General features: G+C 67.5%; 84 protein-coding genes and 5 pseudogenes. 43 read left to right on the forward strand and 46 right to left on the reverse strand.

Translation table 11 applies throughout. The features are described from left to right. The first annotated feature begins 135 nt into the window (after positions 1 to 135). The 3 genes from ABD209_RS02940 to ABD209_RS02950 all read left to right on the forward strand — a co-directional run bounded on the left by ABD209_RS02940 (position 136) and on the right by ABD209_RS02950 (position 6992). Positions 136 to 1119, forward strand: a complete 984-nt coding sequence (locus tag ABD209_RS02940) for an SGNH hydrolase domain-containing protein (RefSeq protein ID WP_344061873.1) — start codon at positions 136 to 138, stop codon at positions 1117 to 1119. Between the two features lie 52 nt (positions 1120 to 1171). Beyond that, entirely contained in the window at positions 1172 to 5983 is a 4812-nt protein-coding gene (locus tag ABD209_RS02945) for an ATP-dependent helicase (RefSeq protein ID WP_344061876.1), read from the forward strand. A gap of 109 nt (positions 5984 to 6092) precedes the next feature. Beyond that, complete coding sequence (locus ABD209_RS02950) at positions 6093 to 6992, forward strand: DNA-formamidopyrimidine glycosylase family protein (RefSeq protein ID WP_344061879.1); 900 nt, start codon at positions 6093 to 6095, stop codon at positions 6990 to 6992. Here the strand turns inward: ABD209_RS02950 and ABD209_RS02955 are convergent. The 4 genes from ABD209_RS02955 to rimO form a co-directional block, all read right to left on the reverse strand. Further along, entirely contained in the window at positions 6949 to 7257 is a 309-nt protein-coding gene (locus ABD209_RS02955) for a helix-turn-helix domain-containing protein (protein WP_324388566.1), read from the reverse strand. The genes ABD209_RS02950 and ABD209_RS02955 overlap by 44 nt on opposite strands. Beyond that, on the reverse strand, positions 7254 to 7823 hold the full coding sequence (locus ABD209_RS02960) for a CinA family protein (protein WP_425564553.1): 570 nt from the start codon (positions 7821 to 7823) through the stop codon (positions 7254 to 7256). Before ABD209_RS02960 ends, ABD209_RS02955 begins: the two co-directional genes overlap by 4 nt. 71 nt (positions 7824 to 7894) lie before the next feature. Next, the gene (gene pgsA / locus ABD209_RS02965; RefSeq protein ID WP_344061885.1) at positions 7895 to 8689 is read right to left on the reverse strand and encodes a CDP-diacylglycerol--glycerol-3-phosphate 3-phosphatidyltransferase; all 795 of its coding nucleotides are present in this window, start codon (positions 8687 to 8689) and stop codon (positions 7895 to 7897) included. Beyond that, positions 8686 to 10182 (reverse strand): 30S ribosomal protein S12 methylthiotransferase RimO, encoded by a 1497-nt coding sequence (gene rimO, locus ABD209_RS02970; RefSeq protein ID WP_344061888.1) that lies wholly within the window; start codon positions 10180 to 10182, stop codon positions 8686 to 8688. The genes pgsA and rimO overlap by 4 nt, the downstream gene beginning before the upstream one ends. Positions 10183 to 10254: 72 nt before the next feature. Here rimO and ABD209_RS02975 point away from each other — a divergent pair, with 72 nt between their 5' ends. After that, positions 10255 to 11502 carry a dipeptidase gene (locus tag ABD209_RS02975; RefSeq protein WP_324388497.1) on the forward strand — a complete coding sequence of 416 codons (1248 nt, stop codon included), beginning with the start codon at positions 10255 to 10257 and terminating at the stop codon, positions 11500 to 11502. Positions 11503 to 11743: 241 nt separating this feature from the next. On the opposite strand, the gene ABD209_RS02980 is transcribed toward ABD209_RS02975, so the two are convergent. From ABD209_RS02980 to dapE, 7 genes are all read right to left on the reverse strand, one after another. Next, on the reverse strand, positions 11744 to 13279 hold the full coding sequence (locus ABD209_RS02980) for a leucyl aminopeptidase family protein (RefSeq protein ID WP_344061893.1): 1536 nt from the start codon (positions 13277 to 13279) through the stop codon (positions 11744 to 11746). A gap of 110 nt (positions 13280 to 13389) precedes the next feature. Continuing rightward, positions 13390 to 13563 (reverse strand): DUF3117 domain-containing protein, encoded by a 174-nt coding sequence (locus ABD209_RS02985; RefSeq protein ID WP_324386839.1) that lies wholly within the window; start codon positions 13561 to 13563, stop codon positions 13390 to 13392. A 150-nt stretch (positions 13564 to 13713) separates the two neighbouring features. Then, positions 13714 to 15012 (reverse strand): hypothetical protein, encoded by a 1299-nt coding sequence (locus tag ABD209_RS02990; RefSeq protein ID WP_344061898.1) that lies wholly within the window; start codon positions 15010 to 15012, stop codon positions 13714 to 13716. Next, positions 14961 to 15410 (reverse strand): SRPBCC family protein, encoded by a 450-nt coding sequence (locus tag ABD209_RS02995; RefSeq protein WP_344061901.1) that lies wholly within the window; start codon positions 15408 to 15410, stop codon positions 14961 to 14963. Before ABD209_RS02995 ends, ABD209_RS02990 begins: the two co-directional genes overlap by 52 nt. Beyond that, on the reverse strand, positions 15407 to 15736 hold the full coding sequence (locus ABD209_RS03000; protein ID WP_324386842.1) for a DivIVA domain-containing protein: 330 nt from the start codon (positions 15734 to 15736) through the stop codon (positions 15407 to 15409). The genes ABD209_RS02995 and ABD209_RS03000 overlap by 4 nt, the downstream gene beginning before the upstream one ends. A gap of 1 nt (position 15737) precedes the next feature. Beyond that, positions 15738 to 16535: an LOG family protein gene (locus tag ABD209_RS03005; RefSeq protein ID WP_344061904.1), complete on the reverse strand. Its 798-nt coding sequence runs from the start codon at positions 16533 to 16535 to the stop codon at positions 15738 to 15740. After that, a complete protein-coding gene (gene dapE, locus ABD209_RS03010) occupies positions 16523 to 17605 on the reverse strand; it encodes a succinyl-diaminopimelate desuccinylase (RefSeq protein ID WP_344061907.1) in 1083 nt (360 codons plus the stop codon). The genes ABD209_RS03005 and dapE overlap by 13 nt, the downstream gene beginning before the upstream one ends. Positions 17606 to 17669: 64 nt before the next feature. On the opposite strand from dapE, the gene dapD reads away from it, so the two are divergent. Continuing rightward, entirely contained in the window at positions 17670 to 18608 is a 939-nt protein-coding gene (dapD, locus tag ABD209_RS03015) for a 2,3,4,5-tetrahydropyridine-2,6-dicarboxylate N-succinyltransferase (protein ID WP_344061910.1), read from the forward strand. A gap of 83 nt (positions 18609 to 18691) precedes the next feature. Next, complete coding sequence (locus ABD209_RS03020) at positions 18692 to 19579, forward strand: hypothetical protein (protein WP_344061914.1); 888 nt, start codon at positions 18692 to 18694, stop codon at positions 19577 to 19579. Positions 19580 to 19600: 21 nt separating this feature from the next. Here ABD209_RS03020 and ABD209_RS03025 read toward each other — a convergent pair whose 3' ends face one another. Continuing rightward, entirely contained in the window at positions 19601 to 20899 is a 1299-nt protein-coding gene (locus tag ABD209_RS03025) for a citrate synthase (protein WP_344061917.1), read from the reverse strand. 136 nt (positions 20900 to 21035) lie between these two features. Here ABD209_RS03025 and ABD209_RS03030 point away from each other — a divergent pair, with 136 nt between their 5' ends. Together ABD209_RS03030 and ABD209_RS03035 are read left to right on the forward strand one after the other, a co-directional pair. Then, positions 21036 to 21260, forward strand: coding sequence for an antitoxin (locus ABD209_RS03030; protein WP_344061920.1), 225 nt, complete (start codon positions 21036 to 21038; stop codon positions 21258 to 21260). Beyond that, on the forward strand, positions 21257 to 21688 hold the full coding sequence (locus tag ABD209_RS03035; protein WP_344061923.1) for a TA system VapC family ribonuclease toxin: 432 nt from the start codon (positions 21257 to 21259) through the stop codon (positions 21686 to 21688). The genes ABD209_RS03030 and ABD209_RS03035 overlap by 4 nt, the downstream gene beginning before the upstream one ends. Before the next feature lie 6 nt (positions 21689 to 21694). Here ABD209_RS03035 and dapC read toward each other — a convergent pair whose 3' ends face one another. Both dapC and fdxA read right to left on the reverse strand, forming a co-directional pair. After that, complete coding sequence (gene dapC / locus ABD209_RS03040) at positions 21695 to 22822, reverse strand: succinyldiaminopimelate transaminase (RefSeq protein ID WP_344061926.1); 1128 nt, start codon at positions 22820 to 22822, stop codon at positions 21695 to 21697. 3 nt (positions 22823 to 22825) lie between these two features. After that, the gene (fdxA, locus tag ABD209_RS03045; protein WP_324386851.1) at positions 22826 to 23152 is read right to left on the reverse strand and encodes a ferredoxin; all 327 of its coding nucleotides are present in this window, start codon (positions 23150 to 23152) and stop codon (positions 22826 to 22828) included. Positions 23153 to 23194: 42 nt separating this feature from the next. Between fdxA and ABD209_RS03050 the strand changes: the two genes are divergently transcribed. Together ABD209_RS03050 and ABD209_RS03055 are read left to right on the forward strand one after the other, a co-directional pair. Beyond that, positions 23195 to 23890, forward strand: coding sequence for a dienelactone hydrolase family protein (locus tag ABD209_RS03050; protein WP_344061932.1), 696 nt, complete (start codon positions 23195 to 23197; stop codon positions 23888 to 23890). Positions 23891 to 23931: 41 nt separating this feature from the next. After that, positions 23932 to 24930 (forward strand): GNAT family N-acetyltransferase, encoded by a 999-nt coding sequence (locus ABD209_RS03055; protein WP_344061935.1) that lies wholly within the window; start codon positions 23932 to 23934, stop codon positions 24928 to 24930. 221 nt (positions 24931 to 25151) lie between these two features. Here the strand turns inward: ABD209_RS03055 and ABD209_RS03060 are convergent, their stop codons facing one another. Further along, entirely contained in the window at positions 25152 to 26048 is an 897-nt protein-coding gene (locus ABD209_RS03060; protein ID WP_425564550.1) for a transposase, read from the reverse strand. 1020 nt (positions 26049 to 27068) lie between these two features. Here ABD209_RS03060 and ABD209_RS03065 point away from each other — a divergent pair. Continuing rightward, on the forward strand, positions 27069 to 27878 hold the full coding sequence (locus tag ABD209_RS03065; RefSeq protein ID WP_344061941.1) for a hypothetical protein: 810 nt from the start codon (positions 27069 to 27071) through the stop codon (positions 27876 to 27878). A gap of 5 nt (positions 27879 to 27883) precedes the next feature. Here ABD209_RS03065 and ABD209_RS03070 read toward each other — a convergent pair whose 3' ends face one another. From ABD209_RS03070 to ABD209_RS03110, 10 genes are all read right to left on the reverse strand, one after another. Then, positions 27884 to 29575 carry a VanW family protein gene (locus ABD209_RS03070; protein WP_344061944.1) on the reverse strand — a complete coding sequence of 564 codons (1692 nt, stop codon included), beginning with the start codon at positions 29573 to 29575 and terminating at the stop codon, positions 27884 to 27886. Beyond that, entirely contained in the window at positions 29572 to 30090 is a 519-nt protein-coding gene (locus ABD209_RS03075; protein WP_344061947.1) for a flavin reductase family protein, read from the reverse strand. The genes ABD209_RS03070 and ABD209_RS03075 overlap by 4 nt, the downstream gene beginning before the upstream one ends. Beyond that, positions 30087 to 30938, reverse strand: coding sequence for an N-acetyl-1-D-myo-inositol-2-amino-2-deoxy-alpha-D-glucopyranoside deacetylase (gene mshB, locus ABD209_RS03080; RefSeq protein ID WP_344061950.1), 852 nt, complete (start codon positions 30936 to 30938; stop codon positions 30087 to 30089). The genes ABD209_RS03075 and mshB overlap by 4 nt, the downstream gene beginning before the upstream one ends. A gap of 13 nt (positions 30939 to 30951) precedes the next feature. Beyond that, positions 30952 to 32856: a translational GTPase TypA gene (typA, locus tag ABD209_RS03085; RefSeq protein WP_344061953.1), complete on the reverse strand. Its 1905-nt coding sequence runs from the start codon at positions 32854 to 32856 to the stop codon at positions 30952 to 30954. 65 nt (positions 32857 to 32921) lie between these two features. Then, complete coding sequence (locus tag ABD209_RS03090) at positions 32922 to 33611, reverse strand: M23 family metallopeptidase (protein ID WP_344062111.1); 690 nt, start codon at positions 33609 to 33611, stop codon at positions 32922 to 32924. A 231-nt stretch (positions 33612 to 33842) separates the two neighbouring features. Next, the gene (locus tag ABD209_RS03095; RefSeq protein WP_344061956.1) at positions 33843 to 34376 is read right to left on the reverse strand and encodes a DUF1996 domain-containing protein; all 534 of its coding nucleotides are present in this window, start codon (positions 34374 to 34376) and stop codon (positions 33843 to 33845) included. Then, positions 34283 to 34756: a DUF1996 domain-containing protein gene (locus ABD209_RS19730; RefSeq protein ID WP_425564551.1), complete on the reverse strand. Its 474-nt coding sequence runs from the start codon at positions 34754 to 34756 to the stop codon at positions 34283 to 34285. The genes ABD209_RS03095 and ABD209_RS19730 overlap by 94 nt, the downstream gene beginning before the upstream one ends. Positions 34757 to 35254: 498 nt before the next feature. Beyond that, complete coding sequence (gene metA, locus ABD209_RS03100) at positions 35255 to 36202, reverse strand: homoserine O-acetyltransferase MetA (protein ID WP_344061959.1); 948 nt, start codon at positions 36200 to 36202, stop codon at positions 35255 to 35257. A gap of 56 nt (positions 36203 to 36258) precedes the next feature. Beyond that, positions 36259 to 36684 carry a (deoxy)nucleoside triphosphate pyrophosphohydrolase gene (locus ABD209_RS03105; RefSeq protein WP_344061962.1) on the reverse strand — a complete coding sequence of 142 codons (426 nt, stop codon included), beginning with the start codon at positions 36682 to 36684 and terminating at the stop codon, positions 36259 to 36261. A 23-nt stretch (positions 36685 to 36707) separates the two neighbouring features. Beyond that, complete coding sequence (locus ABD209_RS03110; protein WP_344061966.1) at positions 36708 to 38126, reverse strand: NAD(P)H-quinone dehydrogenase; 1419 nt, start codon at positions 38124 to 38126, stop codon at positions 36708 to 36710. 166 nt (positions 38127 to 38292) lie between these two features. On the opposite strand from ABD209_RS03110, the gene ABD209_RS03115 reads away from it, so the two are divergent. Then, positions 38293 to 39135, forward strand: a complete 843-nt coding sequence (locus ABD209_RS03115) for a purine-nucleoside phosphorylase (protein WP_344061968.1) — start codon at positions 38293 to 38295, stop codon at positions 39133 to 39135. Here the strand turns inward: ABD209_RS03115 and ABD209_RS03120 are convergent. Continuing rightward, positions 39122 to 39550: a type II toxin-antitoxin system VapC family toxin gene (locus tag ABD209_RS03120; RefSeq protein ID WP_344061971.1), complete on the reverse strand. Its 429-nt coding sequence runs from the start codon at positions 39548 to 39550 to the stop codon at positions 39122 to 39124. The two genes, ABD209_RS03115 and ABD209_RS03120, sit on opposite strands and share 14 nt — an antisense overlap. Positions 39551 to 39751: 201 nt before the next feature. On the opposite strand from ABD209_RS03120, the gene ABD209_RS03125 reads away from it, so the two are divergent. Beyond that, entirely contained in the window at positions 39752 to 41422 is a 1671-nt protein-coding gene (locus ABD209_RS03125) for a phospho-sugar mutase (RefSeq protein ID WP_344061974.1), read from the forward strand. Between the two features lie 107 nt (positions 41423 to 41529). On the opposite strand, the gene ABD209_RS03130 is transcribed toward ABD209_RS03125, so the two are convergent. Both ABD209_RS03130 and fucP read right to left on the reverse strand, forming a co-directional pair. Continuing rightward, the gene (locus ABD209_RS03130) at positions 41530 to 42816 is read right to left on the reverse strand and encodes an ABC transporter substrate-binding protein (protein WP_344061977.1); all 1287 of its coding nucleotides are present in this window, start codon (positions 42814 to 42816) and stop codon (positions 41530 to 41532) included. Positions 42817 to 42821: 5 nt separating this feature from the next. Then, a complete protein-coding gene (fucP, locus tag ABD209_RS03135) occupies positions 42822 to 44171 on the reverse strand; it encodes an L-fucose:H+ symporter permease (protein ID WP_344061980.1) in 1350 nt (449 codons plus the stop codon). Between the two features lie 192 nt (positions 44172 to 44363). Between fucP and deoC the strand changes: the two genes are divergently transcribed. From deoC to ABD209_RS03160, 5 genes are all read left to right on the forward strand, one after another. Then, positions 44364 to 45365 carry a deoxyribose-phosphate aldolase gene (gene deoC, locus ABD209_RS03140; protein ID WP_344061983.1) on the forward strand — a complete coding sequence of 334 codons (1002 nt, stop codon included), beginning with the start codon at positions 44364 to 44366 and terminating at the stop codon, positions 45363 to 45365. Positions 45366 to 45376: 11 nt separating this feature from the next. After that, positions 45377 to 46822, forward strand: coding sequence for an aldehyde dehydrogenase family protein (locus ABD209_RS03145; protein ID WP_344061987.1), 1446 nt, complete (start codon positions 45377 to 45379; stop codon positions 46820 to 46822). Continuing rightward, positions 46819 to 47703 (forward strand): aldehyde dehydrogenase family protein, encoded by an 885-nt coding sequence (locus ABD209_RS03150; RefSeq protein WP_344061990.1) that lies wholly within the window; start codon positions 46819 to 46821, stop codon positions 47701 to 47703. Before ABD209_RS03145 ends, ABD209_RS03150 begins: the two co-directional genes overlap by 4 nt. Positions 47704 to 47710: 7 nt before the next feature. Further along, positions 47711 to 48322: an ATP-binding protein gene (locus tag ABD209_RS03155; RefSeq protein ID WP_344061993.1), complete on the forward strand. Its 612-nt coding sequence runs from the start codon at positions 47711 to 47713 to the stop codon at positions 48320 to 48322. 72 nt (positions 48323 to 48394) lie between these two features. Further along, positions 48395 to 49684: a DUF7847 domain-containing protein gene (locus tag ABD209_RS03160; protein ID WP_344061996.1), complete on the forward strand. Its 1290-nt coding sequence runs from the start codon at positions 48395 to 48397 to the stop codon at positions 49682 to 49684. Positions 49685 to 49694: 10 nt separating this feature from the next. Here the strand turns inward: ABD209_RS03160 and ABD209_RS03165 are convergent, their stop codons facing one another. The 4 genes from ABD209_RS03165 to ABD209_RS03180 form a co-directional block, all read right to left on the reverse strand. Continuing rightward, a complete protein-coding gene (locus ABD209_RS03165; RefSeq protein ID WP_344061999.1) occupies positions 49695 to 50141 on the reverse strand; it encodes a hypothetical protein in 447 nt (148 codons plus the stop codon). Beyond that, entirely contained in the window at positions 50138 to 50842 is a 705-nt protein-coding gene (locus ABD209_RS03170) for a hypothetical protein (protein ID WP_344062002.1), read from the reverse strand. Before ABD209_RS03170 ends, ABD209_RS03165 begins: the two co-directional genes overlap by 4 nt. 123 nt (positions 50843 to 50965) lie before the next feature. Then, positions 50966 to 52045, reverse strand: a complete 1080-nt coding sequence (locus ABD209_RS03175; RefSeq protein ID WP_344062005.1) for an adenosine deaminase — start codon at positions 52043 to 52045, stop codon at positions 50966 to 50968. Positions 52046 to 52089: 44 nt separating this feature from the next. Then, positions 52090 to 53373, reverse strand: coding sequence for a thymidine phosphorylase (locus ABD209_RS03180; protein ID WP_344062008.1), 1284 nt, complete (start codon positions 53371 to 53373; stop codon positions 52090 to 52092). 94 nt (positions 53374 to 53467) lie between these two features. On the opposite strand from ABD209_RS03180, the gene ABD209_RS03185 reads away from it, so the two are divergent. Both ABD209_RS03185 and ABD209_RS03190 read left to right on the forward strand, forming a co-directional pair. Further along, entirely contained in the window at positions 53468 to 53701 is a 234-nt protein-coding gene (locus ABD209_RS03185) for a ribbon-helix-helix domain-containing protein (RefSeq protein WP_344062011.1), read from the forward strand. Next, a complete protein-coding gene (locus ABD209_RS03190; protein ID WP_324385724.1) occupies positions 53701 to 54000 on the forward strand; it encodes a type II toxin-antitoxin system PemK/MazF family toxin in 300 nt (99 codons plus the stop codon). Before ABD209_RS03185 ends, ABD209_RS03190 begins: the two co-directional genes overlap by 1 nt. A gap of 198 nt (positions 54001 to 54198) precedes the next feature. Here the strand turns inward: ABD209_RS03190 and ABD209_RS03195 are convergent, their stop codons facing one another. The 9 genes from ABD209_RS03195 to trpS all read right to left on the reverse strand — a co-directional run bounded on the left by ABD209_RS03195 (position 54199) and on the right by trpS (position 64024). Next, positions 54199 to 54609 carry a cytidine deaminase gene (locus ABD209_RS03195; protein WP_324385723.1) on the reverse strand — a complete coding sequence of 137 codons (411 nt, stop codon included), beginning with the start codon at positions 54607 to 54609 and terminating at the stop codon, positions 54199 to 54201. 87 nt (positions 54610 to 54696) lie between these two features. Continuing rightward, on the reverse strand, positions 54697 to 55959 hold the full coding sequence (locus ABD209_RS03200; RefSeq protein WP_344062015.1) for an ABC transporter permease: 1263 nt from the start codon (positions 55957 to 55959) through the stop codon (positions 54697 to 54699). Next, positions 55956 to 57068 (reverse strand): ABC transporter permease, encoded by a 1113-nt coding sequence (locus ABD209_RS03205; RefSeq protein ID WP_344062018.1) that lies wholly within the window; start codon positions 57066 to 57068, stop codon positions 55956 to 55958. The genes ABD209_RS03200 and ABD209_RS03205 overlap by 4 nt, the downstream gene beginning before the upstream one ends. Further along, positions 57065 to 58570 carry an ABC transporter ATP-binding protein gene (locus tag ABD209_RS03210; protein WP_344062021.1) on the reverse strand — a complete coding sequence of 502 codons (1506 nt, stop codon included), beginning with the start codon at positions 58568 to 58570 and terminating at the stop codon, positions 57065 to 57067. The genes ABD209_RS03205 and ABD209_RS03210 overlap by 4 nt, the downstream gene beginning before the upstream one ends. A gap of 237 nt (positions 58571 to 58807) precedes the next feature. Beyond that, positions 58808 to 59881 carry a BMP family lipoprotein gene (locus tag ABD209_RS03215; RefSeq protein WP_344062024.1) on the reverse strand — a complete coding sequence of 358 codons (1074 nt, stop codon included), beginning with the start codon at positions 59879 to 59881 and terminating at the stop codon, positions 58808 to 58810. Positions 59882 to 60024: 143 nt separating this feature from the next. Then, the gene (locus ABD209_RS03220) at positions 60025 to 61236 is read right to left on the reverse strand and encodes an amidohydrolase (RefSeq protein ID WP_344062027.1); all 1212 of its coding nucleotides are present in this window, start codon (positions 61234 to 61236) and stop codon (positions 60025 to 60027) included. 54 nt (positions 61237 to 61290) lie between these two features. Next, positions 61291 to 62439 (reverse strand): YihY/virulence factor BrkB family protein, encoded by a 1149-nt coding sequence (locus ABD209_RS03225; protein WP_344062030.1) that lies wholly within the window; start codon positions 62437 to 62439, stop codon positions 61291 to 61293. A gap of 13 nt (positions 62440 to 62452) precedes the next feature. After that, the gene (locus tag ABD209_RS03230) at positions 62453 to 62977 is read right to left on the reverse strand and encodes a 2'-5' RNA ligase family protein (protein ID WP_344062033.1); all 525 of its coding nucleotides are present in this window, start codon (positions 62975 to 62977) and stop codon (positions 62453 to 62455) included. Between the two features lie 21 nt (positions 62978 to 62998). After that, positions 62999 to 64024: a tryptophan--tRNA ligase gene (gene trpS, locus ABD209_RS03235; protein ID WP_344062037.1), complete on the reverse strand. Its 1026-nt coding sequence runs from the start codon at positions 64022 to 64024 to the stop codon at positions 62999 to 63001. Positions 64025 to 64091: 67 nt separating this feature from the next. Between trpS and galK the strand changes: the two genes are divergently transcribed. The 4 genes from galK (at position 64092) to ABD209_RS03255 (ending at position 68331) form a co-directional block, all read left to right on the forward strand. Beyond that, on the forward strand, positions 64092 to 65267 hold the full coding sequence (galK, locus tag ABD209_RS03240; protein ID WP_344062039.1) for a galactokinase: 1176 nt from the start codon (positions 64092 to 64094) through the stop codon (positions 65265 to 65267). Positions 65268 to 65361: 94 nt separating this feature from the next. Next, the gene (gene cysC, locus ABD209_RS03245) at positions 65362 to 66570 is read left to right on the forward strand and encodes an adenylyl-sulfate kinase (RefSeq protein WP_344062042.1); all 1209 of its coding nucleotides are present in this window, start codon (positions 65362 to 65364) and stop codon (positions 66568 to 66570) included. After that, positions 66558 to 67520, forward strand: coding sequence for a sulfite exporter TauE/SafE family protein (locus tag ABD209_RS03250; protein WP_083433474.1), 963 nt, complete (start codon positions 66558 to 66560; stop codon positions 67518 to 67520). The genes cysC and ABD209_RS03250 overlap by 13 nt, the downstream gene beginning before the upstream one ends. 52 nt (positions 67521 to 67572) lie before the next feature. Further along, the gene (locus tag ABD209_RS03255) at positions 67573 to 68331 is read left to right on the forward strand and encodes a 3'(2'),5'-bisphosphate nucleotidase CysQ (RefSeq protein WP_344062050.1); all 759 of its coding nucleotides are present in this window, start codon (positions 67573 to 67575) and stop codon (positions 68329 to 68331) included. Between the two features lie 6 nt (positions 68332 to 68337). Here the strand turns inward: ABD209_RS03255 and ABD209_RS03260 are convergent, their stop codons facing one another. Then, positions 68338 to 68898, reverse strand: coding sequence for an arsenate reductase/protein-tyrosine-phosphatase family protein (locus ABD209_RS03260; protein ID WP_344062052.1), 561 nt, complete (start codon positions 68896 to 68898; stop codon positions 68338 to 68340). Positions 68899 to 68917: 19 nt separating this feature from the next. Then, on the reverse strand, positions 68918 to 70309 hold the full coding sequence (locus tag ABD209_RS03265; protein ID WP_344062055.1) for a tyrosine-protein kinase domain-containing protein: 1392 nt from the start codon (positions 70307 to 70309) through the stop codon (positions 68918 to 68920). A gap of 254 nt (positions 70310 to 70563) precedes the next feature. Between ABD209_RS03265 and ABD209_RS03270 the strand changes: the two genes are divergently transcribed. From ABD209_RS03270 to ABD209_RS03290, 5 genes and pseudogenes are all read left to right on the forward strand, one after another. Beyond that, complete coding sequence (locus ABD209_RS03270; protein ID WP_344062058.1) at positions 70564 to 70872, forward strand: transposase; 309 nt, start codon at positions 70564 to 70566, stop codon at positions 70870 to 70872. Positions 70873 to 71095: 223 nt separating this feature from the next. Then, on the forward strand, positions 71096 to 72160 hold the full coding sequence (locus ABD209_RS03275; protein WP_344062061.1) for an IS110 family RNA-guided transposase: 1065 nt from the start codon (positions 71096 to 71098) through the stop codon (positions 72158 to 72160). A gap of 14 nt (positions 72161 to 72174) precedes the next feature. Then, positions 72175 to 72665: pseudogene (locus ABD209_RS03280) on the forward strand (IS3 family transposase); the annotation flags it as partial. 277 nt (positions 72666 to 72942) lie between these two features. Further along, on the forward strand, positions 72943 to 74154 hold the full coding sequence (locus tag ABD209_RS03285) for an IS110 family RNA-guided transposase (protein ID WP_344062064.1): 1212 nt from the start codon (positions 72943 to 72945) through the stop codon (positions 74152 to 74154). Between the two features lie 38 nt (positions 74155 to 74192). Beyond that, entirely contained in the window at positions 74193 to 74549 is a 357-nt protein-coding gene (locus ABD209_RS03290; protein WP_344062067.1) for a polysaccharide biosynthesis protein, read from the forward strand. Between the two features lie 114 nt (positions 74550 to 74663). Here ABD209_RS03290 and ABD209_RS03295 read toward each other — a convergent pair. Together ABD209_RS03295 and ABD209_RS03300 are read right to left on the reverse strand one after the other, a co-directional pair. Next, a pseudogene (locus ABD209_RS03295) lies at positions 74664 to 75191 on the reverse strand (aquaporin); the annotation flags it as partial. Positions 75192 to 75421: 230 nt separating this feature from the next. Continuing rightward, a pseudogene (locus ABD209_RS03300) lies at positions 75422 to 76861 on the reverse strand (NADP-dependent isocitrate dehydrogenase); the annotation flags it as partial. An 84-nt stretch (positions 76862 to 76945) separates the two neighbouring features. Between ABD209_RS03300 and ABD209_RS03305 the strand changes: the two are divergent. The 14 genes and pseudogenes from ABD209_RS03305 to ABD209_RS03370 all read left to right on the forward strand — a co-directional run. Further along, positions 76946 to 77920: pseudogene (locus ABD209_RS03305) on the forward strand (IS30 family transposase); the annotation flags it as partial. 286 nt (positions 77921 to 78206) lie between these two features. Continuing rightward, positions 78207 to 79167 (forward strand): annotated as a pseudogene (locus ABD209_RS03310) (UDP-N-acetylglucosamine 4,6-dehydratase family protein); the annotation flags it as partial. Beyond that, positions 79164 to 80303 carry a DegT/DnrJ/EryC1/StrS family aminotransferase gene (locus ABD209_RS03315; RefSeq protein WP_344062073.1) on the forward strand — a complete coding sequence of 380 codons (1140 nt, stop codon included), beginning with the start codon at positions 79164 to 79166 and terminating at the stop codon, positions 80301 to 80303. The pseudogene ABD209_RS03310 and the gene ABD209_RS03315, both read left to right, overlap by 4 nt. Then, positions 80300 to 80908, forward strand: a complete 609-nt coding sequence (locus ABD209_RS03320) for a sugar transferase (RefSeq protein ID WP_344062076.1) — start codon at positions 80300 to 80302, stop codon at positions 80906 to 80908. The genes ABD209_RS03315 and ABD209_RS03320 overlap by 4 nt, the downstream gene beginning before the upstream one ends. Beyond that, a complete protein-coding gene (locus ABD209_RS03325) occupies positions 80905 to 81528 on the forward strand; it encodes a NeuD/PglB/VioB family sugar acetyltransferase (RefSeq protein ID WP_344062079.1) in 624 nt (207 codons plus the stop codon). The genes ABD209_RS03320 and ABD209_RS03325 overlap by 4 nt, the downstream gene beginning before the upstream one ends. Continuing rightward, entirely contained in the window at positions 81471 to 82748 is a 1278-nt protein-coding gene (locus tag ABD209_RS03330) for a glycosyltransferase family 4 protein (RefSeq protein WP_344062082.1), read from the forward strand. The genes ABD209_RS03325 and ABD209_RS03330 overlap by 58 nt, the downstream gene beginning before the upstream one ends. Then, complete coding sequence (locus ABD209_RS03335) at positions 82745 to 83767, forward strand: SDR family NAD(P)-dependent oxidoreductase (protein WP_344062085.1); 1023 nt, start codon at positions 82745 to 82747, stop codon at positions 83765 to 83767. Before ABD209_RS03330 ends, ABD209_RS03335 begins: the two co-directional genes overlap by 4 nt. Beyond that, positions 83764 to 84879: a polysaccharide biosynthesis C-terminal domain-containing protein gene (locus ABD209_RS03340; RefSeq protein WP_344062088.1), complete on the forward strand. Its 1116-nt coding sequence runs from the start codon at positions 83764 to 83766 to the stop codon at positions 84877 to 84879. Before ABD209_RS03335 ends, ABD209_RS03340 begins: the two co-directional genes overlap by 4 nt. Before the next feature lie 2 nt (positions 84880 to 84881). Further along, positions 84882 to 86015, forward strand: a complete 1134-nt coding sequence (gene wecB / locus ABD209_RS03345) for a non-hydrolyzing UDP-N-acetylglucosamine 2-epimerase (protein ID WP_344062091.1) — start codon at positions 84882 to 84884, stop codon at positions 86013 to 86015. A 323-nt stretch (positions 86016 to 86338) separates the two neighbouring features. Then, positions 86339 to 88387, forward strand: a complete 2049-nt coding sequence (locus tag ABD209_RS03350; RefSeq protein ID WP_344062114.1) for a glycosyltransferase — start codon at positions 86339 to 86341, stop codon at positions 88385 to 88387. Positions 88388 to 88485: 98 nt separating this feature from the next. Then, complete coding sequence (locus ABD209_RS03355) at positions 88486 to 89664, forward strand: O-antigen ligase family protein (protein ID WP_344062095.1); 1179 nt, start codon at positions 88486 to 88488, stop codon at positions 89662 to 89664. Next, a complete protein-coding gene (locus ABD209_RS03360) occupies positions 89657 to 90754 on the forward strand; it encodes a polysaccharide pyruvyl transferase family protein (protein ID WP_344062098.1) in 1098 nt (365 codons plus the stop codon). The genes ABD209_RS03355 and ABD209_RS03360 overlap by 8 nt, the downstream gene beginning before the upstream one ends. 2 nt (positions 90755 to 90756) lie before the next feature. Continuing rightward, positions 90757 to 91677 (forward strand): WlaTC/HtrL family glycosyltransferase, encoded by a 921-nt coding sequence (locus tag ABD209_RS03365; RefSeq protein ID WP_344062101.1) that lies wholly within the window; start codon positions 90757 to 90759, stop codon positions 91675 to 91677. Between the two features lie 356 nt (positions 91678 to 92033). After that, on the forward strand, positions 92034 to 93200 hold the full coding sequence (locus tag ABD209_RS03370; protein WP_344062104.1) for a lipopolysaccharide biosynthesis protein: 1167 nt from the start codon (positions 92034 to 92036) through the stop codon (positions 93198 to 93200). A gap of 354 nt (positions 93201 to 93554) precedes the next feature. Here ABD209_RS03370 and ABD209_RS03375 read toward each other — a convergent pair. Next, positions 93555 to 94406 (reverse strand): transposase (locus ABD209_RS03375; RefSeq protein WP_344062108.1); only part of this gene is annotated, 852 nt, incomplete at its 5' end.

Genomic DNA, 94406 nt, shown 5'->3' on the forward strand with positions numbered 1-94406 from the left:
AGCGATTGGCTTTGACACCTCCTCTCCTACTCGCGTCCGCGCCTGCACCCCTTCAGCAACACGCACCCCAAACGCAACATCCGCACCTATCCGTGCAACCTCTTATGGGTCGTCGCCCGCACCCGCAATGCCCTCGTGCTGGGCCTGATCTGCTCGTTGGTCGGCGCTGCCTGCGGGGCCGCCCTCGCGTTCGCCGGCCGGTCGAGCGGCTTCACGACCATCGACGAGGCATCCGCACCCGCCGGCACCTTCGGCGCGCAGATCCTCGGCAACGGCGCCGAACCGGCCAAGGTCACCATCGACATGCATCCCAAAGCGATGACCCCGGACCCGCTCAAGGCGACCGCCGACGCGCCCACCCTCTATGCCGACGACTGCCAGACCGAACAGACGACCACCGACGTCTTCACGTGCACCTACGGCGCCAAAGCGTCCTCGAAGGTGATCGCCCTGGTCGGTGATTCCAAGAGCGCGCAATGGTTCCCGGCCCTAGAGAAGTTCGCCACGACGCACGGCTGGACCATCACGACCTATCTGAAGTCGTCGTGCCCGTGGAGCTCCGCGCTCATCTACGGCGGCCAGGACCCCAGCCATCGCTACACGATCTGCAAGCAGTGGGGTGCCAAGGTCCTCGATCGCCTCACCGGGCCCGAGAAGCCCACCGTCATCGTCACCTCCGGCATCCGCGGCACCGCCTTCACCCCCAGCGGCACCGAGGACCGCGCGACCATGGTCGCCGGCTACGCCGACTATTGGTCGGCGATGGGCACGATCGGGGTACCGGTCATTGTCCTCAATGACACCCCCCAGCCCGGCAAGGTCGTCTATGAGTGCGTTCTGGACCACCCCGCTGACTTCATGACCGCGTGCAAGGGCCGGTTCAACGACGGCTCGGGTGGCGCGGCTCTGCGCGCGGCTGTCACCGACGTGCCGACCGCTCGGCTGATCGACATGAACCCGTGGATCTGCCCGCAGAAGCAGTGCTGGCCGGTGATCGGCAATGTCCTCGTCTGGCGGCAGGGGTCCCACATCACCGCGACGTATGCCGCGTCCCTGAGCGCCGTGATCGACCGCAAGCTCGCGGCGGCCCTCCACGAACTCGGCGTCGCCACCAGCTGACCCCCTTCGCCGATCGGGGGTTGTCGGTGGGCCGTGCAAGGCTGTGCCTGCCATGACCGATGACGTCCTGTCCCGATTCTCCGCGGCCACCCAAGCGTGGTTCCGCGGATCCTTCGCCGAGCCGACGAGTGCCCAGGCCGGCGCTTGGTCCGCGATCAGCTCTAGGCGCGACGCGCTCGTGGTCGCCCCCACCGGCTCGGGCAAGACCCTGTCGGCCTTCCTCTGGGCGCTCGACGGTCTCGTGCGGCAACCGGCGCCCGAGGATCCCCTGCGCCGGTGCCGCGTCGTCTACGTCTCGCCGATGAAGGCGCTGGCCGTCGACGTCGAGCGCAACCTGCGGGCGCCCCTGGTCGGCATCGGCCACGCCGCTGCCCGCCTCGGTATGCCGGTTCCCGACGTCAGCGTGGCCGTCCGCTCCGGAGACACTCCCGCGGCCGAACGCCGAGCCTTCGCCCGGGCCCCCAGCGACATCCTGATCACCACCCCCGAATCCCTTTTCCTGCTGCTCACCTCCAACGCGCGGGCGGCGCTGGCCGGGGTCGAGACGGTCATCCTGGACGAGATCCACGCCGTGGCGGCCACCAAACGCGGCGCCCACCTGGCGCTCTCGCTGGAGCGCCTGGACGCTCTGTTGCCGAAACCGGCCCAGCGCATCGGGCTCTCCGCCACCGTCCGGCCGGTCGAGGAGGTCGCGCGCTTTCTCAGCGGCGGTCGCCCCGTCGAGATCGTCCAGCCGCCCGCGACCAAGGCCTGGGATCTCGAGGTCGTCGTGCCCGTGCCGGACATGGGCGAGCTGGGCGCGGTCAGCGGCGACCTCTCCGGAGCCGCCTCCGGACCGGAGCGGCGCACCTCGATCTGGCCGCACGTCGAGGAACGCATTGTCGACCTCGTGGCACAGCAGCGCTCCACGCTGATCTTCGCCAACTCCCGCCGGCTGGCCGAGCGGCTGACAGCGCGACTGAACGAGATCTGGGAGGAGCGCCTAGCCGAGGCTGCCGATGACGCGTCGCTGCTCGATGTCCCGGCGGCCGAGTTCGGCGCCCACCGAGCCGACCGGCCGCGCCCGGCACGGACCCCTGCCCAGGTGATGGCTCAGGCCGGCGCCAGCGGCGGCGCGCCGGCGGTGCTCGCCCGAGCCCACCACGGCTCGGTGAGCAAGGAGCAGCGGCTCGATATCGAGGAAGCACTCAAGGCCGGCCGGCTCCCGGCAGTCGTCGCGACCAGTTCCCTCGAACTCGGCATCGACATGGGCGCGGTCGATCTGGTCATCCAGGTCGAATCCCCGCCGAGCGTGGCCTCAGGCCTGCAGCGCGTCGGGCGGGCCGGGCATCAGGTGGGCGCGGTCTCGGCCGGAGTCTTTTTCCCCAAGTACCGCGGCGATCTGGTCCAGACTGCCGTCGTCGTGGAACGCATGCGCGCGGGCGCGATCGAGGAGTTGAGGATCCCGGCCAATCCGATCGACGTGCTCGCCCAACACATCGTCGCGATGACCGCGATGGACGCCTGGTCGGTCCCCGACCTGCATGCCCTGGTCCGCCGAGCCGCGCCCTATGCCGGTCTCTCACGCACGGTGCTCGATGCCGTTCTGGACATGCTCGCCGGACGCTATCCCAGCGACGAGTTCGCCGAGTTGCGGCCGCGAATCACCTGGGATCGCCTCGCCGACGAGATCACGGCCCGGCGCGGTGGCCAGCATCTGGCCGTCACCAGCGGCGGCACAATTCCCGACCGCGGGCTCTTCGGCGTCTTCCTCGCCGGCGACGGCGCCGGGCGACGGGTCGGCGAACTCGACGAAGAGATGGTCTACGAATCCCGAGTCGGGGATGTTTTCACGCTGGGCACCTCCAGCTGGCGGATCGAGGAGATCACGCACGACCAAGTGCTCGTCACCCCCGCGCCCGGTGAGCCGGGGCGCTTGCCGTTCTGGAAGGGCGAGACGCAGGGGCGCCCCGTCGAGCTCGGCACCGCGCTCGGCGCCTTCGTCCGCGAACTCGCCCACGCGCCGGCCGACGACGGCCTGGCGCGTGCCCAGGCCGCCGGACTCGCCCCGTGGGCAGCCGACAACCTGATCGCCTACCTGGCCGAGCAACGCGCGGCGACCGGGGTGGTCCCCAGCGATACGACAATCGTCATCGAACGCTTCCGTGACGAGATCGGCGACTGGCGGGTCGCTCTGCACTCCCCGTTCGGCATGCCCGTGCACGCGCCCTGGGCGTTGTGCATCGCGGCACGCATGCGCGAGCGCTTCGGGGTGGACGTCCAGGCGATGGCCGCCGACGACGGAATCGTCCTGCGCCTGCCCGATGTCGAGTTCGACGACGGTGCCGACGCCGGGGCTGAGCTCGGCAGCTTGCTCCTCCTCGATCCGGACGACATCGACGCGCTCGTCACCGCCCAACTGCCGGGCTCGGCACTCTTCGCCTCGCGCTTTCGCGAATGCGCGGCCCGCGCATTGCTCCTACCTCGCCGCCGGCCGGGGGTGCGCCAACCGCTGTGGCAGCAACGCCAGCGCGCAGCATCCCTGCTGCAGGTCGCCAGCAACTACCCCGACTTCCCCATCGTGCTCGAGACCGTTCGCGAGTGCCTGCAGGACGTGTACGACGTGCCAGGCCTGGTCGCGCTGATGAAGCGGATCGCCGCCCGCAAGGTCGGCACCGTCGACGTCCTCTCCGACGCACCCTCGCCCTTCGCGCGGTCGCTGATGTTCGGCTATGTCGCCCAATATCTGTATGAAGGCGACTCGCCCCTGGCCGAACGCCGGGCCGCCGCACTGGCCCTCGATCCCACCCTGCTTGCCGAGTTGCTCGGCCGGGGCGAAGGCCTGGCGCTTCGCGAGTTGCTCGACCTCGGTGCGATCACGCGCACGGCCGCCGAACTCCAACGACTGTTGCCCGAACGGCAGGCCCGCGACGCGCCCGAGATCACCGACCTCTTGCGCGTGCTCGGGCCCCTGACCCAAAGCGATATCGAGGTCCGCACGGTCGAGGAGATCCGCGGTCACGTCGGCCTGATCCTCGCCGAGTTGAGCGCGACCCGGCAGGTCATCGAGGTGCGGATGGCCGGTGAATCACGGTATGCCGTGGCTCAGGACGCCGCCCGGCTGCGCGACGCGTTGGGCGTGGCACTGCCGGTAGGCCTGCCGGCCGCCTTCCTCGAACCCGTCGCCGATCCCCTCGGCGAGCTCGTGGCTCGTTATGCACGCACGCACACGCCCTTCCTTCTCGCCGATCTGGCCCGCGATCTCGGCATCGGAACCGCCGTCGCGCATGACGCCCTGCGCCGGCTGCTCTCCACCGGCCGAGTCACCGAAGGCGAGTTCCTCCCCATGGGCGCCGGGACGGAGTTCTGCGATGCGGAGGTGCTGCGGCTGATCCGGCGCCGCTCGCTCGCCGGCCTGCGCGCCGAGGTGGAGCCGGTCCCGACCGCGCAGTACGCCCGCTTTCTGCCCACCTGGCAGGGCATCCGTGGACCCCTGCGCGGCACCGATGGCGTCCTGCGGGCCGTCGAACAACTCAGCGGGGCGATCGTGCCGGCGAGCGCGGTCGAGTCGCTGATCCTGCCGGTCCGAGTCAGCGGTTACCAGCCGGCCGCCCTCGACGAACTGCTCGCGACCGGCGAGATCTGCTGGCAGGGCCACGGCAGCCTGCCGGGCGACGATGGCTGGATCTCGCTCCACCTTTCCGAGAGTGCGCCGCTGACCCTGCAGCCACCGGGCGAGGTCACCGACCCGCGGGCACTGATGCTGCTGGAGGCCTTCGCACCCGGAGGTGCCTACTTCCTTCGCGGCCTATCCGCGGCAGCACCGTTGCCCGACGAGGCCGAAGCCGTGGCGGCGCTGTGGGCGTTGGTGTGGGCCGGCGTGGTCACCGGCGACACTTTCGCGCCGGTGCGCGGGCTGCTGACTTCCAACCGGGGCGCGCACAAGCATCAGCGTCGGGCACCGCGCGCGACGCGCTACGGCCGACGCGGTTCGCTTGCCGGCATGCGGCCCGCGCTGAGTCGCGCGGTGGGCACGCTGGGCACGCCGCCGACCGCGGTCGGTCGCTGGTCTCTCGTGCCCGAACTCGACCTCGACGCAACCGCGCGTGCCGTGACACGCGCGGAGGTGCTGCTCGATCGCTATGGGGTGGTCACCCGATCGGTCATCGCGGCCGAGGAGGTGCCCGGCGGGTTCGCGGCGATCTATCGCGTGTTGGCCGCAGCCGAGGAGTCCGGACGGTTGCGGCGCGGCTACTTCGTCGAATCGCTCGGCGCCGCCCAGTTCGCCACGACCGGAGCCGTCGACGCGCTGCGCCAGGCCACCGGCCGGCCCGGTAGCGAGACCGGGGCCGAGGCGCACGACGCATCAGCGGTCGCACGCGATCGCACGAACCCGGCGCAGGCACGCCCCTGGTCGCCCGTCCTCGACGCCGGGCGGCCCGCCCCGGACCCGGCCCTCGTGCTCGCCGCCACCGACCCGGCCAATCCTTATGGCGCCGCGCTGTCCTGGCCCGAGCGCGATGGCGCGGGCGGCCATCAGCCAGGACGCAAGGCCGGCGCCTTGGTCGTCTTGGTCGACGGCGTGCTGGTGATCTACGTCGAGCGCGGCGGCAAAACCCTGCTCAGTTGGGGTGACGACCCGTCGACCCTGCAGGCGGCGGCGGACGCGCTGGCCCGCAGCGTGCATGACGGTGCCTTGGGCCGCTTGACGGTCGAAAAGGCCGACGGCACGTCGGTTCTCGCGGCCGGCAACCCCGTTGCGTCGGCCCTCGCCACGGCCGGTTTCACGATGACACCGCGCGGCCTGCGCCTGCGTCGCCTGGGCGCAGCCGGGCCGGGGACCGGCGGGGGGAGCGACCCGGCATACGGCCGGCCGAAAATGTGAATGTCCCGACAATCCCCTGTGTTTGGCCCGAGAAGTTGCGGCTCGAGGCTACGGTGGACGCTGGGTCAAGCGCCCGCCGGGGGGCGATCAAGAAGATGTCGGAGGGATCATGCCGGAAGGCGACACGATCTGGCGCACGGCCGCGCGCTTGAATCTCGCCTTATGCGGCATTCCCCTGACGAGGCTAGAACTGCGGTGGGGCGAGTTGGGGGGAGCCGGCCTGCTGCCTGCCAGCACGATCGGTGTCGTCGCGCGCGGCAAACACCTGTTGCATCGGCTCGACTCGGGGGTGACGATCCACACCCACCTGCGCATGGAGGGCAGCTGGCGCATCCACCCCACCGCGAAGGTCACGCCCGCCCAGCTGGCCGACCATCACCTACGCGTGCTGGTCTCGACGTCCACCTGGACAGCGCTCGGGCTGCGGCTGGGGATGGTCGACGTGTGGCCCACGGAGCAGGATGAGGCCAGGCTGGCCCACCTCGGGCCTGACGTGCTCGGCCCCGACTGGGACCTCGACCGCGCCCTGGCCAATCTCGCCGGCGACGAATCGATGAGCATCGGCGCGGCACTGCTCGATCAGACCAAACTCGCCGGCATCGGCACGTTCTGGGCCAGCGAGGGGTTGTTCTTGAACCGCCTCTCGCCCTGGACCCTGGTCGGCGAAATTCCTGAACAGGACCAGATCGGCGTGGTCACCGGCATCCGGCGGCTGATGCGGCAGGCCACCGTCTCGGCGGTGCAGAGTTCGACGGGCCGCACCCGCCGGGGCGAGACGTCCTTCGTCCATGCCCGATCCGGCTCCCCGTGCCGGCGGTGCGGCATCCCGATCCGCGTCGCGATGATCGGATCGGCGGATCGGCAACGCACGATGTTCTACTGCCCCAACTGCCAGGGAGGTCTGGCACCGGGGGACGACGGCGCCCGGCAGTCACCACTCGGTGCCGCTGAACGCAGCCGAGCGATCAAGCGGCCGAGGCCGAAACTCCGGCGCGCGCTGGAGACTTGACGGGCAGCGGCGTGACGCCGGCCGCAACCGACTCCGCCAGTGCCACACGCGTGGTCACACCGTTCAGGACGCTCGACAGCGGCACGCCGAGCGCCTCGCAGACAGCAGCCAGCAACTCCGACGAGGCTTCCTTTTGGCCGCGCTCGATTTCGCTGAGGTAGCCGAGCGACACGGCGGCCGCGGCCGACACCTGACGCAGAGTGCGGCCCTGGGCCAGTCGCTCGTCGCGAAGGGCCTCGCCCAACTCGCGGCGGAGCAGGATCATGGTCGCTCTCCCTTCGGTGCTCTTCTCGACGTGCTCGGGTTCCTATCCTGCACCACCCCACCGACAATCGGCACGGCGACCCCGACGTCGGCGAGTCCCTCGGCCAATAGTTCGAGCGCGGCGTCGACAGTGGCCGCGCGGATCTCGGCACGCGACCCGGTCAACACCAGCCCCGCGGTTCGTATGCCCGACGGGCCGGCAACGGCGACAAAGACCGTGCCGACCGGTTTGCCGTCCGCCGGATCGGGCCCGGCGACACCCGTAGTCGCGATGGCCCAGTCCGACCCCAACACGTGGCGCGCACCGCGCGCCATCGCAGCCGCGACGTCCGGGTCGACCGCTCCCCGCTCGGTGAGCAGGTCCGCGGAAACGCCGAGGATCTGGTGTTTCAGGGCCGTCGCATAGCTGATCACGCCGCCGCGGACAACCGCGGACGCTCCGGGCACCGACGTCAGAGCCGCCGCGACCAGACCGCCTGTCAGCGACTCGGCGGTGCCGATCGTCACGCCCGTATGCCGGGCCGCGCCCACCACGAGCGCCGCCAGTTGCGCCGTGGCATCAGGCAGCGCGCCCGTCGACTCACGATGGTTCGTCGACTCAAACGGTTCCGCGTTTGCCTTTGGTGGCACTGTCGCCGTCACTTGCGGCCCGGCGCAGGCGCGGTCGCCCGCCCATCCTCGTCGGGCCCTTCGCCTGGACCCGTTTCCAGCCCGGAGGCCGCAGCGCCGGCGGGACCGCGCACCGGGCGCGCCTGCCTGGCCCCCCGGCGCCCGTCCCCGGCCTCTCGGCGCGCCGCCCGGGCCGCCTGAGCCGCGCGCGCCGCGGCCGCGGCGCGCTTGAGCATCGCGCGCTCACTGGTCTGCCGCAGCCGAAGCGCGTCGACGACGATGTCGATCCCCGTGACCAGGGTGAGCACGACGGCGGCGACCAGGATGACCCAGGCGATGATCGTCCATACGTGATCGGCGGGGAAGGTCCACAGGGGCATCAAGAAGAGGGTGAGCGCGAGGGATTGCAATGCCGTCTTGGTCTTGCCCCCGCGCCCGGCCGGCATCACCCCGTGCCGGATGACGACGAAACGCATCACCGTGATGCCCCACTCGCGCACGAGCACCGGGATCGTGATCCACCACGGGATGTCCGCGAGGATCGACAGGCCGACGAAGGCCATGCCGGTGATCGCCTTGTCGGCGATCGGGTCGGCGACCTTGCCGAAGTCGGTGACCAGGCCCCGTTTTCGGGCCAGTTCGCCGTCGATCCGGTCGGTCGCGACGGCCAGGGCGAAAAGGGCCGTGGCGGCCCAGCGCAGTCCGACATCCTGCCCGTGATCGGCCAGCAACAGCCAACCGAAGAAGGGCACGAGCACGATACGGCCGACGGTCAAGGCGTTCGGGAGATTCCAATTGGAGACCTCCGCGCGGGCTGCGGTCATCGAGGAAGCGCCTGCAGGTCGACGCCCTCGCTGCCGACGACCCGGGCCGCCACGATGCGCCCGACGGCCAGATCCGGCGTCAGGGGGAGCGTCGTCTGGCCGTCGATGTCTGGGCCTTGGATGCTCGCCCGCCCGATCGCCAGGCCGTCCTCGGCGCTGAGTTCCTCGATGAGCACATCGATCGACGAGCCGATCCGCTCGGCCGCGCGGTGGGCGGTGAGTTCCTCGACCAGATCGGTGAGTTCGGCGACTCGGTCGGCGATCTCGCCGGCGTCGATCTTGTCCCGCAGGGTCGCGCCCTCGGTGCCGTCCTCGTCGGAATAGCCGAAGACCCCGACCACATCGAGTCGGGCCGCCGTGAGGAAGGCGGCGAGTTCTTCGACGTCGGCCGCCGTCTCACCCGGGAAGCCGACGACGACATTGGAGCGGATTGCCGCCTCCGGCGCCAGCGCCCGGATGCGGTCGATCAGGTCAAGGAAGGCGGACGAGGAGCCGAAACGCCGCATCCGCCGCAACACCCCCGGCGCCGAATGCTGGAAGGACACATCCAACCAGGGGACGACCTTCGGCGTCGCCACGATCGCTTCGAGCAGCCCCGGCCGGATCTCGGCCGGCTGCAGATAGGAGACCCGGATCCAGTCCAGACCCTCGACCTCGGCCAGCCGCGGCAGGAGCTTCTCCATGGCCGCGAGGTCACCGAGATCCTTGCCATACGAGGTCGAGTTCTCGCTGACCAGGAAGGCTTCGCGAACCCCGCGGTCGGCCAGCCAATGTGCTTCTGCGACAACGTCGTCCGGGTGCCGCGAGACAAAGGCGCCGCGGAACATGGGGATCGCGCAGAACGCACACCGTCGGTCGCAGCCACTGGCTATCTTCAGCGGCGCCCACGGCCGCTGGTCCAAGCGGGCGCGCACGACCGAGGGCCCGCTGCGGGGAGCACGCGCCCGCAGGAGCGCATCCGCGCCCGCGCCGTATGCCGCGTCCGCACCGCCCGCAGGCGCCTGCCCCGGCGCGGCACCCAACCCGGGCACCGCGACATCCGCCACCGCCACCCGGCGCTCGGTCGGCGTCAGTGGAAGCAGGCGCCGGCGATCGCTCGGGACGTGACTGGCCGGCCGCGCACCGTCGAGGATGGCGCGCAGCGTGCCGGACAGATCGGCATACGAATCGAAACCGAGGACCGCGTCGGCTTCGGGCAGTTCCTCGGCCAAGTCGCGGCCGTAGCGTTCGGCGAGGCAGCCGACGGCGACGACCGCCTGCGTGCGGCCGCTCGCCTTCAACTCGGACGCCTCCAGGAGCACATCGATCGAGTCCTTCTTGGCCTGCTCGATGAACCCGCAGGTGTTGACGACGGCGACATCGGCGTCGGCAGCATCCTCGACCAATTCCCAGCCACCGGCGCTCAACCGCCCGGCGAGTTCCTCGGAGTCGACCTCGTTGCGCGTGCAGCCGAGCGTCACCAGGGCGACGCGGCGCGGCGTGATGGAGGTCATGGGCTCACTGTAGTTGGGCGCGAGTGAGCGCCCTCGAAACTCGCCCGCGGTGACGCCACTAGGTTGGGGCGCATGATCGCTGGCGAACTGGCCGACCTGCTCGGTGCCGACCCCGTCTTCGACGGCCACAACGACCTGCCCTGGGAGTTGCGGGAATTGGTCGGCTACGACTTCGACGCGCTGGATGTCGGGGTCCGGACCACCCGCACGCACACCGACCTGCCCCGGCTGCGCGAGGGTGGGGTCGGCGCCCAGTTCTGGTCGGTCTACGTCCCCGGCACCCTGGCGCCCAATGACGCGGTCACCGGCACGCTGGAGCAGATCGACGCCGTGCACGCCCTCACGCGCCGGTATGCCGATCGGCTCGCCCTGGCCACCACCGCGGACGACGTGCGACGCGCCTGGGCCGACGGCAAGATCGCTTCGCTGCTCGGCGCCGAGGGCGGCCACAGCATCGACAACTCGCTGGGCACCCTGCGCGCCTTCCGCGCCCTGGGTGTGCGTTACCTGACGCTGACCCACAACCAGAACAACGACTGGGCCGACTCGGCGACCGACACCGCGCGCCATGGCGGCCTGACCGACTTCGGACGGCAGGTCGTCGCCGAGATGAACCGCATCGGCATGCTCGTCGACTTGAGCCACGTCGCCCCGACGACGATGCACGCAGCCATGGATGTCACCACGGCGCCGCCGATCTTCTCCCACTCCAGCGCCCGCGCCGTCTGTGATCACCCGCGCAATGTCCCCGACGACGTGCTGGGCCGGCTGGCCGGCCTGCACGGCGTCTGCATGATCACCTTCGTGCCCCGCTTCGTCTCGCCGGTGCTGCGCGAGTGGGACCTGCAGGCCCACGCGGCCGCCGAAGCGGCCGGTGTCGCGACCAACGACCACGCGGCCTACACCGCCTTCTCCCGCACGTATGCCGAGTCCCACCCCGCGCCGCGCGCCACCCTCGCGGACGTGGTCGCGCATTGCGAGCACGTGCGGGAGGTCGCGGGGATCGACCACATCGGGCTGGGCGGCGACTACGACGGTGTCGATCGCCTGCCGGACGGCCTCGAGGACGTCAGTTGCTACCCGAAACTCCTTGCCGCACTGGCCGATCGGGGCTGGTCACGCGACGACCTCGGCAAGCTGACCAGCCGCAACATCCTGCGTGTGCTCCAGGCCGCCGACGACGCCGCTTTAGTGAACGGGCGCGTTCATGCTGCCCGGGCCGGCACCGCGACGAAACTTCGAAGGGCCCTCGGCGATCGCGACAACCTCGAAGTCCTCGATGGCCACCGGAGCCGAGCCGATCAGCCGGGACCCCGGTGAGGTCGCCGCGGACGCGATGAAGTCGTCGCGGAAGCGGTCGCGCTCGCCGGCGGTGTCGAAGACATAAGTGCCCTCGAACCACTCGCCCGGCCGCATCCGCCACGTCTTGAACGCCAGCCCGTCGAGGAACATGAAGCGCGCTACCGACGTGCCGACGACGTAGTCGCGCAGGTCCTGCGCGACGGCAGCACCGGTGCCTTCCAGGGACCAGCGCACAGCCAGTCCATATCCTGCATCCATGTCACTCCTCGTCGAGCCAGCGCAGCAATCCGCGGGCACCGTAACCCGTGGCGCCCTTGGCGAGTATTCCCGTATCAGCCTCTGACCGCCCGGTTCCGGCGATATCGAGGTGCACCCAGGGCAGCCCGGCGGTGAACTCGCGCAGGAACAACGCGGCGATGATCGACCCGGCTCCTGGCCCGCCGCCCAGCGGGCCGATGTGGCTGAGGTCGGCGACCGCCGAGTCGAGCGCCGGCCGGTAGTCCTCGATCAGCGGCATCTCCCACAGGGGCTCACCCGCGTCCGCGAACGCGGCCCGGACGCGCGCATGCAGACCGGCATCGCTGCCATACGACGCGGCAAGCCCGCTGCCGAGGGCGATGCGCGCGGCACCGGTGAGGGTGGCGATATCGATGACAGCGGCCGGGTCGAGCTTCGCGGCGGCATACGCGAGTGCGTCGGCGAGCACGATCCGCCCCTCCGCGTCGGTGTTGCCGATCTCGACGGTGGTCCCGCCGTATGCCGTGATGACGTCGCTGGGCCGATACGCTCCCCCGCCGATGGCGTTCTCCGCCAAGGCCATCAGGCCGATCACCGGCCGCCGGATCCCCAGCGCCCGGCAGCTCGCGAGCACCGAGAGCACGATGGCGGCGCCGGACATATCGGTCTTCATCATCGTCATGGCCGCCGAAGGTTTGACGTTGATCCCGCCGGTGTCGAAGGTGATGCCCTTTCCGACGAGGACTACCGGCGGCCCGGTCGCCCCCGCAGGCGTATAGCTGAGTTGGACCAGGCGCGGTGGTGTCCGCGAGCCCTGGCCGACGGCGATCAGGCCGCCGAAGCCCTCCCTGACGAGCGCCCCCTCGTCCCAGACCTTCACACGCAGTCCGCTCGCCCGTCCGATGGCGCGAGCTTCGTCGGCGAGCCAGCCGGGGTTCTTGATATTGCTCGGCGCATTGGCGTATGCCCGCGCGGTCGCCGTCGCGCGGACCGCCTCGCGACCGCGCACCACCGCCACCGGATCGTGCTCGCCGAGTAGCGCGAGCGCTATCGGGTCGGACTCGACCCGCGGGCCGTCGGCGCTCCAGCGCACCCGCTTGGCCGGCCCGAGCAGCGCGCCTTCCACCAGCGCTGCCGCGTCGACCGCCTCCTGATCGAGAGCCCCGGCGTCCAGCACCAGCAACCGGACCGCGTCGCCGGCGCGCTCCCCGACGGCCAACCGGGCGGCGCTGGCGGCGACGAGCCGCACCCGGCCCGGCGCGGCGGCGTCCGCGACCACGAGGATCAGGCAGGCGAGCGGACCGGTCGGCAGCGCGATGACCGTGGGGGCACCCGCGGTGGGCGCGTCATACGTCTCGATCAGCGATGCGGCGTCGGGCACGACAGCGGCGAGCACATTCGCGATGTGGGCGTGCCACTGGCTCCCGTCACCGGGCGGGATAAGCGCGGCATACGCGGCGGACCCGGGCGGACGATCGGCGAGCAGGCGGCCGACCTGGTCGGCGCTCGGGGGGACGATGTCGACGTCCGGAAGGACGGGCACCAAGGCGGGAGACATCCTGCGACCCTATCCACGTCCTGGCCGGCGCGTGGCGGCAACACCGGCGGGCAAAAGCCAGCGCCCCGAACGGCGAACCGTTCGGGGCGCTGAGAAAGTCCGTCGGCCGGCTAGGCCAGGCCCTCGCAATTGGAGATGGCGTCACCGAGGGCACGCACCTCATCGGGAGTCATTTCGACCACCAAGCGGCCACCCCCCTCGAGGGGCATGCGCAAGACGATGCCGCGTCCCTCCTTGGTGACCTCCAAAGGCCCGTCTCCGGTCCGAGGCTTCATTGCCGCCATGGGTGCTTCCCTTCTAGTGCCCGAAGCGCCGCCCTGAGCGACCTTCGTCGTACGCTGAACCGGGCACCTGCCCAGCCATCCGCCCCATTATCCCTCATACCCGGGCGTGGTCGTGCATCAACGGGCTTATCGGGCCATGTCGCCGAGGCGTCAAGGCGGAGTCGCCGCCCACGGCACATAGGTCAGGAATGCCACGGTCCACCAGGCTATTCCCGCGCAGAGCGCCAGGGCAACCAGCGCCACCCGGCGTCGCCAGTGCGGCACGATCCGCTCCCCCGCGGATGTCCGCATCGCGACGCTCGCGACCAGGGCCGCAGCCGGGAAGTCCAGCAGCAGAAAGCGCCACATGCTGGTGATCGGCCGGACCACTGCCAGCAGGTAGAGCGGGTAGGCCAAGGCCCACGCGCGGACCTCCAGAGGCAGCCACTGCCCGTGCCGGCCCGCGACGAGGGCGAGGTAGGCGGCCACGATCCCGACGATCAGGGCCACCCCGAAGACGCCGCGCGCCTCCCACGCCCAGGCCAGCCACAGGACGAAGGGCCCGTTCTGCGGCTCCTGCCCCCAGGCCTTCTGCACGTCGAAGAAGGCACTCGGCCGGCCCGTCAGCATGCCGACCGTCGCGGGCCAGGCCAGGGCCGAGACCGCGACCGAGACGGTCAGGACGATCAGCGCCCATCGGTCGCCGACGAACAGCCGAGTCCCGGAGCGGCGCTCGTCTCGAGCCCGGGCCACGAGGTGGACGAGGATCGCCAACCCCAGCGCCGGCGCGACGGCTCGGGTATAGCCGAGGCCGAGGAGGGTCAGCGCGGCCAGCCAGTAGGAACGGCGCATGACCAGAAACAGGGTCCCGGCGATCACCACCAGAGCGAGAGCCTCGCTGTAGGGAATGAGCAGCACGCCGGTCGCGGGATAGAAGCACCACAAGCACGCGGCCACCAGGGCGAGCCGGTCACGATGGGCCTGCGGCGCGGCATGGGTGGCGAGGCCGAAGATCCGCCAGACGATGAGCGCGCCGAGCAGGCCGAGCGGCAGATTGACCAGCAGTCCTGCCACCGGAAAGGGCAGGCCGATTGCGGTCCCCGCACGGACGAGCAGCGGAAAGGCCGGATAGAACGCCCATGCGCTGTAGGTGATGATCCCGGTCTGCGGGTCGACCGGGAGTGGCACGGGATAGCCGCCCTCGGCGATCCGGCGATACCACTGGGCATCCCACAGGCCGAAGAGATCGGCGACGGTCGGGTTCAGGTGGCCGACGCCGGCCGGATTCTGCACCCAGGTGGCAGCCGCCCACATCGCCGCCAGCGCGAGCAGCCGGGTCAGGACATAGACCAGCACGATGGTCTTGATCGGCCGGGCCAGTGCCCGGGCGACGAGGGCGTCGCGGCCCGCGGTCCCCCTCAGCCGGCCGGGCTCGCCAGCAGCGCGTCCAGGGTCCGGCCGAAGAGCCATTGCCCCGCCGCCGCCGATGCCGGGCCGATCAGGCGCGGCAGCGGGTCCACCCGGGGGCCGAGTTCCTCCGTCCACGTGACGCGCGCCCCCTCTCCGTCCGGCTCGATCGCGATCTGCGCCCACCCGCGCAGCCATGCCCCAATCTTGACGATGGCAACGACTGCCTCGTCACCATCGGCGGTAGGCGGTTGCCACTTCGTGACGATCATGTGATCCCAGAGCGTCGCCGGACCCAATCCCGTGCCGGCGGCAAACCGCCATCCGACGGTGGGCGTCCCGGGATCGAGACGCATTCGAGTGGCCGGGACAACGTCGCCGTGCGCGGCGAAGTCGGTGACCGCCGCCCACGCATCCGTGACCGACCGGCCCGTATGCCGTTGCACCCGAAAGGTGGTCACCCCACCTCCCCAGCGGGTCGGGTGGGCGGCGCGCCAGGCGAGACCCGCGGTAACGTCATGGTCGGCACCTCGCCGGCTTCGTAGGCGGCCAGGCGGCCGCGCAGGGCGTCGAGGACATCGTCGACCTGGTCCATTCGGTAGCCGCGCAGGGCGGTGTCGAAGTGGATCGCGTCGACATCGGCCGCCCGCTCGATGCGGTCGGCGCCCACGTCGTGCTCGGTGTGCACGGGCGGGGGAAGCGCGTCATACGTCAGCCGGCCGGTGATCAGCAGTGCGAAGCCCGCGGCGATGAGCACCGCGACCACGGTGAAGAAGACCCAGATCAACTCACATCGCCTCCGACGAGGTAGTGGTATCGGCCGGCTCGGCCAGGCCGTGCCGGGCACCTTGGACCACCAGGTCGACGGCTTCTTGCGGGTCGTCGACGAGGTGGATCAGGGACAGATCGCCTTCGCCGATGGTCCCACGCGTCAGGGCCGAATCACGCAGCCAGTCCAGCAGACCGCCCCAGTAGCTGCTGCCGAGCAGGACGATCGGGAAAGAGGTCACCTTGCGAGTCTGGACGAGCGTGAGCGCCTCGAACATCTCATCGAGGGTGCCCATCCCACCGGGCAGGACGACGAAGCCCTCGGCATATTTGACGAACATCGTCTTTCGCACGAAGAAGTAGCGGAAGTTCACGCCGAGGTCGACAAATTCGTTCAGGCCGGTCTCGAAGGGCAACTCGATGCCCAAGCCGACGGACAGACCGCCGGCGCGTAGCGCACCCTTGTTCGCGGCCTCCATCGCCCCGGGGCCACCGCCGGTGATGCAGGCGAAGCCGGCCCGGGCGATGGCCGCGCCGACGGCTTCACCGAGGGCGTAGTCGGGGTGGTCGCGGGGGGTGCGGGCCGACCCGAAGACGGAGATCGCCGGACCGACTTCGGCCAGGCCGCCGAATCCCTCGACGAACTCGCTCTGGATGCGCAGCACGCGCCAGGGATCGGTGTGCACCCAGTCGGTGCGTCCGTCGCCGTCGAGTAGGCGCTGATCGGTGGTGCTCTTGGGCACTTGGGAGCGGCGTAACTGGACCGGGCCGCGCTGGTAGACGTTCTCGGGCGAGGGCCGCCCGCTCACTGCAGCCATCGGACGAGCGCCTCTTCGCAGGTCAGGTACTGCGCGGTGGGGCAGCGCTCGTCGTCCATGTGCGCGAGGTTGGGATCGCCGGGGCCGAAGTTGACCGCGGGCACCCCCATCGCCGAGAAGCGGGCGACATCGGTCCAGCCCTGCTTGGCCTCGACCGGCAGGTCGAGTGCGGCGACGAAGGCCTGCGCGGCCGGCAGGTGCAGCCCGGGGCGCGCCCCCCCGGCGTTGTCGACGACGGTGATCTCGAAGCCGTCGAAGACCTGGCGTACGTGCGCCTCGGCCTGCGCCGGCGAGACCGACGGGGCATAGCGATAGTTGACCGTGACCACGCACCGGTCGGGGATGACATTGGTCGCGGTGCCGCCGCTGATCAGGACCGCATTGAGGGCCTCGCGATAGTCGAGCCCGTCGACGGAGCGCGTGGCGGGCTCGTAGTCCGTCAGCCGCCGCAGGATCTCACCGGCATCGTGAATCGCATTGTGGCCCTTCCATGGCCGTGCCGAATGGGCGGCGATGCCCTTGGTGGTGATCTCGGCGCGCAGCGTCCCTTTGCAGCCGCCCTCGACGGCGGCATCGGTCGGCTCCAGGAGCACGGCGAAATCGGCGTCCGTGATCAACTCCGGCCGCTGCCTTTCGATCAGACCGAGGCCATTGAAGGCGCTGTCGATCTCCTCGGCCTCGTAGAAGACGAGGCTCAGGTCGCGCGTGGGCTCGTGAATGGTCGCGGCCACCCGCAGCATGACGGCCACGCCACCCTTCATATCCACGGTGCCGCGCCCGCGCAAGATCTCCTGACCGGCCTCGGTCACTCGGACGGTCGGCAGATTGGACGGGTCCATCGTCAACGGCACGGTGTCGATATGGCCGGCGAGCACGACTCGTTCGGCGCGGCCGAGGTGGGTGCGGGCGACGAGGCTGTTGCCGATGCGGGTGACCGTGAGGTGGGGCAGGGGGCGCAGGGCAGCCTCGATGAGGTCGGCCAGCGCGGCTTCGCCCAGGCTGACCGACTCGATATCGCAGACGGCGGCAGTCAGGGTGACAACATCCGTCGCCAGGTCCAAAGTGGGCATGACCGAACGATAACGGCGGCTGGTGACAACCGGTTGTCGGCACGCCAACCTAGGATGGCGCCCCATGACGCAGACATCGCCCACGCGCCCCGCCTGGGGTTTCGGACTGGCGACCGAGACCGACGATGGCCAGGTGCTGGACGCCTGGTTCCCCAGCCCCGCCCTGGGCGAGCATGACGACTCCGCGCCGGTCCCACCGCAGTTGCTGGCGCTGGAGCGCCGCGACGAGGCGCGCGGCGTCCGCGTTCACCACGTGGGCGTGAGCATCGATCTCGATACGGCACCCGCCGGCGCCCTCGATGCCTATCTCCGCCTCCACCTGCTCTCTCACCGGCTGGTTGCCCCCAACACCATCAATCTCGACGGGATCTTCGGCGCCCTGCCCAATGTCGTGTGGACCAATCACGGGCCCTGTGCCGTGGACGGCTTCGAGACGACCCGGGCGCGGCTGATGGCACGCGGACCGGTCCAGGTCTTCGGCGTGGACAAGTTCCCGCGAATGGTCGACTACGTCGTGCCGACGGGCGTGCGCATCGCGGACGCGGATCGCGTCCGGCTCGGTGCCCATCTCGCGGCTGGGACGACCGTCATGCACGAGGGCTTCGTCAACTTCAACGCTGGCACGCTCGGCACCTCCATGGTCGAGGGCCGGATCAGCCAGGGGGTCGTCGTCGGCGACGGCTCCGACATCGGCGGCGGAGCCTCGACGATGGGCACCCTCTCCGGCGGTGGCACCGAACGCGTGCGGATCGGGCAGCGTTGCCTGCTGGGGGCCGAGTCGGGCCTCGGCATCGCCCTCGGCGACGACTGCGTCGTCGAGGCCGGGCTCTACCTGACCGCCGGCACCAAGGTCACCCTCCCGGACGGAACGGTCGCGAAGGCTCGGGAGTTGTCCGGACAGAGCAGCCTGTTGTTCTTGCGCAACTCCGTGACGGGTGCGGTCGAGGCCCGGCCGCGTGACGGTCACGGGATCGTGCTGAACTCTGCGCTGCACGCCAACTGACCCCGACGACGTCCTCCCGATCCTGGCCGGCAACGGCACGCGGTCGGCACGTAGTCCCTGCCTTCAGCCCGGAGATTCCACAGATGTCCCGCCCGCCCGACGCCGCGACGCCGGACCCGCGCGTTGCCGCGGCATTCCGTCGGCGCCGCATCGGTGTCGGAGTGGCGCTGGTGGTCTTCCTCGGGGGCTTGGGCGCGGCCGGGGTCACGGGCTGGCGCTGGTACACCGCGCCCACCTGCCAGGCCACGGCGTCCGGGAGCACCTTCGCCTTCAGTCCGGAGCAGACACAGAATGCCGCCACCATCGCCGCGGTGGCCATCAAACGCGGGCTGCCGGCGCGAGCGATCACCATCGCCTTGGCTACCGCTTTGCAGGAGTCCGACCTGCGCAATATCGACCATGGCGACCGCGACTCGGTCGGCCTGTTCCAGCAGCGACCGTCCCAGGGCTGGGGCAGCGCTGAGCAGATCTTGGACCCGGTGTATTCCGCGGGCGCCTTCTACGACGAGTTGATCAAGGTCGACAACTACGCCGAGCGGCCGATCACCGAGGTCGCCCAAGCCGTGCAGCGCAGTGCCTATCCGAGCGCGTATGCCGATCACGAGCAGCAGGGTCGAGCCCTCGCCTCCACATTGGCTGGGCACTCCCCCGCCGGCCTCGCCTGCCGGCTCGCCGATCCGGCGACGCCCGGCGACGCCCGCGCCCTGAGCGCCGATCTTCGGGCTCAGCTCGGTGAGGTCGCCACGACGCAGGAGGCGGACGGCGGGACGCGGGTGATCGTCCATACGAGCTCGTCGACGCGGGCCTGGACGGTCGCCGAGTGGGCCATGGCTCAAGCCGACGGCCGCGGCATCACGACGATCGACGTCGCCGACCGCCGCTGGACGCGTGGCTCCGGCGGGGGCGCGCTGACCTGGGCGAGTACGTCGGCCGAGGCATCTGGGACCACGGTCGTTATCACCATCGATTGACGGCCGCCCCGGCCGCTGGCCTTAGCGGTCGGTCATCGCGATGTAGTCGCGGGCCGCCTCGCCGATGTAGACCTGACGCGGGCGGCCGATCTTGGTCGCCGGGTCGTTGATCATCTCGCGCCACTGGGCGATCCAGCCAGGCAGGCGGCCCAAGGCGAACAGGACCGTGAACATGCGCGTCGGGAAGCCCATGGCCTTGTAGATCAGGCCGGTGTAGAAGTCGACATTGGGATACAGCCGGCGCTCGACGAAGTAGTCGTCGGCTAGGGCGATCTCTTCGAGGCGCTTGGCGATCTCGAGCAGGGGGTCGTCGGCGCCGAGCTTGCCGAGGATCTCATCCGCCGTCGCCTTGATGATCGACGCGCGCGGGTCGTAGTTCTTGTAGACCCGGTGGCCGAAGCCCATCAGCCGCTGGTTGGTCTCCTTGTTCTTGATCTTCGTCATGAAGGCCTGCGGGTCCTCACCAGAAGAGTGCAGCGCGCCCAGCATCTCCAGCACCTGCTGGTTGGCACCGCCGTGCAGCGGACCGAAGAGGGCATTGATGCCCGCCGAGATCGACGCGAACATATTGGCCTGCGAGGACCCAACCAGGCGCACGGTCGACGTCGAGCAGTTCTGCTCGTGATCGGCGTGCAGGAGCAGGAGCAGGTCGAGTCCCTTGACGACGACCGGATCCAGCTCATAGGGCTCCGCGGGGAAACCGAAGGTCATCCGCAGGAAATTCTCGGTCACCGAGAGCGAGTTGTCCGGGTAGAGGAAGGGCTGGCCGACGCTCTTCTTATAGGCATAGGCCGCGATCGTGGGCAGCTTGGCGAGCAACCGGAAGGTGGAGATCTCGACTTGGTCGGGGTCGAAGGGGTCAAGGCTGTCCTGATAGAAGGTCGACAGCGCCGACACCGCGGAGGACAGGACCGGCATCGGGTGGGCGTCGCGGGGGAAGCCGTTGAAGAAGAGCTTGAGGTCTTCGTGCAACAACGTATGCCGGCGCACCTTGGCGTCGAAGGCGGCAAACTCTTGCGCGGTGGGCAGCTTGCCGTAGATCAGCAGATAGGTGGTCTCGAGGAAGTTGGAGTGCTCGGCGAGCTGCTCGATCGGGTAGCCGCGATAGCGCAAGATCCCCTTGTCGCCGTCGATGAAGGTGATGGCGCTCGAACACGAGGCGGTATTGACGAAGCCGGTGTCGAGGGTGACATCGCCGGTCTCCTTGAGCAGGGCCGAGATGTCGAGTCCGTCATTGCCCTCGGTCGCCGGCACGCCGCGCAACGTGAGCTGCTTGTCTCCGACGGTCAGGGTGCCACTGCGTGCTTCGCCATCAGCCATGGCGCGACGCTACCGCACCGTGGACGCGGCAGGTAGGCATGTCCTGCTCACACAGATGCTCAGGATGGCCCCCTGATCATCAATGGGGCAGAGCGCATCTCGATGACCATATGATGCGCTTATGTCATAATGATGCATGCGAACGACCTTGAGCATCGACGATGAGGTCTTCACGGCCGCGCGAGTTATCGCCGCTGACGAAGGCCGGACGATTGGCAGCGTCATCTCTGAGTTGGCGCGCCGATCGCTCAGTCCGACGCGCCTGACCGTCGCCGCGGACGGGTTTCCCGTCTTCGACGCCCCGGCAAATCTGACGCCGCTCACCCACGATGTCGTCGCCAGAGCCCTGGATGAGGAATGACCGCAGGCCTACCGGACGTAAACGTGCTGCTGGCGCTTATGTGGCCGCAGCACATCGGTCACCTCGCGGCGCGTGCCTGGTTGCGCGGTCATGCTGCTACTGGCTGGGCGACCACACCGATCACCGAATCGGGATTCGTCCGGCTGTCATGCAATCGCGCAGTGGTGCAAGCACCGACTGATCCGCCGGGAGCACTTGCCGCTCTCGCCCAGTTGACGGCCGTGGGCAGCCACCGGTTCGTTGCGGACGAGGTCGTGGGTGTCCTGGCCCCGCAGTTCGTGTCGCATGTCCGGGGCTATCGACACGTAACCGACGCGCATTTGCTCAGCATCTGCGCTCAGGCCGGTCTGACTATGGTGACTTTCGACCGGGGTATGACGTCGCTCGCCCCTCGGAACTCCGCCTTGATCCACGTCCTCGATACCTGAGGGATCTCAGGCGGACAGGCGGGCCGCCGCTTCCGCGATGTGCGCGTCGGTCGCCGTCAAGGCGATGCGCACGTGGCGGGCCCCGGCCGCGCCATAGAAGGCGCCCGGGGCGGCCAAGACGCCAAGGTCGGCTAGCCGGCCGATGGTGATCCAGCAGTCCTCGTCGGCGCTCGCCCACAGATAGAGCCCGGCCTCGGAGTCGTCGACCCGCAGCCCGTATGCCGCCACCCCCGCCAGCAGCGTCGCGCGGCGCGCGGCATACCGGGCCTTTTGCTCCACGACGTGGGTCTCGTCGGCCAGGGCGGCGATCATCGCGCGCTGCACCGGCCAGGGCATCATCATCCCGGCGTGCTTGCGCACCTCGAGCAGTTCGCGGATCAGCACCGGATCCCCGGCCGCGAAGGCTGCGCGGTAGCCCGCGAGATTCGACTGCTTGGACAGGGAGTACACGCAGAGCAGCCCCTCATGGGAGCCGCCGGTGACGCGGGGGTCGAGGATCGACGGCGTGGTCGGGGGCTCGCCGTGGGCGGCCGGCTCGCGCGGGCGCCAGTCGAGCTCGGCATAGCACTCGTCGGAGGCGACGATCACCCCGTGCCGCCGCGCCCAGTCCACGACCTTCGCCAGGTGCTCGATGCCGAGCACCTTGCCGGTGGGATTGCTCGGGCTGTTGAGCCACAACAGTTTTGGCGTGGTCGAACGCGTCAAGGGGCCTAGTGCGGTGAGCGAGTCCACCGGCACGGGCGTTGCACCGGCGAGGCGGGCGCCCACGTCATACGTCGGGTAGGCGGCTCGCGGGAAGGCGACGATATCGCCGGCGCCGAGACCGAGCAGGGTGGGCAGCCAGGCGACCAGTTCCTTGGACCCGATGGTGGGCAGAACGCCGTCGGGGTCGAGCCCCTCGACGCCGCGGCGAGCGGCGAACCAGGTCGCGACGGCCTCGCGCAGGTCGGGCGTGCCATAGGTCTGGGGGTAGCCGGGGGCGTCGGCGGCGGCGCGCAGGGCGTCTTGGACGACCTGGGGAGTCGGGTCGACGGGGGTGCCGATGGAGAGGTCGATCAGGCCCCCGGCGTGCGAACTCGCCCGCGCCTTGTAGGGCGCGAGCGAGTCCCAGGGAAAGTCGGGCAGTGAGCGCATGCCCTATTCGGCTTGCTCCTGCGGGGGCAGCGCCATGATCAGCGGGTGATCCTTGTTGATCAGGCCGAGCTTGGCGGCGCCGCCCGGGCTGCCGAGGTCGTCGAAGAACTCGACATTGGCCTTGTAGTAGTCGGCCCACTGCTCGGGCACGTCGTCCTCGTAATAGATCGCCTCGACCGGGCAGACCGGCTCACACGCGCCGCAGTCGACGCACTCGTCGGGGTGGATGTAGAGCATCCGATCGCCCTCGTAGATGCAATCGACCGGACACTCCTCGATGCAGGCCTTGTCCTTGAGGTCCACGCACGGCTGGGCAATCACATACGTCATGCCAGGCATTCTATGGGGGGCCCGCAGGCATACGCTGCCCGGATGACTGTTGTGCCATCCGACACCATCGCCACCGAAGCGGGCGCCATGCCGGCGCACGTGTGGCTGCCGCCAGCCGGGCACGGGCCGGGCATCGTGCTCTTCCAGGAGATCTTCGGGATCAGCCCGTATGTCGAGCGGCGGGCCGCCGATCTGGCCGCGCTCGGCAATGTCGTCGTGGCACCTGAGTTCTACTGGCGCCTCGGGGCGTCCGGCGTGGCCAATGGGCCGGACATGCTCACCGAGGGGTTGGCGCTCGTGCAGCGCTTCGATTGGGAGGCCGGGGTGCGGGACGGGGCGACGGCATACGGCTGGCTGCGCGAGCGGCCGGAGGTGACCGGAGCGGTGGGGCTGGTGGGCTTCTGCTTCGGCGGGGGCTTGGCCTTCAATGTGGCGGCGATCACCGACCCGGCGTTGCTGGTCAGCTATTACGGCTCGGCCCTGCCGGGCCTGCTGGATCTGGCGCCGCAGGTGAGTGCGCCGAGCCTGCATCATTTCGGGCAGGCCGACAGCTATATCGACGGCGACGCGGTGGCGCGGATCCGCGCGGCGGTCGACGGGCCGGAGGTCGAGTTCTACACCTACCCCGAGGCCGACCACGCCTTCGACAATGCCGACTTCGTCAGCTATCACCCGCAGGCGTCGACGATCGCCTGGGGGATGACCGAGAAGTTCTTGCGAAAGCACTTGCCCGCGTGAGGGATTCGGGGCCGGTCGCTGCGAGCGACGAGGTGCGGGCGGTGGTTCGTTTCCGGATCGAGCCGGCGCCGCCGCCCGGCGAGCCGTACCTGACCGATGCGGTCGGCACGGTTATCGTCAACGGCCCGGACGAGATCGTCTTAGCGACGCGTCGTGGGCGGGTCGCGATCCCCCGGCGCCTCGTGGTCGCCACCAGGATCGTCCCGCCGGCGCCGCCGAGACGGGGCGTGGTCGGTGGTGAGTTGGCTCCGCTGGAGCTGCATCGGGAGGTAGCCGACTCGTGGCCGCCGATGGAGCGCACGCAACTGGGCGACTGGATCCTGCGGGCGTCCCGCGGCTTCACCTCGCGCGGGAATTCCGTTGTCCCGGTTGGTGATCCGGGCCTGCCGTTGAATGCAGCGCTGGATGCTGTCGAAAGCTGGTATGCCGATCGCGGACTCCCGGCCAACCTCACCCTGGCCGATCCGCGGCCGTCTACCGATGCGGCCGGTGTGCTCACGGTCGATGTGTCACGCGATCCCGTCGGCGCGCTGCTCATCGACCGCGGGTATGCCGTGTCCGACCCGAGCCTCTTCCTGACCGCCACGCCCGCGGTCGTCCACCGATCCTTGGTCGGCATGGCCCGGGTCGAACGCGGGCCGGCCGGCCGGGTCACCGTGCAGGCCGACAGGGCACTGACAGATGCGTGGCTGGCGTGCTATGAGGGCTATCGGAGCAACGACGCCGAGGCCGCACGGGCAATCATGACCGGCTCCCCCGCACAGGCGTTCGCCACGGCGCTCATGGATGGGCGCGCGGTGGGTGTGGGCCGGCTCGGGATGAGCGGCTCATGGGGCGGGCTGGCCGCGATGTGGGTGGACCCGGCATACCGCCGCAGCGGAGTGGCCCAGGGGATGATGGGCGAACTCGTCGCTGCCGCAACCGATCTCGGCGCGCAACGCCTGCACCTGCAGGTATGGGCGCACAACGAGCCCGCTCTCGCGCTCTACCGCCGCCTCGGCTTCCGCGTCCACCACGCCTATGTCAACGCCACCGGCTAACCTCCGTCTTTCACGGGGCAGCGGTTTGATGACGTGAGGTGCGTGGAGGGGCTGTCGGCGTGTGGGGGCAGGCGTTGGTGCCGCGTGGCGCTGCGGTGCGGGTTTTCGAGGGTCCTTGGGTCGCGGTGGTCAGGGCCGAGTGTGTTGTCAGGTCAGGAGCGGGATGGCCATCACAGCGGTGAATGCGGCGATGGCGGCCTGGGTCCAGGNCAGCCAGGCGGTCAGGTCGCCGCGATCGCGACCGCGAGAAGCCAGGCGGTGTTGATGCCGTACTCGCGGTGGGGGTACCTCCCGCTTGCGGGGGAGGGGAAGCGGCCGAGGCCGGTGTCTTTCGCGTGCCGGATGCCGTCTTCGACGCGGGCGTGGGCGCGGTGGCGGGCTGCGAGGAACGCCAACTGTCCGGTGGTGGTGTTGGTCGCGAATGCTTGGTAGCGCCACCCGTCGGCGTGTTCGAAGAGGGAGAGTTGCGCGCCGGGGTGGGGGTGTTCCCGACGCACGATCACCCGCATCCCGGTCGGCCATTTCTCGGTCATCTCCTTCGGGAGTAGGCCGGTGATCTCGACGATGTCGGCGTGCTCACGGACATCCCCGTCGGTGTCCATCGCGGGGGTCCAGGCCCGTTTCGGCACCCGCGTGATGGCCTCGCGGATGGTCTCGGTGACCGCGAACCCGACGCGGTACTGGACCGAACGGCCCCGCCTCCCACTGGTTTTCGCGGTGTTCATCCTGGTGATCCAGTCCAGCAGCTCGTGGGCGTACCCGGCCCCATCGACCCGAAACAGGAGGCTCTTGCGGTGCGGGGCGGGGATGTGCGCGATCGCCTCGCTCAACACGCCGGTGTGGTCGGCGGCGGTGTTCGAGCCGGCGTTCCCCGGCCGCAACGTCGCGGCGAGCAGTTCGCCGGTGTTATCGCACCAGACCCCGATCGGGTGATACCCGAAGGTCTTCTTAAACGTCCGCGCCGCGTGTTCCTTCTCCGAGTGGGCGATCACGATCGTGGCGTCGACATCCAGCACGACCAGATCCTTCGGCAACGTGCTGTCGGCCACTCGGGGCCGCCGGGAGCCCGCCCGGTCACCAGATATCGCCAACCCGCTCGACCACGAAGTACGCTTCACCTACGGAGTGCCTTCCCGCTCAGGAACTTTGAACTGTCGTAAGTCCAAGTATCCCGTTGCAGGACAGGCACTTCCGTACTTTCACACCCCAGACACGCCGATCACTCATGCACGATCGAGGCTAAGAGCGGTGTAAGACGAGCCAGCCCCAGGGTATAACACTCTTACAACTGTTTCACCCAACACTTGCCCCCCTGGCTGCCGGACATCAAGCTGGTGGTGCATCTCATCTCAGTTGGTGGTGCATCTCATCTCAAGACAATCGCGCCGCCGGAATATTGGCATCTATACTAGGAGTAGTACTAATGGGTTCACACAACGCGAGATCTCGGCACATCTCCCCGCGTGCTAGGGCAACAACAAGAGCGATTTGTGGGATCTTTGTCAGTGCGATACTGATTTTAGCCTCGCCATGGATATCGTATGCGGGTGTTAACCAGGGCGGTCGCTTCACATCGTCGAGCACAGCATTCGACGGGGTTAAAGCCTTGGTACAAGGAGTGAACTTTTTTCCCGGGTCTTCGAATTGCTTGCTGTATTCAATCTTGACTTCGCGTGATACACAACCAACCAGACACGTCGAGGCCGGGCTCGTACGATGCAACGGGATAACGATTGATGGAACCTGCGATGATGTCAGATTCGTTGAATATTACAACTCGAACACTTATACCTGCTACCCTCATGGAACTTTCAATACGGGGTCTTACTACAGCATCCAGATCAGCAGGAAGACTGCGACAACGTCCTCTTTCACTGCATATCTTGGCGGCGGTGAATACGAAACCTTCCCGGGCTTCTCAACTTCCGACAAATTGACGTTTATTGCCTGGGGTGAACAAACCGGACAGTACACGTCCTGCGACGGCTGGACTGGCCAAGGCACCTTTACCGATTTTTCCCGCCTCTATATCGGGGACGGATGGTCTTACCCACAAACGACACAGGTGCGTACGACCTGCTGGACCGTTGGCAGTATGAGTTCGACGGGAGACTTCCTTGTGGTGGAGTAGACGGCGGGTGCTTCTGGCGGCCACGACGTGCGCGGCGCTCGGCTCGCTCGGTGTCGGCTGGGCGATGGGGGTCGGCGGGTCTCGGGATTCTGACCTGAGCGCACCCTCGGACTACGTCACATCTCGCCAACACCTGGAGCACGGACTCTCGGCTGCCGACGCTGTCCGGTCGGGCACCGCATGGATGGACCACGGCGTCCTCGTCGCGGCGCAGGCGTCAGATCCCGAGGCATCAAACGGCCGCCCCGGTATCCGGCTCGATATCGAGGTCAAGGGAGCAAGCGCGGCCGATGGCGGATTCCTCGCCAGCACCTGGCAGGCCGATCTGGCCCAGGGCGTAATCGCCGAGCGGCTGGCCGGGGACTCGGGAAATCTCGCCGACACGATCGCCGAGGCCCACATCGAGTTCATCGATGAGACCGGGGACCGATCCGAGATCCCGAGCGGCGTCGGCGACCTCGAGCCTGGTCAGCGTTTCGGCGATCCTGCGATCACCGACGATCAGGCCAGGGCCGCGCTGACCGCCGCCGCAGAGAAGTTCGGGCTGACGGTGCTCGAAGCGCGCATCCTGCACCCGCTGGACCGGGCGGCATACGTGGTCGTCGAACTGCCTGATGAGCATGCGCTGGACGGCAAATTCGAAGCCCTGCGGCACGCGCTGCTCCACGACCCCAAGGCCTTTGAAGGCCTCTATCTCGAGGTCCGTGGTCCGGACGGCACGCCGCTAGCCCGCGGTTCGGTGGCATTCCGCTCGGGCGCCGGCCGGATCTGGCAGGCGCCCAGCTACGCCGACCGCTCGGGCGTCGCTCACGGCTGACCAGGTCAGCCGCAGATGACGAGGTCCTCGGGGATGTAGTGGGTGGTGAAAGTCGACTCCTTGACCACCTTGCTGCCGGACTTGAACACCCGCCCGACCGTGACATTGAAGCCCTCGGAGGGACTCTGCGGGACGCAGCCCTCTTTGGTGTCATGGATGGTCTTGGGCTCAACGACCGCCGTCCGCGGGCCCTTCCACGCGGTGACATCCCACGTCTTCTTGCCCTGGAAGGTGACCGTGATCGAGTTGGCGTCGACCTTGGTGGTGATCAGGATCCCGCCCTTGGTGGTGTTGGTGAACTTCTGGTCGACATCGGGCCAGGAGATCGTCGCCTCGCGCCCCTCGGGGTAGCGGGAGATATAGAAGCTATGCGGGTGGAACTCGTCGATCTGCGCACCGGAGAAGAAGACCGCGTTGAAGAGGGTCGTCGAGACCTGGGAGATGCCTCCGCCGTAGTCGGTCGTCAGCCGCCCGTTGTAGATCACCGGCGCACCGCGGTAGCCCTTCTCGGGGGTCCGCTTTCCGAGCAACCCGTTGAGCGAGAACTGTTCTCCCGGAGCGACATAGACGCCGTTGAGCTTGCTCGCGGCCAGGGTGATGTTGTGGGTCCGGTCCGGGTTGTACGGGAACTGGGTGGTGAATGTCGAGATGACACCGGTCGGCAGCGTCGCCTTGGCCTCGGCTGTGGTGAACGTGGCCGGCGCAGCGACAACAGGCACGTCCGCCGTGCGGTCTGAACTCGTGATCGCCGCCTCGATCGCCGCCGGCACCTTGGCGGCGTCGACGTCGAGACCGTCGATCGACGGGGCGACCTTGAACGAGCCCTCCGATGACGTCACGACCGCATTGCGCCCCTTCTGCAGCACCTTCGCCGCGAGCCCGGCCTTGCGGACCGCCCCGACGAGGGTCTTCTCGTCGTATGCCGCGGCGAGCGTCCCGCCGGTCGGCGTGAAGGTCACGCTGTCGGCGATGTCCGCACCGGCCACCTCGAAACTCTTCTCGCCCGCCTTGACCGTCACCGGGCCGGCGAGGATCGTGTCGGCCACGTCCGTCTTGACCTTCGTCGCTTCATCGGTGGTCACGTCGGGCTCGACCGTCTTGACGGCTCCGGTGATCTGCGGGACCTGTAGCCACCCCTTCGTCACGGCGTCGGCGGTTGCGGGCACGTCCACGCCCGATCCGTCGACCCCCGGGGTCACCGTAGCCACGCCCTTCTTGAACGCCAAGGTGGCGTCCTTCGGAGCCGTCGAGATCGCCTCGCCCGCGCTGGTCAGGGCAGCCTCGAGCTTGGCCTGGTCGACCGCCAGCTTGGCCGGCTCGGAGACGGACCCGGTCAGTCGGTTGATCAATTCAACGGGGTTGTAGGTCGTTCCCGTCAGCCCGTCGAGGGAGCCGGCACAGTCCACGGCGAGCCCCGCCGCGGCCGGGTCGAGACTGATCCGCTGCTCCCCCAAGTTGACCGGGATCGCGGCAGCCGCCTTGTCCTGCAGACCGGTTCGCAGCTTCTCCAGGGCCTGGGCGTGGCTCAGGCCGCCGATCTGCACCCCGCCGACGGTCGTGTCTTTGGCCGTGGAGTCGCCCATGGACACGGCGAGCGCGACATAGCCGCCGGCCAGGAGTGCCACGGCGCCCCCGGCGGCCCACGGCCAGACACGCCGTGTGCGGCGGGCGGTCGGCGTGGATTGCTGGTCGGTCATGCAAGGCTCCCAAATTGACTGCGGTAGTAGACGAGCGCTGCCTCGGGCTCGTCGGCGAGCGTGAGGGCGGTGACCCGTCCCAGGACGATCGAGTGGTCACCTGCCGGATGCACGGCATACGTCTCGCACTCGAGGGTAGCGAGGCTGCCGGTGATCATCACAACTCCGGACGCCCCGCGCGTGTGCGGGATCTGGTCGAGTTGACCGACCAACGGTCGCCCCGGCGTCGAAAGCCATTGCGCCGCAGGGCGTTGGCTCTTGCCCAAAATGGAGACTCCCCAGACGCCGGCATCGAGCACCGCCTCGTGGAAGCGGCTGGCGGTCTCGACGCACACCAGCACCAAAGGCGGCTCCAATGAGACCGACGTGACGGCATTCGCCGTCATCGCATGGTCGCGGCCGTCGGCGATGGTGCTGACGATGGTCACCCCGCCCGCGAGCCGGCCCAGAGCCGCGCGGAAGGTCCACGCATCCACCGGTATGCCGTTCGCCCCCGGCTGCTGCTCGTCGCTCACGGGATCAGTCCCTCCCCCGCGGGCCCTGGACGCACGAGCCCGGTGCGCGGATCGAGCGGGGCATAACCTTCGCGCCCGCTCAGCCGTGCCGCAACGAGATTCGAGAGGGTGAACCAGCCGTCCTCGACGACGATCTGGGTGGCGTGCGCGCGCATCGCGGCCGCCTGCCGGCGAGCCCCTTCGGCGTCCTGAACGACCCGCGGCACCAGAGTGTCAGGGACCATCGACGCTGTCAGCGGATCATCGGCGCCGGGGATGGTCACGCCGCGGGACGTGGCCGCGTCGACGTGTGCCGCGACCCAGGCCCGGTCCTGGGCGACCCAGCTGCGGCGGGTGAGCGCGGCATACATGGTCGGGGGTGACGCCATCGTGGCCACCGCGGCACACGCCACTCGGTGGGCCTGGATGTGGTCGGGGTGGGCGTAGCCGCCCTGGTTGTCGTAGGTGACGACGATGTCCGGCGCAACCTCGTCGATCACCTTGCGCGCCCAGGTAATTGCTTCGCCGAGGTCGGCCCGGACGAACGCGTCGGGACGTCGGGCACTGGGCGAGCCGGCCATTCCGGAGTCGCGGTATCGCGAGGGGTTGAGCAGACCGGCGCCTAGCACATGCCCGGTGGCGCCCAGCTGCCCGAGCGCGGCCCGCAGCTCACCGAGGCGGTATTCCCCCAACGCATCATCGTGATCCGCGTCCAGGTGCCTCAGCTCCGGCGGGATGACCTCGCCCTGCTCGCCCAGCGTGCACGTCAGGACGTGCACGTCGTGGCCCGCTGCGGCATACGCCCCGATCGCCACCCCAGTGGCGATGGACTCATCGTCAGGGTGGGCGTGGACGAACAGCAGGCGCACGACGGGCGTCCGGTCAGGCGTTCTTGGCGCGAGAAGCGGCCCGGGCGCGGGCGTTCTGGTCGAGTTCGACCTTGCGGATGCGCACGGAGGTCTGAGTCACCTCGACGCACTCGTCCTCGCGGCAGAACTCCAGCGACTGCTCCAGGCTCAGGCGACGGGGCGGGACGACCTTCTCGAAGTTGTCGGCGGAGGAGGCGCGGACGTTGGTCAGCTTCTTTTCTTTGGTGATGTTGACGTCCATGTCGTCGGCGCGCGAGTTCTCCCCGACGATCATGCCTTCGTAGACCTCGGTGCCCGGCTCGACGAAGAGCACCCCGCGCTCTTGCAGGTTCACCATGGCGTATGCCGTCACCGGCCCCGAGCGGTCAGCCACCAGCGAGCCGGAGATCCGGGTAGTGATCGGACCGAACCACGGCTCGTAGTTCTCGAAGACGTGGTGGGCGATGCCGGTGCCGCGGGTCTCGGTGAGGAACTCGGTGCGGAAGCCGATCAGGCCGCGGCTCGGCACGAGGAACTCCATCCGGATCCAGCCGGTCCCGTGGTTGGTCATCTGCTCCATGCGGCCCTTGCGCGCGGCCATGATCTGGGTGATCGTGCCGAGGAACTCCTCCGGCGTGTCGATCGTCAGGCGCTCGGTCGGCTCGTGCAGCTTGCCGCCGATCTCGCGGGTGACGACCTGCGGCTTGCCGACCGTCAGCTCGTAGCCCTCCCGCCGCATCTGCTCCACGAGGATCGCGAGCGCGAGCTCACCGCGGCCCTGGACCTCCCAGGCGTCGGGCCGCTCGGTGGGCAGGATGCGCATCGAGACATTGCCGATGAGTTCGCGATCGAGGCGGTCCTTGACCAGGCGCGCGGTGACCTTCGCGCCGCGGACGCGGCCGGCCATCGGCGAGGTGTTGGTGCCGATGGTCATCGAGATCGCCGGCTCGTCGACGGTGATCAGCGGCAGCGGGACGGGGTTCTCCGCGTCGGCAAGGGTCTCGCCGATGGTGATATCGGGGATGCCGGCGACAGCGATGATGTCGCCCGGGCCCGCGGTCTCGCCGGCCTGCAGCGGGACGCGCTCGAGGGCGTTGGTCATGAGCAACTCGGTGATCTTGACCTTCTGGATGCTCCCGTCGTGGCGGCACCAGGCGACTTGCTGGCCCTTGGCGATGGTGCCGTTGTGCACGCGGAGCAGCGCGAGCCGGCCGAGGAAGTTGCTGGCGTCGAGGTTGGTGACGTGCGCCTGCAGGGGCGCGCCCTCCTCATACGTCGGGGCCGGGATGTGGGTCAGGATGGTCTCGAAGAGCGCGGACAGGTCGGTGCCGTCGGGCAGTCCGCCGTCTTGCGGCCGCGTGTGGGAGGCCCGGCCCGCCTTGGCGCTGGCGTAGACCGTCGGCAGGTCGAGGTAGTGCTCCTTGCCCTCGGTGTCCTCGATGAGGTCCATGAGCAACTCCATGACCTCGTCCTCGACTTCGGCGATGCGCGCGTCGGGGCGGTCCACCTTGTTGATGCACAACACGACCGGCAGGTGGGCGGCCAGGGCCTTGCGCAACACGAAGCGGGTCTGCGGGAGTGGGCCTTCCGAGGCGTCGACGAGCAACACGACGCCGTCGACCATCGACAATCCGCGCTCGACCTCGCCGCCGAAGTCGGCGTGGCCGGGGGTGTCGATGATATTGATCGTCAGGCCGTCCGGCAGGCCGGCGGCGACGGCGACCGGCCCGGCATACCGGACGGCGGTGTTCTTGGCGAGGATGGTGATGCCCTTTTCGCGCTCGAGATCACCGGAGTCCATGGCGCGCTCGTCGACATGGTCGTGCTCGCCGAAGGCGCCGGACTGCCAGAGCATCTTGTCGACGAGGGTGGTCTTGCCATGGTCGACGTGGGCGACGATGGCGACATTGCGGATGTCGTTGCGGGACTGCGTGGGCATTACTCCATTGTCTCAGCCCGCGCCCGATGGTCCGGACGGCCCAGGCGCCACCTCGGGCCCAGGTCTCAGCAGGGGGCGGTGGAGAAGGTGTGCGACCACGTCGTCGTTCCCGTCAGCTGAAAGCCGGGCAAGGTGTTCGCCATAAGCGTGACCGTGCCACGTCCCCAATATGTGCGCGCGGGCTTCACGGACGCACCGCTGAGATACTGGGCGCCGGTGCTGAGCGGGACGACATAGCGGTCGTTGCGCGCACCACAGGGATCGAGAAAGGTCGGTTGCGCCACCGGGAGGACCTGGACGGGAGGCGCCCCGCAGTTCGTGCTGGTGGTCTTGGGCGCCGAGGGCGAGTAGTTGTTCCAGCCGACTGGGATTGTCACGCCGGCAAAGACCACTGGTTGCGAGATGTTGGACAGGCGCGCGGCGTAGTGCAGCGTCGGTGTGCCGCCGGCCGACCCAGAGCCACCGACCGTCCCGATCCGCTCACCGGGCTCGATCGGGTTGTCGATCGTCCATGTATCGAGATGGGCGTAGCCGGTTGTCCACCCACCCCCGTGGTCGACGAAGACCATATTCCCCCCTTCGACCCCGTAGGTGAACTTGGCGATGCCCCCTGCGGCGGCCAGCACGGGTTTGCCCTTCTCCAGGCTCTGTGGCCAGAGATTGAAGTCGACCGCGTTGCCATTGCCGCCGTGGCCCGCGCGTGTCGACGCCGTCCAGGCTTCGCCGCAAGGGTAGGGCGCGCGGAATGCCGGCATCACGGTCACCGACGTCAGGACGGCCCCGCGCGCAGAGAGAGTGCACCCGCATCGCCCATTCCCAGAGCAAGGGGGCCGACGGCAGCGACGGATGCACTGAGACCGAGCACGAGGTGGCGCCTGGACACCGGCAACGGTAAGACGTTCACCACGACATACATCCTTAGGATCAGGGCCGCCATTGGTCGGCGAGTGGGGCGAGAGTAGCGGGGCCGGCGAGGCCGACCCTGTTCACGGCTGGTTGATGACCGGCGGTCCGCAGATCTCCGGGTGGGTGATGTGCAGGCTCTCGTCCATGACGCCCGTATTGATGCACTGGTCGGTCATATATTGCAGGGTTGCCGGCTCCCAGGTGTTCCAGAAGTCGGCGTGAAAGGTATAGCCGGCCCCAGCAGCAGGCCACATCCCCGAGGAGAGGGCCACATCTTTGCCGTTCCCGCGATAGTCCCAGGACTCGGTGAAGACCAGCGTCGGGAGTCGGGCACCAAACCCGGCCGGACAAGCGCCCATAACTGGGTAGGCGACGTGCTGGACGAAGCCAGCGGGATGGCCGCCCATGAAGTCAGCTGTGTTGCCGTCCTGCTGGTGGTCGTTGAACTGTCCGTCCCAACAGCTCGGAAAGCGAACTGTGACCGTCAGCACCACCGCCTTCGTCACCGGGACACCCGGCTTCACCGATACCGCCGTCGCACAGTTCGCTTCGATCGGGGTGCGGTAACGGAAGCCTTGCCGCGCGGACTTGCTCGACAGGTTCCGCACGACCACGCGACAATGGACGGGTCGAGGTCGGCTGGGGACATCGCGGCAGGATTGCCCGCGACCATCCGCAAGTCTGGCGGAAACGCCCGAGTGGCCTGGGCGCCATCGACCTTCTGCACATTCCACCCCCAGTAGTAGCCCTCCGTGCGTGCGGTTTTCACAAGTGCACCGGTGACCGTGGACCGCAGGGTCGGCGCCCAATAGGCCGCCGAGTCACCCGCGATGTCGCAAGTCGAGTCACGGGCCACCACGTCCGCATAGTCGGCTCGCGTGGGGTCGGCCAGTTGCGACCACCCGGCAAAGCCGAAAAACTGATGCTCGTGTGCTGATACTCGTACGCCGCGAGCCACGATCGGATCGATCGTGGCCACTAAGCCTCGATCCACCGACGGACTTGGCGTGGTGAGGTGATCCGGCGCGTCGGAACATGAGAATGCCCCTGTGCTGAAACAGAATTGGAGTTCTTCAAGCTTCAGTTCCGTCTCGCACAAGGGGCATCTCGTAGGTGAAACTCTCTCACACCCTCACCCGGACGTCGGCGGTGTTCGACGACCCGAATCTCGTGTCGTCCGCCGGGCTGGTCCCGCTCCTGACGCTGGCGGACCGGGCAGGCCGACCCGATCAGCAAGAAGCCGCACCGCGACGCTGCCCGCATGGGCGACCACGCCGCTGCCGTCCCCAGATACCGCCAACCCGGTCGACCACGAAGTACGCTTCACCTACGGAGTGCCTTCCCGCTCAGGAACTTTGAACTGTCGTAAGTCCAAGTATCCCGTTGCAGGACAGGCACTTCCGTACTTTCACACCCCGGACACGCCGATCACTCATGCACGATCGAGGTTAGGGACATTTCGCGGCTGAACACGGGGTAAGTCACAGGTGTATCAGTCCTCGTCCGGCGTTACCGAGGCCATCGCACCGATTGCGCCGAGGTCGAAGGGCGTGCGCTGATAGACGCAGTAGTTCAGCCAGTTGGCGTAGAGCAGGAAGGCGTGCGAACGCCAGGTCACCATCGGCGGCTGGGTCGGGTCGTCGGCCGGGTAGTAATGCCGCGGGACCTCGATGTCGAGACCGCGGGCCACATCCCGGTCGTATTCGAGCTTGAGGGTGTCGCGCTCGTATTCGGGGTGGCCGGTGACATAGAGCTCGCGACCGTCCGAGCTGGCCGCGAGATAGACGCCCGCCTCGGGGGAGACCGCCAGGAGGTCAAGGCCCTCGGTCGCCTCGATGTCGGCGGCGCGGGTCTCCGTATGCCGTGAATGCGGCGCCGGGAACACCTCATCGAAGCCGCTCAGGACGCGATTGCGCGGATCGAGGACCCGGTGCGGGAAAACGCCGAAGATCTTCTGCGCCAACGGATACTTGCGGATCCCGTAGCGGTGGTATAGCCCCGCCTGGGCACCCCAACACACGTGCATGGTGGAGAAGACGTGGTCGCGGCTCCAATCCATGATCTGCTGCAGCTCGGGCCAGTAGTCGACCTGCTCGAACTCCAGCGTCTCGATCGGCGCGCCGGTAATGATCAGTCCGTCGAACTTGTGCTCGGCCGCCTCATCGAAGGTCTGGTAGAAGGCGTCCAAGTGGGCCTGCGCGGTGTTGCGCGGGTCGTGGCTGGCCATCCGGACCAGGCTGATCTCCAGTTGAAGCGGGGTATTGCCGAGCAGGCGGAGCAACTGCGTCTCGGTGGCCAGCTTGGTGGGCATCAGGTTGACGATGGCAATGTGCAGCGGCCGGATGTCCTGGTGCTCGGCTCGCCCCGGCGTCATCACGAAGACGTTCTCGCCTTCGAGGATGCGCCGGGCCGGCAGGGCACTCGGGATGGTGACGGGCACGTCTGCTCCTCACTCGGGATCGGGCGCCCATCTTCTCCCGTGGGCCGGTCAGTGGCTCAGTCGTTCCACAGTCTGGCGGCAGCCGCCGCTACGATCGGCCGGTTGCCGGGCAGCCAGTCGACCGACCAGAGGGCGTGGCGCGTCAGCCAGCGCAGTTCCGAATGCCCTGCCAGCGGAGCCGGTATGCCGTCGCTCACCTGCGCGATCGTGACCCGCATCCGATAGCGCTCACCGAGCGGCCACCACCTCGCCAACGGGCCGGGAATCTGTTCGCCGAGGGTGATGGTGACCCCGAGCTCCTCGCGAATCTCCCGATGCAACGCATCGTCGGGGCCCTCCCCCGGGTCGACCTTGCCGCCGGGGATCTCCCAGCCGCCGGCCAGCAGCGGCGGCTCGGTGCGCCGGGCGGTGAGCACCTGGGTGGGGACGGCGAGGTCGTCGACGAGAAGGGCGGCGACGACGTCGATGCGAGGGGACGGCATACGGCAAGTGTGCGCTGTGATCGTCAGTCGGTGGCGTGCAGGCGCCGGGCGGCTTCGGCGATGGAGCCGGTCAGGCTCGGGTAGACGGTGAAGGCGCTCGCGAGTTGGTCGACATTGAGGCGGTGCGCAACCGCCAGGGTGACGGGGAAGACCAACTCGGAGGCGCGCGGGGCGACCACCACGCCGCCCAGGACGGTGCCGCTGCCCTTCTCGGCGAGGAATTTCACGAAGCCGTCGGTGATGCCGAGCATCTTCGCGCGTGGGTTGCGCGACAACGGCAGGATGCCGACGTCAATGCTCAGGCCCTTGGCGTCCGCGTCCTTCTGGGACAGGCCGACGGTGGCGATCTCGGGGTCGGTGAAGATATTGGCCGACACGACGTCGAGGCTCAGCGGCGAGACGGCGTCGCCGAGGGCATGCGCCATGGCGATCCGGCCCTGCATGGCGGCCACCGAGGCGAGGGGCAGGACGCCGGTGCAGTCGCCCGCGGCATACACGCCGCGCACGCTGGTCCGCGACACCCGGTCGATGAGGATGTGGCCGCTCTCCGCGGTCTGGACGCCGACCTCGGCGAGCCCCAGGCCGGCGGTCTGGGGCACGGAGCCAACCGCGAGCAGGGCGTGGGAGCCCTCGACGACCCGGCCGTCGGTCAGGGTGACGGCGACTCCGGTAGCGACGCCAGCCGTATCACGGACGACCTCGGTGGCTTCCATGCGCGAGCGGGAGAGCACGGTCATTCCGCGCTTGGTGAAGACGTCCTCGATCACGGCGGCCGCGTCGGTGTCCTCGCCGGGGAGAACCTGGTCGCGGCTGGAGACGAGCGTGACCCGGGCCCCGAGGCCGAGATAGGCCTGTGCGAGCTCCGCGCCGGTGACGCCGGAGCCGACGACGATCAGGTGCTCGGGCAACTCGGCGAGGCCGTAGATCTGCTGCCAGGTCAGGATGCGCTCGCCGTCCGGCTGCGCTGTCGGCATGACGCGGGGACTGGCGCCGGTCGCGAGCAGAATAACGTCGGCGGGCAGGTCGGACTCGTCGTCGCCCGAGCGCACGCGGACCGTCTGGGCGTCGATGAGGTGGGCCTCGCCGGGAAGGACGCGCACGCCGACCTCATCGAGCCGGCGGGCGATGTCGCTGCTCTGGGCCAAGGCGAGATCGAGGACTCGCTGGTTGACCCGCGGCAGGTCCGCACGGGCGTGGGCGATGGCGTCGCCCTCCTCATCGCGCAGGTCGACGCCGAGTTCGGGGGCCAAGGCGATGCCAGACATATAGTCCGCAGTCGCAATGAGGGTCTTGCTCGGGACACAGTCGGTGAGCACGGCCGCGCCCCCGAGCCCGTCGCGCTCGACAATGGTGACCTCGGCACCGAGGTGCGCGGCGACGAGAGCGGCTTCGTACCCGCCGGGTCCCCCTCCGACGATGACAACTCGACTGCGCGCGTTCATACCTGCCCTTTCCGCGTCCGACCCACGACACCTTCGTTTATGCCGAGCCACTCGACCACGAGGGACGGGGGTCCCCGCGAAGTATCGCAGCGACGCAGGAGCGAAGAACTTCGTGGGGTTGCCTTGCAGAGGTTAGTTGGAGGCGGCCGGGCAGTAGTGTTCGCCCGTGAGCGAACCGACGCCGACCGCCAACCCGCTGGACGCCCCCGGGGCGGCCCCCTTCGCCATCGCCGCCGACGCCGCGGCGGTGATCGCCGAGTGCACGGGCGTCCCGAGTCACGACATCGCGCTGGTGCTCGGCTCGGGCTGGGGCGAGACCGCCGACCGCATCGGCGAGACGCTCGCGACGATCGAAAACACCGAGGTGCCCGGTTTCGCCAAGGCCGCGGTCGCCGGCCACAGCGGCACGATGCGCTCGGTCGCCATCGGTGACACCGGGCGCCGGGCCCTCGTCTACGGCACGCGCACCCATTTCTACGAGGGCCGGGGCGTGCGCGCCGTTGTGCACGGTGTGCGGACCGCCGCGGCTGCGGGCTGCCGCGCGATCGTCTTGACCAATGGCTGCGGCGGCCTGCGTCCGGAGTGGGCGCCCGGGACGCCGGTGCTCATCAGCGATCATCTCAACCTCACCGCGGCCTCGCCGTTGGAGGGTGCGACCTTCGTCGACCTGACCGACCTCTATTCGCCCCGGCTGCGGGCCCTCGCCAAGCAGGTCGACGCGAGCCTGGAGGAGGGCGTCTACGTGCAGTTCCGAGGCCCGCAATACGAGACACCGGCGGAAGTGCGCATGGCCAAGATCCTCGGCGGCGATCTGGTCGGCATGTCCACGACCCTCGAAGCGATCGCCGCGCGCCAGGCCGGGCTGGAGATCCTCGGCATCTCACTGGTGACAAACGCGGCCGCCGGCATCTCCGAAACGCCGCTCTCGCACGCCGAGGTCGTCGAGGCCGGCCAGGCAGCCGCCGCCCGCTGCGGCGACCTGCTCGCGCGCATCGTCACGACCATCTGATCGGTCGAACGAAGGGCGCGCCTGACTCAGAGAACCGCACCGATATCAGTCTGCGTGAAGTCCTGCCCTTGAACAGCAGCGGTGCGCCGCGTTGCGCAGCGCAGGCGTACGCCATCGCATCGCCGACGTTCAAGGCGGCCGTATGCCGGCCCTTGCCAAATCGCCGCCACGCTCGGTGGGCGGTGACGGCCTGATCCTCATCGAACGCCGCCACGTCAACTTCCAGGTCCGCCACAAGCGCATGCAAATCGTCCGCGGCGGCGTTCCCTTGACGGGCGGTCACGACGATCAACGCCTCAGTCAGGCTCGCGGCCGAGACTGCGGCCTCGGGCGCCGCGGCGTTCGCGTCGAGGAAGAGCTCGGCGTCGGACTCGCCGAGGATGATCGCCACCAGGGCGGATGAGTCGATCGCCACTAGCCCGGCAGCCCGTCGGCGTCGTAGCCCAAGTTTCGGATATAGAGCGCCATGCAGCCACCTTCCAAGGAAGAAGGGATCCTCGACAGGAAGAATTCGATGACGCCACCGGCGCAGGGGGCGCGTATGCCTGCGGGCTGCGCCGGCGGTCACCCCGATAAGGTCGGGCCACGCGCCGCACACCGTGACAAGGGAGCCAGTATGCCGTTCGCGCCCGCCTCCGATAGCCTCCTCGCCGCGGCCCGGGCCTGGGCCGCGGATGACCCGGATGCGCAGACGCGCACGGAACTGCTCGCGGTCATCGCCGATGCCGAAGCCGGATCCGAGAACGCCGGGTCGGACCTCGCGGACCGATTCGCGGGGATGCTCCAGTTCGGCACGGCCGGGCTACGCGGAGCCCTCGGCGCGGGCCCAAACCGGATGAACCGCGCCGTCGTGATCCGGGCGGCGGCGGGACTGACGGCCTACCTGCGCGAACGCACGCCCGAACCCTTTGTCGTCGTCGGCTTCGACGCGCGGATCAACTCCGACGTCTTCGCGCGGGACACGGCTGCGGTCGTCGTGGCGGCCGGCGGCCGCGCCGCCATCTTGCCGCGCCCGCTGCCCACGCCGGTCCTGGCGTATGCCATTCGCTTCCTCGGCGCGGACGCCGGCGTCATGGTCACGGCCAGCCACAACCCGCCGCAGGACAACGGCTACAAGGTCTACCTCGGCGACGGTTCTCAGATCGTCCCGCCCGCCGACGCCGAGATCGCCGCGCACATCGCGCAGGTCGAGGCCGTCGCGAGCGTTCCGCGGGCGGAGGACGGATGGGAGGCACTCGCCGACGACGTTCTCGACGCCTATGTGGCCGATGCCGTGCGCGTCGTCGATCCGGCGGCACCGCGGGAGGTGACTGTCGTCCATACGGCAATGCATGGTGTCGGCACCGAGACGATCCTGCGGTCTTTCGAGCACGCAGGCTTCGATGTCCCGATTCCTGTTGCGGCACAGGCGCAACCGGACCCGGCCTTCCCGACGGTGAACTTCCCCAATCCAGAAGAACCGGGGGCAATCGATCTGGCGATCGAACTTGCCGAGCAGACCGGCCCCGACCTGGTGATCGCCAACGACCCGGACGCCGACCGGTGCGCCGCGGCGATCCCGGGGCCGGGCGGGTGGCGAATGCTGCGTGGCGACGAGGTCGGCGCGCTCCTCGGAGCGCACATTTTGCGGCGCGGGGACGTGAGCGGACCGATGGCCAACTCCATCGTCTCCTCCCGGCTGCTAGCGGCGATGTGCTGGGCGGCCGGCGTGGAGCATGTCGAGACGTTGACGGGATTCAAGTGGATCGGCCGCGTGCCCGGCCTCGCCTTCGGCTACGAAGAGGCGCTCGGCTATTGCGTCGACTCCGCCCGGGTGCCCGACAAGGACGGCATCACGGCCGCTCTGATGCTCACCGAGCTCGCGGCGCGCCAAAAGGCAGCCGGCAGCGATCTGCAGGCGGTTCTCGACGCCCTCGCGATCGAGCACGGCGTCTATGCGACGGACGCCTTCTCGGTCCGCGTCGACAACCTCGCCCTCATCGACGCGATCATGGCGCGACTGCGCAGCGCCAGCCCGAGCGATGTCGCGGGCACGGCGGTTGCGCGCACCGACGATCTCGCGCAGGGCTCACCCGATCTGCCCCCGACCGAAGGCTTGCGCTACTACCTGGCCGACGACTCGCGCATCATCGTGCGGCCGTCAGGCACCGAGCCGAAGCTGAAGATCTACCTCGAAGTCATCGAACCCGTCGCCGGTTCGGACGACCTGATTCCCGCGCGCCGGCGCGCCGCCGACCGGCTCGCGGCTATCCGGGCAGACATGGAGAGCGCGACCACGCCGGCGTGATTTTCCGGTCGCGCGAGGGCCCTTTCCGCCGACGAGGAGGAACCGGCCACTCGACGAGGCTGAACCGGCCTCTCGACGGGGCTGAACCGGCCTCTCGACGGGGAAGGTCAGTGCCCCTGGGGGCGGCTGGGGTTGACGGCGTCGCTCACGGCCTTGACGAAGGTCGCGGAGTCACGGCTGCGGACGTAGGCCGCGACGCCGTCGTAGAAGCCCTGGGTGAACTTCGGGCTCATCGCCTCACCGTGCACGAGCGACGGCAACACTTCGCTGCTCCACAGCGCCTTCGACGCCGATTGCTCGTATGCGGGCAGGCTCGCCACATCGGCCGTCTTCAGGACCGGCACCGACCCCTTGATCGCACTGAACTTCACCGAGGTTGCCGGATCGGCGAGCGTGGCAAGGAAGGCCAGGGCGTTCTTGGCGTTCGGCGCGGTCGTGCCCGCGACGAAGACGTCGACGACCGCGAGATAGCTGCCATCGGTGCCGGGGTAGGCGACTTCGCCGACCGTGGTGTCGGTGCCGCCAGCCTTGACGATCTCGCCGTAGCCGGAGTCGTTCATCGTCAGGAAGCCACACTCGCCCCTGGCGAGCTTGCCCGCCGCCTGGTCCCAGGACTGGCTGTCGGCGGCGGTATCGGCATAGGACAAGACTTTGTCCAGGCCCGCAAAGGCGGCCTTGGCCGCCGTGCCGTTCCAATCGAATTTGTCGTCCTGGATCTGCCCCCACGCCTTGGGGCCGGCGGTCCCGAGCAGGATGTTCTCGAAGAGTTCGCCGGTGGTGAAGGCGTCTTTGCCGCCCAGGCACAGCGGTGTCGCGCCTTTGGCCTTGAGCTTCTCCAGATCGGCGAGGAAGGCCTTGGTGGTATAGGCCGCGGCGGGCGCAGAAACTCCGGCGGAGTCCAGGACCGCCTTGTTAAAGAAGAGGACGTTTTGGCGGTGGGCGCCGGTGGGCATCGCATACTGCTTGCCGTCGACCGTCACCCAGTCGAGGATGGTCGGCTGCATGGCCTCCTTGATCCCGCCGGTGGCAAAGACCGAGCTGACGTCGCGGATCGTCTTGGTGGAGGCGAAGGCCTCGGTCGCTGCGCCCGCAAAGGTCTGCCACACGTCGGGGGGATTGCCGGCCGCGAGCCGCTTGGCCAACTCCACTCGAGCATTCGCGCCGGCGCCGCCGGTGACCGAGGCGTTGGTGACCTGGACGCCGGAGTTGGCCGCGGCATACGCGTCGGTGAGGACTTTGAAGGCAGGCGCTTCGGAGGCGGAGGTCCACCAGGACATCACCTCGAGCTTGTCGGTGGCCTGAGTCGCGCTGGTCTCCTTGCCGGAGCATCCGGCGAGCGGAAGCGCGACGGACGCGACGAGGGCGAGAGGCAACAGGCGAGTCGATCGACGCATGGCACTCACGCTTCCGAGGCGAGGACGGCGGAGCCGCCGGGCGCCCTGAGGTCGTAGACGGCATACAGGGCGACCACCGCGAAGCAGGCAGCCGGGACAATGAAGGAGAAGGCGGCGCTTGTCTTGTCGATGAGGATGCCCTGAACCAGCGGCATGATGGCGCCGCCGACGATGGCCATGACCAGCCCAGCGGCACCGAACTTCGTGGCCGGGCCAAGCCCTTGCAAGGCGACGCCATAGATCGTTGGGAACATCAGCGAGAGGCAGAAGGAAATCGCCACCACGGCGACGACGCCCGCCATATTCGGCGAGATCATCGCGAACACGCAGAGCAGGACGGCCAAGAATCCCAGTGCCGCGAGAACCTTGGTCGCCCGGACGCGGCCGATCAGCCAGGTCATGAAGAAGCGCGAGGCGAGGAAGATCAGGAGGCTGATCTGCAGGAGATAACCGCCGAGAGCCAAGCTGCCGTTGATGGCCTGCTGGGCGTACTGGATGATGTACGTCCAGCAACACACCTGCGCGGCGACATTGAAGAATTGCGCAATCACCCCGAAGCGATAGCGCTTGCGCGACCACAGAACCTTCGCGATCGACTGATCCGCGGATAGTTCACCTTCGTCCGCAAACTCCTCCCTAATCGGCGGCGACTTCTGGAAGGCGATCGTCATCCAGATCATTACCAGTACGAGCGCGAGCCCGAGGTAGGGGCCCATCACCGCGCCAAGTTGACCGGCCCGGATCGTGTGCAGTTGCTCCGGGCTCAGCGCGGAGAGGTCGATCGGGTTGTCCTCGAGCTTGGGCAGGATGAGTGTGGCCGCCAGCAGGACGCCGATGTTGGTTCCCAGCGGGTTGAACGCCTGGGCGAAGTTCAGCCGACGGGTCGCGGTCGACTCCGGGCCGAGCGCGATGACATACGGGTTGGCCGACGTCTCCAGGATCGAGCAACCCGCAGCCATGGCGAAGAGCGCGACAAGGAAAGCCTCATAGGTCATGATCTTGCTCGCCGGATAGAAGCCGAAGGCGCCGATCGCCGCGAGCCCCAGCCCGCAGAGCAGGCCCGTCTTATAGCCCCACTTCTGGTTGATGAAGGCGGCCGGAATCGCCAGCAGGAAGTAGGCACCGAAATAGGCCAGTTGCACCAACGAGGCCTGGAAGGTGCTCATCTCGAAGATGCGTTTGAAGCCCGCGACCATGGGCGTCGTCAGGTCGGCGGCGACGCCCCACGCGGTGAAGCAGGCAACCAGCACGACGAACAGGACAAACATGCCCTGACCGACGAGTGGTTCCTTGCCCTTGGGTTCCGTCGCAGGCGGACGGGACTCGGCCTGACGTAGGTCGACGGATTCGCTCATGCATCCCCCTCGATGAAACCGGCACCGGTGTGACCTTGGGACACACCAGATTTGACGGGCTAAGCGCGAAACTAGACCCACCCGCGAAGAACTCGCAACCGCACACCCGATGTTGCCCACTCGCCCGCGCATCTGCCCGCACGCGCGCCGTGGAGCACACGCATTGGCCCTACCCGCCGGTACACTTGATCAGTGAATTCCCTTGCGCCCGACACCGCCGTCGACGCCACCGCCCGAGCCCGCGACCTGCTCGGCGTGAGCCGTCTGACCAACTCTGCCCTGACCACCTGGCTGCACGGGCTGCCGGGCGTCGATCAGGTCGGCTGTGAGGCCCGGGCCGCGAGCCTGGGCAGCCGCTCGATCAAGGCGGCCAGCAAGGCCTGGGCCATCGACACGGCCATCTCGATGATCGACCTGACCACCCTCGAGGGTGCGGACACTCCGGGCAAGGTGCGCGGTCTGGCCACCAAGGCGCTCGTGCCCGATCCGAGCGATCCGAGCACGCCGTCCCCGGCCGCCGTCTGCGTCTACGGCGACATGGTGGCGATCGCCAAGGACACCCTCGTCGGCAGCGGCGTCAAGGTTGCCGCCGCCGCGACCGCCTTCCCTAGTGGCCGAGCCAGTATGGCCGTGAAACTCGCCGACACCGCCGACGCGGTGGCCGCTGGCGCCGACGAGATCGACATGGTCATCGACCGCGGCGCCTTCCTCGCCGGCGACTATCTCCTCGTCTTCGACCAGATCGCCCAGGTCAAGGCCGCATGCGGCGCGGCTCGCCTGAAAGTGATCATGGAGACCGGCGAACTGGTCACCTATGACAATGTCCGGCGCGCCTCCTGGCTCTCGATGCTCGCGGGCGGGGACTTCATCAAGACCAGCACCGGCAAGATCTCCCCCGCTGCCACCTTGCCCGTGACGCTCATCATGCTCGAGGCGGTGCGCGACTGGCGCGCCCTGACCGGGGAGATGGTCGGGGTCAAGCCGGCCGGCGGGATCCGCACCAGCAAGGATGCCCTGAAGTTCCTCGTCGCCGTCAACGAGGTCGCGGGCGAGGACTGGCTCGAAAACCACTGGTTCCGCTTCGGTGCCTCCAGTTTGCTCAACGACCTACTCCTGCAACGCCAACGGCTAAGGACCGGGGCCTACTCGGGCAACGACTACGTCGCCGATGACTCCCCGAGCACGGCCTACTGAGGACGACTGACATGCCCAAATTCGAGTACGCCCCCGCGCCGGAATCCCGCGCGGTTGTCGACATCAAGAGCAGCTACGGGTTGTTCATCAACGGCAAATTCCTCGAGGCCACGGGGACGCCGTTCAAGACCATCAACCCCGCGACCGAAGAAGTCCTGGCCGATATCGCCGAGGCGAGCGAGGCCGATGTGGATGCCGCGGTCAAGGCCGCGCGGGCGGCATACACGCGGGTCTGGTCGACGATGAGCGGCACCGACCGGGGGAAATATCTCTTCCGCATCGCCCGCCTGCTGCAGGAACGCAGCCGCGAGTTCGCGGTGCTGGAGACCCTTGACAATGGCAAACCGATCCGCGAAAGCCGCGATGTCGACGTCCCCATTGCGGCCGCGCACTTCTTCTACCACGCCGGGTGGGCGGACAAATTGGCGTATGCCGGCCTGGCCGCCGGTGCTCGTCCGCATGGCGTTGTGGGGCAAGTGATTCCGTGGAACTTCCCGCTGCTCATGCTCGCGTGGAAGATCGCCCCCGCGCTCGCGACGGGCAACACCGTGGTGCTCAAGCCGGCCGAGACCACGCCCCTGACGGCGCTGCTCTTTGCCGAACTCTGCCAGCAGGCCGATTTGCCGCCCGGTGTCGTCAATATCGTCACCGGAGCGGGTGCGACCGGCCAGGCGATCGTCGACCATCCTGGCATCGACAAGATTGCCTTTACCGGCTCGACCGGCGTGGGCAAGATGATTGCGCGTTCGATCGCCGGCACCCGCAAGAAGGCCACCCTGGAACTCGGTGGCAAGGCGGCCAACATCATCTTCGACGACGCGCCGGTCGACCAGGCCATCGAGGGTATCGTCAACGGGATCTTCTTCAATCAAGGCCAAGTCTGTTGCGCCGGAAGCCGATTGCTCGTCCAGGAGTCGATCGCCGACGAGGTCGAGCGCAAGCTCAAGGCCCGGCTGGCAACCCTGCGGGTCGGCGACCCGATGGACAAGAACACCGACGTGGGCGCGATCAACAGCCGCCGCCAACTCGACCGGATCGCCGAGCTGAGCGCGGCCGGCGAGGCCGAGGGCGCGACCCGCTGGGACAACGGCTGCCCGCTCCCGAAGAATGGATTCTGGTTCCGCCCAACGGTTTTCACCGGTGTGACCCAGACCCACCGAATCGCGCAGGAGGAGATCTTCGGGCCGGTGCTCTCGGTGCTGACCTTCCGTACCCCCGGTGAGGCGGTCGCCAAGGCCAACAACACGCCATACGGGCTCTCGGCGGGGATCTGGACCGAGAAGGGGTCGCGGATTCTGTGGATGGCCGACCAGCTGCGGGCCGGCGTGGTGTGGGCCAATACCTTCAACAAGTTCGATCCGGCGAGTCCCTTCGGCGGATACAAAGAATCCGGATACGGCCGCGAGGGCGGGCGCCACGGGCTGGCCGCCTATGTCACGACAGGAGAGGCTGTATGAGCCGGGTGGAGGTCAAGAAGACCTACAAGCTCTACATCGGCGGTGCCTTCCCGCGCAGTGAGTCCGGGCGGTCGTATGAGGTGAGCGACAGCAAGGGCCGTTTCCTCGCCAACGCGGCGCTCGGGTCCCGTAAGGACGCCCGTGATGCGGTCGTCAAGGCGCGAAGCGCAGTGGCCGGTTGGTCGGGAGCTACCGCATACAACCGCGGTCAGGTGCTCTATCGCGTCGCCGAGGTCATGGAGTCGCGCAAGTCCCAGTTCGTCGAGGAGGTGCGTGCCGCCGAGGGACTGACAGCGGCGCGCGCGAGCGCCATCGTCGACACGGCGATCGACCGGTGGGTCTGGTATGCCGGGTGGGCCGACAAATTCCAGCAGGTGCTCGATGGTCTCAACCCGGTGACCGGACCGTTCTTCAATATTTCCGCCTCCGAGCCCACCGGGGTCGTGGCCGCCCTTGCGCCACAACGTAGTTCGCTACTCGGGCTGGTGAGCGTAATCGCGCCGATCGTGGTGTCGGGCAACACCGCGGTGGTCTTGACCAGCTACGAGCGGCCCATCCCGGCCATCACCCTCGCCGAGGCACTCGCCACGTCCGACGTGCCGGGCGGGGTCATCAATCTGATCACCGGCAATCCGGCAGAGATGGCGCCGTGGCTGGCGTCGCACCGCGATGTCAATGCCATCGACCTGACCGGCGTGGCGGACACCGAGATCGGCTGGGCCGAGCTCGAGCGCGCGTCCGCCGACAACCTCAAGCGCGTGGTCCGTCCGGCGATGGGCGCATCCGGCGCGGTCGAGCCGGACTTCACGATCGTCCCCGGCCTGCAGCGCCTCGAGGCCTTCCTGGAGACCAAGACCGTCTGGCACCCCAAGGGACGATAGGCCCGCAGTGACGAATGGCGATCTTCGGGCCCGCGTGGTGTTGTTGTCGGGGCCGTCCGGAGCCGGGAAGTCGCGGCTGGCGGGAAAGTTGCACACGGCATACGGCTGGCCCATCGTGCGACTGGACGACTTCTATCGCGACCACGACGACCCCCGGCTGCCGCACAGCGCGGCGCTCGGCGGCGCCGTCGACTGGGATCACTCCGACAGTTGGAATCGCGACGCGGCGGCAGCGGCCCTCGCCGAGCTCGTGGACACCGGGGTGACCCAGACACCGATCTACGACCTCGGCCAGAGCCGGACCGTGGGTCAGAGCGAAACCACATGCCGCCCAACCGATCTCATCCTCGCAGAGGGGATCTTTGCGGCGGAACTCGTCAGCCCGCTGCGCGAGTCCGGCCTCCTGCACAGCGCCTGGTGCGTGCGCAATCACCGGGTTCTGACGGCGGTCCGCCGGTTCGCGCGGGATCTGAAGGAGCGGCGCAAACCCCCACTCCTGCTCGCGCGCCGGGGCGTCGAACTGATGCGCCGAGAGCCCCGCGTGGTCGCACGAGCGCAGCGGCTCGGGGCAGCTCCTGCGACAGCCCGCGAAGTTGAGCGGAGCCTGACGCGCGGCTGATCCGACCGGTCAACCTACGATTGAGCCCGCGCCCGGGGGAACCGTCCCCCTGCCCAGGAGGATCCAACACCCATGACGACTACCCCAGTGTCTTCCGACGCGCCCGCGCGCGGCGAGCCGACCGTGCCCGTCCGGCTGCTCGCCGTCGGCGACATTATCGGCGGGGCCTTCCGCACCCTGATGCGCTCCCCAAAGACCTTCATCGGGATGCCGCTCCTCGCCTGCGCCGTGATCGCGGTCCCGGCGCTCGCGCTCTTCCTGCTGGCGGTGGGCGGCACCCGAGCCACCAACGGCAGCGGTGGCGCGGTGGTCGCGATCGCCATGCTCGCCGGGTTCCTGCTCTTCTTGTTCGCGGTCTACGTGCTTCTTCGCACCTACGGCGCGGTCACCATCGGCGCGTATCGCATCGCGCTGGGCGAGCGGCCCACCACCGGCCAGTTGTGGCGGGAGGCGAGCGGGATCGTCTGGCGGCTGATCGTCTTCGGGTTGCTGATCTCGGTGGCCCTCTTAGTCGTCGTTTTCCTGGTGGGCTTCGCCGCCTTCGCCTCGGCCAATGTGGACAGCAATGTCGCCGGGATCGTTGCCCTCCTCGCCTTCATCGCCGCCTTCCCGTTGATGATCTTCCTGAGCGTGAAGTTCATCTACTGCCTGCAAACCATGGCCATCGAAAAGGCCGATCCGGTTGCCGCGATCCGCCGCTCGTGGAGCCTGAGCCGCGGGTTCTGGTGGCCCACCTTCGGGCGACTGCTGATGCTCTACCTGATCGGCATTCCGGTCTCGCTCCTGAGCCAAGGGCTCATGGTGGCGCCGATGGCTGGCCTGACCCGCAGCGACGGCACCGTCAACCTGGCGGGCTTCAGCGTGACGCTGATCATCGCTGGCCTGCTCGCCGTCGCGGTCAACCTCCTCTATCAGGCGTTCAGCCAGGTCTATGTGACGATCATGTATCTCGACGCTCGCCGACGCGAGGGCGTCCCCGCGCAGGCCGCCGCGGGCTACCCGTATGCCGGTGGCCTCGCCTATCAGCAGACACCGTCGTCCGCTGGAGCGCCGCCGGCAACCGGTGCGCACTACGTCGGCCTGGTCGCCGTGGCCGGTGGCGTGACCTCCTATCCCAGCGCACCGATGAGCACCGAGTACCCGCCGGCACCACCGGCCTATCCCACGTCCACCGCACCGGGCGAGCCCTATCCGCCGGCGGGTCCGGTGTGGGCCCACACCCCATCGCCGGACACCACGAGGCCCGATCCGTCACTGCCGAGCGCCCCACCCACCGAGCCGATGCCGACCTTCGACGCGGGCGCATCCTTCGACTCCGGGTCAACGAGCTCGGACGGCGGATCCTCCTCCAGTTCGGACTGACCCCCAGCTATTACGACAGGTTGCGGGTCCGGGCCCGCAGCCGGGACTCGTTGATGGCCTGGCTGTGCAGCGTCAGCCAGATGCAGGCCACCGCGAGCGGCAACTCGATGAATGCCGCGCGGAGCAGCGCCTCCCAGCGTTCGCCGCGGCCGTGGCTGGTGACGACGTCGAACCACGCGTCCACCACCAGCAGGGAGGCGGTCGCCGACGCCAACGGCGGCAGCCACCGGCCGCCACGCCAGGCAGAGATGGCCACGGCCGCGAGCCCGAGGGTGAGGAGGACGTCGAACCCCGCCCAGGCCAGGTCATAGTTGACCGCGAGGCTGCGCTCCGGCAGGGACCAGGCCAGCCAGGCCGACCACGGAATCATCACGAGCACGCCGAGCGCGAACACCCATGTGACCAACAGCAGCGTGCGCCGGGCGTTGGGTGAGACGGGGCGCTCGGGAACGGTCACTGATGCAGCGTATGCGGGCTCGGTCGCCCGCACCGCGAAGACCACCCGCGAGGATTCGGCCCGCGACCGCCGCGGATCGGTGGCGCGTCAGCGCGTGAAGTGCACGCTCGCCGTGTTGCCGGGGCCGGGGATGGCCAGATTGATGATGTCGGTGGTGAGGAAGCCGCAGTTGCTGAACCTCGGGATCGTATAGGTGCCCGTCTCCCAATAGTCGTCGGACGTCCCCGGGCCGGTCCCCGTGGTGGGGAAGCGACCGTCGAGCGTCTGGGTGAAGGCGTGGACTTGCCGTAGTTGCCCACCATATTGATCGGCATGCCGAGCGGCTTGAGGCTGACGATCTGCAGGCCGACCGTCTGGGTGGTGTGCAGCGCCCAGTCCCAGCCGTCGAAGCTGATGTCGGTGCGCGACGTGCCCTGCGGGATGATCTTGATGGTCACATCCGCGAGCGGGAGGCTGCCGATCTTGAGTTGGGAGGTAGCCGGCGGGATCGCCGTTTCGCCGACGATGGTGCGTGCGTCGCTGTCGAGGACCCCGGTGAACTGACCGCGCGGGAAGGTCGTGGTCTGGTTGAGCTTCTTGATCGTCGAGGTCAGGTCGACGTTGGCGATCACATCGGCGGTCCACGCGTTGGCGGGCGCCGCCATCGGCACGGCGATTGCCCCGGCCAGAATCGCCGCAGCGGCCGAAAGACGCGCGGTCATACGCTGCGTGGGACGGGAGATAGCGGCCTCCGCAGGTATCGAGTACTCCGAGTACCCTCAGAACTTACCTCACGGTAGCCTCAGGTGCGAGAGGTTCCGGACACGGATCTCCCAGGCGGCGGATCAGCCCACACCGAGCGCGTGATACCCGGGCTTGATGACCTCGTCGATCAGCGCCAGCCGCTCGTCGAAGGGGATGAAGGCGGACTTCATCGCATTGATGGTCGCCCAGCGCAGATCGGCCAGCGACCAGCCAGCCTCCTCGACCAGATGCTGCATCTCGGCGCCAAGGGTGGTGTGCGACATCAGCCGGTTGTCGGTGTTGATCGTGACCCGGAAGCGCAGGTCTTTCAGCAGCGTGACCGGGTGCTCGGCGTAGGACGCGGCCGCACCGGTCTGCAGGTTAGAGGTCGGGCACATCTCCAGCGGAATCCGCGAGTCCCGCACGTATGCCGCGAGCCGCCCGAGCACCGGACGCTCACCCGTGACGTCGATATCGTCGACGATCCGCACGCCATGCCCGAGGCGGTCGGCTCCGCACCACTGGATCGCCTCCCAGATGCTCGGCAGGCCGAAGCCCTCACCGGCGTGGATGGTGAAGTGGGCATTCTCGCGCTGGAGGTATTCGAAGGCGTCCAAATGGCGCGAGGGCGGGTACCCGGCCTCGGCGCCGGCGATGTCGAAACCCGCCACACCGAGGTCGCGATAGCGCACCGCCAGCTCGGCGATCTCGCGGGATTTGGCGGCGTGCCGCATCGCCGTCAGCAAGGCGGCCATCCGGATGGGCTTGCCCTGCTCGGCAGCGAGCACCTCGCCCGCGCGGAAGCCGGCGTTGACGGTCTCGACGACCTCTTCGAGGCTCAGGCCGCCCTCGAGGTGCAGCTCCGGCGCGAAGCGGGACTCGGCATACACCACGCCGTCGGCGGCGAGGTCGAGCGCGCACTCCATGGCGATCCGGAAAAGCCCGTCGGTCGTCTGCATGACCGCGACGGTGTGGGCGAAAGTCTCCAGGTAGCGCTCGAGCGAACCGGAGTCGGCGCTGGTCCGGAACCACTCGCCCAACTCCGCCTCGGACTTCGCCGGCAGGGCGTCATACCCGGTCGCGTCGGCCAGTTCGATGACCGTCTGCGGGCGTACGCCGCCGTCGAGGTGGTCGTGCAGCAGCACCTTCGGGGCCGCAGCAATGTCGGGGCGCAGTTCCATCCGCACAGACTAGGGCTGCGCGTCGCGGTAGTCGGCAGCCGCGCTCAGGCGATCCGGTCGATGATCAACTCCGGCCGCTCACCCGCGGCCGCGCCGATCTCGATACCGCCCTCAAGAGCGGCCAGCGCCCGCTCGAAACGCTCCGGAGTGTCCGTATGCAGCGTCAACAGCGGCTCGCCTGCGCGCACCTCATCCCCCGGCTTGGCGTGCATCTCGATCCCCGAACCCGCCTGGACCGGGTCTTCCTTGCGGGCCCGCCCGGCACCCAGCCGCCACGCGGCGACGCCAACGGCATACGCATCGAGGGTGGTGAGCATGCCGTCGGCCGAAGCGTTGACGACGTGGGTCTCGCGGGCCACCGGGAGAGTGGCGTCCGGATCGCCGCCCTGCGCGGCGATCATCGCGCGCCAGGCATCCATCGCCCGGCCGTCGGTCAACGCCGCGCGCACGTCCTGGCCGCCGCGGCCCGCCGCGTCGAGCATCTCCTCGGCCAGGCGCACCGTCAGTTCGACGACATCCGCCGGACCGCCGCCGGCGAGCACCTCGACGGACTCACGCACCTCCAGGGCGTTGCCCGCGGTCAGGCCCAGCGGGGTGGACATATCCGTCAGCAGGGCAACGGTTTTGACGCCCGCGTCCGTGCCCAGGTCGACCATCGTGCGCGCCAACTCCCGCGCGTCCTCGACATTCTTCATGAACGCGCCGGAGCCGACCTTGACATCGAGCACCAACGCCCCGGTGCCTTCGGCGATCTTCTTGCTCATGATTGAGGAGGCGATCAGTGGGATGGCCTCGACGGTGCCGGTGACATCGCGCAGCGCGTAGAGTTTCTTGTCGGCGGGGGCGAGCCCGGAGCCGGCGGCGCAGATGACGGCGCCGACCTCCTCGAGCTGCGCGAGCATGGCCTCGTTCGACAGGTCGGCCCGCCAGCCCGCCACGGACTCCAGCTTGTCGAGCGTGCCGCCGGTGTGGCCGAGCCCCCGCCCCGACAGTTGCGGAACGGCGACGCCGAAGACGGCGACGAGCGGAGCGAGCGGGAGGGTGATCTTATCGCCCACCCCGCCGGTCGAGTGTTTGTCAGCGGTCGGGCGCGACAGGCCGGAGAAGTCCATGCGATCCCCGCTGGCGATCATGGCCGCCGTCCAGGTGGCGATCTCGCGCCGGTTCATCCCGTTGAGCAGGACGGCCATGGCCAGGGCCGACATCTGCTCGTCGGCCACCGTCCCCCGGGTGTAGGCATCGATGACCCATCGGATCTGCTCGTCGGACAACTCCTTGCGGTCGCGCTTGGCGACGATGACATCGACGGCATCGAAGGCTTCGCTCATCCCGGCATCATGGCAGAACCTTCGGCAGGCTCGACGCGTCCCAGGTCGTGACTACTACCTTCCATGCCGAATCCCGGATTGGTATACTTTTCGCATGTCGATTCAGATTACGGTTCGGCTGGATGAGCAACTCGTCGCCGGCGTCGATGCGCTCGTGAAATCGGGTCGGGCGAAATCGCGAGCTCAGGTGGTTGAGTCGGCGCTCGAGCGTGAGTTGCGACGCAGTCTCTATGCGGAGGAGGCGACGGTCCTGCGACGGAGCGCTTCGGATGCCGACCTTGACGCCCTCGCCGACTGGATGGTCGGCAAGTACCCCCAGGTCGATTGATGCACGCCATTCACGTCGTCCACCTCGACAAGGCTCGCCCAGCGATCGTCCTGACCCGGGATTCGGCGCGCCCGCTCCTGAGCAAGTGGACGGTCGCACCCATCACCAGCACGATTCGCGGCCTCGTCTCCGAAGTGCCGCTCGGCCGACGCAACGGGCTCGACCACGATTGCGTAGCGAGCGTTGACAATGTCGCGACCATCCCGGCAGTGGCTGTTGGTCGGCTGATCGGCTTCCTCGACGAGGACGACGAGCACGCGCTCACGACAGCACTGGCGCGCGCCTTCGACCTCATCTGACCGCCACGCTGTGCGCTTGTGGGGCATTCTGCCGCCCGCCACACCACGGTCGGCAGCCCTCTCACGCGCGTCGTCAACCAGAAGGCTACGCTCAAGCGCCGAGGCATGGCAGCCTGAGAACGCGTGCCGGGCAGCGGCCAGCACGAGCGCGATCTCGAGCCACGCCCGCGGGCCCCGGACCGGTGCTCGCCCATGGACTCAGCGGCCCGCCAGCCGCTCCAATTCCTCCGGCCCGAAGGCCTGAGGCAGCACGTCACGCATTGTCAGAACGCCTTCGGGGGTCATCAGCAGGCAGTCGGCGCCGCCGTTCTCCCACAGCAGTTGCCGGCAGCGGCCGCAGGGCATCAGGGCCTGGCCGTCCGCGCCGACGCAATAGACAGCCGCGAACGTCCCGCCACCGCCCATGTGCAGCGCGGACACCAGCCCGCACTCCGCGCAGAGCGCGACCCCGTATGCCGCGTTCTCGACATTGCAGCCGGCATACGTCCGGCCGTCGGTGGTAATGCCGGCGACGCCGACCGGGAAGCGCGAATACGGGCAGTACGCACGCTCCATCGCGGCCACCGCCGCAACTCGCAGCGCCTCCCAGTCGATGTCTGCGGGCGACATCCGCGTCTCCTGATCTGTGTGTGGGATGCGCGCTCGGGGTCCCGCGAAGTATGGAGCGAGGCACGAGCGGAAACTTCGTGGGGTGGGTTAGTGTCCGCTGCCCTTGCGATAGATCTGGCCATCCGCGGCCGGCATCCGCAGACGCTGCGAGGCGAAGGCCAGGACCAGCAAGGTGGTGACATAGGGCGCGGTGCCGGCGAGCTCGGCTGCGACGGTGTCGGTGGTGACGTACCACCACGCGGTCAGCGCGGCCACGGCGATAGCGAAGCCACCTTGGACGTATGCCGATCGCTTGACGATCTGATAGACCCCCACCAGCAGTAAGAGCACGGCAAAGGCCAGGAGGAAGGCGTGCACACTCGCCCCACCCGCACGCAACCGGATCGCATCGGTGTAGCCGAAGAGCGCCGAGCCGGCCAGCAGGCCGCCAGGTCGCCAGTTACCGAAGATCATCGCGGCGAGGCCGATGAAGCCGCGCCCCCCGGTCTGCCCGTCGCGGTAGAGGTTGGAGGCGACCAGTGACAAGAAGGCGCCACCGAGGCCCGCCAACGCACCAGAGACGAGCACGCCGATGAACTTGTAGCGATAGACGTTGACACCGAGTGACTCGGCAGCCGCGGGTGACTCACCGACCGACCGCAGGCGCAGACCGAAGGCGGTGCGCCAGAGGACCCAGTAGGTCAGCACGAAGAGCGCACTGGCCAAGATCGTTACCACCGAGACGCCGGTGGTCAGGCCCCGCACGATGCCGGCCAGGTCGGAGACGACAAAGATGTGCTTGCGCTCTAGCGTCAGCAAGGGATCGCCGATAAAGGGCACCGAGAGGTTCGGTGGCTGATCCAGCGGCGGCGACTGGGTCGGGCCGCCGCCGGGCAGGTCGGAGAAGAAGCGCGAGGCGAGATACTTCGCCGCCCCGACGCCCATGACGTTGAGCGCGACACCGGAGACGATGTGGTCGACGCCGAAATAGACAGTGGCGATGGCGTGGATCAGGCCACCCACCAGGCCACCGAGGGCACCCCCGAGGATGCCCATCCACGGGCCCATGTGGTAGGCGAAGAAGGCCGCAGACCAGGTGCCCAGGATCATCATGCCTTCGAGGCCGATGTTGACGACACCGGCCCGCTCCGACCACAGGCCACCAAGACCGGCGAGCGCGATCGGGACGGCCAGACCGAAGGCGGCGGCTACGGCTCCGGAGGAGTCGAGGTCATTGGCGCCGGTGATCACCCGCAGCAGGGAGATCAACAGGATCGAGCCGATGATGATCAACGCCCACTTGCGGACATCGACCCCTCGCTCGCTCTCGTGGTCGACCGCGGTCGACCGATGCGTCGTCGGGGCGCTCATGCCACGGCTCCTTCCACCGGACGGCCGCGCGTCGCGGCCAGTTCGCGGGCGACCTTGGCCTGTTCGAGCCGGATATCGAGCCGGCGCACGCCTTCATACGCGATGACGACGGCGAACAAGATGATGCCCTGGATGATGTTGACCAGTTCGGGGGCGACCCCGGCCCGGATCTGCAGGCCATTGCTCTGGGTGTCGAGGTAGCTCCACAGCAAGGCGGCAAAGGCGATGCCGATCGCGTTGTTGCGGCCGAGCAGGGCGATGCCGATGCCGGCGAAGCCAAGGCCTGCTTGGAAGGTCGTGCCATACGAGTGGTCTTGACCGAAGAGCAAGGGCATCCCGACCAGGCCGGCGAGGGCGCCCGAGGCGATCATCGAGGTCATCACCATTCGCTGGACGTTGACCCCGCTGGCCACGGCCGCGGACTCCGACCGACCGGTCGCCCGCAGGTCGAAACCGAAGCGCGTCTTGCCCAGCACGAACCAATAGAGGAAGCCGACGATGACTGCCAGCAGCAGCATCGAGTAGACCCGGTTGGTCGCGCCCGGGATCAACTTCCAGCCCTCCAGCTGGGAGGACTCGGGGATGGTCTTGGTGCCGATCGCATTCGAGCCCTTGGTCCGCACGGCGACCTTGAGCAACATCCACTGCACGACGCCGGTGGCGATCGCGTTGAGCATGATCGTCGAGATCACTTCGCTGACACCGCGCTTGACCTTGAGGTATGCGGCGATGCTCGCCCACAGCCCGCCCGCCACCATCGCGACGACGATCGTGACCAGGACGTTGAGCATTCCGGGGAACCACGCCTGGCCGGCGAACACGGCACCCGCGAAGGCCGCCACGCGGTATTGGCCGTCGACACCGATATTGAACAGATTCATCCGGAAGCCGACGGCGACGGCGATCGCCGAAAGGTAGAGGACGATGGCGCCGTTGACGATATTGGTGATCTGACGCGGCTTCGGCTTGCTGAGCATGGTGATCCACACGTCGCGCACGGGGTCGCCGAGCGCGAAGAGCACGAGGGACGTCAGGATCACGGCGACCAGGAGCGCGGCGATCGGCGCGCCGATCGACAACAGGATCCGGCGCACATCGAGCCTCTTCATCGGTCCTGCTCCTTGCGCTGCTCGGCGGGCCGGTCGGCGGGGGAATCCTGGGGGGTGTCGGCAGCCGCACCGGTCATGGCCGAGCCGAGGTCCTGGCTGGTAACCGAATCAGGGTCGAATTCGCCCGTCAACTTGCCGCGCAAGATGACCCGGATAGTGTCGGACAGCCCGATCAGTTCATCGAGGTCGGCGCTGATCAACAGCACCCCGAGCCCGTCGCGCCGGGCGGCGCGGATCAGGTCCCAGATCGCGGCCTGGGCACCGACGTCGACGCCGCGGGTCGGGTGGGAGGCGATGAGCACCTTGGGGTTGTGGCTCATCTCGCGGCCGACGATCAGCTTTTGCTGGTTGCCGCCGGAGAGCGAGCCGGCCGTGACGAAGATCGAGGGGGTGCGCACGTCATACTCGCGCACGATGCGTTGGGTGTCCTGCTTGGCTCCTCGGGCGTCGATCAACGCGCCCTTGACATTCGGGCTTTCGGTCTGGTGGCCGAGAATCCGGTTCTCCCACAAGGGCGCCTCGAGCAGTAGCCCGTGCCGGTGCCGGTCCTCGGGGATATAGCCGACCCCGGCCTCGCGGATCTGGCGCACCCCCCAGTCGGAGATGTCGGTGTCACCAAGGAAGACCAGACCGGCCGTGGGCTCGCGCATGCCCATGATGACCTCGACCAACTCGGCCTGTCCGTTGCCCTCGACGCCGGCAATGCCGACGATCTCGCCGGCGTGGATGTCGAGGTCGATATCGCTGAGCAGATCGCGGGATTCCCCGGCGAGGGTCAGGTCGCGCAGCCGTAGCACCACGCGGTCGGTGACCGTTGATTCGCTGGTGGCGGGCGTGGGCAACTCGGAGCCCACCATCAGCTCGGCGAGCTGGCGGGCGTTGACGGTCTTTGGGTCGACCGAGGCGACGGTGGTGCCGCGCCGGATGACGGTGATGTCGTCGGCGACAGACAAGACCTCATCGAGCTTGTGCGAGATGAAGAGCACGGTCAGGCCTTCGGCCTTCAGTTCACGCAGGTTGTCGAACAGCTCGTCGACCTCCTGGGGGACGAGCACGGCGGTCGGCTCGTCCAGGATGAGAATCTTGGCGCCGCGATAGAGGACCTTGAGGATCTCCACCCGCTGCCGGTCCCCGACCCCGAGGTCGGCGACCAGATCGTCGGGGTCGACATAGAGGCCGTATTCCTGCGCGATCCGCGTGATCTCGCGCCGGGCGTTGCCGCCGATGCCGTGGAGGTTTTCGGCGCCGAGGACGACGTTCTCGAGAACGGTGAGATTGTCGGCGAGCATGAAATGCTGGAAAACCATGCCGATTCCGGACTTGATCGCATCGGACGGGCTGTGGAGATTGACCTCCTGCCCGTTGACCTTGATGGTTCCTTCGTCTTGGCGCTGCACGCCATAGAGGATCTTCATCAGGGTGGATTTGCCCGCGCCATTCTCGCCGACGAGGGCGTGCACGGTGCCGCGGCGGACCCGGAAGCTGATGTCCTTGTTGGCCACGACGCCCGGGAAGCGTTTGGTGATCCCGGTGACTTCGACGGCCAGGTCGCCCGCGTGGGACGAGATCGTCGCGTTCGCGGTGATGGCGAACCTCCTTCACAGACGCATGGCCACCGCCGTTGGCGACCCGGGAGAGAAAGGGCCGAGGCCCGGGTGCACGCTACCGCGTGACCCGGGCCTCGGGACTGAGCCTTGGCCGATCGACCGGAAAATTTGCGGTCATCGACCCGGGACGGACTACTTGACGGTGTCCGGGACCGTGATCTCGCCGGAGATGATCTTGGCGGAGTAGTCGTCGAGCTTGCTCTTGATGTCGTCGATGTGCCCACCGGTCGTGGAGTAGCCCACACCGCCTGCCTTGAGGTCGTAGACGATATTGCCGGCTGCTTCCTCGCCGCCGACGGCCTTCTTCAGGTAGTCGTAGACCGCGACATCGACCTTCTTGAGCATCGAGGTCAGGATCACATCGCGCACGCCCTGCTCGGCCGTCAGGGCCTGGTCGGAGTCGACACCGATCGCCCACGCGTTGGCCGCCTTGGCCGCGGTGAAAACGCCACCACCGGAGCCACCGGCCGCGTGGTAGACGACATCCGCGCCACCCTGGAACATGCCGTCGGCCGCGGTCTTGCCCTTGGCCGGGTCACCGAAGCCGCTGAAGTCCGGCGGCTGGGTCAGGTAGGTCGAGTCGATCTTGATCTTGGGATTGACCGCCTTGGCGCCCGCGTCGTAGCCCGCCTCGAACTTGTTGATGAGTGGCACGTTGACGCCACCGACGAAGCCGATGTGGCCGGTCTTGCTCTTCAGGGCGGCAGCCGCGCCGACGAGGAAGGAGCCTTCGTTCTCGGCGAAGGTCAGCTGGGCCACATTGTCGCCCTTGGAGGCGTCGGAAGCGTCGTCGATGATCGCGAAGTGGACGTCGGGGTTCTCCTTGGCCACCTTGCCCAGCGCCGGGGCATACGCGAAGCCGACGGCGATGATGTTGGTGTAGCCGGCGTCGACCAGCTGGTTGAGGCGCTCCTCGCGGGCGGCGTCGTTCTCGCCGTTGACCGCGGTGGCCTCCTTGACGTCGAGGCCGAACTCGGCCTTGGCCTTGTCCAAGCCCGCTGCGGCGGCGTCGTTGAAGGACTGGTCACCGCGACCGCCCACGTCATACGCCATACCGACCTTGACGTCGGACGCGGCGGGCGCGCTCGCGGACGTGGTCTCGCTGGAGCTGGCGGAGGCCGAGGACCCGCCCGACGCACTCGTGGTGCTCGACTCCTTGCTGGTGCTGCTTCCACATGCGGCGAGGGCCAGGGTGCTGGCCGTCATCACCGCGGCAACCTTCATCATCTGACGCAAGATGCTCTCCCTATCTTTCCTTTGATCCGAAGGCGCCACTGCGCCAACCGATAGCGAAGCTTAACCGGGCGTGGTTACCGGCCCGTACACCTATGCGTGAACGCGCGCAACCGTTACGAAGTCGCGACCGGAGACCCGGCCGTATGCCGTGCGATCGCCTCGAGCGCGGTCGCCGCGAGCAGCGTCGCGCCGGCCGGGATGGCTGCCTCGTCGACGATCAGGTCGCCCTGGTGAAGGTCGTAGGTGCGCCCGCCGGGGGCCCGCGTGCCGAGCCGGGCCATGGCGCCGGGCGCCTTGTGCAGGAACCAGGCGAAGTCCTCGCCGCCCATGGACTGTGCCGTCGGAACGGGGGTCAGCCCGACCTGCTGGGCAGCCGCGCGCAGGTCGGCGATGCCGTCTGCGGTGTTGACCACCGGGGGCACGCCGGGCGTGTGCACGAACTCGACACCCACGCCGTAGGGCGCGGTGACATCGTCGACGATCTCTTTCAGGATCGGCCCGAGGCCCGCCCAGACGGCCGCGTCGAGCACGCGAAGGGTGCCCTGTGCCTCACCGGATGAGGGAATGACATTGCCCGCTGCACCGGCGTGCACCTGGCCCCAGACGATCAGCGCCGCGGCACGGGGGTCCACCTTGCGAGAGAGCACCGCGGGCACCTCGGTGATCACCTTCGCCAGGGCGTAGGTCAAGTCCTCGGTCAGGTGCGGCCGCGAGGTATGCCCGCCCCGGCCGGTGAGCTTGATGTGGATGCCGTCGGCCGCCGCGGTGACCGCCCCGTCGCGCAACCCCACCTGGCCCACATCGATGCTGGGGTCGCAGTGCAGGGCGTAGGCCGCGGTCACCCCGTCGAGATAACCCTCGTCGATGACCTGCTCGGCCCCACCGGGGATGGACTCCTCGGCCGGCTGGAAGACCAGGCGGACAGCTGCCCCAGCGGCGGCCAGGCTCCCGGCCTGCTCAGTGAGAGCCAGACCGGCGCCGATCAGCGCGGTGATGTGCACATCGTGGCCGCAGGCGTGGCAGGTGCCGGGGCTGCCGGACGCCCAGTCCAGGCCGGTGCGCTCGCGCACGGGAAGGGCGTCGATGTCGGCGCGCAGGGCGACCCGCACGGTGGGATTGCCCGCACCGATGTCGGCAACCAAGCCGGTGGTCTGCAGGCGCCGGGTGGAAATGCCGGCCTCGGTGAGCACCTGCTCGATCACGGCCGTGGTGCGGTGTTCCTGCCAGCTCAACTCCGGGTGGGAGTGAATGTCCCGGCGGATGGCGAGAAGCTCGGGCAGGCGCGTGGCGACGCTAGCGCGCAGCGCGGCATACGGGGATTCCATGATGTCGTCAGTCTAGGGGCAGTCGTCGAGCCCCCGAACCCCGGCGCAAAGGGATCAGCGGCCGCCTCGACCCGCTCGGACGAGGCGGCCGACAAGACCGACCGATGCCATCGCGCCAGCCCCGAGCACGGCACCGGCGGCCACCGAGACGCGGTCGGCGTCGCGCCGGCCGAATGTCGGCAACCCCAGGGCGGCGCGCGCCGCCGGGTTTTCGGGCAAGACCGAGCCCAAACCCGGACCAGCCGCAGCGGCGCCTGCGCTGCCAGCGGCGACCGCTTGGGACCGCGTCATCGGCCCTTCGGTGAGCTTGCGCCGCTCCCCCTCGCTGACTGTCGCGGCCGCTGCATTGCGCGAGTCCAAGTCATTGGCCGCCCACGAGGCCGACAAGAGCATCACCTGGGAGATGAAGTTCATGAAAACCAGCAGACCGACCGCGACGGCGACCGACGCGAGCAATGGATTGCTCGTCGCATTGGCGATCAGGCGGGAGGCGAAGGTCTGGATGATGGTCATACCCACGCCGCCGAAGATCGCGCCATTGCGCAGTCCGGCCCAGGGCAGGTCCACGCCGGACAGGACGCGCAGCATCAGCGCCACCAGGAGCGTGTTGGCCAGCACCGAGGCCAGGAGCCCGACGACGGTCACCACCCACGCCTGGTCCCCGATGCCGATCCACGAGGCAAAGGTGGAGGCCACGGCATTGGCGATGGTGTTCACGGCGGCCGCTACGACGACGCCGACGCCGAGCAGAAGGAGCACCCCGAACTTGCGCAGCAGCACCAGCGCGAAATTGCCGCCGGGATCCTGGGTGCCGAAGATCTGACGGATGCCCGAGCGCAGGGCGCCGAGCCAGCCCATGCCCGCCCAGATCAGGCCGACGAACCCGACAATCGCCGTCACGCTCAGGGCGGCGCCGCTGGGGGCGGAGATGGGGATGATGCCGTTCTTGCCGTTGGCGTCCTGGACGAAGCCGGGCAGTTGCCCGTTGATGGCGTCGCGGATCTGGTCGAGGATCTCGGGGTTGTTGCGCAGCACCAGGCCGAAGACGGTGAACGCCAAGGCGACCGCGGGGAAGATCGAGAAGAAGGCGAAATAGGCGACGCCGCCCGCGAGCAGGCTGCCGTTGGCCTTGCTGTAGCGCTGGTAGGCCCGCATAGGCGCCCAGGCCTGAACCCGCGCCCACACCTTCTTGATCGCGTCCATCGCCGCTCCTTCTCTACGGCGCCGTCTGCCGCCTCAGTTCGAAGGCGACCACCGGTCGCCAGATCTCGTCGGCACCATGGTGGTAGAGATGGACGGCCCGAGCGACGAAAGCACCCGTGAAAGTTGCCAGCCCGGCCTCGGCGGCGTCGAGTTGGGCCTCGCTGACGTGGTGGGCGATGGTGACGTGCGGGTGGTAGTCGAAGTCGAGCGGCCGCTCGATCGGACCGGAGCGGATCGCCTGCTCCATTCGGGCGCACTCGTCCATACCCCGGGTCACTCGGACGAAGACGACCGGCGAGACCGGGCGGAAGGTCCCCGTCCCGGTCAGTTCGACGGTAAACGCGTCCGCAGCCGCGGCAACCGCGGCGCAGTGGGCCTCGACCACCGCTAGCTCATCCTCGGCGACCTCGGTGGGTGGCAGCAGGGTGATGTGGGGCGGGATGGCATACGCCAAGGGGTCGCCGAAATGCTCGCGGCGCTCCTGCAGATAACTACCGAACGGCTCGGGGATGTCGACAGCAACACCGATCGTGGGCATGGAGAAGGAGGTTACCCGCCGTCAGGCCCGGCGCGGGAGCAGGCCCAGCCGGTCGTGGAAGCGTTCGAGCACGTCAGCGGCCACCAGGCGAGCTTTGGCCGAGCCCTCCGCAAGGAGCCGGTCGATCTCCGCCGGGTCGGCGAGCAGCTCGGCCATCCGGGACTGGAAGGGCTCGATGGCGGCGACGACGACATCGGCAACCTCGGCTTTGAGGTCGCCATAGCCCTTGCCCTCGAAGGCCCGCTCCAAGTCCGCCACGGTCGTGCCGGACAGCGTCGAGTGCATGACGAGCAGGTTCGAGACGCCCGGCTTGTTCTCGGGGTCGAAGCGGATCTCCCTCTCGGTGTCGGTCACGGCGGACTTGATCTTCTTCACGATCCGCTTAGGGTCGTCCATCAGGTCGATCAGGCCGAGATCGGCCGAGATCGACTTCGACATCTTGGCGGTTGGGTCCTGCAAGTCCTGGATCTTGGCGCTGCCCTTGACGATATAGGGCTCGGGGACGACGAAGGTCTCGGGGAAGCGCGCGTTGACCCGCTCGGCGAGGTCGCGGGTCAGCTCCAGGTGCTGGCGCTGGTCCTCGCCCACCGGGACGAGGTTCGCGTCATACAACAGGATGTCGGCGGCCATCAGGATGGGATAGGTGAAGAGGCCGACGTTTGCCGTCTGGCCCTTGGCGACCTTGTCCTTGAACTGCGTCATCCGCGAGGCCTCACCAAAACCGGTGTGGCAGGCCAAGATCCACGCCAGTTCGGTGTGCTCGGGCACCAAGGACTGCGCCATCAGCGTCGAGCGCTGGGGGTCCACCCCGGCCGCGAGATATTGCGCCGCCGTGCGCCGGGTGCGCTCGCGCAGCACGGCGGGGTCGGTCGGGACGGTCAGGGCATGCAGATCGACGACGCCATAGAACGCGTCATACGCATCCTGCAACGACACCCAGTTGACCAGCGCCCCGAGATAGTTGCCGAGGTGCAGCGAATCGGAGGTCGGCTGCATCGCGGAAAAGATGCGCTGGCGGCGCGCAGGAGTCGCAGTGTCGGTGGGCATGACGCGATTGTGTCAGCCCTCCGCGGCGCTGCCCAAACGGATTCCCCGCCCTCCCTAGACTGGCGCGATGGATCGTGAGGCAGCCTTCGAGGAGCACTTCGGCACCCGGCCGGAGGGGGCCTGGGCTGCCCCCGGCCGCGTGAATCTCATCGGCGAGCACACGGACTACAACGGCGGGCTGGCCCTGCCGATCGCCCTCCCCCAGCGGACCTATGCGATGGCGGCGCGGCGCGCCGACGATCGCCTGCGGGTCATGAGTATGCAGACCCGCGAGGTCGTCGAGATCGATGCTGCCGAGATCGCCCCCGGTCGGCCGGCCGGCTGGGCGTCCTATGTCGCCGGCGTGTTGTGGGCCGTGCGTGCCGCCGGCCACCGCGTCGGTGGGCTCGATCTGCTCATCGACGGCCGGGTTCCGCTCGGGGCCGGTCTGTCGAGTTCGGCGGCCATCGAGTGTGCGACCGGCGCCGCGCTAAGCGGTCTGTACGGCCTGGGGCTCCTGGACACCGAGGCCGGCCGGCGCCAACTGGCGACGATCTGCCGCCGCGCGGAGAACGAGATCGCGCTCGCGCCCACCGGCGGGATGGACCAGTCGGCCTCACTGCTGGCCCAGTCGGAGCACGCCCTACTCCTGGACTGCCGCGACGGCAGCACGCGCCAGGTGCCCTTCGAGATCGAGCGCGACGGGCTGGTCCTGCTGGTCATCGACACGCGCGCCCACCACGCGCTCGTCGATGGGCAGTATGGCGCCCGGCGCGCCTCCTGCGAGCGGGCCGCCGCCGCCTTGGGGTTGCCGAGCCTGCGCGAGGTCGATCCCGCCCGGCTGGACGCGGTTCTCGCCGATCTGGTCGGCCTCCTCGCCGGCGACGGACCGGAGCCGCCCGAGGTGGTGGTGCGTCGGGTGCGCCATGTGGTGACGGAGATCGAGCGGGTGCAGGAGTGCGCCGCGGCCATGACGGCCCGGGACTGGGAGGGTGTCGGGCGGCTCTTCGCGGCCAGCCACGCCTCCCTGCGCGACGACTTCGAGGTCTCGTGCCTCGAATTGGACCTGGCGTGTTCGGTCGCCCAGGATCAGGGCGCCCTCGGTGCCCGGATGACCGGTGGCGGCTTCGGCGGCTCGGCGATCGCCCTGGTGCCCGAGGCAGTGGCCGGGCCGGTGCAGGCCGCGGTGACCGAGGCGTTCGCCGCCGCCGGCTTGACCGCCCCCTCGATCTTCGCGGCGCACGCAGCGCCCGGCGCCGGCTGAGCGACCCTGGCGCTCGCCCGCACCGTGAACGGGCTCCCCCCTTGGCCAGTGCGGACGGAAGGGGCACCGCCGAGGCGATGGCACAATTAGGCAAGTGACCTCGGCCTCTCCCAGCCTTCCGCAGTTCTGTCCCGCCCCGGACATCCTTGATGACCTCGAACTGTTGCGTGTCGGCGCCTTCGCTCCGCAGCACGACGTGCGCCCGGACGGCGCGCTTGAGGTGCACGTCCCCGCCGAGATCGCCGCCACCGCCCGCGCCGCCGGTGGGGTGGAGATCGTCGACCCCGAGGGTGTGCCATTGGTGCGCTTCGAGGCCACCGGCCGCGATTGCGAGTGCGGCGGCCTGGTGCTCGCGAGCGCACCGACCTGGATCGGCAAGCCCTCGCCGCGCACCTTCGAGCGCTTCTATCTCGCGCCCGGCTCCGTGAGCGCTCCCGACCTGGTCGCCGTCGTCGTGGACCGGCCCTTGAGCACCGAGGACCTGCTCGAGATCGCCGCCACGGCAGGTCATCGCCCCCTGTGCTTTCTGGTGCTCGCCGGACCGACCCTGGCCGCCCACGCCACCGGTGTCGCCCTGATCCGCTCGGCCCTGGCCGCCACCGCCCGGATGGGGCGCGGCGATGTCATCGCGATCCCGCTGGATCGCCGCACCTCGCGGGCAAAGCGGGAGGCGGTGCTCGCGGCATACACCAGCGGGGAGGTGATCAACCTGCCCCCACGGCATACCGGCGAGCACCGGCACGGACTCGTGTTGTTCTTCACCGGCCTGTCCGGCTCCGGCAAGTCCACCGTCGCCCGCAGCGTGCGCGACGCCATCGTCGAGGACGGCGCCCGCAGCGTCACCCTCCTCGACGGCGACCTGGTCCGGCGCCACCTGTCCGCCGGTCTCGGCTTCTCCGCCGCCGACCGGGAGACGAATATCCGCCGGATCGGGTGGGTGGGCGCCGAGATCTCCCGGCACGGCGGAGTCGCCATCTGCTCTCCCATCGCCCCCTTCGCCAGCACCCGTGACGCGGTGCGCGACATGGTCACCGAGGCGGGCGGCGACTTCCTGCTGATCCACATCTCCACTCCGCTCGCCGAGTGCGAGCGGCGGGACCGCAAGGGCTTGTATGCCAAGGCGCGGCGCGGGGAGATCCCGGAGTTCACGGGCATCAGCAGCCCGTATGAGGACCCGACCGACGCCGACCTGGCGATCGACACGACCGGCATCAGCGTGGAAGCGGCCGTCGAGCAGGTGCTCGATCTGTTGCGCTCGCGGGGCCACCTGACATCGGAAGAGGTGCTGGAATGGGCGATCTGATCACCGCCGACACCCCGGGACTGCTGGCTGTCGCGTTCCTCGTCGGCATCGTCATCGGCCTGACCGGCATGGGCGGCGGCGCGTTGATGACGCCGGCGCTGATCTTCCTCGGCATCCCCCCGACGGCGGCCGTCGCCAACGACCTCGTCGCGGCCGCGGTGAACAAATCCGTGGGCGCCGCAGTGCACTACAAGCACGGCTCCCCCAACCTGCGGCTGGCCATGTGGCTGATCCTCGGATCGGTGCCGACGGCATTCGCTGGGGCGTGGATCATCGCCGCGACGGGCGAACCGGAGGATCAGCAGGCGTTCGTCAAGAAGGCCATCGGCGTGGCGCTGCTGCTCGCCGCCTCCACGTTGACGATGCGCATCTATCTGGAGATGCGCCGCGGCGACTACACCGACGACGGCCGGCCGGACCCGGCCGTGCGGCCGCTGCCGACCTTCCTGGTCGGCGCGCTCGGCGGCCTGCTGGTCGGCCTGACCAGCGTCGGCTCCGGGTCGCTGATCATGATCAGCCTGCTGCTGCTCTATCCCACCCTGTCGGCGCGGCGGCTCGTCGGGACCGACCTGGTCCAGGCCATCCCCCTGGTGCTCTCGGCGGCCATCTCGCACGTCATGGTCTCGGGAATGGACTGGGCGATCCTGCTGCCGCTGATCATTGGCGGCAGCCCAGGAACCTTCCTCGGCGCCCGGCTGGCAGGTTTCGTCTCGCAGTCGATCCTGCGCCGCGGCATCGCGATCGTGCTCGCCCTCACCGGTCTCGGGCTCCTGAAGGTGCCGCCGGTGTGGGTGGGGATCATCGGCGCGGCAATGGCGATCCTGGGGCCCGTCGTGTGGGGGCTGATCAAGCACGCCCACGGCCGTCGGGCCTTCATCCACGTGCCCATCGGGCGGCGCGAACCCAAGCCCTCCCCCGTCACCGTCCCGCCCGATGAGGACCTGCGCTGAGCGCACCTCTTTGCTGCTTCCACCCTCCCGCCATCTCACGAAAGAGAGCGTTGTGACTGACGCACGCACCGACGGCCAACTCGCCGCCGACCTGGCCCGCGAGGCCGGGGACATCCTGCTGACCATCCGCGCGGACTTCCCGCAGGACGGTGACCCCAAGGACCTCAAGAGCGCGGGGGACCTCGGCTCCCACGACTTCCTCATGGCCGCGCTGGCGCAGGCCCGCCCCCAGGACGCCGTGCTCTCCGAGGAGGGCGCCGACGACAAGGCCCGCCTGAGCGCCGAACGCGTCTGGATCGTCGACCCGCTCGACGGCACCCGCGAGTTCTCCGAGCGGCCGCGTGACGACTGGGCCGTGCATGTGGCGTTGTGGGAGAAGGGCAAACTCACCGAAGGCGCCGTCGCGATGCCGGCCCGCGGCGTCGTGCACTCCACCGTGGCTCCCCCGCCCCTGCCCGAGCCCCACGACGGACCGGTCCGCCTGGCCGTCAGCCGGTCCCGTCCCCCGGCGTGGCTGCCCGCCCTCGTCGCGGCGCTCAGCGCCGACCTGGTGCCGATGGGTTCCGCGGGGGTCAAGGCGATGTCGGTCCTCGACGGGACGGCCGATGCCTATGTGCATGCCGGCGGGCAGTATGAATGGGATTCGGCTGCGCCGGTCGTCGTCGCCGCCGCCGCGGGACTGCATACGAGCCGGATCGACGGATCGCCGTTGGTGTACAACCAGGACAACGTCCTGCTGCCCGATCTGGTCGTATGCCGCCCCGAGCTCGCCGAGCGCGTGCTCGCCGCGGTCGAGGCGATCGAGTTCTGACGGGTCTCAGCCGGCGGCCTGCGGCCGGGCGGCCGCGACGATGACATCGAGGGCCGGCACCAGCAGGCGTGCCATTTCTTCGTATGCCGTGAACGCCAGGCCGTAGGGGTCCGGCAGGTCGCGGGCCTGGACGGTCTCGCGGCGGGTCGCGAGGTCGCGGATGAGCTCCCGCCAGGCGGCGGGATCGGGCCCGGGCCGGCGGCCGGAGGCGTCCAGCAGGGCGGTGAATTCGAGGATGGTGAAACACCGCTTCAACGCTGCCGGGGTCTCCTCGAGGAGGGCGCGGCGGTGGTCCTTGGTGGCGGTCAGGATGAGATCGGTCTCGCGGGCCACGGCCGACGCGGCGAACCGTCCCTGGTGGGTGTCTAGCGAGATCCCGTAGCGCGCGCCGATGGCGTGGTTCTCGGGTGGCACGACGAGATCCGAGTGCCACCCCACCCCCGCGCTGGCGACGGCGAAGGCGGCACTGTCGAGGTGCGCCGCCAAATAGTGGTGCGCGAACGCCGACCGGCAGACGTTTCCGGTGCACACCACCAGGATGCGAAGCGGCCCCTGCGGCCCACTCACCACTGCCCCCCACTCGCCGTTAGCTCATTCGACCCGATCGGGTCTCGTCGACGGCCGTCGCCCCGGCTGCGGGACCTGGACTGACGCCGTCGGACTCTTGGACAGGTCGGCGCGTGGGCGCGGCTGCCTTGGCCGCCGACTGCTCCTTGGGCCCGTAGCCGTAGCCGGCGTAGTAGCCGTAGTTGCCGTAGCCATAACCACGGGCATTGGAGTCGGCCTTGTTGATGATCACGCCGAGCACATGGCCGTTCACCTGCTCCAGCTGGGTCAGTGAGGCGTGCAGCTCGGAGTCGAGGGTCTTGCCGCCGGTGATGACGACCAGGGCCCCGTCGGCATTGGCGGTCAGCACCGCTGCGTCCGTGACGGGCAGGAGCGGCGGGGCGTCGATAACGACGACGTAGTCCTCCCGCAGCGAATTGAGCAGTTGCTTCATGCTATTGGACCCGAGGAGTTCGCTGGGGTTCGGCGGGATACTACCCGCGCCGACGAGAAGCAACGACGGGGCCCGGCTGGTTTGCTGCGAAACCTCCTCCAGAGTGGCCTTCCCCGTCAGCAGGTCGGTGAGACCGGCGCCCTCGGCGAGACCGAACGATTCAGCGACGACCGGCCGGCGCAGGTCGCCATCGAGCAAGATAACCGGGCTCCCGGCCTCGGCTAGGGCGACCGCGAGGTTCGAGGCAACAGTGGACTTGCCATCGCCGGGAAGCGGACTGGTCACGACGATCACCCGCGGCGGATCGTCGATGTCCATAAATTGCAGGTTTGTGCGGATCTTGAAGAACGACTCGGCGGCGGAGATGCGCCTGCCATCCCGCGGGCCGCTCACCACGATGGGGATCAACTCGCCGCGCGTTCGCGCGAGGGCGGGACTCTGAGGAATGACGCCCGCAACGGTCACCCCGAAGTCTCGCGTCACCGTTTCGACGTCGCGGATGCGGCGATCAAGTTGACTGCGTAGCACCGCGTAGGCCGACCCAAGGAGCCCTCCTAGGACGACTCCAAGTGCCAGGTTGCGCCTCGGATTGGGCGAGACGGGCGCGGTCGGTATGGCTGCTGGCTCAACCGGCTCGAGTCGAATCGTCTTGCCCGTGTCCTGCGGGTCTTCTATCTCTTTGATTCGGTCGGCAAGCACGCTCACCCAGGTGTCTGCAAGCTGCTGCGCGATGGTCGGACTCCCCGCAGTGGCTCGGATCCGCAAGCTCACTGTGTCAGGGGGCGTAGTAACGGTGATGTTCTGGACGAGCGCGTCGGGCGTCGTAGATAACCCGAGTTTGTCGATTACTCCTTGAGCCGTGACACGTCCCCTGGCAACATCGGCGTAGGACACGGCTCTCGACTTGGACAGCACATCGCCATAGGAGAGATTCCCACCCGACTCACCAGAGAAGACGAGCGGGGGGGTGACCACCATGCCCGTAGCGTCCGCCGCGTAGACACGGGGCGAAAAGATGGTGAAGAACCAAGCCGCGAGGCCACCAAGAACCACTGACGCTACGATGGCCCGCCAATGCATGCGAGCAATCCGCAGATAGTCGCGCAACTCCATTGGGTTCCTCGATTCGATGCATCATTGGTCAGCCGCGGTAGTATACCCACTGCTGAATCGCCCCGGCGTGACCCGTCCCGGCGAGTCCGGAGACCTGATCCGTTGGAAGGATGTAGGTCATGGGACGTCCGTCGAAGTACTCCCAGGAGTTTCGGGAGCGTGCTGTCCGGCTGGTGCTGGAGCAGCGGGATGAGTACCCGAGTGAGTTCGAGACCATCCGGTCGGTGGCAGCCAAGTTGGGGATCGGTTCCCCGGAGACGCTGCGCAAGTGGATGCGTCGTTCGGAGATCGACTCGGGGTCACGGCCGGGGATGACCACGGCCGAACACGAGCAGGTCAAGGCTCTCAAGCGTGAGGTCGCCGAGCTTCGTCGCGCGAACGAGATCCTGAAGGCTGCCTCAACTTTCTTCGCGTCAATGTCAAAGTGATCGTGCCCGATCGGGGTTCGCTCGTTTCTTCGCTGCCCCGGGTTACGAACGGCACTCGGTGGCTTCTCTCCGATGTGCGGCCTCGGTCGGGCGCCCTGTCGGCAGCGGGTGCGTGGCTTGATAGGAGCCTGCCTGCGAGTTTCGCGCTGAATTGAGGCGTGCCCGCCTCGCTGCCGACAGGGCGCCCGAATAGCCCGTCGACGTAGGAGGTCCCTGGATCGTCGTGATCGGCACCGACTCGCACAAGCGCACCCACACGGTCGTGGCGCTCGACGAAGTCGGCAGAAGACTCGGCACCAAGACGGTCCGGACCAACGCCGAGGGCCACCTCGCGCTGGTCGAGTGGGCCACACAGTTCGCCGACCACGACGAGCACGGCGTCAGGTTCGCCTTGGAGGACTGCCGCCACCTCACCCGCCGGCTGGAATCCGACCTCTTGGCTGCGGGTCAACGCGTGCTGCGGGTGCCGACTCGGCTCATGGCCGGTGCTCGCCGCAGCAGCCGCGAACCTGGTAAGTCCGACCCGATCGACGCCGAGGCCGTAGCCCTGGCTGCGCTACGTCACCCCGACCTTCCCGTCGCTGAGCTGGACGGACCTGCGCGTGAGGTCAAGCTTCTGTCTGATCACCGTCATGACCTGGTGGTTCAGCGGTCCCGCATCGCTCAACAGGTTCGCTGGCACCTCCACGAGCTGGACCCGGACCTGATGATCCCCAGCCGCGGCCTGCGACGCCAGAAGGTCGTACGTGAGCTGCTGGCGGAACTGGAACGCTTCGACGGCGTCATGGCCAGGCTTGCCCGGCGACACCTGCTGCGCTGCCAGGAGCTGACTACACAGATCAACGACCTCGAGCGAGAGTTGCGGGACCTGGTTCGTCGGCTCGCTCCCTCGCTACTTGAGATCCCCGGCTCCGGCGTGCTGTCCGCAGCCGTGATCGTCGGCGAGACAGCCGGAGTGCACCGCTTCCGCGACAAGGACGCCTACGCCCGCTTCACAGGCACAGCGCCGGTGCCGGTCTGGTCGGGATCCAGCGCGGGCAAGGTTCGGCTCAACCGAGGCGGCAATCGGTCCGTCAACTGCGCCCTGCACATGATCGCCGTGACCCAGGCCCGCGGCGTCGGGCCGGGCCGGCCCTACCTCGACAAGCAGTTGGCCCGCGGCAAGGACCGCGTAGCCGCCCTGAGGCTGTTGCGCCGGCGCCTTTCCGATGTCGTCTTTGCGGCTCTTCGCGCCGACCTACGTGCAGCCCAGCAGCCCGCCGCGTCGCCTGTTCAACTCGCGGCTTGACATAGGAGCATCGCCGAGCTCGACCGGCCCGGGCGATGGTGATCGCCTTTATCACCTGGGGGTGCCCCCGCTTGCGGGGGAGCACAAGGACCACCGGGTCGGTGACGGCTTGCGGTGGGGTGTCGAGCCCTTGTGCGATGTGTTGACCGACCACGGGGTGGTGATCCGGCCCCCGACGTATTACGAGTGGGTCCGCAAGAGCCCCACGAAACGAGCCCTGCGTGATGGCGAGGTCACCGACCTGATCCGAAACGCGCGAGAGAGCATCCGGTTGCTTGCAGCCTTGGGGAGCCGGAAGATGTGGCTGCACCTGCGCCGTAAAGGTCACGACGTGGCTCGTTGCACGATCGAGCGCTTGTACCGCGAGAACGGGTGGGAGGGCGCCCAGTACGGCACGAAGCCGCGCACCACGATCCCGGACCAGGCCGCAGCGCGGCCGGCGGACCTGGTCGAGCGGGACTTCTCCCCGACGCGACCGAATCGGTTGTGGGTGGCTGACTTCACGTAATGGGAAGGCCGTTCTGTCGATGCGACACGAGCGGTGCTGGTCGGCAGGGGTCCCTGAGATTTCACCGATCCGGTCGCAGTCTCAGGTGGTGAGCTGCTTGCAGGTGATCACTCTTCTTGGCTTCATCGACTCGACCGAGGTCTCAACGTAGACGGTGACCCTGCCGGCCAGCTGGGCAGTCCACGGCTTGTGAGATGCCGCGCCTTGAGCGCTTCCATTAGGTCGCCGCCGCTGCCCAGAGCTCCGCCACGAAGAATCCGACGAAGGAGGAAGCATGAGCATCACCTGCGGGATCGACTGGGCCGAGGACCATCACGACATCGCTCTGGTGGACGAGCAGGGCAAGGTCCTCGCCCGCGCCCGGATCGGTGCAGATGTGGCCGGGTACACGGCGCTGGTCGAGTTGATCACGACGAATGGCGGCAGCCCGGAACAGACGGCCGTAGCGATCGAGACGGACAAGAACCTGCTCGTCGTCGCCTTGGCCGGTGCCGGCTTCACCGTCTATCCGATCAATCCTCGAGCCATGGCTCGATATCGGGAGCGGCACGTCCAAGCGGGGAGCAAGTCCGACGCGGGGGACGCGGCCGTATTGGCGCACATCCTGCGCACCGACCAGCACATGCATCGGCCGCTGCCGCGGAACACAGATCTCGCCTTGGCGATCAAGGCGCTGGCGCGCCAGCATCAGGAGGCCATCTGGGCGCTGCACCAGACGACCAGCCGGCTGCGTTCGGTCCTGCTGGAGTTCTATCCCCAAGCGTTGAAGGCGTTCCCGAAACTGACACATCACGCCGCCACGACCATCCTCGGTGCAGCACCCACTCCCGCAGCGGGCTCCAGGCTCACCCGACATCGCGTCGAGGCGCTACTGCGCAAGTGTGGACGCCGCAACGACCCCGCACTGGTCGACCACGTCCTGACCGCATTGAAGGCTCCCACGTTGCGGCAACCCCCGGCCGTCGAGGAAGCCCTCGGGCTGGCGACACGAGGACTGCTCGAGATCATCTCGTCAATGCGGTCCTCGGTCGATGCCCTCGAGGCAGAACTCGCCCGTGAGTTCGGACGGCACCCACTGGCGCCGGTGCTCCGCTCAGCGCCCGGGCTCGGACCCGTACTCGCCGCCCGAGTTCTCGCCGAACTCGGCGATCACCCGGCCCGGTTCACGTCCGTGAAAGGTGTCCGCGCTTTCGCCGGCACCGCCCCCGTCACCAGGGCATCGGGCAAGTCCCACTACGTCAAAGCCAGAAAGGTACGCAACAAACGACTCAACGACGCCTGTCACTGGTGGGCCTTCAGCGCACTGACCTGGTCCCCCGGCGCCCGCGCCCACTACGACCGCCGCCGCGCCGCCGGCGACCACCACAACGCCGCCCTACGCAACCTCGCCAACAAGCTCATCGGACGCATGTGGTGGTGCCTCAGCCACAACCAGCCCTGGGACGAAGACGCCGCCTGGCCCGACCTCATCCCAGCCGCCGCTTGACAACTGACTCGCGTGGGATGTCTATGTGCCGACGTGGGTTGATTCCCGAAGCGTGCCAACTGGTGTTGCAGGCGGCGGCGATCGGTGCCGATGGTCGGGTCATGGTGCTGGATATGGGCGTTCCAGTGAAGATTCTCGACGTGGCCAATACGCTGATCACGCAATATGGCAAGCGGAATATCGATGTCGTTTTCACCGGCCTACGGCCTGGAGAGAAACTGACCGAAGAACTCTTCGATACTCAGGAGAAGGCGTCTCCCAGCAGCCACCCGTTAGTCACCCACGTTGGTGTCGCGGCCATCTCCCCCGATGACGTCCGCCAGGATTTCGAGGCCCAAGCGGATGCGCTGGCCTGGCTGCGCCGATGCGCCGTGTCGAGCGGGACGTCCGCGTAGCGGACGCCCACAAAAGAGTGCCGGTCGAACACAACTCCGTGTCCGACCGGCGCTCTTGTGTGCGCGGCAGCTGTCAGCCCTTGGTGCGCACCTCGCGGGAGATGTCGGGCTCATCCCGACGATCAACACGTAGGTCGCGCCCGCGATGATGGCACCGACGATCGGCGCGACCCAGAAGAGCCAGAGCTGGCCGCGCCCCGGCGCCATTGAAGAAGGCCACTGCGGTCGAGCGGGCCGAGTTGACGGAGGTGTTGCTGATCGGGATCGAGATCAGGTGGATCAGCGGTCAGGCCGAGACCGATCGCGATCGGGGCGAAGCCCTTGGGCGCCCGCCCATCGGTCGCGCCCATGATGATGTAAAGGAAGAAGGCCGTCAGCACGGCCTCAGCGAATGGCCAGCCCGATGGTGACTGCGGCATTGAAGTGGGCACCCGAGACGTGGCCGACGGCGTAGGCCATCGTGAGCACGGTCAGGCCGAAAGCGAGGGCGACACCGACGAAGCCGATGCCCAACTGGATGTTCTTGCCCGGTCCGCCGAGGCGGAGGGCGGCGAAGATGGCACTGCCACATCCTCCGAAGACGAGCCAGAAGGTGCCGAGGAACTCGGCTCCCAGCCGCATCGGCAGCTTGGGGGTGAGCATGCCGAATCTCCTTGATCAAGAGGGTGGGTGGACCGCGGCGGGCAGACCGCGCGGCGAGGCTGGTCGTCTCGATCCCGCGTCGATGCGATGGTGAGTTACCCAAGCAGTTCAAGTGTAGGGCCGGGCCGCTGAGGAGCCCAGGCGGTTCCCCGCGGGCGTGTCGGGCGAGAGGTCCTCGGGTGGGCGAGATCGTGGCTGCCTCACGCCGTGCGCGTATGGGGGGCCCCCAGGATCTCGTTGGCGTCGTGAGCCCGGCCCTCGTCGAGCCAGAAGGTCGCGGGGTCGCCGGTGGCGCGCGCGGCTGAGGGCGAGCTTGACCCAGTCCTGGATCGGAGCGTCCTTGGTCTGGCAGGCCCGCCAGATGTCGCCGGCTTCGACCGTGTGCTCCATCAGCACCTCGCCGGCCGAGTTGACGACCTGGACAGCGCCAGGCGCGGTCATCTCGAATGTCTTGTCGTGGCTGCCGTATTCCTCGGCCTTCTGCGCCATCAGCCCGACATTGGGGACCGATCCCATCGTCGTGGGGTCGTATGCGCCGTGCGCGCGACAGTCGTCGATGACGGCCTGGTAGACCCCGGCGTACGAGCTGTCGGGGATGGCGGCGAGGGTGTCGGCCTCCTGCCCGTCCGGGCCCCACATGTGCCCGGAGGTGCGGATCATCGCCGGCATTGAAGCGTCGACGATGACATCGCTGGGCACGTGCAGGTTGGTGATTCCCTTGTCGGAGTTGACCATCGCCAGCCGGGGGCCGTCCGCGAGGCCCTTGTCGAAGGCCGCCTTGATCTCCGAGCCGTTCTTTAGCGTGTCGAGGCCGGCGAGGACCGCAGCCAGTCCACTAGTCCCGTCGAGGCCGGCAGCCCGAAGCTGATCGCTGCATGCCGCGTACACGTCCGCGAAGTAGGCGCGCACGACGTGGCCGAAGATGATCGGGTCGGAGACCTTCATCATGGTGGCCTTCAGATGCACTGAGAAGAGGACGTCCTCAGCCTTGGCGCGCGCGACCTGCTCGGCAAGGAAGCGATCAAGGGCGGCTGCGCTGATGAACGTGCCGTCGACGACGTCGCCTTCGCGGACCTTCAGGTCGGCCGCAGGATCGTTTCGGTGCCGTCGGAGCCGACGTGCTTGATCATCAGCACGTCCGCCGCGGGAAGGGCGACCGACTTCTCGTTGCCGTAGAAGTCGTTGCCGCCCAAGGTTGCGACATTGGTCTTGCTGTTCTGGCTCCAGGCGCCCATCGAGTGCGGGTGTTTGCGTGCGTAGTTCTTCACCGAGGCCGGCGCTCGGCGATCCGAGTTGCCTTCGCGCAGAACCGGATTTACGGCGCTGCCCTCGACCCTGTCGTAGCGGGCCCGCGAGTCGCGCTCGGCGTCGGTCTTCGGCTCGTCCACGTAGCCGGGGAGGTCGATGCCCTTGCCTTGCAGTTCGGCTACCGCTGCCTTGAGCTGCGGCACAGAGGCCGAGATGTTCGGCAGCTTGATGATGTTGGCCTCCGGAGTGGTGGCAAGCTCGCCCAGCTCGGCCAGGGCGTCGGCCTCGCGCTGGCCCTCGGGCAGCAGATCCGAGAACGCCGCCACGATCCGAGCCGCCAACGAGATGTCGCGCGTCTCCACCTGGACCCCAGCAGCGCCGGCGAACGCCTCGATGACCGGGAGGAATGAGTACGTCGCCAGAAGTGGGCAGTGTCATAGCGTCCAAGCAACCCACCCCGCGTGAGGGTGTCTGACGTGGAGGATGCTGTGGCTGGGACTCGACGGATGCTGACTGCGTCGGATCGGGCGGAGATCGCGACCGGTCTCAAGGCTGGCTGGACAGCGACTCAGATCGCGAAGAGCATCGGCCGGGTGACCTCGGTCGTCACGCGGGAGATCGCGAGGAACTCGACCAAGACGCGCGGCTACCAGATGGTCGCCGCGGACGTCGCCGCCGAGAAGCGTCGGTCCCGGCCGCAGGCCCGTAAGGTCGAGATGGACGCGGTGCTCAAGACCCGGGTGTTGGCGGACCTGAAGCAGTCCCGCACTCCGCGGCAGATCGCCGGCCGGTTGACGCTCGAGGCGAACGACGCCAGCGTGGAGCTCATGAAGGGTTCCACGCCGGCCGAGGGCAAGACCGTCTCGCACGAGGCGATCTACCAGTTCATCTATGCCATGCCCCGCGGCGAGCTCGTCAAGAACGGCATCTTCCTGCGGCGCAAGCAGACCCGGCGCCGGCCCCGGAAAGCCGCTGGTCAGCGGGGTGCGCCGATAATCGGGATGGTCTCCATCGACGAACGCGACCCCGAGGCTGTGGATCGACGGGTCCCAGGTCACTGGGGAGGAGACCTGATCATCGGCAAGAACGGCAAGAGTGCCGCGGTCACCCTCGTGGAGCGGACCTCGCGCTACCTGGCGATCCTGGCGCTGCCCGAGGGCAAGGACAGTGCCGGTGTCGCCGACGTCCTGATCGATCACTGCACCGAGCTGCCCGCGATGATGCGCAAGTCCCTCACCTGGGACCAGGGCTCGGAGATGGCCCGGCACGCCGCCCTGACCCTGGCAACCGACCTGCCGGTCTACTTCGCCGACCCGCACGCCCCGTGGCAGCGCCCCAGCAACGAAAACACCAACGGCCTGATCCGCGAGTACCTGCCCAAGGGCGAAGTCATCCCCACCCACCAGCCCTACCTGACCGCGATCGCCGAAGAACTCAACGAACGACCCCGAGCCAGCCTCGGCTACCTCACCCCGCGGGAATCCTTCGAACCTGAGTCACTCACCCGTTGCCACGACGGCTTGACACCGCCGTGGGGCTTCGTCGGTGAGGGTGTAGATGATTTTGGCCATGCCTACGGCAACTCCTTCGAAGCGGGTGGCGCGTGGCGCGCCGTCAACGGTCAGGATATCGGCGGTTGTTCTGTCCTAAGAAATGAGTACGCCTGGAGGATGCTCCGTCCTCAACGCTGACCGTGTAGATTCTTCCCTCGTTCAAAGGTCCTCCCGCAGGAGACATCTACATGTGGTCGCGGAGCGTCATCGCCCGGGTGGGTCGATCGGCTCCGAGCTGTGCCGGATCGCCCGCTTCAGCCCGGAGAAGCTCTACCTCCTCGACCGTGACGAGTCGGCGCTGCACGCGGCCCAGATCTCGGTCACGGGGGATTGGCGTGCTCGACGACGACAACGTCGTCCTCGCGGACATCCGGGACGCGAAGCGGATGTACGAGGTCATGGAGCAGACGCGTCCGGACGTGGTCTTCCACGCTGCTGCGCTCAAGCACCTTCCTCTGCTCGAGCAGTACCCCATGGAGGCCTGGAAGACCAACGTCGTCGGCACGCTCAACGTGCTCCGCGCCGCGCAGGCGGTGGGTGTCGAGACCTTCGTCAACGTCTCGACGGATAAGGCGGCGAACCCGACCTGCGTCCTCGGGTACAGCAAGCGCATCACCGAGCGGCTGACGGCCTCCTTCGCCGACCGTGACGAGCACACCTACGTCAGCGTCCGCTTCGGCAACGTCCTCGGCTCCCGCGGGTCGGTCATCACGGCCTTCACCGCGCAGATCGAGCAGGGCGGCCCGGTGACGGTGACCCACCCGGACGTCGAGCGCTACTTCATGCTCATCCCCGAGGCCTGCCAGCTCGTCCTGCAGTCAGCGGCGATCGGCCGCGACGGCGAGGTCATGGTCCTCGAGATGGGCAACCCGGTGAAGATCGACGACGTCGCCAAGACCCTCATCAGCAAGTCGGGCCGCAGGGACGTCGAGATCGCCTATACCGGCCTTCGAGCGGGCGAGAAGATGTCGGAGGAGCTCTTCACCCCTGGCGAGTCGATCAAGGGGACAGCCCACGAGCTTGTCTCAAGCGTCGACGTGCCGCGCCTGGAGCCCGGCATCGTGGACACCACCACCCACCCCTCCCCCGAGGCCTCCGCTGAGTGGATGCGCTGCGCGGCGATCTCCGGGGCCGACGTCACGTATGCCTCCCCCAGCTCGGAGGTCGCGTCGTGACGGAGCGGATCTACCTCTCGAAGGCAGAGGTCACCGAGGTCGAGGAGCGGTACGTCCTCGACGCCCTGCGCTCCGGCTGGATCGCGCCGCTCGGGCCGCACGTCGATGCCTTCGAGGCTGAGGTCGCCGAGCGCGTCGGGGTCGAGCACGCGCTGGCGCTGTCCTCCGGCACCGCCGCGCTGCACCTCGCACTGCTCCACCTCGGCGCCCGGCCTGGTACCGCGGTCCTGTGCTCGTCGATGACCTTCGCCGCCACGGCCAACGCGGTCCACTACACCGGGGCGGAGCCGGTCTTCGTCGACTCCCAGGCGAGCGACGGCAACGTCGATGCCGAGCTGATGCTCGAGGCTGCCCGCACCCTGCGGGACGAAGGGGTGGAGGTCGTCGCGGCCGTCCCGGTGGATCTCTTCGGGCGGGCCTGCGACTACGACGTCCTCGAGCCCGGGTTGGCCGAGCTGGGCATCCCCCTCCTCGAGGACGCCGCAGAGGCGCTCGGCGCGACCTACGAAGGACGTGGGGCCGGGTCCTTCGGAGCCGCGGCGGCCCTGTCCTTCAACGGCAACAAGATCATGACGACCTCCGGCGGCGGCATGCTGCTCAGCGACGACGAGGAGCTGATCTCGCACGCCCGCAAGCTCTCCACGCAGGCCCGGGAGCCGGTGCCGTGGTACGAGCACACTGAGGTGGGGTACAACTACCGGCTCTCCAACATCCTCGCCGCCCTGGGTCGCGGTCAGCTGAGCCGGCTCGACGAGTTGATCGCCCGGCGCCGCGAGATCCGCGCCCGGTACGCCGAGACGCTGGGGTCGCTCGACGGGGTGCGCTTCCTCTTCGACGACGACCCGGATAGCACGGACAACTGTTGGCTCACCACCCTGGTGGTTGAGGAGCGAGGAACGAGCCGGGAAACCACGACTGCCGACCACATCGTGTATGCCATGTCCGCTCAGGACATCGAGGTCCGCCACCTCTGGAGGCCGATGCACCTGCAGCCCGTGTACTCCGGCGCCCGGGCCTTTGGCGGAGCGGTGAGCGAGGGCCTCTTCGCCTCGGGGATCACCCTCCCCTCCGGCGCGGGCCTCAACGATGTCGAGGTCGATCGCGTCATCGAGACGCTCATGGGGGTGCTCGCGTGAGCTACCGCGGCAAGCGCCTGCTCGATCTCGTCCTCGCCGGGCCGGCGTTCGTCCTCTCACTGCCGGTCCAGGCGCTCACCGCCCTTGCCGTGCGGGTGACAATGGGCTCCCCGGTGCTCTTCCGGCAACAGCGACCGGGACTGCACGGCGAACCCTTCGAGATGGTGAAGTTCCGGACGATGCTTGTCCCGGACCCCGAGCGCGGCCTGGTCACCGACGCCGACCGCATGACGCGCGTTGGGGCCTTCCTGCGCAGCACCAGCCTCGACGAGCTGCCCACGCTGTGGAACATCGTCAGGGGTGATATGAGCGTGGTCGGTCCCCGCCCGTTGCTCATGCAGTACCTCGACCGGTACACCCCGGAGCAGGCGCGCCGGCACGAGGTTCGTCCGGGCCTCACCGGACTCGCGCAGGTCAACGGGCGCAACGCCATCTCCTGGGAGGAAAAGTTCGCCTACGACGTCGAGTACGTCGACAACCACTCTCTGGTCGGCGACCTGCGGATCATCCGCGACACCGTGCTCCAGGTCGTCCGGCGCCACGGGATCTCTGCGGAGGATGCCCCCACGATGCCGGAATTCCTCGGATCGGAGCGAGCCTCGTGAGAGACCTCGTCATCATCGGCGCGGGCGGCTTCGGCCGCGAGACCATCGACACGGTCCGGGCGATCAACGAGATCGTTCCCACATGGCGACTGCTCGGTGTCGTCGATGACGCACTCTCTCCTAACAACGAGTCCCGCCTCGCTGCCCTTGGCGTCGCCTACCTCGGACCTCTGGGATCGGTCCCAGACGATGCAGCGGTCGCCATCGCGGTCGGCTCGCCGAGTACCCGGGCTGCCATCCTTCAGCGGCTGGACGGCGGTTTCGACTTCCCTGCGCTGGTCCACCCGTCAACGACCATCGGTAGCGCATTCAGCCACGGGGTCGGTCTCATCACCCTGGCCGGGGTCTCGATCGGGACGAATGTCCGGGTCGGGGACCACGTCCACCTCAATGCGCACGCTGTGATCGGGCATGACACTGTGGCTTCGGATTTTGTGAGCATCAATCCCAACGCCACAGTCTCCGGTGCCGTGCAGATCGGGGAAGGGGTCCTCGTTGGGGCAGCCTCCGTCGTCCTTCAAGGCGTTTCGATCGCTCCACGTGCGACGGTTGGCGCAGGGGCATGCGTGGTGAAGGACGTCGGATCCCACCGCACGGTCAAGGGAGTGCCAGCACGGTGAAGATCGGATTCGTCACACAGTGGTACCCGCCTGAGACCGGGACGGCAGTCCCTCGCGCCATTGCGCAAGGCCTGGGCATTCTCGGTCACGAGGTTCATGTGCTCACTGGGATCCCCAACTACCCCGCTGGGCGCGTTTACGAGGGCTACAGGGTGCGGCCGTACTCGAGCGAGCTCGATGGTGACGTCACGGTCCACCGGGCTCCTCTGTACCCGGACCACAGTCGTAGCTCTGCTCGTCGGATGGTCAACTACTTGAGCTTCGCCGTCGGCGCGAGCGCTGTATCACTCACTACCCGGTTTCCAACCCCTGAGGTCTGGCTGACCTACAGCTCTCCAGCGACTGCCGCGCTCCCGGCCATGCTCCCCCGCCGCCGACAGCGCCCGCACGCCATGATCATCCAGGACCTGTGGCCGGACAGTGTCCTGGGCAGCGCTATGGCGACCGGCTTTGTCACGCGAGCTCTCGGTCGCCCCCTGGCGGCCCTATCCCACGCCACCTATCGTTCCGCGGACAGCATCGGGGTCATCTCCCCTGGCATGCGCGATGTCCTCGTCGGCCGAGGTATCCAGCCTGATCGGATCCTCGACACGCCGAACTGGGTCGCGGATCAGCACACTCCATCGGACGACCGACAGGACTTGCGGCATCGTCTGCAGCTGCGGGACGAGTCAAAAGTGTTCCTGTACGCCGGCAACTTCGGCGAGATGCAGTCCTTGACCACCCTCATCCAGGCGTTCGACGAGGCCTCTCATGCAGACTTGGTGCTCATCGGTGACGGGATGATGCGCGCCGAGGTCGAACGCGTCGCAGCGACGCGGCCGAACGTCCACGTGCTGCCACCCGTACCAGCCGATGATGTGCCCACACTTCAGGCAGCGGCCGATGTGCTCGTCGTGTCCCTCCAGGACACTCCGTTGATGCGGGTCACTATGCCGAGCAAGCTCCAGTCCTCGATGGCCGCGGGGAAGCCGATCTTGGTCCAGGGTGCAGGCGACGTCGCTGCCGTTGTGGAACGTGCTCGCTGCGGTGCCGCCGGACCGCCCGGGTCAACGGAGCTGCGGCGGGCTGTCCAGGGCCTGGCATCCGCCGAGGCCAGCGCACTGGGAGAGATGGCGCGACGGGCCCGGGACTGGTACGAGGCCCACTACTCGGCCGCGTCCGGCGCGGCCCGCGTCGAGAACCTGCTGATCCACGCGATTGAGGAGCACACACGATGACGCAACTTGCGGGGGCCACCGTCACCATCACGGGAGGCACGGGGTCCTTCGGCAGGACGATGGTCCACGACCTCTTGAAGGAAGGGGCCGGGAGGATCCATATCCTCAGCCGTGATGAGGCGAAGCAGGACGAGATGCGCCAGACGCTCGGGGACAGCCGCGTGAAGTTCTTCATTGGCGACGTCCGCGACCGCCACAGCGTCGACTCGGCGATGCAAGGGGTCGACTTCGTCTTCCATGCGGCCGCTCTCAAGCAGGTGCCGAGCTGTGAGTTCTTCCCCGACCAGGCGGTCAAGACGAACGTCGTCGGGAGCCAGAACGTCATCGAATCGGCGCATGCTCACGGCGGACGGTCGGTCGTGTGCCTCAGCACCGACAAGGCGGTCTACCCCGTCAACGCGATGGGCATGAGCAAGGCCCTCATGGAAAAGACTGCCCAGGCCTTCGCCCGCAACCACCCCGGGTCGAAGACCGTGGTGAGCGTAACCCGCTACGGCAACGTCATGTACTCCCGCGGATCGGTCATCCCGCTCTTCATCTCCCAGATCCTCCAGGGCAGGCCCCTGACGATCACCGAGCCCCGGATGACCCGCTTCCTCATGTCGCTCGACGACTCGGTCGACCTCGTCAAGCACGCCTTCTTCCACGCCGAGCCCGGTGACCTCTTCGTCAAGAAGGCCCCCGCCAGCACCGTGGAGACCCTCGCAATCGCGGTGGCAGAACTTATGGGCGTCGAACCAGACCTCCGCAAGATCGGCATGCGCCACGGCGAGAAGATGTGGGAGACCCTCCTCTCCCGCGAGGAGATGATCAAGGCCACCGACCAGGGCGACTACTTCCGGGTGCCTCTCGACGCGCGCTCCCTCGACTACAGCAAGTTCGTCGAGGACGGGGAGGACGAGACCGTGACTGCCGGGGACTACGACTCCAACAACACGGAGCGTCTCGACGTCGAGCAGACCAAAGCCCTGGTCGCGTCCTTGCCCGAGATGCAGGCACTCCTCGGGGGCGGACGATGAAGATCCTCTTGACCGGGGCTCGGGGGTTCCTCGGCTGGCACACACGGCTCCGGCTGCACGCGCTCACCGACCACGAGGTCGTTCCCGTCGGCAGGGACGAATGGTCAGATCTCGGCGCGTTGGTCGCCGACGTCGACGCGGTCGTCCACATCGCTGGGGTCAATCGGGCAGCGACCGACGACGAGGTCGAAGGGGGGAACGTCGGCCTCGCCGAGAACCTCGCGACCGCCATAACCCGGGCGGGCCGTCCCCTTCGTGTCGTCTACGCCAACTCCATCCAGGCCGGCAACGGCACGCCCTACGGGCGGGGCAAAGAGCGCGCGGCTCTGATCCTGCGGGAGGCGACCGAAGGGGTCGGCGGCCACCTCGTCGACGTCCTCCTGCCCAACATCTTCGGTGAGCACGGGCGGCCTAGGTACAACTCCTTCGTGGCGACCTTCGTCGACGCGACGGTGCGAGGAGACGCCCCGACGATCAACGACAACCAGGTGGGGTTGCTCCATGTGCAGGACGCGGCGCAGAGTCTCCTCGACGGACTGACCACCGACGCGGCCACCCTCTCCCCCGAGCCCGAGACCCACGGCGTGCAGGAGGTCTGGGACCTGCTGCAGGAGTTCCACGCGAGCTACGTCCCTGTCGGGGAGATCCCCGACCTGTCCACGAAGTTCCGGATCGACCTCTTCAACACCTACCGCGCGGCCCTCTTCCCTGACCACTACCCGATCAGGCTCACACCGCACAGCGACCCGCGCGGGTCCTTCGTAGAGACCGTCCGCTGCCGTGGTGGCGAGGGCCAGACCTCCTTCTCCACGACTGTCCCCGGCATCACCCGCGGCGAGCACTATCACCTCCACAAGATCGAGCGTTTCGCGGTGATCTCCGGGTCCGGGACGATGGAGCTGCGCAAGATGTTCAGCGACGAGGTGCTCACCTTCCCCGCCACCGGCGAGCAGCCGGTCGCCATCGACATGCCGGTGGGCTGGGTGCACAACATCACCAACACGGGCGAGGACACGTTGCTCACCCAGTTCTGGAGCCACGAGGTCTTCCGTCCCGAGGCCCCCGACACCTTCCCCGAACCGGTCCGCCGGCAACCACCGCAGGAGGCCTGAGCATGAAGGTCATGACCGTCGTCGGCACCCGCCCAGAGCTCATCCGGCTCTCGCGGGTGCTGCACCGACTCGACGCCACCGAGGGCATTGATCACGTCCTCGTGCATACGGGGCAGAACTACGACTACGAGCTCAACCAGGTCTTCTTCGACGACCTCGGCATCCGCAAGCCGGACCACATGCTCGGGGTCGACACCTTGTCCCTGGGTGCCGTGCTCGGCGGCACGCTGATCGCCGTCGAGGGCGTGATCCGCGAGGAGGAGCCGGATGCGCTGCTCGTCCTCGGCGACACGAACTCGTGCATCGCCGCCCTGATGGCCCGCCGGATGAAGGTGCCGGTCTACCACATGGAGGCAGGCAACCGCTGCTTCGACCTCAACGTGCCCGAGGAGACGAACCGGCGGCTCGTCGACCACGTCGCCGACTTCAACCTCGTCTACACCGAGCACGCTCGCCGCAATCTGCTCGCCGAGGGGCTGCACCCGCGCCGCATCCTCAAGACGGGGTCACCGATGCGCGAGGTCCTCGACGCCTACCGAGCACAGATCGACGCGTCGACCGTCCTCGCGGACAAGGGCCTGGACGAAGGGGGCTACTTCCTCGTCAGTGCTCACCGCGAGGAAAACGTCGACTCCCCCGAGCGCCTGCGGATGCTCGTCTCCTGCCTCGCCGCGGTGCACGAGAAGTTCGGCCTCCCGGTCTTCGTGTCGACACACCCGCGCACCCGCAAACGGCTCGAAGCCTTGCCCGACTGGACCGAGCCGGAGGGCATCACCTTCAGCGACCCGCTCGGGTTCCACGACTACAACAAGTTGCAGCTGTCAGCCGCTTGCTGCCTGAGCGACTCCGGAACCATCGCAGAGGAGTCCTCCTTGCTCGGATTCCCAGCGATCACTTTGCGAGACTCGATTGAGCGCCCCGAGGCCCTCGACACCGGAGGAGTCATAATGACCGGGCTCGATCCGGAGGACGTTGTGACCGCGGTAGGCGTGATCATGTTGAGCAACTGCGGACGCAGAGGTGTGGGTTATGTCACACCCGAGGACTATCTCATCCACAATGCCAGTGAGCGAACAGTGAACTTCATCCTTTCCACAGCTCGCCGGCACCATTCTTGGGCGGGGATCAGGCCATGAGAGCGCGTCTCCCCGTCCTCATCGATGCCTCGAATCTTCACACGGGTGGGGGTGTCCAGGTTGCTGCATCATTCCTCAACGAACTGGTCCATCTCGACCCCACCCCCCCCTGGCTGGCTGATGCGACGATCCTCTGCTCAAGCCAGGTGCACGAGAATCTCACGTCCGAGGCGCGACGCATAGCGTGTCGTCACGATGCCACACCCAACCTCTCCTTCTTGAGACCCGCTCGGCGCCCGCAGTTCTCTGTGGCCTTCACCGTCTTCGGTCCCACCTACCGGCCCCGCCTAGCTCGCCGTGAGATCGTTGGCCTCGCTGACCCGATGCTTCCGAACGGATATGCGCCGCCAGAGGCCCTGGTCGGGCGGACTCGTCTCCAGTACTTCAAGACGCTCGTCAAGCGGGCCCGGGCGCGCAAGGTCGACCACGCAGTCGTAGAGTCCCCTGCCTATGGGCACGCACTCGGAACAATAGGCGTCCACCCGCACGAGATCACGGTGGTCCCCAACTCGCCATCGGCCTCCGTCGTGACTGCTAGTCCCCGCGTGAGTAGATGGCCCCTGCCCGAGAGTGGGCGGATCACGCTGATCTACCCGGCTAGGCCGTACCCTCACAAAAACTTTGATTTCCTGGGCCATGTCGCCGAAGCACTCGCCACCAAGGGGCGAGACGTGACGTTCATCACAACTCTGACGGCTGAGGAGTTGACCGCGTACTCACCGGCCACGCAGGCGGCCTGCATCCCAGTAGGGATCGTGACTCAGGCTCAGCTCGGTGAACTCTACCAAGCGGCTCATGCCGTGTTCTTCCCCAGTTTGTTGGAGGTCTCGTCAGCCACTCCACTTGAGGCCCTTTCCCTAGGTATCCCATTGATCGCTGCCGATCGCGATTTTGTCCATGAAACCGCTGGGCAAGCGGCGTGGTACTTCGATCCGCGTGACCCTCACGACGCAGCCAGTGCCATCCTCCGAGCCGTCGCACAGCCGGATGAAGTGAAACGCAAGGTCGAACAGGGACGGCACCTAGTCGACAACCGACCCAACGCCGTCGATCGGGCACTCCGCTACACCGAGCTCATCAACCAACACCTCGACGAGATTGGGCAAGGGCCACGACCTACAGTGGTCGTTGCCCATCCTGCGCAACAGCATTCCTTCCGCACGGCCGAAGCCGTGGCCACTGCGGGCTATCGCCTCCGTTACGTCACGCCGATATACGATCGGCCAGGTTCCCTCACTAATCGGCTGGTGCGGCTGCTTCATGGCGATGCCAGAGCGCGAGCCGCGAGCAGGCGCAGTCAGCGACTCGACGACGACGACGTCGTTCAGATCTACGAGCCGGTAGCGCTGCTGCTGCTGCTGCTGCAACGCTTCCGCCTCAGCCGCATGCCTTTCTTGGTCTGGTTCCGTTTCCTGGTTCTGATCTTCGGCTGGAAACTACGCCGCATTGTTGAGCAGGAATCAGCAGTCGCGCTCATCAGCTATGACACGTTTTCCGCCGGAACCTTTCGACGTCTGAAACAGACCAGTCCGCAGGTCCACCTGATCTTGGACATGTCTGCGCCGGCAGCCCCCTCCGTGGACGATATTCTGGAAAGTTTCGTGGAGAACCACCAAGGCACTAGAGCGGCTGACCTTCTCTCCGAGGAACGTGATGGTTTCTTCTACCAGCAAAACACAAGGTACGCCGCCAGAGAGATCGCTCTAGCCGATCATTTTCTTGCCGCCTCGACGTTCACACAGATGACGCTAAAACTGCAAGGAGTTGACCCCGAACGCATTCATATCTGCCGGTATGGCATCGACACGGATCCGATAGAACCGCTAAAACATGTTCAGTCGCCCAGGCCCTTGAAGGTCGTCTTCCTCGGCACCCTGGCGGCCCGGAAAGGCGTGGCAGACTTCCTGATGGTGGCTAAGGATTTGCAGGCGTCCAACTTTGAGTTCGTCGCAATCGGCGCCCATGATCGGAAGAAAGTGCACGTTCCAGAGGACCTAAATGTGCGCCTTACAGGGCATGTGACACGCCCGGTCGTCAACGACGAATTGGCAACTGCCGACGTGATCGTCTTCCCATCTCTTGCTGACGGCTTCGGGCTCTCCGTGCTTGAGGCAATGCGGAGTGGGGCCACAGCCATCGTCTCAGATCACGCCGGCGTAAGTGACTTGATCGAAGAGGGGGTCAATGGGTTCGTTGTCCACCCCGGCGAGGCGGATCTGATAGAGCACCATCTCAAGACCCTCGAGCGTGACCGACACGTTCTCGCCCGGATGCAGCGAGCAGCCCGCGCTACGGCGCAGGGTCGAACGTGGAACCTCTACCAGCAAGAGTTGAAAGCTGCTCTTGAAAGCATCATTGGGGAGACCCAATGAAGAACAGAGTTCACCTGCACAAGGCACCCCCGTCAGTTACAGCGGGTGAAGGCAGGATGCAGTCAATCCCACAATCCGTCGTTGCCATGCTGCCCGAGTTGCTCATCGCCCTCGCCCTTCTCGGTATGCTCGCCCAAGCTCTCGAGCTAACTTTGCCCGCCGTTTTAATGCGAAACCTCGCGATCGCTATGATCGCCCTTGCCATTTTCCTAGCTGTCCTGAGAGGCGAGCGCCTCGGCGGCGGTAATGGTCTGCCCTTGGCCCTGGCTCTCTTCGCGCTCTGGATCTCCGTTCGAGTCGTCTACGAGGACGGCGCCCAACCCGTCCCGCTGCTGCTCGCGATGTGGCTACCCTTCACCTTTTTCGCGGCTTACACCTCGCGAGCCGCCGGTCAAAGAGTTGCAGCCATCTTCTGTGTCTTCACCGCCGTGGCTGCTACACTTTACCTTTCCACCACCTTATCCATCGGCCTTCGGGGCGGCCTTCTCATCAACGCGATCTTCTACGTCATTCTGGGCCTCCCGTTCATCCTCGCGATCCAGAGCCGGACGATGAGGATGGCAGGGATATTGGTCATTGTGACCGCTGCCGCGGCCTCGAACAAAAGGACCGCCATCGTCGCCCTCAGCGTTGCCTTGTTCATGTATCTACTTACCGAGAACCGAAGAAGCAAGCCAGCTACCACGTTGCGTTTTCGTCCTGGTTTAGCCGCGGGTGGACTCATCCTCGCAGTCATCACACCCTACTGGGTGGGGCTACGGGTTTTTGGCGTAGACATTCTGGCTAAGTTCGCAGACGCTGGGCAGGACGGGGGGTCTGGACGTGCCGAGATTTATTCTTGGGTGTGGAAGCGTCTTGGCGAGGCATCGGCCAACAGGCTTTTCTTCGGACACGGAACAAATGCTGTAGCTCAGGAAACTGGCGGGTTCTCTGCACACAACGACTTCCTGGAGGTCGCCTATGACTACGGGCTGGTCGGGTTTGGCCTATACCTCTTCGTCTACGCATGCCTAATTGCCACACTCATTAAGCTGGTAAGTTCCCGCAATCGCTATGCGGGAGCATGGGCTGCGAGTTTGGGACTATTTGCGACCCTGTCCTCGCTAAGTCATCTCGCGCTCATTCCGACTTACGTCGCCCTACTTGCCGTCTTTTGGGGCTACATTCTGCGAGAAACCGCCGATTCTACCGGTTCAATAGATGGCTCATCAGTGAGACACAATGGGGTTCGACGACATTATGCCTCGCCCCCGAGAAGGAAAAGTATCCATGGTTGATGTTGGCGTCCTCACTTTTCACCGCGCCTCAAATTATGGCGCGGTCCTCCAGACTTGGGCACTGCAGGAGGCCATCTCTGCGCTGGGACATTCCAGCGAGGTAGTCGATTATCGCTCTCCCTTTCTCGAGGCTCATTATCAGCCAGACGGTTGGCGCACGATGTTGTCTCCCCGCAAAATCGGGATTGCGCTACTGCGAAACGGCTACATGCTCGATCGTCGCCCGATCTTCGAGGATTTCGTCCGCCGTGAAATCCCCCTGTCCACGGATGCCTACACTCCTGACACCGTCGAGCACGCCCTCGACAGTTACTCGATCTTCCTTACGGGCAGTGACCAAGTTTGGAATCCGCTCACCGCAGGCTTTGACCCCGCCTACTTCCTAGAGTTCGTCCCGGAGGGCCATCGTAAGCGGGCGTATGCCGCCTCCATCGGACTGGAAGCTATCCCGCACGAACACCAGCCCCGGTTCCAGGAGTTGCTCGCCGACTTCAAGCAGATTTCGGTCCGTGAGTCCACAGGGGCCGCCATTCTCAAGGAGATGTTGGGTGACAGTCCGCCCGTCGTAGCCGACCCAACCCTGCTCGTTGACGCTCCGCGTTGGCGCACACTTGGCGAGCAGGGTCATAACTGGTCAGAGCCCTACACCTTGGTTTATCTCCTCGCTGAGACCCCAGCGATCCTCCGTTACGCACGCAGGCTCGCCAAGAGCCGCGGCAATCGCATCGTCTACGTGAGCCAAAGGCTTTTTCAACCGCGTGGAATGAGGGTTCTTTCCAGGGCGACCGTCTATGACTTCGTCGCCTTATTCGCTGGCGCTGATTCGGTCGTGACAAACTCTTTTCATGGCATGTGCTTCGCACTCAACCTATCCCTAGATCTCCATTTCGATTTTCTTCCTGAACCCGCGCGAGTTAACTCCAGACTAAGGCAGTTGATCGAAGCATACGACATTGACGCCCGGCAAATTCCGCCTGAAGGCCTGCTGCCTCGGACGTCGACCGACATGCAGGTACACATCGGCGAGACCATAGAGCGTGAAAGGACACGCTCTATGAATATCTTGGCACAAATCATCGATGAGAGCTGAACATGCACCAAGTAACAATCGTAACCGCTTTTTTCGATATTGGTCGTGAAAACTTTAGGACCCTCCCTAGATCGTCGGAAGTGTACTTTGAGCACTTTCATTTTTGGGCCCGAATTCAAAACCCTTTGGTCGTATACACGTCTAGACAGTTTCGAGAGCGCATCCTCGAAATCCGTAGTGAATTCGGCTTGGGCGATCTGACGAAGGTATTCGTTATCGATGACCCCTTCGCCATTCAGCCTGAAATATTCGCCCGGATGTCAGAAGTCTCCCGCGACCACTGGTTCCGCGACTTTCGGTTGCTACCCCACGCAACATCGGGCATCGCCGAATATTCATATCTAATGCTGCTTAAGAGTTGGTTTGTCTCTAACGCTGTGAGTCGCGGCGTGACGACCGAAACAGCGGCATGGATTGACTTCGGCTTCAACCACGGTGGGGTCGCCTACCCCCATACCGAAGAGTTCGACTTCGCGTGGCGGTGCGAGAAGGACGAATATGACAAGGTTGTCCTCTTCTCCATGGACGAATACGATGATCGCCCGATATTTGAAATTGTCCGTCGATTGAGCGACTGCCTCATGGGTGCGCAGATCATCATTCCGTCCCGTCGCGCTTCCGAACTCTGGGACGTGAACCGTGAATCGATGCAAACGCTGCTGCGCGTGGGGCTCATAGACGATGACCAACTGATCCAGATGATGTCACTACGTGCCCGCCCCGAGTTGTTCGAGGTCCGTCGCAGCGAGTGGTTCCGGCCGCTTAAGGACGTCAGCGGCGCTGCCCTCACGCTGACCGCCCCCCAGGAGCCGGCCATACCGCTGCGGCCAGTCCGTACTCTTGTGCGCTGGTCCCGCCGGCAGCGGCGCGCTCTGCAATCGTCGGCCCGCCTATACGTCAACCTTGTAAAGGGGCGTCCTTGACAAGGACTGGTGGCGGGCAGAAGCAGAGTCGAGACCGAGCTGCGCGGCGGAACTTCTTGGCTGGCACGCTTGGGTACGTCGTCATCGTCGCACTGTCGTTCGCCGCCCGAACGGTCTTGGTCCGATCCGTCGACGAGGCGCACCTTGGGCTTAACGCGATTGTGCTAAACCTTGTTTCGCTTATTTCGGTTGCCGAGGCCGGGATAGCGACCGCCGCCGCCTTCCGGCTTTATAAGCCACTGTCTCAAGGGGCCCTTAACCAAATAGCAAGTTGGGTATCTGCAGCAAGATCGCTATATCACATTGCTCTCATTGCAATCGGGGCCCTCGGGGCCCTCTCGATATTGGTCTTTGGGATGACTTTCGAGCGGCTGGGATTTGACCTAAGCTACACCGTGGCGGTTGGGGCGATCGCTACCGGGACTGCGCTGTCATCTTGCGTGCTTGCCTCCGAAAAGGTGCTATTGCTCGCCGACCAGAAGGCGCATGTGGTGGTGGCTGCGCAATGCGTCTCCTTTTTTGTGCAGACCGGTGCGCAGGTGATCGCCCTTCTCGTTTTCGACAGTTTCCTCCTCTTCCTTGCGAGTGCAGCTGGCGGAATGCTCCTCTGGAACTGGCTATGTGCACTTTATGTCAGGCGACATTACACGCTTTATGAGCACGCAGTTTGTGTCCACGAAGAGCACAGTCTGCTGCAGCGCGACGTTTTAGACCTCTTGCCCTATAAGATTGGCGCGGTGGGACTAAATGCCACCGACGCAATAATCATCGCTTTAGTCTTGAGTTCCACCCTAGCAGGGATAGTGTCGAACTTCACTCTGATTGTCAACTCGCTTAACGGCGTCCTCATGCAGGGCTTTAATGGAATTGCCGCTTCTATTGGGCTGCACAACGCTGATTCGGATATGCAGCGCCGTAGCGCTGTCTTCTACCAGCTGTCCAGCTTGGGCATGTGGGTTTTCGGCGCCGCGGCCATCTGTTTGACTCTCCTACTTAACCCTTTCGTCGAGTTGTGGATCGGCAGTTCCTACCTCCTAAGTCGGACGGAGGTGGTCGCCCTCGCGGGTGCCTTCTTTGTTACCGGGGCGAACCAGGTCCCCTCGCTGTACCGATCCTCGCTCGGCATCTTCCGGCGGACGCGCTTCGTGCCGGTTATAGCCACCGTCGTGAACCTCGCCCTCTCCGTCGGCCTAGCTCTCTGGATCGGCCTCGTCGGGGTCTTCCTCGGCACGATCCTCGCCCGGGGACTCACGTTTAGCGTGGTCGATCCCTACCTAGTCAGTCGCACGGCGCTGTCGACTCGGTTCCGCGACTATCTCGGCCACTACGCGCATAGCCTCCTTGGGGTCGTCTGCTTGGGCATCGTGCTGAACCTATGGTGGGGTTTCGTATACACCCCGGGCGTTCTGACGTTCATCGCCTGGGGAGGCATCATTGCGACGACAGCTTTTCTCGGCCTTGCACTATGGCTCTCGTTCACGTCCCATTTCCGTCAGATCCTGAGTCGCATATGGGAGCGCTGAGCAGAGATTCGTTCGGCGGATTCAAGTGGTCGTCGTAACGCCTCGAAGAAGGAGTTTGTCGATGGGCGAAGCCGGATGCAGATGACCTAGATCCCGCTCATCGCTTGACGCAAATAATCGTCAACCGGCGACTCCACGGGTCGCTGGGCCACGTCCCGCCCATCGAGTACGAGCACGCCCACTACGCTACCCTCAACCCCGAGCCGCAGCCCGTACGACCTGACTCGTGCCACTTGATGCGCGATTGGCGCTGGAGGCTGACTTTCGGCGATTTCATGGGGTAGTCGTTGGCTGAGTGACACACCCCGAGACTGATGCTCCTATTGCGTGTCAAGCCTTTGGGGAGGGGGAGTTTCAGGCGGCGGCGAGCCAGGCTCTGTAGCGGGTGGCGAGTTCGTCGTTGGGGCGTCTGCCGAGTTCGAGTTCGCCGATTCTGGCGGGCCATACGCCCAGGTGTTGTGCGGCGGCGGTGAGGGTGAGGTTCTTCGCGTGGCGTGCGGGTCGTAGGTCGGAGTAGTCGGGCGCGAGGGTGTGGCCGGCCAGGGCGTGGAAGATCTCTCGCGCGACGGCGCGTTTGAGGGCGCGGAAGACCTCCTTCGTGGTCCACCCGTTGGCCAGGCGGGTGTCGCGGTAGGCGCGGGTTCTCTGGTCGTAGGACATGCGGACTTTGACGATGTGGTGCAGGGCGGCGTTGGCTTGCCGGTCACCGCCGCGGGAGAGGCGATGTTTGTCGGTGCGGCCGGAGGAGACCGGGATCGGCGCCGTTCCGCACAGGGCGGCGAACGAGGCGGAGGTGCGTAGCCGGTCGGGGTTGTCGCCGGCGGTGATCAGCAGCTGGGCGCCGACCGCGGGGCCGACGCCTTTGATGGCCATCAGGGCTGGGTTGGCGCGGGTGGCGCGCCGCAGCATCCGTTCCTCGAGCGCGGTGATCTCGTCCTGGAGGGCGAGGTAGCGTCGCGCGAGGGTCCGCAACGCGTACAGGGTGTCGGCGTCGTCGACGTCATGGATCTGATCGGGGCGGCAATCCCGAAGGGTGGCAATGAGTTTGGTCTCCGGCAGGTCCCGGAAACGGTCCCGCAGGGCGGGGCGGGTGGTGACCAGCAGGGAGCCGATCTGACGCCAGGCGGCTTGTTGTGACTTCACCGCGGAACGGCGCGCGATGGTCAGCGCCCGTAGCGGCTCGATGCTGGGGTTCTTCGGCTCGGT

Source organism: Nostocoides vanveenii (genome assembly GCF_039531165.1).
GTDB classification, from domain to species: domain Bacteria; phylum Actinomycetota; class Actinomycetes; order Actinomycetales; family Dermatophilaceae; genus Nostocoides_A; species Nostocoides_A vanveenii.

Excerpts from the sequence above, each read along its gene's own strand:
- ABD209_RS03360 (WP_344062098.1), top strand. The coding sequence starts at position 89,657 with ATGGTTGATGTTGGCGTCCTCACTTTTCACCGCGCCTCAAATTATGGC.
- ABD209_RS03170 (WP_344062002.1), bottom strand. The coding sequence starts at position 50,842 with ATGACCGCGCGTCTTTCGGCCGCTGCGGCGATTCTGGCCGGGGCAATC.
- ABD209_RS03160 (WP_344061996.1), top strand. The coding sequence starts at position 48,395 with ATGACGACTACCCCAGTGTCTTCCGACGCGCCCGCGCGCGGCGAGCCG.
- ABD209_RS03335 (WP_344062085.1), top strand. The coding sequence starts at position 82,745 with ATGACGCAACTTGCGGGGGCCACCGTCACCATCACGGGAGGCACGGGG.
- ABD209_RS02975 (WP_324388497.1), top strand. The coding sequence starts at position 10,255 with ATGATCGCTGGCGAACTGGCCGACCTGCTCGGTGCCGACCCCGTCTTC.
- ABD209_RS03195 (WP_324385723.1), bottom strand. The coding sequence starts at position 54,609 with ATGTCGCCCGCAGACATCGACTGGGAGGCGCTGCGAGTTGCGGCGGTG.
- fdxA (WP_324386851.1), bottom strand. The coding sequence starts at position 23,152 with ATGACGTATGTGATTGCCCAGCCGTGCGTGGACCTCAAGGACAAGGCC.
- ABD209_RS03220 (WP_344062027.1), bottom strand. The coding sequence starts at position 61,236 with ATGGAATCCCCGTATGCCGCGCTGCGCGCTAGCGTCGCCACGCGCCTG.
- ABD209_RS03020 (WP_344061914.1), top strand. The coding sequence starts at position 18,692 with ATGTCCCGCCCGCCCGACGCCGCGACGCCGGACCCGCGCGTTGCCGCG.
- ABD209_RS03005 (WP_344061904.1), bottom strand. The coding sequence starts at position 16,535 with ATGGCTGCAGTGAGCGGGCGGCCCTCGCCCGAGAACGTCTACCAGCGC.
- trpS (WP_344062037.1), bottom strand. The coding sequence starts at position 64,024 with ATGCCCACCGACACTGCGACTCCTGCGCGCCGCCAGCGCATCTTTTCC.
- ABD209_RS03070 (WP_344061944.1), bottom strand. The coding sequence starts at position 29,575 with ATGACCGACCAGCAATCCACGCCGACCGCCCGCCGCACACGGCGTGTC.
- galK (WP_344062039.1), top strand. The coding sequence starts at position 64,092 with ATGGATCGTGAGGCAGCCTTCGAGGAGCACTTCGGCACCCGGCCGGAG.
- ABD209_RS03125 (WP_344061974.1), top strand. The coding sequence starts at position 39,752 with ATGCCGTTCGCGCCCGCCTCCGATAGCCTCCTCGCCGCGGCCCGGGCC.
- ABD209_RS02980 (WP_344061893.1), bottom strand. The coding sequence starts at position 13,279 with ATGTCTCCCGCCTTGGTGCCCGTCCTTCCGGACGTCGACATCGTCCCC.
- ABD209_RS03350 (WP_344062114.1), top strand. The coding sequence starts at position 86,339 with ATGCTTCCGAACGGATATGCGCCGCCAGAGGCCCTGGTCGGGCGGACT.
- wecB (WP_344062091.1), top strand. The coding sequence starts at position 84,882 with ATGAAGGTCATGACCGTCGTCGGCACCCGCCCAGAGCTCATCCGGCTC.
- ABD209_RS03035 (WP_344061923.1), top strand. The coding sequence starts at position 21,257 with ATGACCGCAGGCCTACCGGACGTAAACGTGCTGCTGGCGCTTATGTGG.
- ABD209_RS02990 (WP_344061898.1), bottom strand. The coding sequence starts at position 15,012 with ATGGCTCTTCGGCCGGACCCTGGACGCGCTGCTGGCGAGCCCGGCCGG.
- ABD209_RS03250 (WP_083433474.1), top strand. The coding sequence starts at position 66,558 with ATGGGCGATCTGATCACCGCCGACACCCCGGGACTGCTGGCTGTCGCG.
- ABD209_RS03185 (WP_344062011.1), top strand. The coding sequence starts at position 53,468 with ATGTCGATTCAGATTACGGTTCGGCTGGATGAGCAACTCGTCGCCGGC.
- ABD209_RS02955 (WP_324388566.1), bottom strand. The coding sequence starts at position 7,257 with ATGATCCTGCTCCGCCGCGAGTTGGGCGAGGCCCTTCGCGACGAGCGA.
- ABD209_RS03370 (WP_344062104.1), top strand. The coding sequence starts at position 92,034 with ATGACTTTCGAGCGGCTGGGATTTGACCTAAGCTACACCGTGGCGGTT.
- dapD (WP_344061910.1), top strand. The coding sequence starts at position 17,670 with ATGACGCAGACATCGCCCACGCGCCCCGCCTGGGGTTTCGGACTGGCG.
- ABD209_RS03225 (WP_344062030.1), bottom strand. The coding sequence starts at position 62,439 with ATGGACGCGATCAAGAAGGTGTGGGCGCGGGTTCAGGCCTGGGCGCCT.
- typA (WP_344061953.1), bottom strand. The coding sequence starts at position 32,856 with ATGCCCACGCAGTCCCGCAACGACATCCGCAATGTCGCCATCGTCGCC.
- ABD209_RS03285 (WP_344062064.1), top strand. The coding sequence starts at position 72,943 with ATGAGCATCACCTGCGGGATCGACTGGGCCGAGGACCATCACGACATC.
- ABD209_RS02945 (WP_344061876.1), top strand. The coding sequence starts at position 1,172 with ATGACCGATGACGTCCTGTCCCGATTCTCCGCGGCCACCCAAGCGTGG.
- ABD209_RS03030 (WP_344061920.1), top strand. The coding sequence starts at position 21,036 with ATGCGAACGACCTTGAGCATCGACGATGAGGTCTTCACGGCCGCGCGA.
- ABD209_RS03365 (WP_344062101.1), top strand. The coding sequence starts at position 90,757 with ATGCACCAAGTAACAATCGTAACCGCTTTTTTCGATATTGGTCGTGAA.
- ABD209_RS03050 (WP_344061932.1), top strand. The coding sequence starts at position 23,195 with ATGACTGTTGTGCCATCCGACACCATCGCCACCGAAGCGGGCGCCATG.
- pgsA (WP_344061885.1), bottom strand. The coding sequence starts at position 8,689 with ATGACCGCAGCCCGCGCGGAGGTCTCCAATTGGAATCTCCCGAACGCC.
- ABD209_RS03330 (WP_344062082.1), top strand. The coding sequence starts at position 81,471 with ATGCGTGGTGAAGGACGTCGGATCCCACCGCACGGTCAAGGGAGTGCC.
- ABD209_RS03215 (WP_344062024.1), bottom strand. The coding sequence starts at position 59,881 with ATGACGGCCAGCACCCTGGCCCTCGCCGCATGTGGAAGCAGCACCAGC.
- ABD209_RS03180 (WP_344062008.1), bottom strand. The coding sequence starts at position 53,373 with ATGAGCGAAGCCTTCGATGCCGTCGATGTCATCGTCGCCAAGCGCGAC.
- ABD209_RS03205 (WP_344062018.1), bottom strand. The coding sequence starts at position 57,068 with ATGAAGAGGCTCGATGTGCGCCGGATCCTGTTGTCGATCGGCGCGCCG.
- ABD209_RS03190 (WP_324385724.1), top strand. The coding sequence starts at position 53,701 with ATGCACGCCATTCACGTCGTCCACCTCGACAAGGCTCGCCCAGCGATC.
- fucP (WP_344061980.1), bottom strand. The coding sequence starts at position 44,171 with ATGAGCGAATCCGTCGACCTACGTCAGGCCGAGTCCCGTCCGCCTGCG.
- ABD209_RS03105 (WP_344061962.1), bottom strand. The coding sequence starts at position 36,684 with ATGCCGTCCCCTCGCATCGACGTCGTCGCCGCCCTTCTCGTCGACGAC.
- ABD209_RS02985 (WP_324386839.1), bottom strand. The coding sequence starts at position 13,563 with ATGGCGGCAATGAAGCCTCGGACCGGAGACGGGCCTTTGGAGGTCACC.
- ABD209_RS03230 (WP_344062033.1), bottom strand. The coding sequence starts at position 62,977 with ATGCCCACGATCGGTGTTGCTGTCGACATCCCCGAGCCGTTCGGTAGT.
- ABD209_RS03145 (WP_344061987.1), top strand. The coding sequence starts at position 45,377 with ATGCCCAAATTCGAGTACGCCCCCGCGCCGGAATCCCGCGCGGTTGTC.
- ABD209_RS03265 (WP_344062055.1), bottom strand. The coding sequence starts at position 70,309 with ATGGTGGTCACCCCCCCGCTCGTCTTCTCTGGTGAGTCGGGTGGGAAT.
- dapE (WP_344061907.1), bottom strand. The coding sequence starts at position 17,605 with ATGCCCACTTTGGACCTGGCGACGGATGTTGTCACCCTGACTGCCGCC.
- ABD209_RS03150 (WP_344061990.1), top strand. The coding sequence starts at position 46,819 with ATGAGCCGGGTGGAGGTCAAGAAGACCTACAAGCTCTACATCGGCGGT.
- rimO (WP_344061888.1), bottom strand. The coding sequence starts at position 10,182 with ATGACCTCCATCACGCCGCGCCGCGTCGCCCTGGTGACGCTCGGCTGC.
- ABD209_RS02950 (WP_344061879.1), top strand. The coding sequence starts at position 6,093 with ATGCCGGAAGGCGACACGATCTGGCGCACGGCCGCGCGCTTGAATCTC.
- ABD209_RS03175 (WP_344062005.1), bottom strand. The coding sequence starts at position 52,045 with ATGGAACTGCGCCCCGACATTGCTGCGGCCCCGAAGGTGCTGCTGCAC.
- ABD209_RS03110 (WP_344061966.1), bottom strand. The coding sequence starts at position 38,126 with ATGAACGCGCGCAGTCGAGTTGTCATCGTCGGAGGGGGACCCGGCGGG.
- dapC (WP_344061926.1), bottom strand. The coding sequence starts at position 22,822 with ATGCGCTCACTGCCCGACTTTCCCTGGGACTCGCTCGCGCCCTACAAG.
- ABD209_RS03130 (WP_344061977.1), bottom strand. The coding sequence starts at position 42,816 with ATGCGTCGATCGACTCGCCTGTTGCCTCTCGCCCTCGTCGCGTCCGTC.
- ABD209_RS03090 (WP_344062111.1), bottom strand. The coding sequence starts at position 33,611 with ATGCCGGCATTCCGCGCGCCCTACCCTTGCGGCGAAGCCTGGACGGCG.
- ABD209_RS03270 (WP_344062058.1), top strand. The coding sequence starts at position 70,564 with ATGGGACGTCCGTCGAAGTACTCCCAGGAGTTTCGGGAGCGTGCTGTC.
- ABD209_RS03200 (WP_344062015.1), bottom strand. The coding sequence starts at position 55,959 with ATGAGCGCCCCGACGACGCATCGGTCGACCGCGGTCGACCACGAGAGC.
- ABD209_RS03025 (WP_344061917.1), bottom strand. The coding sequence starts at position 20,899 with ATGGCTGATGGCGAAGCACGCAGTGGCACCCTGACCGTCGGAGACAAG.
- ABD209_RS03340 (WP_344062088.1), top strand. The coding sequence starts at position 83,764 with ATGAAGATCCTCTTGACCGGGGCTCGGGGGTTCCTCGGCTGGCACACA.